The sequence below is a fragment of the Bradyrhizobium huanghuaihaiense genome, assembly GCF_025200885.1.
GTDB lineage: Bacteria > Pseudomonadota > Alphaproteobacteria > Rhizobiales > Xanthobacteraceae > Bradyrhizobium > Bradyrhizobium huanghuaihaiense.
In genome coordinates this window covers 1-115,343 of record NZ_CP104172.1, presented here as the reverse complement: position 1 = coordinate 115,343, position 115,343 = coordinate 1, and the positions used below count along the sequence as shown (strand labels likewise).

Sequence of the window (115,343 nt, the reverse complement as noted above, 5' to 3'; positions counted from 1 at the left end):
CGAATTCTCGGTCGGCTCCTTGTTGGTCAGCTCGAGCAGCGGGGTCTCGAGATAGGGCTGATCCTTGTAGAAGCCCTCTTCCTTCGCCTTGGCGTAGGCCGCCTTGGTGATCGGCAGGTAGCCCGAGGCCTTGTGGATGTAGACCTGGCGATCGGTGTCGGAGAGGAAGGTCAGGAATTTCGCGACGCCCTTGTAGTCGTCGGCCGGCTTGCCGCCCATCACCCAGAGCGAAGCACCGCCGATGATCGAGTTCTGCGGCGCGCCCTTGACGTCCGGATAATACGGCATCGGCACCGCGGTGAAGTTGAACTTGGCCTGCGCCTTGACGTTGCCGAAGAACGCCGAGGAGGTCAGGTAGATCGGGCATTCGCCCGATGTGAAGCGGCCTTCGCCGGTGTTGGTGCGGCCGGCATAGTCGTAGACCTTGGTCTTCTGCAGCTCGACCAGGTTCTCGAGATGCTTGACCTGGAGCGGGCCGTTGAATTCGAGCACCGTGTCGAAGCCGTCGAGACCGTTGGCCTTGCTGGAGAGCGGCGTGTTGTGCCAGGCCGAGAGCTGCTCGAGATTGACCCAGGTGACCCACGAGCCCGAGAAGCCGCAGGTGTCGTGGCCGGCCGCCTTCAGCTTCTTGCCGGCCTCGAACACTTCAGGCCAGGTCTTGGGGATCTCGACATTGGCTTTCTTCAGCTCGTCGAGGTTGACCCACATGACGGTCGACGACGAGTTGAAGGGGAACGACAGCATCTCGCCCTTCGAGGTCGAGTAGTAGCCGGTGATCGCGGGCAGGTAGTTCTTCGGATCGAACTTCTCGCCGGTCTCGGCCATCAGCTTGTAGACCGGCTTCACGGCGCCGGTCGCGGCCATCATGGTCGCGGTGCCGACTTCGAACACCTGCATGATGTGCGGGGCGTTGCCGGCGCGGAACGCGGCGATGCCGGCGTTCATCGTGTCGGGGTAGTTGCCCTTGTAGGTCGGGATCACCTTGTAGTCGGTCTGCGACGCGTTGAAGTCGTTGGCGAGCTTGACGATGACGTCGTTGTTGGCGCCGGTCATCGCATGCCACCACTGGATTTCGGTCACGGCCAGGGCCGGCGAGGCGCCGAGACCAACCGTGAGTGCAACAGCAGCCGCCGCGCCAAAATGTCGAAGAGCCATCAAGAAAACCTCCCTTGCCCGTCACTAAAGAAGCGCTTGCGCTAGCAGCGCCATATGACGTTCACATGACTGTGTAAGCGGCCGAAACGAAAGCGGCAAGCGCTGGAAAAGGGAAGCCGTCAAATAGGCGAATGCGCCGCGGCCAGAAGCAGCCGTTCGCGCTGCAGATGCGCAGGCGCGCCGCAGTGCGGCATTGGGTATGTGAGGCGGACGATCGGCTCCGGTCTTCCTTAACCTCTCCCGCTTGCGGGAGAGGTCGGATCGCGAAGCGATCCGGGTGAGGGCTCTATCCTCTGGGGGGGTGTCCCGTTGCGGAGACAGCCCTCTCCCCAACCCTCTCCCGCAAGCGGGAGAGGGAGCGCACCGTCTAGCGCTTGCGCTCGGGGCCGCAGACGGTGCCCTTTTCGACCATCGCGTCGATCTCGGACTTGGAGTAGCCGAACTCGCCCAGCACTTCGGCTGCGTGCTGGCTGAACTTCGGCGGCACGCGGCGCAGGCTCGGCTTGCTGCGATCGAGCCGGATCGGCGAGGCCACGCCCTTGTACCAGTCCTTCTCGATAATATCGCCGCGCGCGATGGTGTGCGGGTTCGTCAACGCCTGGTCGATCTTCTGCACCGGACCTGCCGGGAGCCCTGCGGCAAGCAGGCGATTGCACAGCGGCTCGGCCTCGTGCTGGCTGAACACCGCGGCCAGCTCGGCGCGCAGCGCCTCGCGATTGGCGATGCGGTCCTTGTTGCGGGCAAAGCGCGGATCGGTGCCGAGCTCGGGCTTGCCGATCTCCTTGGCGAGCTTGCGGAAGGTGCCGTCATTGCCGACGCCGATGAAGATGTTGTCGGTCTTGGTCGGGAAGATCGCGTAGGGCACGAGGTTCGGATGCTCGTTGCCGGTGAGCGAGGGCGGCTTGCCATGCATGAAATAGTTCGCGGTGTGCGGATGCATGATGGCGAGGCCGGTCTCGTACAGCGTGGTCTCCAGGAACTGGCCCTTGCCCGAACGCTGCCGCTCCGACAGCGCCATCAGGATGCCGATCGCCGCGTAAAGGCCCGTGGTGATGTCGACCAGCGGCACGCCGATCCGCATCGGCCCGCTCTCGGGCGAGCCGGTCGCCGCGATCATGCCGGTCATGGCCTGGATGATGGCGTCATAGCCTGGATTGCCGCCGCGCGGCCCGTCGGCGCCGAAGCCGCAGATCCGGCAATGCACGAGGCGCGGGAATTTCTTGCTGAGCACATCGTTACCGATGCCCCATTTCTCCAGCGTGCCCGGCTTGAAATTCTCGATCAGGACGTCGGCCGTCTCCAGCATCTTCAGCAGCACAATTCGGCCGCCCTCGGAGGCGAGGTCGAGGCCGATCGAGCGCTTGTTGCGGTTGATGCCGACGAAATAGGCCGCGTCCTCCTCGTGGAAGGGAGGACCCCATTCGCGCACCTCGTCGCCTGCGGGCGGCTCGACCTTGATGACGTCGGCGCCATGGTCGGCGAGGATCTGGGTGCAGTAGGGACCGCCGAGCACGCGCGTGAGATCGATGACGCGCAGTCCGCTCATTGCGCCCGTTGCTGCTTCAGTCATGCCTTCGCTTCCCCTGTGTCGATCGTTGGATCACAGGCCTAGCGAGGTTTGTTTGCGCCAGCAATGGGCCCTCGCGTGCAGCCGCATGCGCGCCGCGGCGCGTCTGTCCCGCGAGATGGCAAATTCAATCGGAAGCGGCCGGCCCGAGGGGGATCCCGGGCCAGCCAATCCGCACCGCCGATCAGACGACCGTCAGGCGAACGTCGACATTGCCGCGCGTGGCATTGGAGTACGGGCACACCTGGTGGGCCTTGGCGACCAGCGCCTCGGCCTCCGCGCGGGCGAGGCCCGGCAGCGAGACGGCGAGGTCGATATCGAGGCCGAATCCGCCTTCCGAGCGCGGACCGATGCCGACCGTCGAGGTAACGGAAGCGTCGGCCGGAACCTTCGGGCCGCCCTGCGAGGCCACGAACTTCATGGCGCCGATGAAGCAGGCGGCATAACCGGCCGCAAACAGCTGCTCGGGATTGTTGCCGGCGCCGCCGCCGCCACCGAGCTCCTTCGGCGTGGTCAGCTTGACGTCGAGCGCGCCGTCGAGGGTCGCAGCATGGCCGTCGCGGCCGCCGGTGGCCTTGGCGCTGGTCTTGTAGAGGACGTTCACGGACATTTTCGTCTCCTCGGGTCTTTCCGGGTTGGGGTGCGATCTTTATCGCAGACAATTAGATTGCGCGCAATCGAATTCGGCATGCCTCACATTTAATTGTTCGCAATTGAATATGCCCCCGGCCGGCCCCAGAATGGGAGAAACGCGTGAGATTCTCCATGGCCCGGAAACTATCGACCCTCGACCCACAGCGGCTCGACAACCAGATCTGCTTCGCGGTCTATTCCGCCGCGCACGCCTTCAACCGCGTCTACAAGCCGCTGCTCGACCGGCTCGGCCTGACCTATCCGCAATATCTGGTGATGCTGGTGCTGTGGGAGCGCGACGACGTGCCGGTCAAGGAGATCGGCGAAAAGCTGTTCCTGGATTCGGGCACGTTGACGCCGCTGCTGAAGCGCCTCGAGGCCGCCCATCTGGTCAAGCGCACCCGCTCGCGCGAGGACGAGCGTCAGGTCCTGATCGCGCTGACGTCGCAGGGCCATGCGCTGAAGGAGAAAGCGCGCAGCGTGCCGCAGTCGATCCTGGCAGCGTCGGACTGCTCGGTGTCGGAGCTGGTGGCGATGAAGGACGAGATCGTCGCGCTGCGCGACCGGCTGAATGCGGTGATCGGGGAGTAGGGGGATTAGCAGAGCCGCTTTTTCGAAAAGGCGCGGCCAGAGTGTGACTTGAGGTATGTCTCGAACGCCAGGGCCTTCATCTTGTCAGGGAAAGCGCAGTACCAAACCAGCTTCCATGGCTTGAACTTGGCGGTGTGAGCGGATCTGCCGGCATTGTGCTCCGGGAGGCGTCGCTTCAGGTCCTCCGTTGCGCCAATGTATTCTGGTCTGGGAACTCGATGCTCCGAATGATGTAGACGTACCACATCGAGGGCTCGCACGGAGGAAAGCGCAGGGTAGGGAGCGTCTAACAGTCCGTCTTCGCCCTTCGGGCTTCGCCGGACACCACGCTTCACCCTTCGGGCTCTGCGCGGCTGCGCCACGCGTAGCCCGAAGGGCGAAGCGTGGTGGAGCCAGGCGGGATCGAACCGCCGACCTCTTGCATGCCATGCAAGCGCTCTCCCAGCTGAGCTATGGCCCCTTAGTCCTTAAATGGGACGATCCCGGAGGATCCCCCACAGACCGGCGAGCCTGGTGACTCGCGCGGTGCACCCTTTTTCACAGATCAGGACTGATCTCAAGTCTCTTCATCACCTCCGACATCACCAATGATGTCCGTCACGTCCTCATCACCCTCTTCCTCGTCGGCAATGAAGGTCGAATCGTCGTCATCGTCGTCATCGAGGGTCTCGTCGACCTCGATATCGTCCTCCGATTCGGGCACGGCAGCCTTGACCTTGCCGGTGTTCTCCTCGGCGTCGGCCTCCTCGAGCGAGACCTCTTCGACCTCTGCCGGCTCCGGCGCGGTATCCGCTGCCGCGGCGTGCCGGGCTTCGGCGCCGCGGGGGACGCGAGCGGGAGCGATCGGCGCGATCGGCACGACTTCGCCGGTATAGGGCGAGATCACCGGATTCTTGTTGAGGTCGTAGAACTTCTTGCCCGTGGTCGGGCAAATACGTTTGGTTCCGAGTTCGGACTTGGCCACGGCAGGAATCCTGGGAATGTCTGAAAAGCGGTGCTTCACTTGGCTAGTTGGCGGCCCGCTGTCAATAGCGCATTACGGGAGAAAGACATGCCCGTGACGGGGCTCAGACCATGTGGTACCTGCGCGCCAGCCCACAGGGCCTATCCAAGGACACAATCTTGACCCATTCCGACCAACCGAGACCGCTCCAGTCTCGCGCCAGCGGCCCCCTGACCGGGAAAGTACGGGTGCCCGGGGACAAGTCGATCTCCCATCGCGCCCTCATCCTGGGCGCGCTCGCGGTCGGCGAGACCAGAATTTCGGGCCTGCTTGAGGGTGAGGACGTCCTCAATACCGCCAAATCGATGCAGGCACTGGGCGCCAGGGTCGAGCGCACCGGTGATTTTGCGTGGAAGGTCAATGGCGTGGGCGTCGGAGGCTTCGCCCAGCCCAAGGCGCCGCTGGATTTCGGCAACTCCGGCACCGGCTGCCGGCTGGTCATGGGCGCCGTCGCCGGCTGCCCGATCTCGGCGGTGTTCGATGGCGACGCCTCGCTGCGCAGCCGCCCCATGCGCCGGATCCTCGATCCGCTGGAAAAGATGGGCGCGAAGGTCGTCTCCGGCAGCGAGGGCGGACGTCTGCCGCTGACCCTCCAGGGCGCGCGCGATCCGCTGCCGATCACCTACAAGACGCCCGTCGCCTCGGCCCAGATCAAATCGGCCGTGCTGCTGGCGGGCCTCGCCGCGCCGGGCACGACCACTGTCGTCGAGAGCGAGGCCAGCCGCGACCACACCGAGCTGATGCTGAAGCATTTTGGCGCCGACATCACCTCGGTGCAGGAAGGCCGGCACGGCCGTCGCATCACGCTGGTCGGCCAGCCCGAGCTGCATGGCGGCAATGTCGTGGTGCCCGCTGACCCCTCGTCGGCCGCCTTCCCGATCGTCGCTGCGCTGATCGTCGAAGGCTCCGACATCGTGCTGTCCGACGTCATGACCAATCCGCTGCGCACAGGCCTGTTCACCACGCTACGCGAAATGGGCGGCTTCATCGAGGAGAGCGAAGTGCGCGGCGATGCCGGCGAGCCGATGGCGCGCTTGCGCGTGCGCGCGTCAAAACTGCGCGGCGTCGAGGTGCCGCCGGAGCGCGCGCCCTCGATGATCGACGAATATCTGGTGCTGGCGGTGGCGGCCTCCTTCGCCGAAGGCACGACCATCATGCGCGGCCTGCAGGAGCTGCGCGTCAAGGAATCCGATCGCCTGGAGGCGACCGCCGCCATGCTCCGCGTCAATGGCGTGAAGGTCGAGGTGTCCGGCGACGATCTGATCGTCGAGGGCCGCGGCCATGTCCCCGGCGGCGGCACCGTCGCCATCCATATGGACCATCGCATCGCGATGTCGGCGCTGGTGATGGGCTGCGCCTCCGATCATCCGGTGACCGTCGACGACACCGCCTTCATCGCCACCAGTTTCCCGGACTTCATTCCGATGATGCGTTCGCTAGGGGCCGAGTTTTCATGATTATCGCCATCGACGGGCCCGCGGCCTCGGGCAAGGGGACGCTCGGCAAGCGTCTCGCCCACCATTACGGCTATCGTCATCTCGATACCGGCGTGATCTATCGCGCGGTCGCCTATGCCCTGATGCAGTCCGGTCATGATCTCCGGGACGAGGTGGCCGCGGTGCAGGCCGCCCTGGAGCTCGATCCCGAAAAGTTCGGCAATCCCGCCCTGAAGACCCAGGAGGCCGGCGAGGGCGCCTCGATCGTCTCGGCGATCCCCAGGGTTCGCGAGGTCCTGGTCAATTTCCAGCGGCAATTCGCTGCCGATCCGCCCGGTGCCGTGCTCGACGGCCGGGATATTGGAACTGTGATCTGTCCTCATGCCGACGTGAAGATCTTCGTTGTGGCCGACCCCAGGGTGCGCGCGCGCCGCCGCACCATGGAGGCCAAGGCCAGGGGCGAGGAGGCCGATGAGGCAGCCGTGCTCGCCGACATCATCCGGCGCGACGAACGCGACAAGAACCGGCCGATTGCGCCTTTGAAACCGGCCCCGGATGCTTACTTGCTAGATAACTCCCAACTGGATATAGAAGGCGGCGTCCGGGCCGCCATCGACATTATCGAGGCCGTCCGAGCGGGCCGGTCGCGGGGTTAAGCCGCAGCCGTCATTGGAGGAAGCGCCCGCTCCCGCTCTTTGAGGTCGATACTTCCGGTCCCTGTTTTGGGGCCGGCGCGATCCAGGCTCCGGACATAAGATTTTCACGTATCGAACGCGCGGGCCTCAGCCGGCCCGCTTCCGCTGTTCCGCCTTCAGGCCGGAGCAGCGAGCGGTCGCTCGAAGGTTTTGCGGACCTTCCGACACTGCGCGTGCGATGCGCCCGTGAACCCAACGGCCGGCAAGACTTCCGCAACTGGAGAACAAATGGCTTCGACTTCTGCTGATACCTATAGCCCGTCGCGCGACGATTTCGCCGCGATGCTCGACGAGTCCTTCGCAGGTGGCAACCTGCAGGAAAGCTCCGTCGTCAAGGGCAAGGTGGTTGCAATTGAAAAGGACATGGCCGTCATCGACGTCGGCCTGAAGACCGAGGGCCGCGTTGCCCTTCGCGAATTTTCCGGCCCCGGCCGTGACAGCGAGATCAAGGTCGGCGACGAGGTGGAAGTGTTCCTCGATCGCATCGAGAACGCGCTCGGCGAAGCCGTGCTGTCGCGCGACAAGGCGCGCCGCGAAGAGAGCTGGGGCAAGCTCGAGAAGGCGTTCCAGAACAACGAAAAGGTCAACGGCGTCATCTTCAACCAGGTCAAGGGCGGCTTCACCGTCGACCTCGACGGTGCCGTGGCCTTCCTGCCGCGCTCGCAGGTCGACATCCGTCCGATCCGCGACGTTGCGCCGCTGATGAACAACTCGCAGCCGTTCCAGATCCTCAAGATGGACCGCCGCCGCGGCAACATCGTCGTGTCCCGCCGCACGGTTCTCGAAGAGACCCGCGCCGAGCAGCGTCAGGAGCTGGTGCAGAACCTCGAAGAGGGTCAGGTGATCGACGGCGTGGTCAAGAACATCACCGATTATGGTGCGTTCGTTGACCTTGGCGGCATCGACGGCCTGTTGCACGTCACCGACATCGCGTGGCGCCGCGTCAACCATCCGACCGAGGTGCTCTCGATCGGCCAGACCGTGAAGGTCAAGATCATCAAGATCAACCACGAGACGCACCGCATCTCGCTGGGCATGAAGCAGCTGCTGGACGATCCGTGGCAGGGCATCGAAGCCAAGTACCCGCTGGGTGCCCGCTTCACCGGCCGCGTCACCAACATCACCGACTACGGTGCGTTCGTCGAGCTCGAGCCGGGCATCGAAGGCCTGATCCACGTCTCCGAGATGTCGTGGACCAAGAAGAACATGCACCCCGGCAAGATCGTGTCGACCTCGCAGGAAGTCGACGTGCAGGTGCTGGAAGTCGATTCCGTCAAGCGCCGCATCTCGCTCGGCCTCAAGCAGACCATGCGCAACCCCTGGGAGGTCTTCGTCGAAGGTCACCCGACCGGTTCGGTGGTCGAGGGCGAGGTCAAGAACAAGACCGAGTTCGGTCTGTTCCTGGGTCTCGAGGGCGACGTCGACGGCATGGTCCACCTCTCCGACCTCGACTGGAAGCTTCCGGGCGAGCAGGTGATCGACAACTACAAGAAGGGCGACATGGTGAAGGCCGTGGTGCTCGATGTGGACGTCGAGAAGGAGCGCATCTCGCTCGGCATCAAGCAGCTCGAAGGCGACCCCTTCGCCGAGCCGGGCGATGTCAAGAAGGGCGCGGTCGTGACCTGCGAAGTGCTCGAAGTGAAGGAGAGCGGTATCGAGGTGAAGATCGCCGGTACCGACTTCACCACCTTCATCAAGCGCTCGGAGCTCGCCCGTGACCGCAACGACCAGCGCGCCGAACGCTTCGCCGTCGGCGAGAAGGTCGATGCCCGCGTGATCCAGTTCGACAAGAAGGCCCGCAAGGTCCAGGTGTCGATCAAGGCGCTCGAAGTCGCCGAAGAGAAGGAAGCCATCGCGCAGTACGGCTCCTCCGACTCGGGTGCGACGCTCGGCGACATCCTCGGCACCGCGCTCAAGAACCGCGACAACAAGTAAGCGAAACTTCCGTTTCGCTGGCAATCGAAGCCCCGGCGCAAGCCGGGGCTTTTTTGTTGCGGCATACTCAACTGTCGTCCCGGGGCGCGCGAAGCGCGAGCCCGGGACCCATAACCACAGGATCCAGTTTGGCGAAGACTCGTGGTTGCCAACTCGCGCGACAATTTCTCCCTGGGGGTATGGGTCCCCGCCTTCGCGGGGACGACATCTGAATATGTGGCGGCCTCCTGCCCAAGCCCCCCCAAGCCTTCATTTCTTCAAATTGCGCCGCAATTGATGTATCCAGACAAGCCAATGCTTACGTTGTGACGGCACAACGCCTCTGGCCTTTCATTTGGAGATATTCCGATGTCGCTCGATTCGGACATCATCGTCGATCGCCGCAGGATCCGCCGGAAGCTGACGTTCTGGCGCGTCGTGGCGGCGCTGATCGCGATCGCGGCGATTGCGAGCTTTGCGCTGATCGCCACACCCGGTGCGCGCGGCACGTTCGCATCCGCCGGCTCGATCGCGCGGGTCCAGATCGAGGGACTGATCCGCAGCGATTCCGATCGCACGCAAGCGCTGGAGCGGCTGGAGAATTCGCAGGCCGCCGCCGTCATCGTTCACATCAACTCGCCGGGCGGCACCACCGCCGGCTCCGAGCAGCTCTATGACTCGCTCGTGCGGCTGAAGGCGAAGAAGCCGCTCGTCGTCGTGGTCGAAGGTCTCGCCGCCTCCGGCGGCTACATCACGGCGATCGCGAGCGATCACATCATCGCCCAGCAGAGCTCGCTGGTCGGCTCGATCGGCGTGCTGTTCCAATATCCCAACGTCACCGAGCTCTTGAAGACTATCGGCGTCAAGGTCGAAGAGGTGAAATCCTCGCCGCTGAAGGCTGCGCCCAACGGATACGAGCCGACAAGTCCCGAAGCGCGCGCGGCACTCGATGCGCTGGTGAAGGACTCCTACGCCTGGTTCAAGGGACTGGTGAAGGAACGGCGTGGCATGGATGACGCACAGCTCGAAAAAGTGGCTGACGGCCGCGTCTTCACCGGACGCCAGGCAATCGATCTCAAGCTGATCGACCAGATCGGCGACGAGAAGGCTGCGGTGACCTGGCTGGTCGAGCAGAAGGGCGTCAAGAAGGGTCTTCCCGTTCGCGATTACAAGCTCCAGCCGCGCTTTGGCGATCTGCCGTTCCTCAAGACCGCGGCCGCCGTGACGCTGGAAGCGCTTGGTTTGGGCTCGATCGCGCATCAAATCGGGCAAACCGGCGTCGCGCAGGCGGTCGACCGCCTCGGAATGGATGGAATGCTGGCGTTGTGGCAGCCGGCTGCATCGAACTGACTGGGGCGGGCGAGTTCCCGAAGTTTTTCTCGCACTGCGAGTGCCGGGTCAGCCCGCTTTTTCGGCATTTGTCACGCACTTTCACGACGCTCAGCCTTGATTTAGCGTCTTGACAGATCACGGTATTTTCACGGAAATGGTCATCCGCACGCTTCCGGGTCCTATCTCTCGATGATCAAATCCGAACTTGTTCAGCGTATCGCCGAGCACAACCCGCATCTGTACCAGCGGGATGTCGAGAACATTGTGAATGCGATTCTCGAAGAGATCGTAGCGGCCCTCGCACGCGGTGATCGCGTCGAGCTGCGCGGCTTCGGTGCCTTCTCGGTCAAGCATCGCCCGGCGCGCGCCGGGCGCAATCCACGCACTGGCGCCCATGTGCCCGTCGACCAGAAGAGCGTTCCGTTCTTCAAGACGGGCAAGGAAATGCGCGAGCGGCTGAACCGCGACCATCCGGATCCCGGCGCGGCGGACTGAGGCCGGCGCCAGGGTTTTTCGCGGCCGCACAAGACGCGGCCGGCAGCTTGATTCAAGGCGAGCGAAGCGAGATGCGAAAGTTCCTGACCGCGCTGATCGTGATTCCGCTGGCCCTGATCCTGGTGACCTTTGCGGTGGCCAACCGGCATTTCGTCACGGTCTCCTTCGATCCCTTCGTCTCCGACGACCCCTCATTCTCGGCCACAATGCCGCTGTTCCTGCTCCTGATCCTGGTGGCGGCGCTGGGCGTCGTGGCGGGCGGCTGTGCGGTCTGGCTCGCGCAGCGGCACTGGCGGCGGGCCGCGCGCCGGCACGAGGCCGATGCCCGGGCTGCGCGGGGCGAACTGGCCGATCTGCGGGCCCAGGTGACCGCGGCAAGACCCGAGGCGCGGCGGCTTCCCGGTCCCTCCGGGGTCGGCCTTTACGGGCCCATCGGGCGAGACAAGCAGCGCGCGACGTTGTAGAAGCGGCCCCGACCGAAAACCCCGTTTTCCGGCCGCACCCTGCGGCCGCTACCCGCTTCGAGACCATGTCCCTGCTCGTCAAAATCTGCGGCCTGTCCACGCGCGAGACGCTTCAAACGGCGCTCGATGCGGGCGCCGACATGGTGGGGTTCGTGTTCTTTCCGCCGTCACCGCGGCATCTGTCGTTGGAGCTTGGCCGGGACCTTGGCCGGCAGGTGAAGCAGCGCGCGCTGAAAGTGGCGCTCACCGTCGATGCCGACGACGCCACGCTCGACAACATCATGGACGCACTCTCGCCGGATATTTTCCAGCTCCACGGCAAGGAGAGCGTCGCCCGGCTGCGCGACCTCAAGCAGAAGTTCGGCCGCCCGGTGATGAAGGCCGTGCCGGTCGCAACAACAGCCGATCTTGCCGTGCTGCCCGGCTATGCCGCGGTCGCCGACCGCATCCTGTTCGATGCCCGTGCGCCGAAAGACGCGACCCGTCCCGGTGGCCTGGGCGCGCCCTTCGACTGGCACCTGCTGGAAAATCTCGATCTGAAACTGCCCTACATGGTCTCGGGCGGGCTGCACGCCGACAACGTCGCGGAAGCCCTTCGCGTCACCGGCGCCGGCGGCGTCGACGTGTCCTCGGGTGTCGAGAGCGCCCCCGGCGTCAAGGACCCCGAGATGATCAAGGCCTTCATTCGCGCCGCGCGCGCCACCCAGGATGCAAGTCAAGAGTTGAGCGTTCGATGAACATCGCCAAACCCAATTCCTATCGCAGCGGTCCCGACGAGCGCGGTCATTTCGGCATCTTCGGCGGACGCTTCGTCGCCGAAACCTTGATGCCGCTGATCCTCGATCTGGAGAAGGCGTACACCGCGGCCAAGGCCGATCCGGCCTTCCAGGCCGAGATGAACGGCTATCTCAAGAACTATGTCGGCCGGCCCTCGCCGCTCTATTTCGCCGAGCGCCTCACCGAGCATCTCGGCGGCGCAAAGATCTACCTCAAGCGCGAAGAGCTCAACCACACCGGCTCGCACAAGGTGAACAACGTGCTCGGCCAGATCATGCTGGCGCGGCGCATGGGCAAGAAGCGCATCATCGCCGAGACCGGCGCGGGCCAGCACGGTGTCGCCACCGCGACGCTGTGCGCGCGCTTCGGCCTGGAATGCGTGGTCTATATGGGCGCCGTCGACGTCGAACGGCAGCAGCCCAACGTCATCCGCATGGAGATGCTGGGCGCAACGGTGGTCCCGGTGCAGTCCGGCACCCGCACGCTGAAGGACGCCATGAACGAGGCGCTGCGCGATTGGGTCACCAACGTGCACAACACGTTCTATTGCATCGGCACGGTGGCGGGGCCGCATCCCTATCCGACGCTGGTGCGCGACTTCCAGTCGATCATCGGCAACGAGACCAAGGCGCAGATGCAGGAGATTGAAGGCCGCCTGCCGGACTCGCTGGTCGCCTGCATCGGCGGCGGCTCGAATGCGATGGGCCTGTTCCATCCGTTCCTCGACGATTCCTCGGTCGAGATCTTCGGCGTCGAAGCGGCCGGCCACGGCCTCACGCAGCTGCACGCGGCCTCGATCGCAGGCGGCCGTCCCGGCGTGCTGCATGGCAACCGCACTTATCTGCTGATGGATGCGGACGGCCAGATCCAGGACGCGCATTCGATCTCCGCCGGCCTCGACTATCCCGGCATCGGCCCCGAGCATTCCTGGCTGCACGAGGTCGGCCGCGTCAATTATCTCTCCGCGACCGACGACGAGGCGCTCGCCGCGTTCCAGCTGCTGTCGAGGCTCGAAGGCATCATCCCCGCGCTCGAACCGGCGCATGCCATCGCCAAGGTGATGGAGCTCGCACCGAAGCGGCCGAAAGACCACCTGATGGTCGTCAATCTCTCCGGCCGCGGCGACAAGGACGTCCCGCAGGTCGGCGACATCCTGAGGGGCAAGAAGTGACCACGCGTATCGACACCCGTTTTGCCGAGCTGAAGACGCAGGGTCGCTCGGCCTTTGTCACCTATGTGATGGCCGGCGATCCCGATCTCACGACGTCGCTCGAGATCGTCAAGGCGCTGCCCAAGGCAGGCGCCGACGTCATCGAACTCGGCATTCCCTTCACCGATCCGATGGCGGACGGTCCCTCGATTCAGGCTGCAGGTCTGCGCGCGCTCAAGATCGGCATGACCTTGAAGAAGACGCTGGAACTGGTGCGCGACTTCCGCAAGGACGACAACGTCACGCCGCTGGTGCTGATGGGCTATTACAATCCGATCTACATTTACGGCGTCGACAAGTTTTTGGCTGATGCCAAGACATCAGGCGTTGACGGCCTGATCATCGTCGATTTGCCGCCGGAGGAAGACGACGAGCTCTGCATTCCCGCGCTGAAGGCGGGCCTGAACTTCATTCGCTTGGCGACCCCGACCACCGACGACAAGCGCCTGCCCGCGGTGCTCGCGAATACGTCAGGCTTTGTCTATTACGTCTCTATCGCCGGCATCACCGGTGCAGCTGCGGCGGACGCCAATGCCGTTGGCGAAGCTGTCGCGCGCATCAAGCGGCATACCAAGCTGCCGATCTGCGTTGGTTTTGGCATCCGCACGCCGGAGGCGGCGCGCGCCATTGCCGAGAAGGCCGATGGTTCGGTGGTTGGCACCGCGCTGGTCGATGCGCTCAAGAACAGCCTCGATGCCGAGGGGCGTGCCACCGCCAAAACCGTTAACGCCGTGGCGGAGCTGACGGCGGCCCTGGCCCAGGGCGTCAAGGGTGCGAAACAGGCGGCGGAATAGGCCATAATTCCGCTTCCGGGGCGGGCGACACGGCGGCTTGCCGGGCAGGGGCCCGGCCGCCATATATTCCTTCAGGCGATTCCCAGCGGGATCGCACATCGGAGCAAACCATGAACTGGCTTACCAATGTGGTCCGGCCGAAGATCCGCAACATGCTGCGGCGGGAGACGCCGGAGAATCTTTGGATCAAGTGCCCGGATTCCGGACAGCTCGTGTTCTACAAGGACGTCGAGGCCAACCAGTTCGTCATCCCCGGCTCGAACTACCACATGCGCATGAACTCGGTGGCGCGTCTGAAGTCGATCTTCGACAACGAGACCTGGTACGACGTCGCGCTGCCCGAGGTCTCGCCCGATCCGCTCAAGTTCCGCGACGAGAAGAAATACGTCGACCGCATCAAGGATGCGCGGGCGCGCACCAATCTCAACGACGCGATCAAGGTCGGCTACGGCAAGCTCGAAGGCGCCGCCGTCGTCGTCGCCGTGCAGGATTTCGATTTCATGGGCGGCTCGCTCGGCATGGCCGCGGGCGAAGCCATCGTTCGCGGGCTGGAGCTCGCAGTCGAGAAGAAGTCGCCCTTCATCGTGTTCGCCGCATCCGGCGGCGCGCGCATGCAGGAAGGCATCTTGTCGCTGATGCAGATGCCGCGCACCACTGTCGCGGTGCAGATGCTGCGCGAGGCAAAGCTGCCCTACATCGTCGTGCTGACCAACCCGACCACCGGCGGCGTCACCGCCTCCTACGCCATGCTGGGCGACGTGCAGATCGCCGAGCCCGGCGCGCTGATCGGTTTTGCCGGCGCGCGCGTGATCGAGCAGACCATCCGCGAGAAGCTGCCCGAGGGTTTCCAGCGCGCCGAGTACCTGAAGGAACACGGCATGGTCGACATGGTCGTGCATCGCCATGATCTGCGCCCGACCCTGGCGCGGCTCTGCCGCCTGCTGACCAAGGCGCCGGCGCAGGAAGGTGCATCGAAGCCGGCGCAGCCGGTGACGAGCCCGGCGCAGATCGTATCGGCCGCCGAGACGGCGCCGGCCGCGCCGCACGCGTGAACGCCTCCTCTGACAGTGCAAAGACACCGCTCGGCGAAGTGATCGGGCGGCTGTCGGCCCTGCATCAGAAGCGCATCGATCTCGGCCTCGAGCGGATGCACCGCCTGCTCGAGCGGCTCGGCCACCCCGAACGCAAGCTGCCGCCGGTGATCCACATCGCCGGCACCAACGGCAAGGGCTCGACGGTCGCCTATCTGCGCGCGACGCTGGAGGCGGCAGGCCTGCGCGTCCACACCTACACCTCGCCGTATCTCGTCCGCATCAACGAATGTTTTCGCCTTGGCCGCGTCGGTGGCGGCGTGCTGGTCAGCGACGACGAGTTGCGCGCCGCGCTGGAGGAGGTCGAGCGCGTCAATGCCGGTGAGCCCGCGACCGTGTTCGAGCTGAAGACCGCTGCGGCGTTTCATCTGTTCGCGCAGAACCCGGCCGACGTCGTGCTGCTCGAAGTCGGCCTTGGCGGCCGGCTCGATTCGACCAATGTGGTCGACACGCCTGCGGCCTGCGTGATCACGCCGGTCAGCATGGACCACATGGATTTTCTCGGCGATACCCTAGCCTCGATCGCCGGCGAAAAGGCCGCGATCATCAAGCGCGGTGTGCCCGTGATTTGCGCCGAGCAATCGCCGGAGGCGATGGCGGTGATCGAGGCGCAGGCCAAGCGCACGCGCGCGCCGCTGTTTGCCGCGAACGAGAGCTGGCACGTCAATGTCGAGCACGGACGTCTGGTCTATTCCGACGACCGCGGCTTGATGGATCTCGCCGCGCCGCGCCTGTTCGGCCGCCACCAGTTCGACAATGCCGGCCTTGCGATCGCGACGCTGCGCGCGATTCCGACCTTCAAGGTCAACCAGGCAGCCTTCGAGGCCGGCGTCGTCGGTGCCGAATGGCCGGCGCGGATGCAGCGCCTCACTTCGGGCGAGCTGCTTTCGTGGGGGCCGCAGGGCTCGGAGATCTGGCTCGACGGCGGCCACAATGCCGAGGGCGGGCGCGTCGCGGCGGCCGCGCTCGGCGATCTCGAAGAGCGGGTGTCGCGGCCGCTGGTGGTGATCGCGGGCATGATGGCCAACAAGGATGCGCGAGGCTTTCTCGCCAATTTCGCCGGCCTCACCCGCCACATCATCGCGGTGCCGATCCCCGACACCGAGAACGCGATGCCGGCCGACCGTCTTGCGGATGCGACGCGCAGCCTCGGCATGCGCGTCGAGATCGCGCCCGGCATCGAGGCCGCGCTGCGCGCCTTGTCGAAGCTGGCCTACGAGGTGCCACCGCGCATCCTGATCACCGGCTCGCTTTATCTTGCCGGCCACGTGCTCGGGCTCAACGGCACGCCTCCTGCATAGATGATCCCGTAGCCCGGATGGAGCGAAGCGCAATCCGGCATCTCGCCACAAGCGATCAAGGTCCCGGATTACGCTTCGCTCCTTCCGGGCTACAGGAAATCCCAATGCGCCTTGCCGCGATCGCCGACGTCCACGGAAACTACCTCGCGCTGGAGGCGGTGCTCGCCGATATCCGCGCCCACGGCATCGCCGACATCGTCAATCTCGGCGACATGCTGAGCGGCCCGCTCGATGCGCGCCGTACCGTCGAAATCCTGATGCAGCTTGATGCCGTCCATGTGCTCGGCAATCACGACCGCTATCTGCTCGACCGTCCCCCGGAGAAGATGGGCTCGTGGGACCGTCCAGCGCATGCGCAGCTCAATCCTGCGCAGCTCGACTGGCTGCGCGCACAGCCGATGACGCGCGTGTTTCGCGAGCAGGTCTTTCTCTGCCACGCCACGCCCGGGAACGACGAAGTCTATTGGCTCGACACCGTGCACCCCGACGGCACCGTCGCGCTATCGCCGCTCGACCGCATCGAGCAGTTCGCGCAAGGCATCACGCAATCGCTGATCCTCTGCGCCCACACCCATCTCGCCCGCGCAGTGCGGCTGCGTGACGGAAGGCTGATCGTCAATCCCGGCAGCGTCGGCAGCCCCGGCTATCGTGACAAGCATCCGTTTCCGCATGTCGTCGAAGCCGGTACGACAGATGCGCGCTATGCGATCCTCGACCTGGCCAATGGTGCCTGGCAGGTGACGTTCCGTCACATCGCCTACGATCACGAGGCGATGGCTGCGCTGGCGCGCCGCAACGATCAGCCGGAGCTGGCCAACGCGTTGGCGACGGGCTGGATCAGTTAAGCAAAACAAAACGGCCGGCGTGACGCCGGCCGTTGCACAAACCTTCTGACGCCGCGGATCAGACCGCCGACGTGATCCACTGCTGCAGCTTCGCCTTCGGCGCGGCGCCGACCTGGCGGGAGGCCATCTCGCCGCCCTTGAAGATCATCAGGGTCGGGATCGACATCACGCCGTATTTGGACGCGGTCTTCGGGCTCTCGTCGACATTGAGCTTCACGATCTTGACCTTGTCGCCCATCGCGCCGGCGATCTCGTCGAGAGCGGGCGCGATCATGCGGCAGGGGCCGCACCATTCGGCCCAGAAATCGACGACCACGGGGCCGTTCGCCTTGAGCACTTCGGCTTCGAAATCGGCGTCGGAAACCTTGCTAACGGCCATTGGAGTACCTCACTCGGTTGAAAGAGAATCGGCGCGACGTGGAATCGCGCCCGGGATCATGGGGTGAACCTATGAACGGCTCCTTGCCGGGTCAAGGACGCTCACACCGAGATGAAGGGATGCCAGCGCCGCGTCCAGCGCGGGGGCCGAAATCTCCATATATTCAAGGGCCTCGGTCCAGAGCAGGACGGCCCGGATCGGCTTTTGGGGATAAAGCCGGGCCAGCACCGCCCGGTACAGCGCAAGCTGCCGGACATAGGCCGCCGGCGCATCAGTGGCGCTCTTGGGGGCCGCCTGGTTGGTCTTGAAATCGACGATCAGGACCTCGTCCGAACGAACGGCCAGCCGGTCGATCTGCCCCGACACCAGCGCTGGGCCGCGGCCCGGCCGCTCCAACCGGCCCGCAATGGCGACCTCCGCCCGGCTGCCGGCGGCAAAGACCGGGGCAAAACGCGGCTCCGCGATCAGGGCGAGCACCTTGTCGGCCAGCGCGATGCGGTCGGCGTCCGGCCAGTCCGCGGCGTTGCGGCCCATGAAGCCGAGCGCGGCCTCGCGCCGGCGCTCGGTGGCAATGTCGGGTAGGGATTGCAGGAGACGGTGCACCAGCGTGCCGCGCTGCAGCGCCAGCGCGCGCGACTGCACCGATTCGCCTGTCCGCACGCTGCGGCCCTCCCCGGCCGGCTGGCCGGACGGGCGCACGGCATCGTCGTCGATGGCCTCGCGCGGCGCCGGTGTCCGCAGCCAGTCCGGCAGCGCGATGGTCTGGTCCACGGACGCCGCCGGCGTGCCCAGGGCCGCGACATCCTCCGGCCGGGCGAATCGCGTGACCTTGCCGAGCGGCGTCTTGGTCGTCTGCTTGTCGAGGCCCGCGCCGGCGAGACCGGTGTCGATGAGGTCGTACCAGCTCAGCTTGCGCACCGTTCTCATGTTGCCGGGCATGCAGCCGCCGACGATCAGCCGATCGGCCGCGCGCGTCATCGCGACATAGAGCAGGCGGCGATATTCGTCCTCGGTCTCCTCGATCATCGCCTTGCGCGCCTCGACGACCGGCTTCGGATCGTCTGCCTTGCGGCCGGCCCAGACCACGACCTCGCCGCCATTGCCGCGCGGCACCTGGATCAGCCGCAGCCGCTGCGAATCCGCCGGTGACGACGTCGTGTCGACCATGAACACGACGGATGCTTCCAGGCCCTTCGCGCCGTGCACCGTCATGACCCGCACCTCGTCGCGCGAGATCTCCATGTCGCGCTTCACCTCGGTGTCGGCCGAGCGCAGCCAGGCCATAAAACCCTGCAGCGAGGCCGGCGCCTTGCGCTCGTAGTTCAACGCCAGTTCCAGGAATTCGTCGAGCGCGTCATTGGCCTCGTGGCCGAGCCGGCGCAGGATGCGCGCGCGGCCGCCGTCGCCCCCGAGCAGCCAGGCGTAGAATGCGAACGGCGTTTCCTCGCGCGCGCGGATCTCGCAGGCTTCCAGGCGCCGCAACGCCACGCCGAATTTTTCGTTTCCGGCCGCATTCTCACCGAGGGCGCGGCGCAGCGAGCCCTTGCGATCCCAGGCGAGCTGGAACAGATCGTCGTCATCGAGTCCGAACAGCGGGCTCTTCAGCGCCACCGCCAGCGCGAGATTGTCCTGCGGCAGGAGCAGCGCGTCCGCAAGGTTCATCAAATCGATGATGCCGATGTGTTCGGTCAGCTTCAGCCGGTCGGCGCCGGCGACCGGGACGCCAGCGTGCTTCAGCGCCTGGATCACGGCGTCGAACGCATTGCCGCGCCGCCGCACAAGGATCAGCATGTCGCCATAGCGCAGCGGCCGGCGTTCACCCTCGTGACCCGTCAGCGTGCCGCTCTCGACCAGCCGCTTGATCTCGGCCTGGATGCGGCGGGCGAGTTTGACTTCGGGACTGGTGACGGCGACGCCGTCGAACGGGGCGCGCCAGCCCTCGATCTCCTGCCGATCGTCGGCCTCAGCCAGGTCCCACAGCTCGATCACGCTGGGGCCTGCATCGGCGAGCGCGTTGTGCAGGGGATGGCCGATCTCGACCGAATGGATGCTCTTGTAGATCTCGGGCTCGCGGAAGACGTGATCGACCGAGTGCAGGATCGCGGAGCCCGAGCGGAACGAATAGGTGAAGGCGACCGGATCGAACTTCAGCCCGGCCGCGGTGAACTTGCGGTGCAGCTCGCGCCGGCGTGCGTCGAATTCGTGGGGAGCGGCGCCCTGGAATGAAAAGATCGACTGCTTCTCGTCGCCGACCGCGAAGATGGTGCGGTTGAGCCCTTCGCGCGCGCCTTCGCCTGCGGTGAACTCCGAGATGATGTGCGCGACGATGTCCCATTGCCGCGGGCTGGTGTCCTGGGCCTCGTCGATCAGCACGTGATCGACGCCGCGGTCGAGCTTGTAATGCACCCAGCCCGAGGAGACGCGGTTGAGCATCGCCAGCGTCTTGTCGATGAGGTCGTCATAGTCGAGCAGCCCGCGCTCCTGCTTCTCGCGGCGGTAGTTGGCGGCGGCCGCGATCGCGATGTGCAGCAGGGCCGCAGTGCGGTCGCGCATGGTCACCGCGCGGCGCTTCTCGATCAATCCGCCGAGGCGCTGCACCTCGGCCTCGAACAGGCGCGCGACGGACGGGTTGTGGTCGCAAAATTTCTTGGTCAGTACCGCCTTGCGCGGCAGCTTGTCGTCGGTGAGGAAGACACTGAGATAGGCATCGACCTGCGCAGCGCCGGAGAAGACCTTCGCTTCGCGCAGCCGGCCAGCCTGGTCGTTGTCGGACTTGCTGCCGTCCTCCAGCGCGAACGCGATGTCGTCCCAGCGCGAGCGCGGCAGGAACGGTCCGTCGAGAATCTCGGTCTCGACGTCCTCGATGCGGTCGCTCGCGTCGACGCCCAGCACCGCAGCCATCTGCGCCGCAGCCGCTTCCGCGCTACCGGCCTCGTCGGTCCAGGCCATGAAATGATCGCGGCTGAGGCAAGCCTCGCGCACGACCTCCTTGAAGGTGACATCGGCGGCATTCGCCATCGCCGTCAGCAGCGCACGGCCGGTGACGCTGTCGGGATCGCGCGCGGCCTCCAGCAGCACCTTCAGATTGGCGCGCTCCATCATGTCGGTCTGGTCGCGCTCGTCGACGACCGAGAAGCGCGCGGGCACGTTGGCCTCGAACGGAAATTGCTGAAGCAGGCGCGTGCACAGCGCGTGGATGGTCTGCACCTTCAGCCCGCCGGGCGTCTCCAGCGCGCAGGCGAACAGCTTTCGTGCGTCGCGGCGCAATTTTCGATCAGGATGCGGGATGCCGACGGCGCGGATCGCGGCGTCCAGCCCGGCATCATCCAGCGTCACCCAGTGTCCGAGCGTGGTGAACACGCGCTCGGCCATGTTGGCGGCAGCCGCCTTGGTGAAGGTGATGCAGAGGATCTTCTCTGGCGGCACGCCCGACAGCAAGAGGCGGATCACCCGCTGCACCAGCACATGCGTCTTGCCCGAGCCGGCATTCGCCGACACGAAGGCCGACGCGGTCGGGTCGGACGCGCGCGCCTGCCGCGCGCGCACCTCGTCGGGGATGGGGCGCGGAAGCTTCACCATTCCTCGATCCCCAAACCGCCGGCCGCGGACCATTCCTTGATGCGGGCGAGGTCGTCATAGGCGCCGTACCGGTTGGTCCACATCGGCAGGTTCAGCGAGGTGTAGGGCTGGTTCTCGTCCTCGAAGGCCCGGATCAGTGCTTCCAGCTTGGCCCGCGCTTCGGCGGCGGCCGTATCCGGCGGCTGCGGCTCATCGCCCTGCTTGTACTTCAGCTCGAGAATGCGTTCCTCGCCCGGCGGATTGTTGCCGCTGAGACGGACATAGACGAGCTGGCTCACCGATGCTCCGGCGTCGATATCCGGGAAGCCGCCCTCGCGCAGGATCGCCGCCTCCAGCGTGAGCTGCGGCGACAGGCCCATGCGCACCTGCTTGCCGGTCGGCGGCTGGCCGGTCTTGTAGTCCAGGATGGCGTAGCCGCCGCCCTGGCGCCGCTCGATGCGGTCGGCGCGCGCGGAGAGGCGGAAGCTGCGCTGATGATCGAGCGTGATCGAGATCTCGCCACGGGTTTCCGCCGTGATCGCCTCGATCCCGTCGCGCCGCGCGGTCTCCCATTCGCCGAACCAGCGCGCGATACGCTGGAAACGCGGCCACCACAGCGCGCGGGCCTCGGGCCGTTCCATCAGCGGCGCAAAATGCTTCTCGCCGATCGCGCGCAGCACGCGCGCGGGGTCGTCGGGCAGACGCATCGCATAGCTTTCCGTGAACTCGCCGACCGCATCGTGGATCGCCGAGCCGCGATCGGCGGCCGACAGCGGCATGTCGACGGGGTCGAGCGCATCCAGCCGCAGGATGTACTTGGCGTAGATCGTGTAGGGATCGCGCAACCAGTCCTCGATCGCGGTCACGGACATCTTGAGCGGCCGCGTCGCGCGCGGCGGCCGCGGCTCGGGCTGCTTGATCGGCCGGACGTCGTCGGGCTGGTCCAGCGCGCCTGCGAACTGCACGTATTTCTCGCCGGCGCGAACGGCTGCCTTCCAGAGATCGTCACCTGCGACCGCCTCCAGCCGGTGCAGGAAGCGCGAGGCGACTGCCGGCGCGCCGCCGGCCTTGGCGGAGTGGGTGAGGATCACCTCGTCGCCGCCGAGCAGCTGGGCGAAGTCGTGGGCGGAGAGGCCGATACGGCGCTCCGGCAGATCGAGACCAAGCTCATGCCGCATCGGCCGGCTGAGCCAGGGATCGATGCGCGGAGCCGGCGGCCAGACGCCTTCGATCAGGCCGCCGACGATGATGCGGTCAGCCTGCATCAGGCGCGATTCCAGCGGACCGTAGATCTGCAGCCGCGCGCCGGGCCTGTCGCGCCGCCGCACCGCGCGGTCGCCGAAGGCGGTCTGGAACACGTCAGCGTAGTCCGCTAGCTGCACCATCAATCCGCTGGTCGTGCCGCCGCGCAGGAGATCGTCGAGGGCGCTGGCGAGCGCGAGGCCTTCGCGCTCCTCGAACGCGAGCGGAATACCCTGCTCGTCGCGCGACAGCTCGATCATGATCTCGCGATGCCGGTGCGCGAGCTCGGCGAAGTCATATGGTTTTGATGGCGGCAGGCTCTCGATCGGCGCCAATGCTTTTTGCAGCGTGTCGATCAGTGCCTGGATGCGATCGAGATCCTCGGCGTTCAGACGCGCGCGCGGTTCTGCCCTATGAAGCGCAGAGACTTCGCTGCGCCACAGCTTTGCGAGCTCTTCGCGAAAACGATTGAACTCGCGCAAGAGGCCCGCCGTGCCCGCAGGCGGACGTGTGCCGCGCAAGACCGCAAGCTCCATGCCTTCGATCGCCGCCTTCCATGCGCCGGGCGCGCGGCCGAGCCGGCACAGCGGATGCTTCAGCATCGCCAGCAGCGTCGGCGGCTCCAGGCCCTTGGTCGCGGCTTCCGCCGCGAGCCGCGCAAAGACGCCGGCGGAGGTTTCCATCAGGACGTCGCCGCCGGAATCGTCAAAGGCGAGATCCCATCGCGTCAGCGCGGCCATCACCCGCCGCGCCAAGGCGCGGTCAGGCGTCACCAGCGCCGCTGATTTGTCGAGATGGCGCGCCTCGCGCATCGCGATGGCGATCGCGAGCGCTTCCATTTCGGGATTGGGAGCCTCGACCACCGCGAGCTTTGTCATGCCACCGGCGATCTTCGCAGCGACATCCGGCTGCTTCAGCCGGTCGTGCCAAACCTCCGTCTTGGCAGACGGCCGCATCGATTCCGATGCGAGGATGTCGCGGCCGCCTTCCACCGGGGGCTGAAGAATCTCGACGTCGCTGCGCTTGATGCCGAAGCGATCCAGCAGCGCGTGCATGGCATATTGCGGATGGTTCGAGGCCGGATGCTCGGCGAACTTGCCGAGCGAGTCGCGTACGCCGCCGATGGTGCGCCAGGCGTCGTCGTCGAGATCGGTATCGAGGCCCGGCAGCACCACCGCACCATGGGGCAGCGCGGCGACCGCATGCAGGAATTTTGCGGTGGCCGGCATCGAGCCGGTCGAACCGGCCGCGATCACCGGCCCATGCGGATGCGCGGTCAGACGCCTCGCTTCCGCCGCGATCAGAAGATCGCGCCGCGCCGCCGGCTCGATCCGGTTGATCTCGGCGAGATGATTGGGCCAGGCGATGCGCGCGATGCGTAAAAAGTCGAGCGAGTGCTGCCAGTAGCGATCGAGGTTATCAGGTACGAGACCATCGAGCGCGCTCCAGTCGACGCCGCGCGTGACCATGTCGTCGATGAGGCGCGCGAGGTCGCCGGCGAGAGCAAGCGTCGAGGCGGGGCCGCCGACCACCAGCGGCGCCAGCACCGGGCCCTTGGCCCAGGCCGCGACGAGTTGTGCCAGCGTCAGCCGCCGTTCCAGCTCGCCAAGCCGTGGTGGAATGTCGAGCGGCGTTGCGCTGGAAAACTCCTCGCCCTCGTCCGCGAAGGCGAGCTCGTCCTCGTCGATGTCGCCGAGCGCTACGATGCGAGGCAGCACGACGGCATCGGCCTTCATCTCGTCGAGGAAGATCTCGCGGACGACGCGCATGGCGCGCCTTGTCGGCAGATACAGCGTGGTGTCGGCCAGTCGCGCCGGTTCCTTGCGGGCCTCGAAGCCGTCCACCAGCCGGCCGTCGAGCAGGGCCGTGACGATCGTGCGCAGGAACGGAACTGAGATGGGAACGCTGAAAACACGCATGGGCTGCCTGATTCGGGAATCAGGGCAATATAGGCAGGCGGGCACGAATGGTCATGGGTGGGAACGAAGTCGTCCCCGTTGTTCGCGGGCTGGCACAGGTGCCGTAGGGTGGGCAAAGCGAAGCGTGCCCACGCATTTTTGCGATCGAGAGAGATGGTGGGCACGGCGCAAGGGCGCCTTTGCCCACCCTACGGCACCGTCTTCGGGGCTGGCTACGCCACGCTCTCCAAAAATGCCTCTTCCGCGGCGTGCACGGCATCGGGCGTGCCGACATGCATCCAGACGCCGTCGAGACGGAGGCCGAACAGCCGCTCCTGCTCGTTGGCGCGGTCGAACATCTTTGTCAGCGAGAATTCGCCCTGCGGCGCACCGGCGAAGATCGACGGCGACAGGATCGCCGCGCCGGCATAGACGAACGGGACGACCTCTTTCTCCTTGCGCTTGCGCAAGGCGCCGTCGGGCAGCATGCCGTAATCGCCGCGGCCGCTATAGCCGATGCTGGTCGCGGTCGGCGCCATCAGCAACAGGATGTCCATCCGCTCGGGGTCGAAGTTTTCGGCAAGGCGCGTCAGATTGGAGCGCACGCCGTCGATCCACAGCGTGTCGGAGTTGACGTGAAAGAACGGCGCATCGCCGAGCAGCGGCAGCGCCTTGACCACGCCGCCGCCGGTGCCGAGCACCTGGTCGCGCTCGTCCGAGATGGTCACGCGCGGAAGCTGACGCGATGCGACATGGTCGATGATCTGGTCCGGCAGGTAGTGCACATTGACCACTGCCTCGCTCACGCCGGCATGGCCGAGCTTGTCGAGCACGTGGTCGAGCAGCGGCTGCCCGGCGACCGGCACCATCGGCTTCGGCATCTTGTCCGTCAACGGACGCATGCGCAGGCCGAACCCTGCGGCGAGCACCATGGCTTTGGTCGGCTTGACGGACATCCTTTGCCTTCTCAGAACTCTTTCTGCTTCGGACCTATCTGGTTTCGCGTTTGCAGCAAATCCTAGCACGGGACCGCATCAATCGCACCGCGTCTCAACCGCCTTAACCACCCGCCGTGACGGTTGTACGACGGGTGTTGCCGTTACGCCCCAACGGACGCGGAACGCGCCTTTTTCTTCCTGTCGCCGACCTTCAGGAAATTGACGCCGATCTGGTCGCCATTGACCCAGGCCAGTTCGCAGCGCCGGTACGCAAGTCCCGTGGACGACAGCAGCAGGAAGAATTCCTTCAGATGCAGGCCTTCGACCGAACCGTCGATGGTCAGCTTGGCGCCGCTCTCGGAGACGTCCTCCATGGTGCAGTCGCGCCGCCAGGTGCCGTCGATTCCCATCATCTGGGCCGGTATCCCGCGCTCGAAAACAACCCGGCTGTTGCCGCGCTGATCCGTCTTTACCGCCATCTGCCCCGCTCCAGCCCCGTATTTATCCGGCTGCCTCGCCGCCAGAATAGCGACGTCTTGGCTAACAGCCGGTAAATCGGGCCCGAATCAGGCCTGCGGTGGGCCTTGGGGTGGCGGCACGTTGGCGAGATACCACTCGCGCAAGACGCTGAGCGCGGGATGCGCCAGCGAGCGCTGGAGGTAGGTCCAGATCCGCGGTTGGTGGCGCAGATAATGCGGCTTGCCGTCGCGGCGGTTGAGCCGCGCGAAGGTGCCGAGCAGACGCGTGTTTCGCTGCGCCGACATGATCGCGTAGAGCTCGGCGAAGCCGGCCGCATCGAAGCTCGCATCGTCCGCGCGCCGCGCCTTGATGTAGCGCGACAGCAGCGTCAGCTCGATGTTTTCAGGCACGTCGATGCGGGCGTCCTGGAGCAGCGACACCACGTCGTAGGAGACCGGCCCGAGCACGGCGTCCTGGAAGTCGATCACGCCGACACGTTCGATACCGCTGCGCATCCCGAGCCAGATCAGATTGGGCGAGTGATAGTCGCGGATGACCCAGGTCCTCGGCGCCGCCAGTGGCTTCTTCAGCAGCTCGCGCCACATCGCGAAGAATTCCGCGCGCTTCTCGTCGCTCAGCGGCGCGTTGCGATCGGGCAGATACCATTCCGGCATCAATCCGATCTCGATCAGAAGCGCCTCGACGTCGAAGACGGGGATGTCGTAGGTCTGCCCGTCCAGCGACAGCGTCTCCGGCAGCGCCTTGGCGTGCAGCATCGCCAGCGCGTCGGTCGCGGCCTCGTAGCGCTCGGCGATCGGGCGCGGCGGATCGCCCTCGATCACGCCCTCGCTGCCGAAGTCTTCGCTGATCAGAAAGCCGTGGTCGAGATCGAAATGGTGGATGGCCGGCGCCGAGATGCCTTGCGCGCGCAGGCCCTCGTCGATGGCGACGAACGGCCTCACGTTCTCGGCGAGATGCACCGCGGCGCTATAGGACTTTCCGTTGTAGAGGGCCGCGCCGTCAGGGCGCTGCGGGAAGTTCATGAGGATGACGATCTCGTCGCCGCGCAGCAGCCGCGCATAAGAGCGGGTCGAGGCGTCGCCGTTCATGCGCTTGCGCGTTGCATCGATATAGCCGGATGCATCGAGGAATTCGCGCAGCGCCTGCAGCCGCGCGACCTGCGCAGCGCCCTTGCCGAAACCGGTGATGTCGGCGGCGCGCGCATTCGAGCCCAGCGCGGGGCGATGCGTCAGTGCGATGTCGATGCGGTCCGCGGGCATGGCCGACGGCGCACGCTCGGGCCATTCGATCAGCACGAGCGTCGCCTCGGGAAGCGGCGACAGCCCGATCTCCTCGAGCTCGCCCTCGTCCTCGACGCGGTAGAGATCGGCATGCATCACCGGGAAGGGCGGCAGCTCGTAGCCCTGCACCAGCGTGAAGGTCGGGCTCGGCACCTCCAGCTCCTCGTCGCCGGCGAGGTAGCGGATCAGCGCGCGGGCGGCGGCGGTCTTGCCGGCGCCGAGGTCGCCGGTGAAGGTGATGACATCGCCCGGTCCGACCAGCAGAGCGAGATCGGCCATCAGTTGCGCGGTGGCCGTCTCGTTGTGAAGCGCGACGGAGAATGTGGTGGGCGCGGTCATTCGGCGGCGTCGCGATGCGCCGCCTGGTCGGTCGGGAAATCGCAGATCACGACCGTGCCCCGGCCGACGATCGAATCCACCCGCACCTTGCCGCCATGCAGCTCGACGAAGGAGCGCACCAGCGACAGGCCGAGGCCGGCGCCGCGGTGACGCGAGCCCTGCGAGCGGCTTTCGAACCAGTTGAACACCTTGTCCTTCATGTCGGCAGGTATTCCAGGCCCGGAATCTGTCACAGTGAAGACCACGCTGCGTTCGGTGCGCCGCGCGCTGATGCCGACGGTGGAATCCTGTGGAGAAAACCCGACGGCGTTGGCGAGGAGGTTATAGAGCACCTGCACCACGCGCTTCTCGTCGCCGATGAAGCTGCCGATATCGGGCGCGATCTCGACCTTGAGGCGGATGCGGTCGGTGGCGAGGCGGTCCTGGATGCCCTCGGCGGCGAGCTCGATGGTCTTGCTGACGTCGACGGGCCCGAGTTCCAGCTTCATCGCGCCGGCGTCGATGGTGGCGAGATCGAGGATGTTGTTGGTCAGCGCCAGCAGTGCGTTGGTCGATTTGGTGACGTAGTCGAGATATTCGGCCTGCTTCGGCGTCAGCGGTCCGGTCGAGGGATCGCTGAGGAAATGCGCGAAGCCGATGATGGTGGTGAGCGGCGAGCGCAGCTCGTAGGAGACGTGGTGGACGAAATCCACCTTCATCTGGTCGGCGGCTTCAAGCGCCTCGTTGCGCTCGCGCAGCGCGCGCTCGACATTCTCGGTGTCGGTGATGTCCTGGAAGGTCAGCATCGTGGCGCCGTCGGGCAGCGGCCGGATCATGCCGTCCAGCACGCTGCCGTCCTTGCGTTCCAGCTTCAGCGGCACGTCGGCGCGGTTCTCGATCGAGGTGATGGCCTCGCGGATCTGCCGCCAGACCTGCGGCTCGTCGAACAGCTGATGGCACCAGCCTTCGACGGTCTGGATGTGCGGCTCGTCGCGCATGGCATCGCTCGACAGCTTCCACATCCGCACGAAGGCCGGGTTGAACAGCTGCGCCTTGCCGTTGCTGCCGAACACGGCGACGCCCTCGGCGAGACTGTCCAGCGTCTCGCGCTGGACCCGGATCATGCCGTCGAAGCGGCGGGCCAGCTCCAGGCTCTCGGTGACGTCGTCGAACAAATAGGTGACGCCGCCTTCCGGGTTTGGCGTGGTGACGACGGAGAGCGCGCGGCCGTCGGGCAGATACCAGGTGTCCTTGGCGGTCTCGACCGCGCGATAGGCCTCGTGCAGCTTGGCCTTCCAGGCGCGGAAGTCCGGCTGCTCCGGCAGTTTTCGCGCGGCACGGAGCTGGTCCAGCACGCTGGAATCATCGGGATTGGCGTCGAGGAAGTTGCGGTCGAGGTCCCACAGCCGGCGGTAGGAATCGTTGTAGAAGGCAAGGCGCCGATGGCCGTCGAACACGGCGACGCCGGAGGAGAGCTGGTCGAGCGTGCGGCGATGCGCCTCCGCCATCCGCACCAAGGCCGAGCTCAGCGCATCCGCCTCGCTGGCATCGATGGCGGCGCCGACGCTGCCGCTGCCGACATTGACGGCGCGGACGTCGTACATGCGCCGCTCGCCGCCGATTACGATCGGCAGCCGCGAGGTGAAGCTGGCGGCATCCTTCAGTCCACGCTCCATCGCGGTGCGGTCGGCGCTGTCGAGCAGCTCGAGCTTGCGCTCATGGGCATCAGTGATGCTGGCCGCCTCGGTGGCGCGGACATAGGCCGGATTGGCGTAGGTGAGCGCGCCGTTCTCGCCCTTGGCCCAGATCGGCCACGGCGCGGCGGCGGCGAAGCCGCGCAGCATCTCGGTCTCGTCCGAGAGCGCCTTGTAACGCAGATGGGTCTCGGCCAGATCGCGCCGCAGTCCGGAGAGCTCGCGAATCCGGACGATGGCCTGGCCGCCGATGGCGCGGCCGATGGCTTCCAGCGTGTGGCCATGCGCGGTGGTCAGCGTCAGCTGGAACCCGTCGCCGCGGTCGCGCAGCGCGTCGACGGCGTGGTCCATCTGCAGCGCGGGTTCCGGCGGCAGCCAGGTTCCGAACGCCAGCACGCGCTGCGGCGAGGAATCGCGCGGCAGCACCATCGCGATGTCGCCGGAGATCTGCGCGCGGTTGTCGCCGGCCGGCCAGGAGATCAGGATCTGCGGCTCGGCGAACAGCAGCGCGCCGAAGCGATCGGACTGCAGCTGCAGCTCCCCGATCCGCGCCCGCAGCTGTGCCTCGTTCTTCGCCGTGCGCACGCGCGTGCGCATCAGCAGGATCGCGGCCATGACCGAGAAGCCGAGCAAGGCCAGCGCGGTGGCGAGCACCGCGAGTTCCTGCCGGTTGAAGTCCAGCAATATGGAGAGCGTGTCGACGAGGTCGGCGGCCTCAGCCGGCGCAGCCGGCAGCAGCGCTGCGAGAGCGCCGCCCAACAAGCTGTTGCGCGCCAACGATGTGCACGACAGCAGCGTCCGACGCATCGACACGATCACGCCTGACATAGTTGCCCCAAGACCGCACGGATTTACGCGCGGCGACCCCCGCCGCACGCGAATCAAAAGACAATACCCCTACCGCGACTCCACCGGTAAGAGTCCAGATCGTGAACGCAAACGCGGCTCCAAAAAAATGCCGGCCGCGCGGTTCCAGGTGCTCGTAATTCTGAGGGTGATTCGGCTGTAATTGCCGTGTGTTAGCGCGTTGTGCGGAGTGTTTGCCGCGATGAAGGTGCGCTCCCTCCCCCGCTTGCGGGGGAGGGTTGGGGAGAGGGTGTCTCCGCAAAGGGACCATCTCCCAGAGGAAAGAACCCTCACCCGGCACTACGTGCCGACCTCTCCCGCAAGCGGGGAGAGGTGTACCCACTCACAGCTTGGCTAGCGGCCCGTCGAGCCGAAGCCGCCGGCGCCGCGATCGGTCGCGGACAAGGTCGCCACCGGAACCAGCGCGGCCTGGACCACAGGGGCGATCACCATCTGCGCGATGCGCTCGCCGCGCTTGATCACGAACGGCGCGGCGCCGTGGTTGATCAGGATCACCTTGATCTCGCCGCGGTAGTCGGCGTCGATGGTTCCGGGCGAGTTCAGCACGGTGACGCCGTGCTTGGCGGCAAGCCCCGAGCGCGGCCGCACCTGTGCCTCGTACCCCGGCGGCAAGGCGATCGCGAGCCCCGTCGGCACCAGCGCATATTGGCCGGGAGCGAGCGTCATCGGCTCGGCGTCCGGCACCGCGGCCATCAGGTCGAGGCCGGCCGCTTCCGCCGTCTGATAGGCCGGTAGCGGCAGGGCATCGGCATGGGCCAGCTGCTGCAGTTCGACGGTGACCTTCGTGCTCAAGATGCGGACTCCAGGGATTTGCCGGTCACGCTTTTTGCGACATGCGCGACCAGTTCGATGGCGACCTGTTCCTTGGTCATCACCGGCCAGGAATCAACTGTGATTTCGTCGTTCTTCTCAGCATTCTTGCTGATGAGGTGCACGGTGTTGCGATCGCCGCCCATCACGCCGGTCGCCGGCGAGACGTCGTTGGCGACGATCCAGTCGCAGCCCTTGCGCGCCAGCTTGGTCTTGGCGTTGTCGATGAGGTGCTCGGTCTCGGCGGCAAAGCCGATCACCAGCGGCGGGCGCTTGTCGGCGAGCTTCGAGATCGTTGCGAGGATGTCGGGGTTCTCGACCAGCTGAAGTGGCGGCATGCCGGCCGCGGTCTTCTTCAGCTTCTGCTCGCCCTCGTTGGCGACGCGCCAGTCGGCGACGGCGGCGGCGAAGATCGCGATGTCGGCGGGCAGCGCCGCCTGGACCTGCTCCAGCATCTGCCGCGCCGATTCGACGTGCTTCACCGTGACGCCGGCGGGATCATCGAGATCGACCGGACCGCTCACCAGAATCACCTCGGCGCCGGCGGCCTGCGCGGCGGCGGCGATGGCAAAGCCCTGCTTGCCGGAGGAGCGGTTGGCGATGTAGCGCACCGGATCGATCGGCTCGTGCGTGGGACCTGCGGTGATCAGCACGCGCTTGCCGGCGAGCGGCTTCGGTACGGGCGGCCGCAGCAGGCGCTCGGCGGCAGTGGCGATCTCGATCGCTTCCGACATGCGGCCGACACCGGCTTCGCCCGCCTCGGCCATCTCGCCGGAATTCGGTCCGACCAGCACCACGCCGTCGCGCTGGAGCTGTGCGAGATTGCGCCGCGTCGCCGCGTTGTTCCACATCAGCGGATTCATCGCCGGTGCCAGCAGGATCTTTCGATTGGTGGCGAGCAGGATCGCGCTGGCGAGATCGTCGGCATGGCCGTTCGCCATCTTCGCCATCAAATCGGCCGTCGCCGGCGCGACCACGATCAAATCGCAGTCGCGCGCGAGGCGGATATGGCCGGCGTCGAACTCGCTCTGGGGGTCGAACAGATCGGTGTAGACGCGCTCATGCGAGAGCGCGCTGACCGCCAGCGGCGTGACGAATTGCTGCGCCGCCTTGGTCAGCACGCAGCGGACCTCGACGCGCCGCTCCTTCAGCCGGCGGATCAGGTCGAGCGATTTATAGGCTGCGATCCCGCCGCCGATGATCAGGGTGACGCTGGCCTCGGGGAGCGCGCCGGTGCGCTGGGGCACGGGGGCGATGGATTGGGCCGGGGGCGCCGAAAATGGCGTCAGCGGCTCCTCTCGGCCCTCGATCAGCTCCCGCAGGATGACCCGGACCTCTTCCTCGACCGACCTGTGGTTCTTGGCCGAGCGCAGCCGCAAATAGGTTTTGACGGCATCGTCGAGCTTGCGGATGGTCAGGCTTGCCATGACGCCCCTCCAGCACGGAATGATAGCGATGCTATCACCCACGTGATTGCAGTGCAATCACAGATTCCGGACGGCGATCAGGATCCCGATGAAGGTCGCGGCGATGATCCAGAGCGCCACGGTGCGCCAGCGGTTCTTGCGGCCCTCGCTGCGGCCCATGGCCGCGATGCTCTCCGGCGACAGTTTTAACCCCTCCCGGGTCATGGTCTCGAGCTGCTCGAGGACCTTCACCGAGCGCTCCGCGATCTCCGGCAGGCGCATCAGCACGCGCGCGATGTCCCCGGTCCCCGCGAGCGCACCCTCGATGCGGCCGATCGGACCGAGATTGCGCTCGATCCATTCGCGCACCACGGGGTCGGCGACCTTCCAGATGTCGAGCCGGGGATCGAAGCCGCGCGCCACGCCCTCGACCACGACCATGGTCTTCTGCAGCAGGATCAGCTCTGGCCGCGTCGTCATGTCGAACAGGCCGGTGACCTCGAGCAGCAGCGTCAGGAGCCGCGCCATCGAGATCTCCTCGGCGGTGCGGTTATGGATCGGCTCGCCGATGGCACGGATGGCTTGCGCGAAATTCTCGACCGAATGGTGCGCGGGCACATAGCCCGCCTCGAAATGCACTTCCGCCACACGGCGATAGTCGCGGGTGATGAAGCCGAGCAGGATCTCGGCGAGGAAGCGCCGCTCCTTCATCCCGAGCCGGCCCATGATGCCGAAATCGACCGCGACGAGGCGGCCGGCCTCATCGAGGAACAGATTGCCCGGATGCATGTCGGCGTGGAAGTAGCCGTCGCGCAGGGCGTGCCGCAGGAAGCTCTGGATCACCTTGCGGCCGAGATCGGGCAGATCGACCTGCGCCTCTGCAAGGCGCTTGTGATCGTTCAGCGCGATGCCGTCGATCCACTCCATCGTCAGCACGTTGTGCGTGGTGCGATCCCAGTCGACGGTCGGCACGCGGAAATCAGGATCGCCCTGCGTGTTCTCCGCCATCTCCGACAGCGCGGCGGCTTCGAGCCGCAGGTCCATCTCCATCGCGACCGAGCGCGACATGGTGTTGATGACCTCGATCAGGCGCAGCCGGCGCGCCTCGGACGAATAGGCCTCGGCCTTGTACGCGACGAAGAAGAAATCCGAGAGGTCGCGGCGGAAGCGGGCGGCGACGTTCGGCCTCAGCACCTTGATCGCGACCGGCCTGCGAATACCGTCGCGCTCAACCTCGCCGCGATGCACCTGCGCGATCGAGGCGGCCGCGACCGGCGGGCCGAAGCTCGCGAACACGTCCTTCAGCGGCCGCTCCAGCGAGGTGGTGATCGCGGCTTCCGCCTCGGCTTGCGAAAACGGCGGCAGGCGGTCCTGGAGGCTTTCGAGGTCGCGCGCCATGATGACGCCGACCACATCCGGGCGCGTTGCCAGGAATTGGCCGAGCTTGAGATAGGCCGGGCCCATCCGTGTCAGCGCGCGCGAGATCCGCGGCCCGTGCTTGACGCCGCGCCGCTCGACGATGCGCGCGAGCTTCAGCGCAAGCTGGCCGGGCGGCGGCACCAGGCTTGGGTCGACGGAGCCGAACACGCCCTCGCGCGCAAACACGAACGCGGCGCGGATGAGGCGCGCAATGTGGGTGAAAGCAGAGATCACAAACGCCAGCCCGAATGCAGTGCGACGATGCCGCCGGAGAGTGTCTGCCAGCTCACGCGGGAAAAGCCGGCCTCGCGGATCATGTCGGCGAAGGCGGCAGGCTTCGGAAACTTGCGGATCGATTCGACGAGATATTGGTACGATTCGGCGTCGCCCGTGACCATGCGGCCGAGCGGCGGGATCACCTTGAACGAGAACAGGTCATAGAGCTTGTCGAGGCCGGGCATCTCGACGGTGGAGAACTCCAGGCACAGGAAGCGGCTGCCGGGCCTCAGCACACGATAGGCCTCGCGCAGCGCCAGGTTGATCTGCGGCACGTTGCGAATGCCGAAAGCGATCGTATATGCGTCGAAGCTGCGGTCGGCGAAGCCGAGCGCTTCGGCATTGCCCTCGACGAAATCGACCTGGGTCTCGAGATGGCGCTTGGCGGCGCGCTCGCGCCCCACCGCGAGCATGTCGGAATTGATGTCGCAGACCGTGGCGTGGAAGCCGGGACCAGCCGCCTTGGCGGCGCGGAACGAGATATCGCCGGTGCCGCCGGCGACGTCGAGCAGGGCGAACGGCCAGTCGCTCCGCGGCGGGTCCAGCGCGTTGATCATGATGTCCTTCCAGACCCGGTGCAGGCCACCGGACATCAGGTCATTCATCAGGTCATAGCGCGACGCCACGCTGTGAAACACATCGTTCACCAGCGTCTGCTTGTCCCCCAGGGGAACGTCCTTGAAGCCAAAATGCGTGGTTTCGCCCGGCCGATCCATTACTCTACTCCACGAGGCGGACCATAGCCTGCCCGCCGCAATGGCGCTATCACACCGCCTTCATAAGGTGAATGCCTGACCATGCCTGAATTGCCCGAAGTCGAGACCGTCCGCCGCGGCCTTCAGCCCGTCATGGAGGGTGCGAAAATCCTGGTCGCGGAGGCCCGCCGGCCGGACCTGCGCTTCCCGTTCCAGCCGGATTTCGTGGCCCGGCTCAAGGGGCAGGTCGTCACGGGGCTTGGCCGCCGTGCAAAATATCTCATGGCCGATCTCGGCTCCGGCGACGTGCTGCTGATGCATCTGGGCATGTCGGGCTCGTTCCGCGTCATCAAGCCGGACAACGAGGCCGCACCGGGCGAGTTTCACTATCCGAAGGGGAAGGACTCCGCACATGACCACGTGCTGTTTCGGATGTCCTCCGGCGCCGACATCGTCTTCAACGATCCGCGCCGTTTCGGTTACATGAAAGTGATCGCGCGCAACGCGCTCGAGGACGAGCCGCTGCTGCGCGGGCTCGGACCCGAGCCGCTCGGCAACGAGTTCGACGCCGCGATGCTGGCGCGCTCCTGTGAAGGCAAGACCACCAGCCTGAAGGCCGCGCTGCTCGACCAGCGCGTCGTCGCGGGCCTCGGCAACATCTATGTCTGCGAGGCGCTGCACCGCTCGCATCTGTCGCCGCGGCGCATTGCGGCGACGCTGTCGACGAAGAAGGGCGAGCCGACCGATCATGCGAAACGGTTGGTCGGTGCGATCCACACCGTGCTGAACGACGCCATCAAGGCCGGTGGCTCGTCACTGCGCGACCATCGCCAGACCTCGGGCGAGCTCGGCTATTTCCAGCACTCCTTCAAGGTTTATGACCGCGAGGGCGAAAAATGCACGACGCCGCGCTGCGGCGGCACGGTCAAGCGCGTCACCCAGAACGGTCGTTCGACCTTCTGGTGCCCGAAATGTCAGAAGTGACGTAGCCCGTAGCCCGGATGGAGCGCAGCGCAATCCGGGTCCAACCTCTCCGCGGAGAGACTTTCCCGGATTTCGCTTCGCTTCATCCGGGCTACAAGCGGTCAGCAAAACCGCGACGCGAAGCAATCCGGCCGGGCTGGGGGCCGGATTGCTTCGTCGCTGGGGACCTTCCGGATGGAGAAGGGCCGGCTGGCGTTGGAGCGATCGCCCCGCTCAGGACATCAGGGTCGTGGTCTCGTCCGCCGCAAGCTCGGTGGCGACGTGCAGCATGCCGTCCGCAGCGGAGATGACCTGGTCGATCAGGACATTGGTCGTGGCTTCGAGCTCGAGCCGGGTCTCGATCCAGCGCCAGAGGCCGCGGATCTCGTTGGCCGATTTGCCGTTCGGCGCGAATTCGCTCACCGCGAGGCCGCTGGCGAGCGAGTCCTGGTGATCGTTGCGCATCACGATCAGCGGGCGCGCGAGCACCCCGGCGAGATCGAGCGCGGCTTCCTCGGCGAGCGCGCTCGCGGCATTGTCGATGCGCTGGCCGCGGATCGGCGTCTGGTTCAGCACGAAGCTGTAGGGGCGCTTCCAGGCGCGTGCGACGCTCAGCGTCGAGACGGTCGCCTCGATGTCGGCGACGCTCGGGCGGGCCGGGATCAGGCAGAGATCGGAATGGCGGATCGCGGCGGTGGTGGCGGCGGAAAGGCCGGCGGCGGTGTCGACGATCGCAAGCTGGAGGCCGCTGTCGGCGAGCATCTTCAGGCGCGGCGCGATATCGGCGGCGTGATAGATCGGCTCGACCACGAGATCGTCGGTGGTGCGGCGGCGCTGCCAGTTGGACAGGGTGCCCTGCGGGTCGGTCTCGATCAGGCGGACGGTGAAGCCGGCCTGCTTGGCTGCCAGCGCGAGGCCGATGGCAAGCGTGCTCTTGCCACTGCCGCCCTTTTGGGTGGCCAGTACGATCGTATGCATTGGAAGATGATTCCTTTGGAGTGCTGGGTCAGGGATACGCCAGGCGAACGTGCATCGCTTCTGGATGCTGAGCTCTTCTCGCTCAGGACGTGCCCTGCCCGATCCAAAGGGGACCGCGGATGTCCGAATCAACGGTAACGATGATGGCAGAATCGGGAATGCCAGCTAATCCGTACCAATACTGGACCCGTAATTGCGCGTGTGATGTGCTCCCCACCTTGAATAGAAAGGGCAGGCGAGATGAGCGGCAACTGGCGCGACCGGACGGAAACCATCTTTGACTGCCAGAAGATGCCGGCGGTCTCGAGCCGCGGCATGGTGGTCAGCAACCATCCGCTCGCCTCCAGTGCCGGCGCCGAGATGCTGGCCGCGGGCGGCAACGCCATCGATGCCGCGATCGCAACCCTGTTCACCCTGACCGTGGTCGAGCCGATGATGGTCGGCATCATCGGCGGCGGCATGGCGCATATACGTCTGGCTGACGGCAGCCATCGCTTCATCGACGGCCAGAGCACGGTCCCGTCAGTGGTGCGGGACACCACCTACACCTCAAAGCCAGGCTCCGCGCATGACGTGTTCGACACCGTCGGCAACGAGAACCTCAACGGCCCGAAGGCCGTCGCGGTGCCAGGCTCGCTGAAGGCCTGGTGCGAGACGCTGCAAAGGTTCGGCACCATGAGCCTCGCCGACGTGATGCAGCCTGCGATCAAGCACGCCGCGCGCGGCTATGCGGCGACGCCCTACTTGCATGAATGCATCAGCGAGTGCGCGGCCGAGATGCGCAAGGACAAGCCGATCGCGGCGGTCTTCCTGCCTGACGGCGAGCCGCTGAAGGTCGGCCAGCGCGTGGTGCAATCGGAATATGCCGAGACGCTGCGCCATATCGCCGACCACGGCGAGACCGCGCTCTACGAGGGACCGCTCGGCGACATCCTCGCCGACTACATGGAGAAGGCCGGCGGCTTCATCCGCCGCAACGATCTCGCCGGCTACAAGACCGTCGAGCGCCAGCCGATCCGCGCCGACTATCGCGGCTGGACCATTTTGGGACCGCCGCCGCCGGCTGCGTCCGGCGTGCACATCGCGCAGATGCTGAACATTCTCGAAGGCTATGACATCGAAGCCCTCGGCTTCGGCACATCAGAGGCGATCCACTATCTCGCCGAGATCCTGAAGATCGCCTTTGCCGATCGCGCCGCGGCCAGCGGCGATCCTGACTATGTCGGCGTGCCCGTCGAGAAGCTGACGTCGAAGGCCTATGCGGAGGAACGCCGCCGTGCGATCGATCCGGCACGGGCGCAGGCCTGGGGTGCCGGCGTGTCGCCGCTCGAAGGCGCGCACACCACGCATATGACGGCGGCAGATAGTTTCGGCAACGTGGTGGCGACCACGCAGACCATCAACAATCTGTTCGGCGCCAAGATCATGATCCCGGGCTTAGGTGCCATCGCCAACAACTACATGAACCTGTTCGATCCGCGCCCCGGCCACGCGCTGTCGCTGGCGCCGGGCAAGCGCGTGACGACCTCGATGTCGCCGATGATGGCGCTGCGTGATGGCAAGCTGCGCTTTGCGCTGGGGTTGCCCGGCGGAAAACGCATCTTCCCGAGCGCGATGCAGGCGCTGGTCAATCTGATCGACCACGGCATGAGCCTGCAGGAAGCGGTCGAGGCGCCCCGCGTCTGGACCGAGGGCAATGCGCTCGAGGTCGAGCAGCAGGTGCCGGAGAGCGTGCGGGTGAAGCTCGCAGCGCTCGGACACAAGGTGCAGCCCGTCGCGACGGTCGCCGGCGGCATGAATGCGATCGCGTTCAACGATGACGGCACCATGACCGGCGCCGCCTGCTGGCGCGCCGATGGGACGCCGGTCGGGATTTCGGGCGGCCTCGCGAAGGCCGGGGTCAGGTTCAGGCTGAGCTAGCTCTCGTGCCCCGGTCGCTGCGCAGCGCGAAGCGGTGCGCTACAGAGCCGGGGCCCAGAACCTTCGCACACCGAATTCGCGGATGCATGGGTCCCGGCTCTGCGCAGCAACGCTATGCGTTGCAGCGCGTCCGGGACACGAGAGCTATTTCCGCACGCAGATCACGCGCACGACGGCGGCTTTCGCATCTGTCGAGCTGCCGTTCGCGGTAACGCCGTTCGCTTTCAGGAAATCGCGCGCCGTTTCTGCCGAGACCATCACCGCCTGCGACGCCGGCACCGCTGTCGCGGGTCCCGCGACCATTGCCGGCTTCAGCAGTGCGACGCCGGCGAATTTGCCGTCGCCATCGACGGCCGGGCCGCCGGAGAATCCAACCGCCGGCGGCGGAGACAATGCGGAATCGCTCGAAGTGACCGGCGCCAGCGCGCCCTTGACGCTCGATACGCTGGCCGCGCCGCCCTGGCTTTGGGGATCCGCGATGCCGATGACATCGACACTCGTCTTCGCTGCACCACTGGCGAGGCTGAGCGGCTTCAGGCCGCGCGCGCCGTAGATGTGCAGCAGCGCGAGATCGTGCTCCTTGTCCTCGGCGAGACGGTCGGCGCTGCCGAAGCCAGCGATGGTGACCGCAAGGCAACTGTCGGTGACGAGGCGGTCGGCCAGAATCGCGCCGTCATCGCTGACGACGATGCCGGTGCCGTATTCGACAGTCTTGCGCGGTGGCGGCCCGGCCATCGGGGTGGACGGAAATGCGTTGAACGCACTCGACATCGCGATCACGACCGGCTCGACCGTATTCTCGGTCGCCTGGTCGTAGAGGATCGTCATGATGCGGACCTCGTCGCCCCGGAAGGTGCCGCGTACGTAGAACTTCTTCAGGCCTTGAAGTCCCGACAGCACGAAGAAGTCGGGCTTGACCACGGTGTAGTCGACCTTGCGCCCCGCAGGCTCCTTCTTCTCGGCGTCCGCGAGCTTTGCCGTGGTCGGGTTCGCCTCCTTGCGGCGGCTGAGCAGCACCTGCACGGTTCCGGTCGGCGAGGTCCATTTCGAGCCGTTGGCGTCGCTCGCCTGTTGCGGCACCAGCTTTGAAGGAATGCCGAGCCGCGCACCGCTGGTCGGCTCCATCACGATCTTCCAGCCGACGCTGTCCTGCTTTCGCCTTGCGGTCTCTGCGAGTGCCGCACGCTCCTGCGGATTGAGCACGCCGGTCGGCTTGCCGCCCTTGGCCTTCTGGTATTCCTTGATGGCGTTGACCATGCGCTCGCTGACGTCGCCGGTGATGGCGCCGTTATATTGGCCGACCCAGGCGAGGTCGGACTGCAACGACAGGCGCTCGGCCTGCGCCATGGCATCGGCGGTTTCCGACGCCGTTTGCAGTGCGGGCGGGCGGACCGGAACGGTCTGGACCGGCTTCGGCTTGGTGCCGGGGACCTGCGGCGCCGTCATCTGGGCGTGCGCGCCTGTGGCGGCCGCCAACATCAGTGTTGCCGCAAGCATCGATCTCATGACAAATCCAGCCAGCCCATTGAACGCAATGCCATTCAAGCACATCTCGTTGGTCGCGAACAATGTTGCGGTGGTTCAGGTGGCTTAGAGACCACGAACTGAGGTCCTCATCCTGAGGAGCGGCCCAAAGGCCGCGTCTCGAAGGATGGCCACAGGCGATATCGGGGCCTTCATGGTTCGAGACGCGCGTTCCGCGCTCCTCACCATGAGGGTTGAGAGGAACGTAGGACGATGCTGAGCCCGGATGAACTCGAACGCTATGCCCGCCATATCGTGCTGCGCGATGTCGGTGGTCCCGGCCAGGCCGCGCTGAAAAAGGCCTCCGTGCTGGTGGTCGGTGCCGGCGGGCTCGGCGCGCCCGCTCTGATGTATCTCGCCGCGGCCGGCGTCGGCACGCTCGGCGTGGTCGATGACGACGTGGTGTCGCTGTCCAATCTCCAGCGCCAGGTGATCCACACGACGCCCGACATCGGCCGGCACAAGGTCGAGAGCGCGGCCGAGCGCATCGCGGCGCTCAATCCGCATGTGCGTTTCGTCGGCCACGCCACCTGGCTCAATGCCGATAACGCGCTGAGCCTGATCGGCGATTACGACCTCGTGCTCGACGGCTCCGACAATTTCTCGACGCGCTATCTCGTCTCGGATGCTTGCTTCTTCGCGAAGCGGCCGCTGATCACGGCGGCGCTTGGCACCTTCGATGGCTCGCTCACCACCATCCGCGCGCATGAGACCAACGAAGCTGGCGAATTCAATCCGACCTATCGCTGCCTGTTTCCGGAGGCGCCGCCGCCGGGCACGATACCGGCCTGCGCCGAGGCCGGCGTGATGGGCGCGCTCGCTGGCGTGCTCGGCTCGATGATGGCACTGGAGGCGATCCGCGAGATCGTCGGCTTTGGCGACGGCCTCGTTGGCCGCCTCCTGATGATCGACGCACGCGCGATGCGCTTCGAGACGCTGCGCTATGCGCGTGATCCCGCCAATCCGCTCAACGGCGACGGGCCTGTGTTCGAGGATCTCAGCGTGCACCGCGCGTAGCGCGCGGCACCCTACAGCATGCTCGGCAGCACGCGGTCCGGCGGCTTGTGGGCGTCGAGGAAGGTACGGATGTTGATGATCACCTTCTCGCCCATCTCGACGCGGCCCTCGATCGTGGCCGAGCCCATATGCGGCATCAGTATCACCTTGCCGGCTTTCGCAAGCCGCACCAGCTTCGGATTGACCGCGGGCTCGTGCTCGTAGACGTCGAGGGCGGCGCCGCCGATCTCGCCCCCTTCGATCAGCTTGATCAGCGTGTCCTCGTCGGTGACTTCGCCGCGCGCGGTGTTGACGATATAGGCGTCCTTGCGGATCAGCTTCAGCCGCCGCGCCGAGAGCAGGTGATAGGTCGCCGGCGTATGCGGACAGTTCACCGAGATGATGTCCATCCGCGCCAGCATCTGGTCGAGGCTCTCCCAATAGGTCGCGCCCAGCTCCTCGGCGATCTTCGGGGCGACGGGACGGCGGTTGTGATAGTGGATCTGCAGGCCGAAGGCGCGGGCGCGCCGCGCCACCGCCTGGCCGATGCGGCCCATGCCGACGATGCCGAGACGTTTTCCCCCGATGCGGTGGCCGAGCATCCAGGTCGGCGACCAGCCGGCCCAGGATTTTCCTTCGGTGAGGATCGAGGCGCCTTCGATCATCCGGCGCGGCACGGCCAGGATCAGCGCCATGGTCATGTCGGCGGTGTCCTCGGTCAGGACTTTTGGCGTGTTGGTGACTGTGATGCCGCGGGCATGCGCGGCCTCGACGTCGATATTGTCGACGCCGTTGCCGAAATTGGCGATCAGACGCAGCTTGCAGTCGGGCTGGTTGACGATGTCGGCGGTGATGTGGTCGGTCACGGTCGGAACCAGCACGTCGGCGGTGCGCGCGGCTTCCGCGATCTGGTCAGGCGACATCGGCGTGTCGTCGAGATTGATCCGCGCGTCGAACAGCTCGCGCATCCGCGTCTCGATCGAATCCGGCAGCTTGCGCGTCACCACGACGAGGGGCTTTTTCTTCACCGACATGTCCTGCTCTCATGAGGCGCCGCACGCCGCCTCTGTCGCCAAAGGCCGGTCGTTCAGGCCTCATTAACCCGGTTGTTCGACACTGCCCTTGCCGTGTCGTCCCCGGCGTTTCCTTCAAGCTCTCCCGACATTTCCAGGCCGGAAAATCGGGACAAACTGGTTGTTCAAGCGTCCGTCCTCTCTAGCAGAAGGCCGGGCCAAGACAAGAACCACGGGTCAAGGCTTGGCGGAACACCCGCGTGGGGCGGGGAAGGGACCGACAGGGCAGGTTTTTGGAGTTTGGGGTGAGGATTCGGCGTGTGGCCGGGCCCTCGACAGGAGACGGGTTGATGGCGTTGGGGCGTTTTTGTTCGGTGATGGCGCTCGTGTGTACCTGGTTGAGCGCCTCGGTCGGCCCCTCGCATTCGGCGAAGGACAATACCCCGCAGACCGCCAGCGGCTTGCCGGTGCCGCGCTATGTCAGCCTCAAGTCGGATCACGTCAACGTCCGCGCCGGCCCGACCAAGGACAATGACGTGGCCTGGGTCTATACCCGCGCCGGCCTGCCGGTCGAAATTACCGCCGAGTTCGAGAACTGGCGCCGGGTGCGCGATTCCGAGGGCGCCGAGGGCTGGGTCTATCACTCGCTGCTGTCGGGCCGCCGCACCGCGGTCGTCACCATGAAGCACAAGGACGATCTCGCGCCGATCTACGACCGGGCCGATCCCGACAGCGCGGTCGCGGCCAGGCTCCAGGCCGGTGTCGTCACGCAGGTGAAGAAGTGCACTGCAAACTGGTGCCGCGTCACCGGTAACGGTTTTGACGGCTGGATCCAGCAGGAACGCCTCTGGGGCGTGTATTCGGACGAGCAGGTGAATTGACTGGTTGTTGTCGTCCCGGCGAAAGCCGGGACCCATAACCACAGGCAAAAGTTTTACGAAGACTGGTGGTTACTCAGTCGTCCCGCGGTACGGGCAGCTATTCCTATCGATAAATCACGCGGTATGGGTCGCGGCCCCCCGTGCGCAATTGCGCACTAGGTGTGGAGCCTCAAGAGGTTGTCCTTGGTCAAACCGAGCCTGCTGATCGGCGTTTGAGATTTTATCCCACCGTGGGGCCGATGCCAGTTGTATTGGTGCAGCCAGAACGGCAGCTCTTGGGCGCGCCGATCTGATGTTGGATAGGCTTTGGCATAGGCCCATTCGCGAAGCGCGGTTTGGATGAAGCGCTCGGCCTTGCCGTTTGTTCTGGGCGTATAGGGCTTGGTGCGAATGTGCTTGATGCCCAGGTCCCGGCAAGCGTCGCGGAAGGCGAAGGACTGGTAGCAACTGCCATTGTCGGTCATGACGCGCGTGACGGTGACGCCGAGGCTTTTGTAATAAGCCACAGCCGCCTTGAGAAAGGGAACAGCACTGTCCGCTGTCTCGTCGGGCTTGATCTCGGAGAACGCGACGCGGGAATGATCGTCAATGCAGACGTGGACGAAATCCCACCCAGCGCCGCGGCTCTTGTTTGGACCACTCGGATCGCCGGTGATGCGGTGGCCAACACGCTCGAAACGCCCGAGCTTTTTGATGTCGATGTGGAGCATCTCGCCTGGGTTCTCGCGCTCATAGCGGCGCTCCGGTTCGGCCGGCTCCAGGTCGCGTATCCGGTTTAATCCCAAGCGGCGCAGGATGCGGCTGACGGTGGCCGGTGACACCTCGACCTCGGCAGCGATCTGCTTGCCGGTGTGGCGCTGCCGGCGCAACGCCTCCACAGCGGTGCACGTGGCGACCGGGGTTTGGCTTGGCGATGAAAGGGGCCTGGAGGACCGATCTCGCAATCCCTCTACACCTTCCGCGCGGAACCGCTTGACCCATTTGGCGACCGTCTTCGGCGTCGTATTGAACAGGTCGGCCGCGCCAGCTTGGCTTAGCCCACCTTGCACCACGCTTCGGACCATCGCCTCTCGACCTTTGGGCGTCAAAGGCGCATTCTTGTGCACGTTCATCTGGTCTCTCCTTGGAACACTGAAGCTTCGCAACCTCAGCTTCCTCGGTTCAGACCAGATGGACAACCTCCTGAAAGACCACAACTAGGCCGGGACGACGCTAGCGCTTCTTGCGTAGGCGCACGACCATGTCGATGCGGGAGATCTCGTAGCCCTCGGGCACCTCCGGCATCTTGGACAGCGCCAGATGCGGATCCTCGATGTCGACCAGCTCATGGCTGTTCTCGAGGTAGTAGTGGTGGTGGGTGGTGACGTTGGTGTCGAAATAGGTCTTGGTGCCGTCGACGCTGACCTGGCGGAGCAGGCCGGCATCGGTGAGCTGGTTCAGCGTGTTGTAGACGGTCGCCAGCGACACCGGGACCTTGGCGAGGGTTGCTTCCTCGTACAGCATTTCAGCCGTGAGGTGGCGCGCACCCTTGCCGAATAGGAGCCAGCCGAGCGCCATCCGCTGGCGCGTCGGACGCAGCCCGGCGGACTGGAGCATTTCGTTGACGTCGTGCCAGGGGCAGCCGGTCAGGGCCGGCTGGCGGCCGGACAGAAGGGCCGCGGCATGAACGTCGTCGTCGTGGTGGGGCGCGGTATTCTCGCTCATTTCCAGTTTTCGGGCACGCGTGAACAATATCTCCCTGCAATATAAGAATAGAAAGATGCAGATGCAAGTTTCTCGCAACTAGAGAGGTTCTAATCAGCTCTGGAACCGGGCGCGGGTGCCGTCATTTTACCTTCATGAGAGCGCTTTGCCACTGAAATGGCGTGTGTTAGAGAGCCCGCGGTTCCGCTTAGCCGATTTTGGCGCAACCGGGCATGGAAGCCCGGTCCACCGTCCATCCGGGGCTTGCGGGAGCCGCGCCTGACGACGGCAATTGGCGTTGCTCTCCGACCGAGACGGGGCCCATTTTCGCCAAAGAACGCCGCTCAACCGGAATTTGAACAGAGGCTCGTGCATGCTGAACAGGCGCAACGGTTACGAATACGAGGATTTGCTGGCATGCGCGCGCGGCGAGATGTTCGGCCCGGGCAATGCCCAGCTGCCGCTGCCGCCGATGCTGATGTTCGACCGCATCACGGAAATCAACGACAAAGGCGGCGAGTTCGGCAAGGGGGTGGTGCGCGCCGAGCTCGACGTGAAGCCCGACCTCTGGTTCTTCGGCTGCCATTTCAAGAACGATCCCGTCATGCCCGGCTGCCTCGGCCTCGATGCGCTGTGGCAAATGGTCGGCTTTTATCTGGGCTGGATCGGCGGCGAAGGTCGCGGCCGTGCGCTCGGCCTGAACGAGTTGAAGTTCAGCGGCCAGGTGCTGCCCGAGGCCCGCAAGGTTGTGTACAACGTCGACATGAAGCGCGTGATGCGGTCAAAGCTCGTGCTCGGTATCGCCGACGGGTGGCTTTCGGTCGATGACCAGATTATCTATCGCGCCAAGGATCTGAAGGTCGGCCTGTTCAAGCAGGGCACGAGCCTGGGCTGAGGCGCATCACCAAGAAAGACAACGATTTAGGCGAGGCTGTCATGAGGCGGGTTGTGGTCACCGGAATGGGCATCGTTTCGTCCATCGGAAACAACACCCAGGAAGTGCTTGCGAGCCTTCACGAGGCGAAGTCGGGCATTTCGCGGGCTGAGAAATATGCCGAGCTCGGCTTCCGTTCGCAGGTGCAAGGTGAGCCGACGCTCGATCCTTCGACGGTGGTCGACCGCCGCGCCATGCGCTTCCTCGGTCAGGGCGCGGCGTGGAATCACATCGCGATGGAGCAGGCGATCCAGGATTCCGGTCTGTCGCCCGACGAAGTCTCCAACATCCGTACCGGCATCATCATGGGTTCGGGCGGTCCGTCCGCGCGCACCATCGTCGAATCCGCCGACATCACCCGCACCAAGGGGCCGAAGCGCGTCGGACCGTTTGCAGTGCCGAAGGCGATGTCGTCGACGGCCTCCGCGACGCTCGCGACCTGGTTCAAGATCAAGGGCGTGAACTATTCGATCTCCTCGGCCTGCGCGACGTCGAACCACTGCGTCGGCAATGCCTATGAGACGATCCAGATCGGCAAGCAGGACGTCATCTTCGCCGGCGGCTGCGAGGAGCTGGACTGGTCGCTGTCGGTGCTGTTCGACGCCATGGGCGCGATGTCCTCGAAATACAACGACACGCCGGCCACCGCGTCGCGCCCCTACGACGTCAACCGCGACGGCTTCGTCATCGCCGGCGGCGCCGGCGTGCTGGTGCTGGAGGAGCTCGAGCATGCCAAGGCGCGCGGTGCGCGCATCTATGGCGAGATCGTCGGCTATGGCGCGACCTCGGACGGCCACGACATGGTCGCGCCGTCGGGCGAAGGCGCCGAGCGCTGCATGCGCATGGCGATGTCGACGGTGAAGACCAAGGTCGACTACATCAATCCGCACGCGACCTCGACACCGGCCGGCGATCCGCCGGAGATCGAGGCGATCCGCAGGGTGTTCGGCGTCGGCGAGAAGTGCCCGCCGATCTCGGCGACCAAGGCGCTGACCGGGCATTCGCTGGGCGCCACTGGCGTGCAGGAGGCGATCTACTCGCTGCTGATGATGAACAACGGCTTCATCTGCGAAAGCGCGCACATCCAGGAGCTCGACCCCGTGTTCGCCGACATGCCGATCGTGCGCAAGCGCATCGACAACGTGAAGGTCGGCACCGTGCTGTCGAACTCGTTCGGCTTCGGCGGCACCAACGCCACGCTGGTGTTCAGCCGGCTGGATGTGTGAGCTCTACCTTGCCGACTCCGGCGGAAGGACCAGACGAGATCAACTGGCACGACGGGGTTCTCGTTGACCTTCGAATTTCGGGGTTTGCGGAGGGCGAGCAGGAATTCACCCTTATCGTCGATCTGTATCCGGACGCTGACGTGCACGCGCTGCGACGTCGATACCGCTGCATTGGAACGAACGTTTCCCGTTTCGTCATGAGCGGCGATATCGGGCGAATTCTGAAGAATCGATCCAGCGGGAATATCGATCTGTTGCGCATGGAATATACGGCCGATACGGAAATCCTTGTTGTCTGCCTGTTTGGTGGAACAATCGAAGTTGAAGCCAGATCTTTCCGACTAATGGAATCCACCACATGACAGTGTTGATGAAAGGCAAGCGCGGTCTGATCATGGGCATCGCCAATGATCATTCGATCGCCTGGGGCATGGCGAAGACGCTGCATGCCCATGGTGCCGAGCTTGCCTTCACCTTCCAGGGCGAGGCGCTGGGCAAGCGCGTCAAGCCGCTGGCGGAATCGCTCGGTGTGGATCTGGTGTTGCCCTGCGACGTCGAGGACATCGCCAGCGTCGACGCCACCTTCGTTGTGCTCCGCGAGAAATGGGGCAAGCTCGACTTCGTCATCCACGCCATTGGCTTTGCCGACAAGAACGAGCTGAAGGGCCGCTACGCCGACACCAGCCGCGAGAATTTCTCGCGCACCATGGTGATCTCCTGCTTCTCGTTCACGGAAGTGGCGAAGCGCGCCGCCGAGCTGATGACGGAGGGCGGCAGCATGATCACGCTGACCTTCGGCGCCTCCGAGCGATCGATGCCGAACTACAACGTGATGGGCGTCGCCAAGGCGGCGTTGGAAGCCTCGGTGCGCTACCTCGCCTCCGATTTCGGACCGCGCGGCATCCGCGTGAATGCCATCTCCGCGGGCCCCATCCGCACGCTCGCCGGCTCCGGCATCGGCGAGGCGCGGGCGATGTTCGCCTTCATGCAGAAGCACTCGCCGCTTCGCCGCGGCGTCACGCTCGACGAGCTCGGTGGCTCGGCGCTGTATCTCCTGTCGGACCTCTCGGGCGGCGTGACCGGCGAGATCCACTATGTCGATTCCGGCTACAACATCGTCCTGATGCCGAGGCCGGATGATTTGAAAGCCGAATAGACGGACCCCTGTAGGGTGGGCAAAGGCGCGCTCTTCGCGCGACGTGCCCACCATCTCTCAACAATCGCGACCAAATCGTGGGCACGGCGCGCTGCGCCTTTGCCCACCCTACGAGAGACGCTTCAGCCGGCCGCGATCTTCTCCGCGCGCTGGAATGCCGGCCGCGCCATGCAGCGGGCGAGATAGGCATCGAAGGCCGGCCGCGACGGCACCATCTTGAACAGGCGGACCGCAAAATTCAGGCCCGAGCCGACCGTGACGTCGGCGGCGGAAAACTCCTCGCCGAGAATCCACGGACCCTTGTCGAGCGCGGCCTCCAGCACGTCGAACACCTGCGTCGCGCTGCCCCACGCCGCGGTCGAGGTCGGGATCTCGATCTTGGTGAAGATCTGGATGATGGCCGGCTCGATGCAGCTAGGCGAGAAGAACAGCCATTGCAGATAGCGCGCGCGGCGCGGGTCGGTCACGCCAGGCGCGAGCTTCGTCTCCGGATAGCGGTCGGCGATATAGGCACAGATCGCCGCGGCTTCGCCAAGCGCGGCATCGCCGTCACTGAGCGCCGGCACCTTGCCCATCGGATTGATCTTCAGATAGTCCTGCGCCTTCTGCGCGCCGGTCGAGATATCGGTCAGCACGCGCTCATAGGGCAGGCCGCTCTCCTCCATCAGCCAGAGCGTCGTGAACGAGCGCGAGCGGGGCGACCAATAGAGCTTGATCATAGCGGGAACCCTTTCATCGGCGGAAGGCCTATAGCGCGCGATTCATGGCGCGTTCGCCGTGCATTCGCAACGCACTATGCCTAGGCAGGAGCCAAGCGGCGTGAACGACATGTGGGTCAACGTTCTCTGGTGTCGCTTTGGTGCGCTGCTGGTCGAAGTCCGAGCAGGAACGGAAGCGTTTTGTCCAGGCTTTCCGCCAGCATGCTGCGTACGCCATCGCGCAGTGCGGGATTGCCGGCGGCGTCTTCAAGGCGCGTTGGGAACGATTCTGCGGGCAATTCGCGATAGGGACCGCTGACTAGCGCGCCCAGAAGCCTCTGCACCGCTAGGGAATGATGCATGTTGATCAGCGCAGAGCTCTGTCTGACAACGGAGAAGTCGCGCCCGTCAAAGATGCGGATAAACGCCAGGGCGTAGAGATAGATGCGACGCCCGAGCACCACATCCTGGTTGAGGATGCCGAAGCCGCGGATCGTATAGTTGGATGACCCGATAGGACTGACTGAATTGAGGATCTGGATGTAGTGCCGGCAATTCGTTCCTTTCACGACCTCGCGCATGTATGCGGCCAGCTCGGCGTTGAGATCGCGGAACAACCTGTCCTTCAATGTGTCCTTGGACTCATCGCGGGGAGGAAATTTTGCCGGGTCGTAGGGGATTCTCAGGACGGACACGCCGGCAGGGATCGCGGCGCGGGTCCGCGCGAAGATCAGATCGCTGAGTCCCCAGCCTGGAATCGGGACCACCATCTTCTTGTTCTGAAATACGGTCAGGCCGGTCGTCAGCGCGGTGAACTCGTCGCCGGTAGTGACGACGACACCGAAGTCGCACGAGCCGCCGCCGGCGGAAGCGGGCCTGCCCGTGGCTCCACGCCGCGTGGCCGTCTTGCCGTTGGCTTGCTTGCTGACCGATCCTGCCGTCTCGGCTCCTGTCACTGATGGCGCCGATGGCGTCTGCGCCCAAGCAGCTATCGAAAAGCACCACACGACAGACGCAACGATGACCAGCCGGGCCATAACGTCGAATGCAGCCCAGCCGCAGCAAGCGGACGAGCGGTACCCTTTGTCGCGTCCCGTCGGCAAATGTGCTTACTCGCCCTTGATGTACGCGGGTAGATACTTGTCCAGCTGGGCCGTGAGCAGGCTGCGTGTGCTGTCACGCAGCAATGCACTGTTGGTCACCTGTTCAGGAGTCTTGGGAAACTCGAGATTGTTGAGGATCTGCGTATTGTCGTTCTTGTTGGAAAAACTCGAAGCAATCACATCTCCGAAGCTCCGGGTAGGCGCTCGATGGATGACGAAAGTTCGTCCGTCAAAAACGTTGATACGGAAATAGGCAACCACGACGCCGCGCCCGGAAGGGCTCGCCCAATTCTTGTAGATCCCGAGGCCCTCGATTGATTGATTGGTGCCATCAACGGAAACGCGGGCTTTCGTAGCTACGACGTAGCGTTCGCAATTTGCAGTTCCCGCGATCTGCCGCACCAGGGCCGTCAGGTCGTCGCGGTCATTGCGGAACAGTTTCGCTTCCGGATGATAGTACGGCTTGAAGGCTCCGCTTGCGTAAGCGATCTTCCGGACAGCCGTGCCGGGAGCCGCGGCGCGAACCCTCGCGACGAACAGATCATCGATACCCCACGCCTCGATCGGCGCCTCCATATACTCGTTGCCGAACATCGTGAGGCCGACATGTTGCACCGAGAACTGGTCTCCGATCGCGGAAATGACGCCGATCTGACAGGGGCCGCTCTCCGCCGCGACCGGCTGTCCTGCAGCCGGTTTGGCCTTCGGCGCCGCCTTCTTGACTGCCGGCTTGGCCGGCGCCGCAGTCTGAGCGGAGGGCGCCGTGGTTGCCGGAGGAGTTTGGCCGGCTGCGGAGGTCAGGAGGGACAGCAGCGCGATCAGCGAGACAGCAATGCGAAACATGGATTCCGGGAGATCAGAGGCATGAGGTCAACGGACACGCCACACTAGGTGGGGAACGTGACAACCGCAAGCTGCACCATAGATTCGCCGCCTACCCGGCGGGCCGCTTCCAGCGGTAGTACTTCATCATGAACCCGTTCGACGGCTCGATCTCTTGCTTCTCGAACACAAAACCTTCGCGCTCGTACCAGCGCCAGGCCTTTTCGTTCTCGCGGACGCAGCGCAGATACATCTCATCCGGCATTTGCGTGCGCGTGAAGGCGAGCAGCTTCCGCCCGAGCGATTGGCCCTGATAGGCGGGCCCGACGAACAGCATGTCGAGATAGAGCTTTGGCAGATGCAGCGCCAGCATCGCGGCAATGGCGCCGTCGTCGTCGGCGACGTACAGGCTCCAGCCGTCTTCGATCTCGTGCCGGATACGTGCGCGCAGGTTTGCCAGCAGGAATTCGCTGGCCTCGCCGAGCCCGGTCGAAACCCAGCTCTCCATCCAGACGCGGCCGACTTCGTCATATTCGTCGGCACGGGCGGGGCGGATGATCGGATCTGACATCGCAGCCTTAAGCCCTTTGGCTGCGCACGGCTTGTTTCGCGCGCACCTTGCCGGCCGACAGGCACACCACCTCGGAAATCTGCAGCAGCTGCCGCGCCAGCGGGCTGGTCTTGCGCCAGACCATGCCGATGGTGCGCGAGGGCTGCGGGTCGCGGAAGCGCGTCAGCGAGACCGAGGCCGACCGGGTCTCCACCGGCACCGCCATCTCCGGGATCAAGGTGACACCGATGCCGGCGCTGACCATCTGCACCAGCGTCGACAGCGAATTCGCGTCCAGCATCTCGCGCGGCGGCGCGGACTGCATGTTGCAGAACGACAGCGCCTGATCGCGGAAGCAGTGTCCCTCCTCGAGCAGCAGCAGCCGCATCTCCCGCATCATCTCGCGGGAGGGCACCGGCGTGCCCTCATCGGCGCCGGGGCGCACCAGCAGGAATTTCTCCTCGAACAGGGCAACCTCGGTCAGCGAGGGCTCCGACACCGGCAGCGCCACGATGGCGGTGTCGAGCCGTCCCTCCACCAGCTCCTGGATCAGCCGCGGCGTCATCGTCTCGCGCACGCGGATGTCGAGCTCCGGGTGCATGCGCGTGAGGTTCTTGGTGATCGTGGGCAGCAGGTATGGCGCGATGGTCGGGATCATGCCGATGCGCAGGCGGCCGGCGAAGCGGTCCTGCGAGGCCCGGGCGAAATCGCCGAGTTCGTCCACCGAGCGCAGGATCTCGCGGACCCGCTGGGCGAGTTCCTCGCCGAACCGGGTCAGCGCGACCTGGCGCGCGCTGCGCTCCAGCAGCAGGCCGCCGAGCGTCTCCTCCAGTTCCTTGATCTGCATCGACAGGGCCGGCTGCGAGATCGAGCAGGATTCAGCCGCGCGGCCGAAGTGGCCGTGGCGCGCCAGCGCGTCGAAATACCGGAGCTGGCGCAGCGTCAGATTGATCATAAGAAAATCCTATCGCAGCGATCATTAAAGTCAACTTCACCTGATAGGAGGCGGCGCTTAGAGTGGTTCTACCTGGTCAAAGGCGCCGTCGGACGCCACCAGAGGAGGTAATCATGGACGACACTTCGAAGTGCCCGTTTTCGGGCGGAAAACCCACGCGCGTGAACCGCGACTGGTGGCCAACCCAGCTCAGCATCGAGATGCTGCACAAGAATTCCGACCTGTCCGACCCGATGGGCAAGGAGTTCGACTACGCCAAGGAATTCAAGTCGCTCGACCTGAACGCGGTCATCAAGGACCTGACCGCCCTGATGACGGAGTCGCAGGAATGGTGGCCGGCTGACTTCGGTCACTATGGCGGCCTCATGATCCGCATGGCCTGGCACAGCGCGGGCACCTATCGCATCACCGACGGCCGCGGTGGCGCCGGAGCCGGCCAGCAGCGTTTTGCGCCGCTGAACAGCTGGCCCGACAACGCCAACCTCGACAAGGCCCGCCGTCTGCTCTGGCCGATCAAGCAGAAATACGGCCGCAAGCTCTCCTGGGCCGATTTGATGGTGCTCGCCGGCAACGTCGCGCTGGAATCGATGGGCTTCAAGACGTTTGGCTTTGCGGGTGGCCGCGCCGATGTCTGGGAGCCGGAAGAGCTCTATTGGGGTCCGGAAGGTACCTGGCTCGGCGATGAGCGCTACAGCGGCGAACGCCAGCTCGCCGAACCGCTCGGCGCCGTGCAGATGGGCCTCATCTACGTCAACCCGGAAGGCCCGAACGGCAAGCCGGATCCCGTCGCCGCGGCCAAGGACATCCGCGAGACATTCGCCCGCATGGCGATGAATGACGAGGAGACCGTCGCGCTGATCGCCGGTGGTCACACCTTCGGCAAGACCCATGGCGCGGGTGATCCCTCGCTGGTCGGCCCCGAGCCGGAAGCGGGTGCGCTGGAAGATCAGGGCCTCGGCTGGAAGAGCAAGCACGCGTCGGGTCTCGCGGGTGATTCCATCACCAGCGGTCTCGAGGTGACCTGGACGACGACGCCGACGAAGTGGAGCAACAACTTCTTCGAGAACCTGTTCAAGTACGAATGGGAGCTGACGAAGAGCCCGGGCGGTGCGAACCAGTGGACGGCCAAGGGTGCCGACGCGATCATCCCCGATGCTTTCGACAAGTCGAAGAAGCATCGGCCGACCATGCTGACGACCGATCTGTCGCTGCGCATGGATCCGGCCTACGAGAAGATCTCGCGCCGCTTCCTCGAAAACCCCGATCAGTTCGCGGACGCCTTCGCCCGCGCCTGGTTCAAGCTGACCCACCGCGACATGGGCCCGATCCAGCGTTATCTCGGCCCGCTGGTGCCGAAGGAAGCGCTGATCTGGCAGGATCGGATCCCGGCCGTGAATCACGAGCTGGTCGGCGATCAGGATGTCGCTGCGCTGAAGACCAAGATCCTGGCTTCGGGCCTCTCTGTCTCCGAGCTGGTCTCGACCGCCTGGGCGTCGGCCTCGACGTTCCGCGGCTCGGACAAGCGCGGCGGCGCCAACGGCGCGCGCATCCGCCTCAGCCCGCAGAAGGACTGGGAGGTGAACCAGCCGGCTCAGCTCTCCAAGGTGCTCGGCAAGCTCGAAGCGATCCAGAAGGACTTCAATGCGTCGTCAGGCGCGAAGAAGGTCTCGCTCGCGGACTTGATCGTGCTCGGCGGCACCGCCGCGGTCGAGAAGGCCGCCAAGGATGCCGGCGTCGACGTGAAGGTCGGCTTCACGCCGGGTCGCATGGATGCCTCGCAGGAGCAGACCGACGCGGAGTCCTTCGCGCCGCTCGAGCCCCGGGCCGATGGCTTCCGCAACTATCTCGGCAAGAAGCATCAGTTCTTGCAGCAGGAAGAAGCCCTCGTCGATCGTGCGCAGCTGCTCAAGCTCACCGGGCCTGAATTGACCGCGCTGGTCGGCGGCCTGCGTGTGCTCGGTGCCAATGCAAACGGTTCGAAGCACGGCGTGCTCACCGCGAAGGTGGGAACGCTGAGCAACGACTTCTTCGTCAACCTGCTCGACATGAGCGCGCAGTGGACGCCGGCGGCTGACGGCAGCTACGAGGCTCGCGACCGCAAGACCAATGCGGTGAAGTGGACCGGCAGCCGCGCCGATCTCATCTTCGGCGCGCACTCGCAGCTCCGCGCCTTCGCCGAGGTCTATGCGACTTCGGACGCCAAGGAGAAGTTCGTCAAGGACTTCGCCAAGGCCTGGACCAAGGTGATGAACCTCGACCGCTACGACATCGCGGGCTGAGGCCGGTTCACCTCTCCCGCTTGCGGGAGAGGTGACCTCCCGTAGCCCGGATGGAGCGCAGCGCAATCCGGGGCGCCGGTCCCGCATTCCGCTTCGCTTCATGCGGGCTACGGACTGCGGAGAGGCGATCCGCCAGACACCAATAAAAAGGGCGGCCGAAAGGCCGCCCTTCGTGTTTCTGATGTGGCTTGGAGCGCTTACTCGCCGGCCGCTTCGCGCGGAGCCTTCTCGCCCTCGGCGGCCTTGTCCTTGGCCTCGAGGTCCTCGCCGGTGGTCTGATCGACCACCTTCATCGACAGGCGGGTCTTGCCGCGGTCGTCGAAGCCGAGCAGCTTGACCTTGACCTTGTCGCCTTCCTTGACGACGTCGGAGGTCTTCTGCACGCGCGCCGAAGCGAGCTGGCTGATGTGGACGAGGCCGTCCTTGGAGCCGAAGAAGTTCACGAAGGCGCCGAACTCCATCACCTTGACGACGGTGCCGTCATAGATCTGGCCGACTTCCGGCTCGGACGCGATCGACTTGATCCACTTGATCGCGGCCTTCATCGCCTCGCCATCGGAGGAGGCGACCTTCACGGTGCCGTCGTCCTCGATGTTGACCTTGGCGCCGGTCTTCTCGACGATCTCACGGATCACCTTGCCGCCGGTGCCGATCACTTCGCGGATCTTGTCGGTCGGGATCTTGAAGGTCTCGATGCGCGGCGCGTATTCGCCGAGCTCGGCGCGGGCGTTGGTGAGCGCCTTGGCCATCTCGCCGAGGATGTGGATGCGGCCTTCCTTGGCCTGGCCGAGGGCGACCTTCATGATCTCCTCGGTGATGCCCTCGATCTTGATGTCCATCTGGAGCGAGGTGATGCCCTGCTCGGTACCGGCGACCTTGAAGTCCATGTCGCCGAGATGATCCTCGTCACCGAGGATGTCCGAGAGCACCGCGTAGCGCTTGTCTTCGAGGATCAGGCCCATCGCGATGCCCGCGGTCGGCCGCTTCAACGGCACGCCGGCATCCATCAGAGCGAGCGAGGCGCCGCAGACCGAAGCCATCGACGAGGAGCCGTTGGATTCGGTGATCTCCGAGACCACGCGGATCGTGTACGGGAATTCGTGATGCGGCGGCAGCACCGGGTGGATCGCGCGCCAGGCGAGCTTGCCGTGGCCGATCTCGCGGCGCTTGGTGCCGCCGAGGCGGCCGGTCTCACCGACCGAGTAGGGAGGGAAGTTGTAGTGCAGCAGGAACGTCTCTTTGTACGTTCCCGACAGCGCGTCGATGTACTGCTCGTCCTCGCCGGTGCCGAGCGTGGTCACGACCAGGCCCTGGGTCTCGCCGCGGGTGAACAGGGCCGAGCCGTGGGCGCGGGGCAGCACGCCGACTTCGGCGACGATGTTGCGCACGGTCTTGCTGTCACGGCCGTCGATGCGCTTGCCGGTGTCGAGGATGTTCCAGCGAACGATCTTGGCTTCCAGCTCCTTGAACACCGCAGCGACGCGGAGCTTGTCGTATTTCGGCTCCTGCCCTTCGGGGAAATAGTGAGCGATCACCTTTTCCTTGACCTTGCCGACCGCGGCGTAGCGATCCTGCTTGACCGGAATGGCGTAGGCGGCGCGCAGCTCCTGCTCGACGAGGCCGAGCATCTCCTTCTCGAGCGCCTCATTGTCGATCACGGTGACTTCGCGCGGCTCCTTGGCGGCCTTCTCGGCGAGCTCGATGATCGCGTTGATGACCGGCTGGAAGTGGCGGTGACCGAACATCACGGCGCCGAGCATGATGTCTTCGTTCAGCTCCTTGGCTTCCGATTCCACCATCAGCACGGCGTCGGCGGTGCCGGCGACGACCAGGTCGAGCTGGGTGTCGACCATCTCGTCGAGCGTCGGGTTGAGGATGAACTCGTCATTGGCGAAGCCGACGCGCGCGGCGCCGATCGGGCCCTTGAACGGCGCGCCGGAGAGGGTCAGCGCAGCCGACGATGCCACCAGCGCGACGATATCAGGATCGTTCTCCATGTCGTGCGACAGCACGGTGGCGATCACCTGGGTCTCGTTGCGCCAGCCGTCGACGAACAGCGGACGGATCGGACGGTCGATCAGGCGGGAGACCAGCGTCTCCTTCTCGGTCGGACGGCCCTCGCGCTTGAAATAGCCGCCGGGAATGCGGCCCGCGGCGTAGGTCTTCTCCTGGTAGTCGACGGTCAGCGGCAGGAAGTCGACGCCTTCGCGCGGCGCCTTCGCCGCGACGACGGTGGCGAGCACCACGGTCTCGCCATAGGTGGCGATGACGGCACCGTCGGCCTGACGGGCGATCTTGCCGGTTTCGAGCTTGAGAGGGCGTCCGCCCCAGTCGATCTCGACTGAATGCTTAGTGAACATAGAGGTCTTCTTTCATGGGTTCTCGAAAGAAGGGACGCTTCGAAAAACAAAAACCATGCGCAAGATTGCGGGACGCTGATCGGAGCGGATGATCAGCGTCCTGCGATCCTGCCATGGTTTTTGGATGTCGGATGGCGTCCATCCTTTCGGGTCATACGGGCGCCTTGCCCGTTATGCCCAGCCGCCGGATTGCTGCTGGACTGTCAGTCGGCACGAACGCGAACACCGAACCGCGGTCTTCGGTCATGCCCGGATGCGAGTGGTTGTTGGCCCGCATCCGACGCGCACGCAGCCTCGATCAAAAACCTTCAAATAAGTGCTTTCGTTCGAAAACTACGCGCAAAAACGCGCGCCGGTGGCGCGCGCAGGAACCGTTAGCGACGAATGTTGTGCTTCTCGAGCAGCGCCTTGTAGCGCGCCTCGTCCCTCTTCTTGAGGTAGTCGAGGAGCGAGCGGCGGGTCGAGACCAGCTTCAAGAGGCCGCGACGCGAATGGTTGTCCTTCACGTGGGTCTTGAAATGGTTGGTGAGGTTGTTGATGCGTTCCGACAGGATCGCGACCTGAACCTCGGGCGAGCCGGTGTCGCCGGCCTTGGTGGCATTCGTCTTGATGACTTCCGCTTTGCGTTCTGCGGCAATCGACATCGTCAATTTCTCTCGTTGCGACCGGGGCTGGCAGTCAGGCCGGTCAGGTTGAACACACGCTTGGGGATGATTTCGCCATTGCCAACTTCGGCAAGCGCCAAAAGACGGCCTGCCACCGTGACATAGACTGTGCCGCTACAAGTGGGCGCATCCCGTCCGCGCAACAAAACGGCTTGGCCCCGATGGAGCCTTGCCGCATCAGCCCGAGTGACGGCCAGTGCCGGGATGTCGTCCAGCGCGGTCTCAACGGGCAAAAGCGCGTCGGCGAGGCTGCCCTCGCCGGACGCGGCTCTATCGCATAAAGCCTCCAACTGATCCAGCGGAATCATGTCGTTTTCGCCAAATGGGCCGACCAGGGTCCGCCGGAGCGCGCAGATATGGCCGTAAGTGCCGAGAATCCGGCCCATATCGCGGGCGAGCGCGCGGACATAGGTGCCCTTGCCGCATTCTGCCTCGAATACGGCCCGGTCGGTATCTGGTTGATCTACAAGGGCTAAATGGTGAATCTCGACCGGGCGGGGGGCCAGCTCCACGACCTCGCCGTCGCGGGCGAGGTCATAGGCGCGCTCGCCCTGGACCTTGATCGCCGAATAGCGCGGCGGGATCTGCTCGATCACCCCGGTGAAGCGGGGCAGGAGGGCCAGGATGGCCTCCCGGGTCGGACGCTGGTCCGAGGTCGCGGTCACCCGGCCCTCGATGTCGTCGGTGTCGCGCTCCTCGCCCCAGCACACGGTGAACTGGTAGCGCTTGCGGCCGTCCATCACAAAGGGAACCGTCTTGGTGGCCTCTCCGAGCGCGATCGGCAGGCCGCCGGAGGCGAGCGGGTCAAGCGTGCCGGCGTGTCCCGCACGCTTGGCATTGAACAGGCGCTTGAGCACGGCAACCGCCTGCGTCGAGGTCATGCCGATCGGCTTGTCGAGCACGACCCAGCCATGGACGTCGCGGCGGTCGCGCCGAACCTGATTGCCCTTCTGCTGCTTGGCGCGCGGGTCGTTGTTGACGCGGCGCGGCTCCTGATGCGGCTCGGAATTGCCGCCGATCTCCGCAAAATTATTTTTCTGCACATCGCGCTGATCGGCGTCGTTGCCGCCGATCGTGCCGTGAGCCGGGTCCATCGTCATTGCTCTTCTTCCCGATCCGTATCCGGATCCTGTTCCAAGTCCTGTTCGAGATCCTTCTGCACCGCAGGTGTTCGCAAAAGCTTCTCGATCCGTTCCGCTTCGTCGAATCGTTCGTCGACGCGGAAACGAATGTCAGGTGCAAATTTCAGGTTAACGCGCCGCGCGACTTCGCCGCGCAGGAATTTCTTGTTGCGCTCGAGCGCAGCGATGACGACCTCGGTGTCGCGGCCACCGAGCGGCATCACGTAGATTGTCGCGAGCTTCAGGTCGGGCGACATCCGTACCTCCGGCACGGTGATGATGTGGCCTTCCAGATCCGCATCATGCACGTTGCCTTGCGCCAGAATCTCGGCCATCGCATGGCGAACCTGCTCGCCGACGCGCAACTGACGCTGCGAGCCGCCGGGCGCGGAACTTTTTTTCTGGTGGTGGCGGGGCATGGTCGAAAATCACCTCGTCGTGCCCGCGTTTGGGACACGAGCATTGTCATTTGTCCTGTTGAAACGAATGAGGCGTGGATGGCCGGAAAAATCCGGCCATCGCACTCCTGCAATTTCAGCTCAAAAAGATCCAGGCGCTTCGGTAAGATTTGGACTTACAGGGAGCGCTGGATCGTCTCCACGCGATAACACTCGATCACGTCACCCGCACGCATGTCGTGATAGCTCTCGAAGGCCATGCCGCATTCCTGACCGGACTGGACTTCCTTCACCTCGTCCTTGAAGCGCTTCAGCGTCGACAGCTTGCCTTCGTGCACGACGACGTTGTCGCGGATCAGGCGCACATTGGCGCCGCGTTCCACGGTGCCGTCGGTGACGCGGCAACCGGCGACCTTGCCGACCTTGGAGATGTTGAAGATCTCCAAAATCTCGGCATTGCCCAGCATGGTCTCGCGCAGGGTCGGCGCGAGCAGGCCGCTCATCGCCTTCTTCACGTCGTCCACGAGGTCGTAGATGATGTTGTAGTAGCGGATCTCGATGCCGTTGCGCTTGGCGGCCGCAGCGGCCTCCTTGTTGGCACGAACCGAGAAGCCGATGATCGCGGCGTTGAAGCCTTCCGCGAGCGTCACGTCGGATTCCGAGATGCCGCCGACGCCGGCATGCAGGATGCGGGCGGCGACTTCGTCGGTGCCGAGCTTTTCCAGCGAGCCGAGGATGGCTTCCAGCGAGCCCTGCACGTCGGCCTTGACGATCAGCGGGAATTCCTTGCGGCCCGCCGTCTTCAATTGCGACATCATCTGCTCGAGCGAGCCGCGCATGCCGGAGATCGAGGCAGCCGCGTTCTCGCGCTTCTGGTGCGCGCGGTAGCTGGTGATCTGGCGGGCGCGGGCTTCGTTCTCGACCACGGCGAGACGATCGCCGGCTTCCGGCGGACCGTTGAAGCCGAGCACTTCGACCGGCACCGAGGGGCCTGCCTCCTGCACCGTCTCGCCCTGATCCGAGATCAGCGCGCGGACGCGGCCCATCTCGGCGCCGGCGACGATGATGTCGCCGACACGGAGCGTGCCGCGCTGGACCAGCACGGTCGCGACCGGACCACGGCCGCGGTCGAGCTTGGCTTCGATCACGGTGCCTTCGGCCGGACGCTCCGAATTGGTCTTCAGGTCGAGGATTTCGGCCTGCAGCGCGATCATCTCGAGCAGCTTGTCGAGATTGGTCTTGTTCTTGGCGGACACCTCGACGTCGACGACCTCGCCGCCGAAGGATTCCACCTGCACCTCGTGCTGGAGCAGCTCGGTGCGCACGCGCTCGGGCTTGGCATCGGGCTTGTCGATCTTGTTGATGGCAACGATGATCGGCACGCCTGCCGCCTTGGCGTGATTGATGGCTTCGACCGTCTGCGGCATCACGCCGTCATCGGCCGCGACCACCAGCACGACGATGTCGGTGACCTTGGCGCCGCGGGCGCGCATCGCGGTGAACGCGGCGTGGCCGGGCGTGTCGATGAAAGTGATCTTCTTGCCGCTCTCGGGCGACAGCACCTGATAGGCGCCGATATGCTGGGTGATGCCGCCGGCTTCGCCGGAGACCACGTTGGCGTGACGAAGCGCGTCGAGCAGCGAGGTCTTGCCGTGGTCGACGTGGCCCATCACGGTCACGACCGGCGAACGGGTCTCGGTGTCGGTGGAATCGTCGACCTGGTCGAACAGGCCTTCTTCGACGTCGGAGGCGGCAACGCGCTTGACGGTGTGACCGAGCTCTTCGGCGATCAGCTGCGCGGTGTCGGCGTCGATCACGTCGGTGATCTTGTGCATCGCGCCCTGCTTCATCAGCATGCGGATGACGTCCACCGCGCGCTCGGCCATGCGGTTGGCGAGCTCCTGGATGGTGATCGCTTCCGGAATGACCACCTCGCGGATGAGCTTTTCCTTCGGCTCATTCGAGGCATGGCCCTTCAGGCGCTGGGTGCGGCGACGGAACGAGGCGATCGAGCGCTCGCGCACCTCGTCGGCATTGAGCGCGGTGACGACGGTCAGGCGGCCGCGTTCCTTCTGCGGGCCGGGCTTGTGGGTGGTCTTGGGGGCTGCCGCAGGACGCGCAGCGCCGCCGGGACCGCGGCGGATTTGGCGCGGACCATCGTCCTCGTCCGGTCCGGCTGCGACTGCCGGAGTACGACCCAGCGGGCCGCCGCCGGCCGGCCGTTGCGTGGTCGTTCCGGGGCGCGCGGTCGTTGTTCCCGGACGTGCCGTCGCGGGGGCGCCGGGACGCGCTGCGGGCGCGCTGGTGGGACGCGGCGCGGGAGCGGCCGGTGCCGCCGCAGCGGGACGCGGAGCGGATTGCGGCTGCTCGCCTTCGCCGAAACGCTTCTTGGCCTCGGTCTCGGCCTTCCGCTTGGCTTCGTCCTCGTGACGGTGGCGCTCTTCCTCGGCCTTGCGGCGCGACTCGGCGGCCTCGCGCTCGGCGCGTTCGGCGGCCTCGCGGACGGCGCGGCGCTGGGCCTCTTCCTCGGCCTGGCGGCGCTCTTCGACTTCGCGCACCTTGGCATCGGCCAGCGCGCTGGCACGGGCCGAGCGCTCATCCTCGGTCAGGGTGCGCAGGACCACGCCGGAACCGGCATTGCGCGGCGGGGGCGGCGGCGCGGGGCGCGACGGAGCGGGCGCAGCCGGAGCCGGCTTTGCAGCTACCTCAGGCGCGTGCGGCTCGGGGCCGTCACCAATGCGGCGCTTGCCGCGCTTCTCGACCACGACCTGCTTGCTGCGGCCATGGCTGAAGCTCTGGCGCACGGTACCCGTTTCGACGCGCGGCTTGAGCGATAGCGTCTTGCTCGGAACGCTCAGCTTCTTGTCGCCAGGGGTCTTGGTATCAACCATTCAGCAGTCCTAATCCTGATTTATCAGTGTTGTGCGTTGCCGCACCGTCAGATCGGTTCGTCGGTGTCTCTCAGAAATCCTGGCCGTGCTTTTCGGCAGTCTTGTCATCGTCCGCCATCCGGTATCGGACCAGCATCTGGCTACGTGACAGGAATGACCTGCTCGCCGGGCCCGCGAGCAGCGCAGCATGTATCACATTTGATCGGGTCAGTGCCAAATCCAATTCTAACGATTTCAGTGCAGTGACGACGGGAATCGGCGGTTTGGCACCGCGATTTCCGGCATTTTGACGCGCCAGCATGTCCAATTTGCGGATTCCGTCCGCAGCCCCGTCACTGGCGTGGATCAGGACCTCGGCCGTGCCTTCCCGCAGGGCGCTCTCGACCTTGCCGAAGCCGGCCACGACCTGGCCCGCCTTGGCAGCAATCCCAAGGGCTTCCGTCACGCTCCTGACGAGGAGCGCCTCAATATCGGCGGGAAGCGTCTGGGGAACGCGCAGCTCGCGCTTGAAGGCTTTGTTAAATTGGTGACGCCGCACGGCTTCCGCAACCACCTCGCGTGAGGCGGTGACCCACATGCCGCGTCCGGGCAGCTTGCGCTTGAGGTCGGGAACTATGTCGCCTTGCGGCGAGACGACGAAGCGGATCAGCTCGTCGATCGGCCGGACCTGCCGGGTGACCGCGCACATCCGCATGGTCGCGGACCTTTCGGTCCGCGGTCCATGGTCGAGTTCGCTGTCCGTGCTGGCGAGCATCCGGGCGACATCCTCCGTCGCCCTTAAGCCGGCTGATCTTCGGTCGCTTCAGCCTCTTCGGCGGGCTTGGCGAGATCGGCCTCGGTGATCCAGCCGGCCTTGACGCGGGCCTGCATGATCATCGCCTCGGCATCGTCACGGGAGATCTCGATACCGTCGAGTGCACCCGGATACTTGGTCTGCTCGCCGCCTTCCTTGCGCTCGGTCCAGCCGACCAGATCGTCGGTGGCACAGCCAGCGAGGTCGTCGACGGTCTTGATGTCGTTCTCGCCGAACTTCACCAGCATCTTGGAGGTGACGCCTGGCACGTCCTTGAGGGCGTCCTCGACGCCGAGTTCCTTGCGCCGTGCCTCGAGCTCGGCTTCCTGCTGCTCGAGATATTCGCGGGCGCGGTTCTGGAGCTCCTGTGCGGTCTCCTCGTCGAAGCCCTCGATGCCGGCGAGCTCCTTGACGTCCACCATCGCGAGCTCCTCGACCGAGGTGAAGCCTTCGGACGCCAGCAGCTGGCCGACCACCTCGTCGACGTTGAGCGATTCCATGAAGACGCGGGTGGAGTTCTCGAAGTCGGCCTGGCGGCGCTCCGATTCCTCCTGCTCGGTCAGGATGTCGATGTCCCAGCCGGTCAGCTGCGAGGCCAGACGCACATTCTGGCCGCGGCGGCCGATCGCCAGCGAGAGCTGGTTGTTGGTGTCGGGCACCACGACCTCGATGCGCTCGCGGTCTTCGTCGATGACGACCTTGGAGACTTCGGCCGGCGCCAGTGCGTTGACCACGAAGGTCGCGATGTCGGGCGACCAGGGAATGATGTCGATCTTCTCGCCCTGCAGCTCGTTCACCACGGCCTGCACGCGCGAGCCGCGCATACCGACGCAGGCGCCGACCGGATCGACCGAGGAATCGCGGGAAATCACGCCGATTTTCGCGCGCGAGCCCGGATCGCGGGCCACCGCCTTGATCTCGACGATGCCGTCATAGATTTCCGGCACTTCCTGCGCGAACAGCTTCGCCATGAACTGCGGATGGGTGCGGGAGAGGAAGATCTGCGGGCCGCGGGTCTCGCGGCGGACGTCGAAGATATAGGCGCGGACGCGGTCGCCGTTGCGGAACACTTCGCGCGGCAGCATCTCGTCGCGGCGGATGATGGCTTCACCGCGGCCGAGATCGACGATCACGCTGCCATATTCGACGCGCTTGACGACGCCGTTGACGATGTCGCCGATGCGATCCTTGAATTCCTGATACTGCCGGTCGCGCTCGGCCTCGCGCACCTTCTGCACGATCACCTGCTTGGCCGACTGCGCGGCGATGCGGCCATATTCCAGCGGCGGCAGGGTGTCGGCGATGGTGTCGCCGACCTGGGCGCCGGGATTGGCGCGCTGCGCATCGACCAGCGAGATCTGGTTGGAATGATTTTCGACCTTGTCGACGACCAGCATGTGGCGCGACAGCCGCAGCTCGCCCTTCTTCGGGTCGATCTCGGCGTGAACGTCAGTCTCGCTGCCGTAACGGGCCCGCGCGGCCTTGGCGATGGCGTCCTCCATCGCCGCGATGACGATGCCGCGGTCGATCGATTTCTCGCGGGCAACGGCATCGGCGATCTGAAGCAATTCAAGTCGATTGGCGCTGACTGCCATGGCTAGTCTCCTTGGTCAGGCTCGATCTCGCCGCGCCGCGCGCGTTCGGCGGCAAGGCGATGTTTCTTGGTATTGGTCGGGGCCGGCTTCTTTTTCGGCTTGGTGTTCTTGGTGGTTTTTTCGCTGATTTTCGCGTGCGGCGCCTGCGGCGGTTCCAGGCCGAGATCGCGCCGCATCTGGCGCTCTTCGGCCTTGCCGCGGCGCATGGATTCGGCGATCAGCTCGTCGGTCAGCACCAGGCGGGCCTCGCCGATATCCTCCATCGTCAAGAGAACGTCGGCATCGTCGCCCGCCTTGACGTCGTCGCGATGCAGATGCACGCGGTCGCCCTCGACGGCACCCAGCGTGCCACGGAACCGCTTGCGCCCCTCATGGGCGACGGCCATGTCGACCTTCACGAGATGCCCGGAATAGCGCTCGAAATCGGAACGGCGCACCAGCGGCCGGTCGATGCCCGGCGAGGAGATCTCCAGCCGATAGGCGCGGTCGATGGGGTCGGCGACGTCGAGCACGGGCGACAGCGCCCGCGAGATCGCCTCGCAATCCTCGAGCTGCATCGAACCGTCCGGCCGTTCGGCCATGATCTGCACGGTGCAGCCGGCTTCCCCGGAGATGCGGATCCGGACCAGGCGGTAGCCCATGCCCTCGAGCACGGGAGCTGCGACCGCAGACACCCGCGCCGCCACGCCAGGCTCGACCACGAGCCTCGGCTCGGCCAGCAGTTCGGCATCGGTGGAACCAGTGTTCGGTTCGGTCATATCAGCGGTCAAGGCGCTCGTTGGTTAACGCTTGGGTTAAGGCTTGGTTAAGACTTCAAAGCCCGCTTCGGAACTCTCCCGACAGCGCGTCGGGCCGGATCTTCCGCCAACCCGCGTTCAGGTAATAAAAAAGAGCGGGTCCTTTCGGGCCCACTCTCACTACGCGGATCGTATGAGAAGATGAATTGGCGCTGATATAGCCCTTTCCGCCCTCCCGGACAAGGCCCATCGGAGGCCGGACGAGGCTTTTTGCGCCCGATTCGCGGCTCCCCGCGCAACGCTTCCTTCATTTCCGAGGCCTAAATTCCTTGATTGTGGGGCGGCTTGGACCGAGGGCGCGCCCGCGGCGTGCCCTGTACGAGTTTGTGTTTTCATGACCGCTGCCACGTCGCTCATTCCCGGACTGGACGCCATCGTCAAACGCGGCGACCCTCGCCGTCGCGGCGAGATCGCGCGCGCCATCGCCGACCTCTACTTCCAGGATCCCGCGAAACTCCGTCCCGAGCTCATCGATCTCTTCGACAATCTCCTGATCGATCTCGTCCCGCATGCCGAGCTCGGCTCGCGCGTCGATCTCGCCGAGCGCTTCTCCCGCCTGAACAATGCGCCGCCGCATCTGGTCAATCAGCTGGCGCGCGAAAACGAGATCATGGTCGCAGGTCCCGTGCTGCGCCGCTCGCCCGTGCTCGATGATGCCGCGCTGGTCGAGATCGCGCGGCTGAAAGGACAGGGTCATCTGCTGGCGATGACGGAACGTCCCGTCCTGCCGGCCGTCGTCACCGACGTGCTGGTTGAGCGCGGCGATCGCGATGTCGTGCGCCGCGCCGCGGGCAATGCCGGCGCAGTGTTTTCGCCTGCCAGTTATTCCGAGCTGATCAAGCGTTCCGCGCAGGATGGCGTGCTGACGCTCAAGATCGGCCAGCGCAGCGATCTCTCCGGCGAACACCTGAAACAGCTTCTCGACGGCACGCTCGACGTCATCCGCCGCCGTCTCTCCACCGTGGTCAATCCCGTGCGCCAGGTCGAGATCAAGCGCGCCATGGCCGCGATCGAGGAGGCCGCGCTGCCGCCGGGGCCGCGACGCGATTTCTCCGCGGCCCAGCGCACGGTGCTCACCTTGCATCGCGAGGGCCATCTCGGCGAGAGCGCGCTGCTCGGCTTTGCCAAGGCACACAAATACGAGGAGTCGATCGCCTCGCTCTCGGCGATGGCTGGTATCCGCATCTCGATTCTCGACCGCCTGATCGCGGGCGACCGTTACGATCCGATCCTGATCCTCGGCCGTGTGCTCAATCTCGGCTGGCCCACGGTGCGCGCGCTGATCCTGCTCTGGTACGGCCCCAATCGCACGCCCGCCGATGCCGACCTCGAGGCCGCTCGCATGAACTTCGCGCGCCTGATGCCGACGACGGCCGAGCGCGTCGTGAATTTCTGGCGCAACCGGCAGACGATCTAACGTCACACTCCGTCATTGCGAGCGAAGCGAAGCAATCCAGAAATCCCTCCGCGAAAGCGCTCTGGATTGCTTCGTCGCTTCGCTCCTCGCAATGACGGCTAACCCACCCGTCTGAACCGCAAATAAGCCGCCTTGCGGCCTTCGCGCGCCGCCTTCCGGCCGTAGCGCGTCATGGTGTAGCCGGCCCATGGTTGCCGGAAATCGTCGGCGCGTTCCGCGAGCCATTTGAAGTCCGGCGAGCGCACAAGATGCGACAGCGTCCAGGCGCAGTAGTCGTCGATGTCGCAGACGAAGCGGAATTCACCATTCGGCTTGAGCACGCGCGCCATCGCGGCGATCGTCCTGTCCTGGACGAAGCGCCGCTTCCAGTGCCGCCGCTTCGGCCAGGGATCCGGATGGATCAGGTCGATCCGCGATAGCGAGGCCTTCGGCAGCCAGGCCAGCAGCTCGGCAGCATCGCCGGCGAACAGGCGGATGTTGCCGATGTTCGCGGCTTCGATCTGCGCGAGGATTTTCGCCATGCCGTTGACATAGGGCTCGCAGCCGATGAAGCCGGTCGTGGCGAAGGCCTGCGCCTCGGCCGCGAGATGCTCGCCGCCGCCAAAGCCGATCTCGAGCCGCACGTCATCCGCTGCGGGATCGAAGATCTCGCGCGCATCCGCCGGCTTCTCGCCCTCGATGTCGAGTGCAAGATGCGGCAGCAGATTGTCGATCAGGTCGGCCTGATGCTGCCTGAGCTTGTGGCCCTTGCGGCGTCCGAAGAACGCGCGCTCGCTGTCGTCGCGATCGGGGTCTGACTTGCGCTCGCTCATCGCAGTGTCTGATACAGCCGATAGAGCAGCCGCGCGCGCGGTTCGAGCGACGAGACATAGAGCTGCTCATAATGGGTGTGCGCGCCCTTGCCGTCGACGCCGAGCCCGTCGAGCGTGGCGGTGTGGGGCGCGGTGAAATTGCCGTCCGAGCCGCCGCCGGTATAGGTGTCGATCAGCTCGAAGCCGATCTCGGTGGCGAGCGTCCTGGCGTGCTCGTAGAGTGAGGCGCCCGCATTGCCCTTCTCGTAAGGCGGACGATTGAGCTCGCCGGTGACCGTGACGGTGACGCCGTCCGTCTTCGATGTCAGCCCGAGGATCTTGCCGACGAACTCGTCCGCGTCGGTGAAGCTCGGAACGCGCAGGTCGATTTCGGCATAAGCCTCTTCCGGCGTCACGTTCGGGCGCGTGCCGCCGCGCACCACGCCGACATTGACGGTGACGCCGCGCTTCAGGTCGTTCATTCCCTCCAGCGCGTGGATGATGTTGGCGAGCTCGCGGATGGCGCTGCGGCCGTCTTCGGGCCGCGAGCCGGCATGCGCCGGCGCGCCCTTGATGAACACCTCGAAGCGTCCGACGCCCTTGCGTCCGGTGACGATCTTGCCGCCGTCGCGCGCCGGCTCCGTCACCAGCACGTACTTGGCTTTGCGTCCCTCTTTCTCGATCAGCGCGCGCGAGGTGGGGCTGCCGATCTCCTCGTCGGAGGTGAACATGTGGGTGATGCCGAGCGGCGAACGCTTGCCGTCGGCGCAGAGTGCAGCGAATGCATGATGGGCCACGTAGGCGCCGCCCTTCATGTCGTAGATGCCGGGACCGAACGCGCTGTCGCCCTCGACCCTGAACGGCAGGCGCTCGATGAAGCCCAGGGGGTGCACGGTATCGAGGTGGCTCAGCACCAGGATGCCCGGCTGCTCCTGACCCCAGGTCGAGCGGGCCAGAAGGTGATCGCCGCAGCCGTCGACGCCGGCGACGCGCTCGAGCGTGACGGGCAGATCGCGGTGTTGATCCGCGACCAGCGACACGAGTTTGTTGACCTGCTCAGGCGCCTCTGTCGGCGTCTCGATCTCCACCCAGCGCCGGATGCCGTCGAGAATGGTTTGGGTATCGAACCAGTTGGAGTTCGTCATGGGCGCATCTATGCCTTTGAATCGCATCATCTGGGAGGGCGCGCGTCAACGCGCGGCCGCAAATGACGACATAGGCCAGATTTGGCGCAGCCTCAAATCGGATTGCGCTGGCGTCAGCGCTTGTCGGGGCCTTCGCGGGCCGCGATCTGCTCGACGAGATCGACGATGGAGCGGCGCATCTTCGAATCGGTGATTCGGGTGAACGCCTTGGTCAGAGCGAGACCTTCGGAGGTCGCGAGGAAGTCGGAAACATAAGAGGGCGAAGCACCTTCAGCGAAGCCGTCCGGGCCGGCCACGCCGCTCGGGCCGCCTTCGAACAGGAACGACACCGGCACCTGCAAAATCTCGGCAATCTGCTGGATGCGGCTCGCGCCGACCCTATTCGTGCCCTTCTCGTATTTCTGAATCTGCTGGAATGTCAGGCCCAAAGCTTCACCGAGCTTTTCCTGACTCATGCCCAACATGATGCGGCGCATACGCACGCGGCTGCCGACATATTTGTCAACAGGGTTGGGCGCTTTCGACATTTCCTCAGCCTCCAAACACCACCCTCAGCGCAATCGACCGGAATGCCTCAGGTGCCAGCAGCGTAAAAATCAAACCCTGTTATTGGGAAACATTGCGGAGAAATTTAGCAACGCCCACTGTCTTTCGCAGCGGGTGCAGAATGAGGAACCCGCGTGCAATCTGTCAACCGTGGGACTACGGTTGTCAAAGGATTCCGGCCACCTCGGCGGCGACGACGCGATCAGGGGTGCCGTTTGGCAACACGCCGGCGGACCGCGAGCATCACGCCGAGCGCGACGAGCATGGCTGCGGGCACGTCGCCCAGCCGCGCGTAGACGGTCGGCGGGATTGCGGCGGGCAGGTTTGCATCCAAAATGCCTTCGATGCCGAGACCCAGGCTGGCGACGGTTCGTCCGACCGGATCGATCACCGCGGAGATTCCGGTATTGGCGGAGCGGACCAGCGGCAATCCGAGCTCGATCGCGCGCATGCGTGCCTGCTCCAGATGCTGATAGGGGCCGGTCGAGATGCCGAACCAGCCGTCATTGGTGAGGTTCACGATCCAGCCCGGACGTTCGTTGCGTCCTGCCACCTCACCGGGAAAGATGGCCTCATAGCAGATCAGAGGCAGCGCCGATGGTGCGGTGGGGACCGGCAGCGCATGCCGCACGCTGCCGGCGATGAAGCCGCCGCGCACACGCGTCAGCTGCTCGAAACCGAGCTTCTCCATCAGCTCCTGGTAGGGAAGAAATTCGCCGAACGGCACGAGATGCAGCTTGTCGTAGACCGCGAGCACGCTGCCGTCGTGATCGATCACGTAGATCGAATTGTAGGCGCGTGTGATCGGCGTTCCCCGCGGCAGGTCGGGCGCGCGCACCGAGCCCGTGATCAGCACCGTGCCCTTCGGCAACAGGTCGGCGATTTGCGCCATCGCGTCGGCTTCGCGGGTCAGGAAGAACGGGAACGCGGATTCCGGCCAGATCAGGATGGTGGCATCGCGCACGCCGGTCGATTGCGGCCCGGAGGCGCGGTCCGACAGCGCGAGGTATTTCTTCATCACCTCGGCCTTGGCGGCGTAGTTGAACTTCGCGTCCTGCTGCAGGTTCGGTTGCATCAGGCGCAGCTTGGCGCCAGCGACCATCGCGGTCGGATGCAGTGACAGGCGGATCGCGCCGAAGATGCCCATGACAATCAGAAGCGCGATTGCCGCGGCTGACGCGCGCCACTCCACGCGGCGATCGGGCGTGCGGTCAATCAGCGTCGCCGGGCTCGCAAAGATCGCAACCGTCAGGAAGGTCATGCCCCACAGGCCGATCAGCGAGGCCGTCTGCGCCAGCGGCAGCGGCTCGGACAGCGCATAGCCGAATGCGTTCCAGGGAAAGCCGGTCAGCGCATGACCGCGCAGCCATTCGGCGATGGTGAGGCTTGCCGCGAGCGCGAGCACGCGCGTGGCGTTCTTGGTCCAGAGCAGGCGCGCCAGCGCACATCCGATCGCCGTGAAGATGGAGAGATAGGCCGGCAGGCCCAGCACGGCGAACGGTGTCAGCCAGGCGAAGATGTCGGCGTCGACGAAGAAGGCGTAGCCGATCCAGTAGAGGCCGGGAACGAAATAGCCGAGCCCGAACCAGTAGCCGGTCAGCGCCGCGGCGGGGACGCCGCCATATCGTCCGGCGCCGGTGCCGTCGATCAGCCAGACCAGCACCGGAAAGGTGATGAACAGCACCGGGAAGAGGTTGAATGGCGCCAGCGCCAGCACCGACAGCGCGCCGGCGGCCATGGCGATGACGGCGCGCTTCCAGCCCCAGGTGAGGATGATGGCGAGCGCGATCTGACGAAGTCGCTGCAATGCGTTCACTGCGGGCCGGTCCCGTCGCTCGGCGGCGGGGTCGGCGTGTCACTGGCCGGCGGCGGGCTGCTCTCCGGCGCGGCCTCGCGGCGTCGGCTCTCGCGCTGGCTGCGCGGCGCCGGACGTTCCTTCCGCGTCGAGATGCGCAGCCGCTTGACGCGGCGCGGATCGGCATCGAGCACCTCGACCTCGTAATTGCCGGGACCCGAGATCACCTCGCCGCGCACCGGCAGGCGTCCGACGAAGCTGACGAGATAGCCGCCGAGCGTCTCGACCTCCTCACCGGCCTCGCCGGTGACGAAGTCCGCGCCGATCACGGTGCGGACGTCGTCGAGGCTGGCGCGGGCATCGGCGATGAAGGCGTTGTCCGGCAGGCGCACGATCGAGGGCGGCTCGTCGCTGTCGTGCTCGTCGTCGATCTCGCCGACGATCTGCTCGACGATGTCCTCGATCGAGACCAGCCCGTCGCTGCCGCCATATTCGTCGACGACCAGCGCCAGATGAATGCGCGTGGCCTGCATCTGCGCGAGCAGGTCGATCGCCCGCATCGACGGCGGCACGTAGAGCAGCTTGCGGATGATGCGGGCGTCCTCGAGCGGCATCGCCAGATCGACCGCGCGCAGATCGAGGCCGGCCGGCAGCGGCTTCTTGCGCTTGGTCTTGGTGGCCTCCGACACCCGCGCCCGCACGGTCATGAAAGCGAGCAGATCGCGGATGTGGACGATGCCGACGGGATCGTCGAGCGTCTCGTTGTAGACGACGAGGCGGGAATGGCCGGCGCTCTCGAAGCGGTCCATCAATTCGCCGAGCGGGATGTCGCGCTTCACGGCGATGATGTCGGCGCGATGCACCATGACGTCGGCGATGCGGCGCTCGTGCAGGCCGAGGATGTTGCGCAGCATGGTGCGCTCGACCGCGGAGAAGCCGGTGTCGTCGGGCGTCGTGGCGTCGAGCACGACCTGGAGATCGTCGCGCACCGATCCCGCCTTCCAGCCGAACAGCGTGCGGATGGCGCGCAGCAGCCAGCTCTCGGCGGTCGGGCGCAGCACCTCGCCCGGTGTCACCACGGCCGGCAGGTTGGGCGTGTTGCGCGGATTGTCGTGGGTTGGCTCGGAATCCGGCATCTCAGTGCGTCCCCGGGCGGTCGGCATAGGGGTCGGGGATGCCGAGATGGGCGAGGATCTCAGTTTCCAGCGCTTCCATCTCCTTGGCGTCGGCGTCGTTCTCGTGGTCGTAGCCGATCAAATGCAGGAAGCCGTGCACGGCGAGGTGGCTCAAATGATGGTCGAACGGCTTGTGCTCCTCGTCCGCCTCGCGCCGCATGGTCTCGTAGGCGATCGCGATGTCGCCGAGCATGCGCGGCGCATCGCCTTCCTTCCATTCGCCCTCCGGCTGGGGCGCGGGAAACGACAGCACGTTGGTCGGCTTGTCGATGCCGCGCCAGTTGCCGTTGAGAGTGCGGATGCCGGCATCATCGGTCAGCATCACCGCCACTTCCGCGTCGGCAACATCTTCGTCGACGCTCTCGGCGGCGGCGGCGACCGCGCGCTGGATCACGGCTTCGGAATCGGGCTCGCGCTGCCAGCAATCGGCAACGACGAGGACCTCGGTCATGGGAAGGTTCGGATGTGACATTGTCTTTGTTCGGAACGATCAGGCGCCGCGTTCGCGCCCGTCTGGTCCGGCTGTTGTCCCGTCAGGATTTATCGGCGGCCGGCCGCTGCGGCGAACCTTCATAGGCGGCGACGATCCGCGCCACGAGCTCATGGCGGATCACGTCCTCGGCTTTGAAATGAACTTGGGCAATGCCTTCGACGCCGCCGAGCAGGCGCGTTGCCTCGGCAAGACCCGAGGTCTGGCCGTTCGGCAGGTCGATCTGCGAGGGGTCGCCCGTCACGATCATGCGGCTGTTCTCGCCGAGACGCGTCAGGAACATCTTCATCTGCATCGACGTGGTGTTCTGCGCCTCGTCCAGGATGATGGCGGCATTGGTGAGGGTGCGGCCGCGCATGAAGGCGAGCGGCGCGATCTCGATCTCGCCGGTCTGCAGCGCGCGCTCGACGATGCGCGCGTCCATGAGATCATAAAGCGCGTCGTAGATCGGGCGCAGATACGGATCGACCTTCTCGCGGAGGTCGCCGGGCAGGAAGCCGAGGCGCTCGCCGGCCTCCACCGCCGGGCGCGACAGGATGATCTTGTCGACCTCCTTGCGCTCGAACAGCTGGGCGGCATGCGCGACTGCGAGCCAGGTCTTGCCGGTGCCGGCGGGGCCGATGCCGAACACCAGCTCGTGGCGCTTCAGCGCGCGGATGTAGGAGTCCTGCGCGGCGGTGCGCGCGCGCACCGGGCGCTTGCGCAGGTTGATGCTGTCGAAGGTCGATTTCGCCGACTTCGCGTCGAACTCGAACAGCGATCCCTGCGCGATCACGGCGCGGATCGCGCCTTCGACCTCGCCCTGGTCGAGGTCCTGCCCTTTCAAGGCCTGCGCGTAGAGCATCTCCACCACGCGGCGGGCGGCGTCGCAGCCGTCGCGAGTGCCGCCGATGGTGATGTGGTTGCCCTTGGAGTCGACGACGACTCCGAGCCGTCGTTCGATCTGCGCGAGATTCTGACCATAAGGGCCGACCAGCGCGGAAGCGGCGCGGTTGTCGTCGAGGTCGATGACGACCTGGGTCTCGGGCGGAACTTGCATGTCGCGGTCAAATTTGCGGCTGGGAGCGATAGAAGACGAATCCGATGCGCTTTTTGGCAAGGGTTCAGGCTCCAGTGGCTTGCGATAAAGCGGGCTCGCGCGCGGTGTGCGCGGTCGCGAGCTCGCCGAGGAAGCTGTAGCGCTCGAGGCTGTCGATCCTGACAGGCAGGATCTGTCCGATGATGTCGGGCGAGGCCATCACGTGCGCGGGCTGGAGAAAAGCGGTGCGGCCGACGATCTGGCCGTCCTTGCGCGCCGGACGCTCGAACAGCACATCGACCGTCGAGCCAATCGCGGCCCTGTTGAAGGCCGATTGCTGGCTGTCGATCAGTTCCTGGAGCCGCTCCAATCGCTGGTCCATCTCGGCGGGGGACACCGTCTCCTGCATGTCCGCGGCCGGCGTTCCCGGCCGGGCGGAGTATTTGAACGAATAAGCCGCAGCGTAACCGATTTGCGTGACAAGCGCGAGGGTGGCGAGAAAATCTTGCTCGCTTTCGCCGGGGAAGCCGACGATGAAATCTGATGAAAAAGCAATGTCTTGGCGCGCGGTACGAAAACGGTCGATGACACGCCGATAATCATCGGCGGTATGTTTCCGGTTCATGGCGGCAAGAATCCGGTCCGAGCCCGACTGCACCGGCAGGTGCACGAACGGCATCAGGGCATCGAGATCGCGATGGGCCGCGATCAAACTGTCATCGACGTCGCGGGGGTGGCTGGTCGAATAGCGCAGCCGCGCGATCCCCGGGATCGCCGCCAGATGCTCGAGCAGCCGGCCGAGCGGCCAGGTTTTTCCGTCCGGCCCCTCGCCGTGATAGGCGTTGACGTTCTGCCCGATCAGCGTGAGCTCGCGCACGCCGTTGTCGGCGAGCCGCTTCACATCGTCGACGATCTTCGCCACGGGGCGCGAGACTTCCGAGCCCCGCGTGTAGGGCACGACGCAGAAGGTGCAGAACTTGTCGCAGCCTTCCTGCACCGTGACGAAGGCGGAAATGCCGCGCGCGCGGATCGCGGCGGGCTTCGGCTGGGCCAGGAAGCCGAACTTGTCCTCGGCGGGGAATTCGGTCTCGATCGCACGGCCTTCGCTGCCGGCGCGCTTCAGGAGCTCCGGCAGATGATGATAGCTCTGCGGTCCGACTACGACGTCGACGACAGGCGCCCGCCGCACGATCTCCTCGCCCTCGGCCTGTGCCACGCAGCCGGCAACCGCGATCTGCATCGCGCGGCCCCCGCGCGCCGCCTCGTCCTTGGCGACGCGTAAGCGCCCGAGCTCAGAATAGACCTTTTCCGAGGCCTTCTCGCGGATATGGCAGGTGTTGAGGATGACGAGGTCGGCGTCCTCGGCGCTCGCCGTCTCCACGAATCCTTCCGGAGCCAGCGTGTCCACCATGCGCTGGGCATCGTAGACGTTCATCTGGCAGCCATATGATTTGATGTGCAGCTTGCGCGGCGGCGTCATGGAACCCGAAAATGGCGGTGGAGGACGGCCCTCAGATATAGGCTGGAGGGCCGAAAATCCAGCGAATGGGCGGCCTGAACCCGTCATTCCGGGGCGCGACGCAGTCGCGAACCCGGAATCTCGAGCTAATTCCTCCAGATTCCGGGTTCACGCGCGCTGCGCGTGCCCTGGAATGACTGCGAGGGGATAGAATCAGCCCGCCAAGGCCTCGGCCTCGACCCGCCGGACCAGTTCCGGGAGCTGGTGCATATCGGCAAAGGTCAGATTGGCGCCGGCCTGGCGCAGGGTCTCGGCATGGCCGTCCCCGCAATGGCTGCCGCCGTAGAAGCCGAACACGATCATACCGGCCGCCCGGGCGCCGGCGATGCCGGCCAGGCTGTCCTCGATGACGACGCAGCGCTCGGGCGGAACGCCCATTTCGCGCGCGGCGAACAGGAAGAGGTCCGGTGCCGGCTTGCCGTTCGTCACCTGCGACGACGAGAAGATGTTCGGGGCGAGGCGTTCGTAGAGTCCCGTGCTTCCGAGGCTCACCTGCATGCGTGAATGCGAACCGCTCGAGGCAACGCAGACGCGTTGCGTCACGACGTCGAGCACGTCGTGGATGCCGCGGATCGCCTCGAGGTCGGCTTCGAATGCGCGAAACAGCTCGTCCTGCAGATCGCCGTGATAGGCCTCGGGCAGCTTGCGGCCGAGTTCGGTTTCGATCTCGAGGTTGGCCTGTTTTGTCGAGCGGCCAAGGAAGCGCTCGGACACCTGCTCCGACGTGATCGGATAGCCGTGCCGGGTCAGCACATCCGCATGCGCGCGACAGGAGATCACCTCGCTGTCCACGAGCACGCCGTCGCAATCGAAGATGATGAGATCGATGGGCACTAAGGCATGATCCGGAAAAGTGTGGAGCGGTTTTCCGACAAGATCATGCCACTTAAGACGTCGGCTTGTCGTCGTCGAGCGGAACGCAATAGAGCTCGAGCCGGTGGTCGACCAGCTTGTAGCCGAGCTTGCGGGCGATCTCCGCCTGAAGCTTCTCGATCTCTTCGGAGGTGAATTCGATCACCTTGCCGTCGCGCAGATTGATGAGGTGGTCGTGGTGGCTGTCGCGCATCGTCTCATAGCGCGCGCGGCCCTCGCGAAAATCATGGCGTTCGATGATACCGGCGTCCTCGAACAGCTTGACGGTGCGATACACGGTCGAGATCGAGATCTTGTCGTCGACGGCAACGCAGCGCCGGTACAATTCCTCGACGTCGGGATGATCGACCGCCTCCGCGAGCACGCGGGCGATGACGCGGCGCTGCTCGGTCATGCGCATGCCGGTGGCGGCACAGCGCGCCTCGATGCCGGACGCCTTGGATGCGGAGGAGGGTTTCAGTGCGGTCATGATCGGTCTGCCTGAGGGGCGCTTTCTGCCATCGATGTTACGACAAGTCACGTCGCATCAGAAGGGCGTTCAATTGTTCCCCATTGGGCTGCTTATAGTAGCGTTCGCGGCGTCCGACCACCATGAATCCGGCCCGGTCGTAGAGCCGCCGCGCCGGCTGGTTATTTTCCTCAACTTCGAGAAATATCGTGCGTACGCCGCGCCCCGCGAGATGACCGAGATGGGTCATCAGCAGCGTGCGGGACAGGCCGCGGCCGCGATGGGCCTGGTCGACCGCGACCGAGAGGATCTCCGCCTCGTCCGCGCCGATCCGCGAGACGGCAAAGCCGATGATCCTGCGACCGAGGCGCAACCGATGCACGAGCGTGTTGCGCTCGCTGATCATGCTCTCGAACTCGCCTTCGCCCCAGCCCTGCGCAAAGGAGGCGCCGTGAAGCTGCGCCAGCCGCGCGGCATCGCGCAAGGAAACCGGCTCGACGGCGGCCGTGCCGCCGCGCCACCATTCCGACAGCCATCTCATCATGAGCTTGCGGCTTGTGCGAGCGGCGGAGTTGCGGCCGGTTTTGCGTCGGGCGCCTTCAGATAGAACGGCCGCGCCGGATTCGTCTCGGGATCGACCGCAGCGCCGAGCCATGCGACCCAGCCGATGTCGGGCGCGGGCTGCGCGTCGACCGCGACGGGCGGCGGCGCATCCTTCGGCCAGCGATCGGCGAGGATGTTCGCGGCATTGCCGACCAGATGCGGCGCGCCGAATTGCGAGGCCGCAATCGCATCATTGATGGGCGCGATGCCCGGCTGCACCAAGAGGCTGCCGTCGCCGGCGACGATCTGGAAATAGACGTGATCGTGCCGCGCATCGATGGCGGAGATCACCGGCGCCGTTCCGCTCTGGCCGACGACGGTGGCCGCATAGGCCGACAGCGTCGTCAGCCCGACCGCCGGCCGTTTCGCCGCAAGCGCAAGGCCGCGCGCCGCCGAGATGCCGACGCGCAGGCCGGTGAAGCTGCCCGGGCCGACCGTGACGGCGACGCGGTCGAGCGATGTGAAGGCGAGATTGGCCGACTGCATCACCCGCGCGATCATCGGCATCAGCGCTTCGGCATGGCCGCGCTTCATGAGAAGCTGCTCCTGCGCAAGGAGCTCGCCGGCGTCGGTGTCGAGCACGGCCGCCGCGCACGCCTCGAGCGCAGTATCGATGGCAAGGATCAGCATGGAAGAGCGAATGACGAGTGGCGAATGGAAAGCAGTCTAGCGAACCGAGCGCCTATCCGCCATTCATCGCGCACGATTTGCAGACCCCCAAATGCCTTACTTAGTAGGGTGGGCAAAGGCGCTCTTGCGCCGTGCCCACCAACCTGTCTTTACGAGCAGAAGAGGTGGGCACGCTTCGCTTTGCCCACCCTACGACAGCTCGCCTACATCGGCCGGACTTCGACCACGTCGGGCACGAAGTGTTTGAGCAGGTTCTGGATACCGTGCTGGAGCGTTGCGGTCGACGACGGGCAGCCGGAGCAGGCGCCCTTCATGTTGAGATAGACGATGCCGTCCTTGAAGCCGCGGAAGGTGATGTCGCCGCCGTCATTGGCGACCGCCGGCCGCACGCGGGTCTCGATCAGGTCCTTGATCATGTCGACCGTCTCGGCATCGGCCTCGTCGAAGAACTCGTCCTCGTCGTCGAGATCGGCATCGCTGTGCGCTTCGCCGCCGGCGAGCAGCGGCGCGCCGGACATGTAGTGCTCCATGATGGCGCCGAGGATCGCGGGCTTGAGCTGCTGCCATTCACCGCTCGCCTTGGTCACGGTGATGAAGTCCGATCCGTAGAACACGCCGGTGACGCCGGGCACCTCGAACAGCTTTTCGGCCAGCGGCGAGCGCGCGGCCGATTCGCGGCTCGCAAACTCCATCGGGCTGCCGTCGACCACGACGCGGCCGGGAATGAACTTCAGCGTGGCGGGATTGGGGGTGGCTTCGGTTTGAATGAACATGGTTTTCTCCAGACGTCGCCGGTTCAAGGCCGGCGCGTGCTCTATCACCTAGCAGATGGCGACGGGGAACGCACGGTCAAGGGGAGGAAAGGGCGTTCCGCAGTTATATCAGCGGGTTAGGTGCTTTCTTACCCTCCCCTGGAGGGGAGGGTCGATCGCGCGCAGCGCGAGCGGGGTGGGGTGATCTCTCCCCACGGGCAGCGTTCGAGGTGGAGAGACCGTCACCCCACCCCGGCTCATGTCTCGCTTCGCTCGACATGAGCTGACCCTCCCCCTCCAGGGGAGGGTAAGTGGCAGCTACGACAGCGAATCCACGCTTTGGTCGCTCAGCGCGCCGGAGATGATCGTCACCGGCACCGGGAATGTGCCGAGCTCATGCGCGAGCAGCGCGACCAGAGGTCCCGGGCCCTCCGCGCCGGGACTGGCGGCGAGCACCAGCATGGCGATGTCAGGATCCTCGTCGATGACAGCGAGCAGTTGTTCCATCGCGGCGCCCTCGCGGATCACCCGTTCCGGCGTGATCGCGGCGATGCCGTTGGCTCTCCCGGCGGCGCGGTCGAGCGCTGCCTCCGCCTCCTCCTGCGCCTCGGCGCGCATGATGTCGGCGACCCCCAGCCATTCCTGGGTCTGCTCCTCCGGCTCGATGATGCGCAGCATCACCACGCCGCCGCCGGCTCGGATCGCCCAGCGGCTGGCGTAATAGACCGCGCGATCCCATTCGGCGCTGTCGTCGACGACGACGAGGCATTTGGGCTTGTGACCCGGCTCGAAGCAAAGTCGCTTGCTGGTCATGCATGTCCCGGCATGTGCACGGCTGGCATGCTGCCACACTCCCGCAATGTTTGGGAGAGGCGAAGCGGCCGGCGCTGCAGCGCCAGCCGGTGTTGCGATCGCGCCTTAGCGCCGGCGGATGAAGCCGACGATGTCCTTCGAGAGCTTCATGGTCTCGTCGGCGATGGCGCGGGCCCGGTCGGAACCGTCGTTCAGGATCGTGTCGATATGGCCGGGGTCGGCGACGAGGCGCTTCATCTCGCCGGCGATCGGCGCGAGTTTCGTCACGCACAGCTCCGCCAGCGCGTTCTTGAAGCTGGAGAACTGGCCGCCGCCGAAATCGCGGAGCACGTCGGCCTTGGGCCGGCCGGAGAGCGCGGCGAAGATGCCGACGAGATTGTCGGCTTCGGGGCGGGCTTCCAGGCCCTTTTCCTCTGACGGCAGCGGCTCCGGATCGGTCTTCGCCTTGCGGATCTTCTGCGCGATGGTGTCGGCGTCGTCGGTGAGGTTGATACGCGAATTGTCGGAGGCATCCGACTTCGACATCTTCTTGGTGCCGTCGCGCAAGCTCATCACGCGCGTCGCCGGGCCCGTGATCAAGGGTTCCGGCAGCGGGAAGAACAGGCCGTCATTGGCGCCGTGGCTGCGGATCGAGTCGCCGAAATCGTTGTTGAACTTCTGCGCGATGTCGCGCGAGAGCTCGAGATGCTGCTTCTGGTCCTCGCCCACTGGAACGTGGGTGGCGCGGTAGAGCAGGATGTCGGCGGCCATCAGCACGGGATAGTCGAACAGACCCACGGACGCGTTCTCGCGGTCCTTGCCCGCTTTCTCCTTGAACTGGGTCATGCGGCCGAGCCAGCCCATGCGCGCGACGCAGTTGAAGATCCAGGCGAGCTCGGCGTGTCCCGAGACCTGGCTCTGGTTGAACACGATGTGCTTGTTCGGGTCGATGCCGCTGGCGATGAACGCCGCCGTCACCTCGCGGGTGTTGCGCGCGAGCTCGACCGGTCCGCCCCAGACGTCCACGCCTTGCGTGATCGCGTGCATGTCGACGACGCAATAGATGCAGTTGTGGGTTTCCTGCATCTTCACGAAGTTGACGATCGCGCCGAGATAATTGCCGAGGTGCAGATTGCCCGTCGGCTGGACGCCCGAAAAGACCCGTTCAACGAATGGCATGGTCAGCCTTCCCAAAGGTATTTGGCCGTCGTTTCCAACAGCGGCGCTGCTCCGTCAAGGGTAATTCGCTTGTCCCACCCGCTAGGCCGGCCGTTTCAAGGCCGCAGCCGCCTCGCGCCAGGAGGCGGCGCCGAAGGTTTGCAGCAACAGGCCGTAGACCGCGATCCCGGCAGCGATCTGCACGCCCAGCACGATGAAGCGGATCAGGCCATGCGCCTCGGCGGGCATCAGAGCCGCGGACAGCCAGAGCAGGGCGCCCATCGCGGCCGCGGCGAGCACGATCCGCGGCAGCCGTTTTCGTGCGGCGGCATCCACCGAGAAGCCGAATTCGCTGGTGCCTTTCCGGAGCAGCGAGATCGCAATGCTCCAGGCGCCGGCCGCGATGCTCGCCGCGATCCCGCTGGCGCCGAAGAAATGCCCGAGCAGGACGGCGAGCGCGATTGCGACCACAAATCCTTTGGCCGTGGCCATGAGCGGCGTCATCGTGTCGCTGCGGGCATAGAACGCCGGCGACAGCGCCTTGATCAGCACATGGGCCGGCAGGCCCAGCGCCAGCCACATCAATGCATGCGCAGTCGCCGCGCTGTCGTCCGCGCCGAAGGCGCCGTGCTCGAACAATAGCCGCACGATCGGCTCGGCCAGCACGACCAGGCCGAGCGTCGCCGGCAGCGCCAGCCCGGCCGCAAGCTCCAGCGCGCGCGACTCCGCGTGTGCCACGGCCTCGCGGTCGCCGCTGGTGACGGCGCGCGTCAGCTCCGGCACCAGCACCGTGCCCATGGCGACGCCGACGATGCCGAGCGGCAGCTCGATCAGGCGGTTGGCGAAATAGAGCCAGGACACCGCGGACGGCGTGGCCGACGCAATGATCGCGCCCGCGACCATCAGCCATTGCGGGCCCGAGCTTGCGATCATGCCGGGAACGGCCTTGGCGAAGAAGCCGCGCATCTCCTTGTCAAAACTGACGCGCAATGGTGTCGCAAGATCCGCACTGCGCTGCGACAGCAGCATCAGCAGTTGCAGCAGCCCGGCGATGCCGACGGTGGCCGCCAGCATCCATGCCGCGAGGGTCGCGTCGGCATGCCCGGCGAGCAGCGCCGCGATCGCGATGATCAGCGCGATGTTGAACAGCAGCGGCGAGAAGGCGGCCAGTGCAAAGCGCGCTTGCGCGTTCAGCAGTCCCATCAGCACCGTGACGGGCCCGGCGAAGGCGAGATAGGGCAGCATCAGCCGCGCGTTCGCGACGGCGAGATCGAGCGTGCTGCTCCCGAGAAAGCCCGGCGCGATGACCGTGATGATCAGCGGCATCACCAGCGCGATGACGATCGAGATCGCGATCAGCGCCACGCTGACAGTGCCGAGCACGCGCCCCGCGAAGGCGGATGCCGCCGCTTCGCCGTCGCGGTCACGCACGCGCAGCCAGGCCGGGATCAGGGCCGCATTGAGTGCCCCCTCGCTGAGCAACCGTCGCACCACGTTGACTAGCTGGAACGCCGCCAGAAACGCATCCGCCACCGCGCCGGTGCCGAGCAGTGCGGCAATCATGGAATCGCGCGCAAAGCCGAGCAGGCGCGAGGCCAGTGTTCCCGTCGAAACTGTCAGGAAGGAGCGGATCATCGGACGATATACCATAGCGTTTTCGAGCGAAGTGGTCCCGGTTCGCGTAAAGAAAACGCGTCAGAAGACAACGCTCGTTGCTTGCCCGCGAAGGCCCGGTCGTGATAGGCCGCGAGCCAGATTTCAGACCGACAGGAAGCGGATTTCCGCAGGGATCGCAATCCGCCAAACAGGATCAAGGTGAATGGCTGACGTGAAATATGACGTTCTCGGGATCGGCAACGCGCTGTTCGACGTGCTGGTCAGGACCGACGAGGCCTTTTTGGCCAAGCACGGCATGACCAAGGGCAGCATGTCCCTGATCGACGAGGCGCGCGCCGCCGCCATTTACAAGGACATGGGGCCGGCGACGGAAGTCTCGGGCGGATCTGCCGCCAACACCATCGTCGGCATCGGCAGCCTGGGGGCACGCGCCGCCTATGTCGGCAAGGTCAAGGACGACCAGATCGGCAAGCTCTACGTCCACGACATCCGCGCCGCCGGCGTCGCCTTCAACACCCCCGCCGCGACGGACGGCCCCGCCACCGGCTGCTCCTACATCCTCGTCACCGATGACGGCGAGCGCACCATGAACACCTATCTCGGCGCCGCGCAGGATTTGTCGCCCGCCGACATCGACCCGGCCGAGATCGCGAGCGCCGGCATCGTCTATCTCGAAGGCTATCTCTGGGACCCCAAGAACGCCAAGGACGCCTTCGTCAAGGCGGCCAAGATCGCCCATGATGCCAAGCGCAAGGTTGCGCTGACGCTGTCGGATTCCTTCTGCGTCGATCGCTATCGCGACGAGTTTCTCTCACTTATGCGCAACGGCACCGTCGACATCGTCTTCGCCAACGAGTCCGAGCTGCATTCGCTCTACACGACCTCGGATTTCGACACCGCGCTGAAGCAGCTGCGCAATGACGTCAATCTCGGCGTCGTCACCCGCAGCGAGAAGGGCTGCATGGTGGTGTCGTCGGAAGACGCCGTGGCGGCGCCGGCCTTCCCGGTCGACAAGGTCGTCGACACCACCGGCGCCGGCGACCTCTTCGCCGCGGGCTTCCTCTACGGTCTCGCGCGCAATCTTGCGTACAAGCAGTGCGGCGAGCTCGGCGCGCTCGCGGCCGCCGAAGTGATCCAGCACATCGGCGCCCGTCCGCTGGTGTCCCTGAAGCAGCTCGCCGGCCAGCGCGGGCTGACGGTTTAGTCCTCGCTCTCTCCGCCGTCATTGCGAGCGAAGCGAAGCAATCCAGAATCCCTCCGCCGAGACAGGCTGGATTGCTTCGCTACGCTCGCAATGACGAGTTTGTGGCGCGCGCTTCCCTCACTCTCCACTGTCATCGCCCGCTCCTGTGCGCAATTGCGCACAAGGCGGGGAATGACAGTCGTCGCGCGGTGAGAGGCGTGCTAGCTCACGCCGCCTTCTGCCCGCTCCCCGCATCGAGCCCGGCATAGACCCCGCGCTCGAAGGCCGCGAACGCCTCCAGGCACTTGCCATCCGCGAACGGCAGCAGCTGCATCAGGATCACGCCGGTGACGTCGCGCGAGGGATCGATCCAGTAATAGGTGTTGGCGAGGCCCGCCCAGGCGAGGCTGTTGGCGCTGCGGCCCTCGGGTGTCTTGGCGGTGTTGATGAGGAAGCTGAGGCCCCATTTCTTCACCTGGTCCGGATAGAGGTCGACATCGTTGGTGTACATCGGCGCCACCGAGGTCATCTTGGTGACGTTGAGATCGCCGATGTGGTTCTGTCCCATCGTCGCGACAGTATCGGCCTTGAGGACCTGATTGCCGTTGCCGCGGCCCTTGTTCAGGATCATCTGGGTGAACTTGATGTAGTCGGCCGCGGTCGAATAGAGGCCGCCGCCGCCCATGCAGAATTCCGGGTTCTGCTCGAGCTCGAACGGCATCGCGCCAAGCTGGCCGCCCTCGCCGCGCGCGTGCATGCCGACCAGCCGCTTGCGCATGTCGTCGGTGATCTTGAAGCCGGTGTCAGACATTCCGAGTGGAGCAAAAAGATTGTCGCGCAGATAGGCGTCGAGCCGCTTGCCGCTGGCGGCTTCCACCGCCTTGCCGACGAAATCGATATTGGTGCCGTATTCCCAGCGCGTGCCGGGGTCGGACGCGATCGGCGTCTTCAGCGCGGCATTCTGGCAGGTGATGATCCCGGGCGTTCCGGTCTTCTCGAGATAGGCGCCGATGTCGCCGTTCCACATGTCGTAGCAGAAGCCGGCGGTGTGGGTCATCAGCTGGCGCAGCGTGATCGCGCCCTTGGCCGGCCGCAGCTTCGGTTCGCCCTTGGCATCAAAGCCCTCGAGCACCTGCGGCTTGGCGAGATCGGGCAGCACGTCGCCGATCGGCTTATCCAGCGACAGCTTGCCCTGTTCGACCAGCTGCATCGCGCCTGCCGATGTCACGGCCTTCGTCATCGAGGCGATCCAGAACACGCTGTCCAGCGTCATCGCATCGGGCTTGGAGAGGTCGCGCTTGCCGAACGCGCCCTGATACAGCACGTCGCTACCGCTCGCGGCGATCGCGACCACGCCGGGAATCTCCTTGGCATCGCTGGTCTTGCGCAGAACCTCGTCGATCTGGGCCTGGCTTTGCATGCGCGTTTCCTCCGGTTTGATTATTGTTGGAAGTGATCGATTGTCCTCCCGCAGGTCGCGCGCGGCAAGCGCCTCCACCTTCGCCCCGGTCGCGATGTCGTGACTTGACGGCCTGCGCCCCACGCAGGACGACAAGGCGGCTGGACGGCAACACTCCGTCACAATCTGCGGTGGATGGCCGCAACGAGCCGTGACCATGGATGGGTCCTGGCGATATGTTTTGCGTGTTTGGAAGCACTTGAAACATTTTGTGCGTTGCGACGTTCAGCACTCGGCCAATCGACGGCCGACGTTAAGACTTGATGCAAATTTGGCGGCCGGCTCCCGGCCGCGGGGGACCTCAAATGATTTCGACCTGGAGCGAATGGAAGCGCTATCCCCGTCCCGGACGGGGCGACAACCTCGAGGCGCCGATCGCGCCCGGTATTTATGAGGTTCGTGTCGCCGGCACCGGCGCGCTCTATTCCTTCGGCGCGGTGGACAATCTGGCGCAGGCGCTGGCGCTGCTGCCGGTCGGCTCGAAGAGCTGGTTCGGCCGCCGCGACACCTCCGACGTTCCCGATCTCGAATACCGGACGTGCGCGACCTCTTCGAAGGCTGACGCCAAGGCCGCCGCCGAGCGCATGATCGGCCGGCGCGAGACCTATATGAGCGGCGCGGCGTAACCCCACCGACCCGAATTTAGCTCCCATCAGCTGTGCGTTGCGGGGCGGTGCATTGCGCATCGTCTCTCCCTATATTCCGGGCCAATCCGATCGCCCTGAGGGAGAACGCCATGACCCCGACTGCCGCCGCCCGCGCCACGCAAGCCACCGCCACCCTGCGCGACCGGTTGAAGGACCCCTCGCTGCTGAAGGAGGCCTGCTACATCGACGGCGCCTGGGTCGGCACGCCGGTCTTCGCGGTGAACAATCCCGCCACCGGCGTCGAGCTCGCAAAGGTTCCGCAGCTTGGTGCGGCCGAGACCACCAAGGCGGTTGAAGCCGCCGAGCGCGCCTTTCCGGCCTGGGCCAAGCACACCGCCAAGCAGCGCTCCAACATCCTGCGCAAATGGTTCGAGCTGATTACGGCCAACCGTGAGGACCTCGCGCTGATCCTCACCTCCGAGCAGGGCAAGCCGCTCTCCGAGGCGCTCGGTGAGGTCGACATCGGCGCCGCCTATATCGAGTTCTTCGCCGAGGAAGCCCGCCGCGTCTATGGCGAGACCATTCCGAGCCAGCGCCCCGATGCGCGCCTGCTCGCCATCAAGCAGCCGATCGGCGTCTGCGGCGCGATCACGCCGTGGAATTTCCCGAACTCGATGATCACGCGAAAAGTCTCGCCGGCGCTGGCGGCCGGCTGCACCGTGGTGCTCAAGCCCGCCAACGAGACGCCGCTGTCGGCGCTGGCGCTGGCCGTGCTCGCCGAGAAGGCCGGCATCCCCAAGGGCGTGCTCAACATCATCACCGGCGATGCGCCGCCGATCGGCAAGGTGCTGTGCGAGCATCCCGCGGTGCGCTTCGTCGGCTTCACCGGCTCGACGGCGGTCGGCAAGATCCTCTACCAGCAGGCTTCCGTCGGCGTGAAGCGGCTTGGCCTCGAGCTCGGCGGCAACGCCCCGTTCATCGTGTTCGACGACGCCGACATCGACGCCGCGGTCGAGGGCGCCATCGTCTCGAAGTACCGCAACATGGGCCAGACCTGCGTCTGCGCCAACCGCATCTACGCCCAGGACAAGATCTACGACGAGTTCGTGCAGAAGCTGTCGAAGAAGGTCGCGGCGATGAAGATCGGCGACGGCACCGAGAGCGGCGTCACGCAGGGGCCGCTGATCAACATGAAGGCGATCGACAAGGTCGAGCGGCACATCGCGGATGCCGTGAAGCGCGGCGCCAAGGTCGTCACCGGCGGCAAGCGCAGCGAGCTCGGACGCTCCTTCTTCGAGCCGACCGTGCTCGCCGACGTCAAGCCGGACTCGCTGGTGTCGCAGGAGGAAACCTTCGGCCCGCTCGCGCCTGTCATCCGCTTCAAGGATGAAGCCGACGTGATCGCGATGTGCAACGCCTCGCCGTTCGGTCTTGCCTCCTACTTCTACTCCCGCGATCTCGGCCGCGTCTGGCGCGTCGCCGAAGCGCTGGAGTCGGGCATGGTCGGCGTCAACACCGGCCTGATCACCACGGAAGTCGCGCCCTTCGGCGGCGTCAAGGAAAGCGGCCTCGGACGCGAAGGCTCGCGTCACGGCATGGAAGAATATGTCGAGATCAAATACGTGATGATGGCGGGGGTTTAGGCCCGGCTCTCACTCCACGTCGTTGCGAGCGAAGCGAAGCAATCCAGGAAAGTCTCCGCGGAGACAGTCTGGATTGCTTCGTCGCTTCGCTCCTCGCAATGACGGGGGCTAACTTCGTAGCCCGGATGAGCGTAGCGACATCCGGGGCCTCAAGTCCCGCATATCGCTTCGCTCATGCGGGCTACGGCCTACCGCCGCAGCACCGCAATCGTCCTGTTCGCAAAGCTCAGCCGCTCGGCCATGACCGACACGAAATAGGTCAGCAGCTTGTGGCTTAGCGCGGGATCCTCGGCCTTGATGGCGTCGAACTGGTGGATATTGAGCACGTAGAGCACGCTGTCGACCTCGGCCTGGATCGTGGCGCTGCGCGGCGTATTCGACACCAGGCCCATCTCGCCGATCGTGGTGTAGCGGCCGAGGCTGCGCACGCGCGTGGTGCGGTCGTCTTCGGCGGGGACCATGATGCCGACGCGGCCGTCGAGAATGAAATGCATGGAATCGGCGGGATCGCCGGCCTGCACGATGATCTCGCCGGCCTCGACCTCGATGCGCTGGCAGCGGCGGATCAACTCGTCGGCGTTGTCCTCGCTGTCGAGGATGCGCGTGAACCAGTCGCGTAAGGAGGCTTCTTCCTGCGCCAGGCCCTGATGCTGCGAGATGATCTCGTTCTCGCACCATTCCAGTGCGTGATCGAGCTCGCCGATGATGATGACGCCTTCGCCGATGAAATCGCTGGAGCGCAGCACTTTCTCGGCACTCGCCGACAGATGCACCAGAATCAGCTCGACACCGAGATCGGCGGCGCTGCGCTTGATCTGCGCGAAGCTGTAGGCGGCCGACGAATCGACGCCAGTGACGAGCTTGAAGTCGAACAGCAGATAGCGGCACGCCGGGCGCTCTTGGAGCAGTCGCTTGACGTGCTGGTAAAGCCGGTTGGCGGAGCCGAAGAACAGATAGCTCTGCAGGTTGAGGCCCTGGATCTTGCCGCCATGGGCCAGCAGCACTTCCTGGTCGTCGCGCGAGCGGTCGAGCGAGGAGCGATATTCCGAGCCGTCGAAACTGTACTTGATCGATTCCACCCGCGCCGCGCTGAAGGCGAAGGTGGCGCAGCCGATGATCACGCCGATCAGGATGCCCGGCACGAAGCCCCAGACCACGATGATCGCGATGATGGCGATCAGCGAGAGATATTCGAGCTTCGACAGCCGCTTGCGCGACTCGATGATCCATTTGTGCAGCTGGTCGGCGCCGAGATAGAGCAAGAGGCCGCCGAGCACGAATTTCGGAATGAAGCCGAGCAATTGCGGTGCGACCACGAGCATCAGCAGCGACATCGCCGCGACCGTGAGGCCGGACAGGCGGCCGCCGCTGCTGAAGTTCAGGATCGAGCGGCTGACCGAGATGCAGCCGGCATAGCCGCCGAGCACGCCGGTCAGCATGTTGGCGGTGCCGGTGACGTTCAGCTCGCGCTCCAGATTGGCCTCGCGATGAACGGCGACCTCGATGCCGGTGGTGTTGAACAGCGTGCTCGACGCGGTGACGAAAATCACGGCGACGAGATTGCCGAGCAGGTCCGGCACGGCGAACCAGGGATAGTGGACGAGGCCGTCGGTGTGCCAGGGCACCATGAAGGCTGCCTGCGGCGGCGGCTGGAATGTCCAGCCCAGGCTGCGGGCTTCGCCGAGCGAGATGCCCGTGATCCAGAACGCCAGATGCGCCGTGAGCACGCCGCCGACCAGGATGATCGGCAGCCCGAACGGGCTGCGCGAGCGATGCCAGGTCAGATACAGCACCAGCGCCATGGCGCATGCGGCACCGAGCTCCAGCAGCGTGGTGCCGTTGGTGAAATGCAGCACCGTCGCAAATTGCACGGGGTGATCGGTAATGACCCTGATCGCACCCATGACGATCAGGAGCCCGGTGGCGCCGAGGAAGCCGCCGACCACGGGGTAGGGCACGTAGCGGATGGCACGGCCCATCCGCGTCAGGCCCAGTCCGCACAGCGCCACGCCGGTCAGCACCGTCGACAGACCGAGCGTGATCAGGACCGGTGACAACAACGGCGCCGACGGGCTCGCCGCCTCGATCCGTTCGACCAGCGAGGCTGCCAGGATTCCCGTCACCGCCGCGGTCGAGCTGTCGGGGGCGGCGACCGCGAAGGGCAGGGAGCTGCCCAGCGCGACGATCGCCGCAAGCACCGCAGAGCTGATGAAGGTCGCCGTGATCGCATAGGACAGATAGGGCGACAGGGGGCCTGCGAAGATCAGCAGCGCGTAGGAGAGCCCGAACGTGACGGTCAGGACGCTGGCGGCGCTGCCGCCCAATATGTCATTCAGCGCACGCTTGAGCGTCGGATTGAACCGCGGAGCCGGACTGAAGGTAATCGCTGGATCGGTCACGCCGTTGCGCTCGCTCCTTGGGAAACTCCGTCCGAGACGTAGACGATTGGAGGCTTAGCGCAACAGGATTCGTGGAACTATGAAGTATCCGACAGTTTTTGCGGGCACTGCCGCTCACGGCGTGTGAACGCTCAATCATATGGTGGACGGGAAAAACCGAAGCCATCGCCTTCATCGTCGTCCTGGCGAAAGCCAGGACGACGAGTTGCGGTTGACGGTGCAGCCCCATACTCAACCGTCGTCCCGGCGAAGGCCGGGAGCCATAACCACAGGGAGAAGTTTGACGAAGACTTGCAGTGAAATGGTCGGTACCGGGACCGAGCTTTATCGATAGATTCCGCGGTATGGTCCCGGCTTTCGCCGGGACGACGAGGAACACCGACCTCTCCACGTCATTGCGAGCGTAGCGAAGCAATCCAGTCTGTCTCCGCGAAAGGACACTGGATTGCTTCGCTACGCTCGCAATGACGGAGCGAGAGGCGAGGCCGAAGTCTAAATCTTCAGCTCCGTCCCTGTCACGCGCCGATACGCTTCCAGATACCGCTTGCTGGTCGCCTCCACCACGCTCGCCGGCAGCGGCGGCGGCGGGGCGTCGCCGTTCCAGCGGCCGGCGCGGCGCTCGACATCGAGATAGTCGCGCAGCGGCTGCTTGTCGAAGCTCGCCTGCGGCTGGCCGGGCTTGTAGGCATCGACCGCCCAGAAGCGCGAGGAATCCGGTGTCATCACCTCGTCGATCAGGATGATGCGGCCGTCCTTGTCGCGCCCGAACTCGAACTTGGTGTCGGCGATGATGATGCCCTGCTCGCGCGCCAGCTCCTCGCCGAGCGTGTAGATCGCGCGCGTCATGCTCTCGAGCGTGTAGGCGACCTCGTCGCCCACCACTTCGCGCATCTTCGCGATGGTGATGTTCTCGTCATGGCCGGTCTCGGCCTTGGTCGCCGGGCTGAAGATCGAAGGCTCCAGCTTCTCGCTTTCGACGAGGCCCGGTTTCAGCTTCTCGCCGGCAAGCGTGCCGGAGCCGGCATATTCCTTCCAGGCCGAGCCCGAGAGATAGCCGCGGATCACGCATTCGATCGGAAACACGGTGGTGCGGCGGGACAGCATGGCGCGGCCGAGGATCTCGGCGCGGTGCGGCTTCAAGGCCGGCACGGCCGCGATGATCTCGTCGGTGTCGGCGCTGATCATGTGATGCGGCACCACGCCCTCGAGCTTGCCAAACCAGAACGCGCTGATTTGCGTCAGCACCGCGCCCTTCATCGGAATGGTCTCGCCCATCACGACGTCAAAGGCGCTGATGCGATCGGTGGTCAGCAGCAGCAGGCGATCATCGTCGACGGCGTAGATATCGCGCACCTTGCCGCGGCCGATCTTGGTCAGGGGCAGGTCGCTGGAGAGCATGGCGGTCATCGGCAGAGCTTTCGGGCAGAAGGCTGAAGACAGGACATCCGGCCGCGCCTGATGGCACGGCCGGAGACCGGATTAGCCTATTCCGGCAGCGGAATGAACTCATGTTCCTGCGGAACCGCGGCGAAGCGGCCGGTTTTCCAGTCCTGCTTGGCCTGCTCGATCCGCTCCTTGCTGGAGGAGACGAAATTCCACCAGATGTGGCGCGGGCCTTCCAATGCATCGCCACCGAGAAACATCATCCGCGTCGCCTTGAGTGCCTTCACGGTGATGCGGTCGCCGGGCCGGAAGATCAGCAGCCGCGGCCCCTCATAGCGCTCGTTCGCAATCTCGACCTCGCCGTCGACGATGTAAATCGCGCGTTCCTCATGGTCGGGGTCGAGCGGCACGCTCGCGCCCTGGGCCGCCGTGACCTCGGTGTAGAACCAGGGCGACACCATCGACACGGGCGAGGCGATGCCGAAGGACGAGCCCGCGATCACGCGAGCGGTAAAATCGCGCTCGGAGATCATCGGCAGATCGCCCGCCGCATAATGCTGGAACGACGGCACGATCTCTTCGGACCCGGCCGGCAGTGCGATCCAGCTTTGCAGGCCCAGCATCTTCTGGCCCGAGGCGCGCTGCGCATCCGGCGTGCGTTCGGAATGCGCGATGCCGCGCCCGGCCGTCATCAGGTTCATCGCGCCGGGCGCGATCTCCTGGACATTGCCTTCGCTGTCGCGATGCATGATCGCGCCGTCGAACAAATACGTGACGGTGGCGAGCCCGATATGCGGATGCGGCCGCACGTCCATGCCCTTGCCGGAGACGAACTGCACCGGGCCGAAATGATCGAAGAAGATGAAAGGTCCGACCATCTGCCGCTTGCCATGCGGCAGCGCGCGCCGCACCGCAAAGCCATCGCCGAGGTCGCGGGTGCGCGGCACGATGACGAGGTCGAGCGCGTCGCAGGATTTGGGATCGCCGAGCACGGGATCGTTGTCGGGCATCCAGCTCATGGGTTGGCTCCTTTTTGACTTTCTTGGCCGCGATGGTAGCAGGAATTCGCATCGCCGTCGCGAGAAAGGCTCCGTTGTCATGCCCCGCGGCATCCAGCCGTAGGGTGGGCAAAGGCGCGTCAGCGCCGTGCCCACCATCTTTCTCCGATCGAGAAGAACGGTGGGCACGCTTCGCTTTGCCCACCCTACGATCTATGAAACCGGGCGATGACAGTTGTGGATGCGGATGGTCCTTGAAAAAATGATCCCAACGACCGATGTTCGGCTGATTTCAACCGCGACCAATCGCATCGCCCGATGACACTCGCCGCAACCGAGCTTGCCTTTCGCGCCGCGTCCGTCGCGCTGCTGCTGATGCTGGCGGCGTCGCTGTTGCAGGACTTTCGCAAAGTGCTCACAGCTCGTCTCGCCGCGGCGTTCGCGCTGGGCTCGGCCGCGCACGCGGCGAGCTATTCGGTGGACGTCACGTCACCGATCCCGCTCCTGCATGCACCGCTGATCGCCTTGTCGACCGGCGGCATCGTGGTGTTCTGGCTGTTCACACGCTCCCTGTTCGACGACGAGTTTCGCCTCCGCTGGTGGCACGGATGGGTCTGGGCGCTGGTGACGGCCTTCAGCTTCGCAGGCTGCGTCTGGATCGCACCCAGCGGCCATGTGCGGTTCTCGGTGACGGTGGTCAATCTGATCGTGCTCGGTTTCATCGCGCTTGCGGTCGGGCAGATGATCGCCTCCTGGCCGGCCGATCTGGTCGAGCGCCGCCGCCGCGTTCGCGTCTTCATCGTCTGCGCAACCGCGCTCTATGGCGGGCTGAACGCGGTGCTCCAGATCGCCGTCGCCGGCCACCACGTCGGCGATGTCGCCGAAACCATCAATGCCGGCGTGCTCGCCTGCATCGTCGCGGCGATCGTCTATGCCATGATGCGTGTTGACGGGGCGGATCTGTTTCCAGCCGCGGCGGAGCCGGCGCCGCCGATTGTTTTCAGTCAGCCCGTGGCCGAGGACGCCGCCGACCAGAAACTCATCGATGCCCTGATGCGGCTGATGGCGGACGAGCGGATCTATCGCCAGGAGAACATCACCATCGGCGTGCTGGCTGGCCGGCTGAAAATTCCCGAATACCGGTTGCGGCGGCTGATCAACCAGCGGCTCGGCTATCGCAACTTCAATGTGTTCCTAAACAACCACCGGATCGAGGAAGCCAAGGCCGCGCTCGCCGATCCCGCCCAGGCCGAGGTCCCTGTCATCACCATCGCCATGGACGCCGGCTTCCAGTCGCTGGGGCCGTTCAACCGCGCCTTCAAGGCGGTCACCGGCGTGACGCCGACGGAGTACCGGCGGCTCAATATCGGCGCGGCTTGAGGCCTCTTAACCTCTCCCCGCCTGCGGGGAGAGGTCGGATTGCATCGAAGATGCAATCCGGGTGAGGGGGTACAGGTCTCACTGCCGTCTCATGCGCGGAGAGAGGCCCCTCACCCCGACCCTCTCCCCGTAAGAACGGGGCGAGGGAGCTCACTGCAACTGCGGCGGCATTTTCGTATTGCTTTGAAATAACTGACCTATTCCAAAATCAACCAGCCCGCGCCCAATTCCGGCCAGCCGTTTTCCAAATCCGGCGAGCATCCACCGTCCGCATCCCGCTTCCTCCCGCCACACCTCTCGAAGCCGGAGAAAGCCCGTGACCCGCCGCCGCAAGATCGTCCTCCTCACCGCCACCATCGCCGCTGCCGGCCTCGCGCTCGGCGTCGCCCGGGCCCGCGACGTGCCGAAGGTGGCCACCGGCTTCGTCGCCGACATCCTCTGCTCCGAGACGTTCGTCTCCGGCCTCGATCCCAGGCGCAACTTCACCGAGACCACCGACGCCATGCCCGGGACCAACCTGATCACCTGGGCGATGGAGTACAGGGTCGATCGCGTGCGCAAGGACGTCACGGTGACGCTGTTCGGCCTTGGCCGCAGCCATGCCGTCTATCGCGAGGGGCTCGGCTGCACGCTTGAGCACGGCGAGCCGCTGACCGATGTCATGGGGCCGGCGAACGACAGGCAGCCGGCGTTGTTGCCCGAGATCGCCGCACCCTCGATCGTGCCGCCGCAAAGCCCCGAGCTGGCTGCCGCGCTCGACCGTGCCTTCACCGAACCCGCGCAGCCGCCATACCGCCGCACCCGCGCGGTCGTCGTGATGAAGGCCGGCCGCGTCATCGCCGAGCGCTACGCCGACGGCATCGGACCTGAGACGCCGCTGCTCGGCTTCTCCATGACGAAATCGGTGGTCTCCGCTCTGATCGGCGTGCTGGTGCGGCAGGGCCGGCTGAAGCTCGACGGCCCCGCGCCGGTCGCTGCCTGGACAAGTCCGGATGAGCCGCGCCATGCCATCACCGTCGATCAGCTGCTGCGCCACACCGCGGGTCTCGCGCTCGGCAGCTCATTGGAGGCCTCGCTCGGCTCGATCTTCGAGCCGGTCAACCGGATGAAGTTCGTGGAGACGGACATGGCCGCTTATGCCGAGACCATCCCGCTCGAGACCACGCCCGGCACCGCGTGGAACTATCACGACGGCAATAGCCTCATCCTCTCGCATCTCATCCGCATTGCCGCCGGCGGCACACCCGAAGCCGCGCTGCGCTTCGCGCGCCGCGAATTGTTCGCGCCGCTTGGCATGCGCCATGTCGTCCTTCAGCTCGATGGCTCCGGCACGATCGAAGGATCAGGCGAGATGCTCGCCTCCGCACGCGACTGGGCGCGCTTCGGCCAGCTCTATCTCGATGACGGCGTCGCCGGCGGCAAGCGCATCCTCCCCGAGGGCTGGGTGAATTACACCGCTACGCCCACGCCGAACGCGTGGGTCGGTATCGGCGCGGGCTTCTGGACCAATCAAGGCAACAGCTTTGGCGCAAAATTTCGCGTCGAACACGGCTGGCCGCGCGATGCCTTCTTCGCCAAGGGCACCATCGGGCAGTACACCATCGTGATCCCGTCGGAGAAGCTGGTGATCGTTCGGCTCGGCCGCTCGCCGAACTGGCCGCCGCAAGCCGACGGCGTGTTCGATCTCGTGCGCGATGTGGTGGCGGCGACGCGCGAGAAGGGCAAGCTGGCAGGGATGAATTGAGGTCTTTCTTACCCTCCCCTGGAGGGGGAGGGTCGATCGCGCGCAGCGCGAGCGGGGTGGGTGACGGTCTCTCCGCGACGAACACTGCCCGAGTGGAGAGATCACCCCACCCCGTCACGCAATCTCGCTTTGCTCGATCACGTGCCGACCCTCCCCCTCCAGGGGAGGGTAGGAAACGGCCGCGGCTCTCCTACCTCCCCAATTCCGTCGCCTTGGCCACGCGATCGAACCGCTCCAGTGTCATGATCGCATCGGCGAACTTCTCCGCGCGCGCGTTCAGCACCGGGCGGGCCAGCGTCAAAAACTTCTGCTGCATCGCCTGCGTATCCGGGAACGAATTCGGCTCTCCGGACGGATCGGCATAGAGCCGCTCATGCACGCCGTCATCCGTGGTGATACTCACCCGCGCGCCGAAGGGATGGGTGCGGCCGACCTCGAGGCGGTCGTCCTGCACCACGTCGAACTTGTCGGCGAGCGCGTCGATGGCGGCGTCACCAAGGCGGCCGTAGTCGTCCCAGCCGAACGAGCCCTGGTCGAGCGCGAGCGCACCGGTGAAGAACATCGAGAACTGGCCGCCGACGATCGAGCGCGGGCGCCGCTTGGTGGCGGCATCGCCGGTGAGCGTGATGCCGTTGCGGTGCAGGCCGATCTCGACGCGCTTGACCTGGTCGGGCGTCAGATTGTGCTCGCGGCGCATCGCGATCAGCGCATCGATCGCGGCATGGGTGTAGCGGCAGCTCGGATAGGGTTTTACGCCGATCTTCATGGTCTCGTAGGTCCTGCCGAGCTCGGCGACGGCCTTGTCCGGATGCGCATCGTCGGTGTAGCCGGCGAGCAGGCCGTGCTTGCCCTCGACCGATTCGATCGCGCCGACGAAATCGTTGCGCGCCAGCGTCGCGGCGATCACGCCGTTCATCGCGGCGGCGCCGACCTGGTAGCGCTTGTTCCAGGCGCCGTTGACCAGGAACTGCAGCGAGCCCGCGGCCTGGCTGCCGGAGACTCCGAACGCGGCGATCAGCTGCTGCTCGGACAGGCCGAACAGCTTGCCGGCCGCCGCGGCCGCGCCATAGGTGCCGGCGGTCGCGGTCGGATGGAAGCCGCGCGCATAATGCGAGGTCGGGTCGAGCGCATTGCCGAGCCGGCAGCAGACCTCATAGCCCGCGACGATCGCGGTCAGCACGTCGCGGCCCGACGCGCCGACCATCTCGCCGACGGCGAAGGCGGCCGGAACCACCGGCGCGCTCGGATGCAGCGAGGAATCGGCGTGGGTGTCGTCGAAGTCGAGGGAGTGGCCGAGCGCGCCGTTGAGGAGCGCCGCGACCGCGGGCGTCCAGGTCTTGGCATCGCCGAACACGGTGGACTCGCCCTTGGTGTCGAGCGCCAGCGCCTCCAGCATCTTCAGCATCGACGGGGTCGATTCCGCCTCGCGCCGTGCCCGGATCGCGCTGCCGAGGAAGTCCAGCGTCAGCACTTTTGCCCGCTCCAGCACCTCCGCCGGAATATCCTGGTATTTCAGATTGAAGACGTAGGCGGCGAGCGTTGCGGTTTCGTGGGCCATCGTGTTTCCTCGTTTTGGCGGGCAAGTTAGGCGGGCTGATTTGGCCTTTCAAGCGGCCTTGCGGCCGCGGGCATCAGCTATGCTTTTGCTTGGGCGTATGAGGATCGGACCGGGGTAGTCGAGCATGGCATTCGCAGGAAAGGTGTTCGAGCGGATCCGGTCGCGGCGAACGCAAATAGGGCTCGCGATCCGGGTCACGGTGGCCGCGGTCGCCGCCTATGCGATCGCCAGCGCGCTGCATCTGCTATTGCCGCTCTGGGCGGTGCTGACCTCGCTGATCGTGACCCAGATGAGCGTCGGCCGCTCGCTGAAGGCGACGCGCGACTACGTGCTCGGCACCATCGGCGGCGCCATCTATGGCGGCGCCATCGCGATCCTGATCCCTTATTCGACCGAGGCGGGCCTGCTGGGGCTGCTGGTGCTTGCGGTCGCGCCGCTGGCCTTTGTCGCCGCGATCAACCCAAGTCTCAACGCGGCGACGGTGACTGCGATCATCGTGCTGCTCGTCCCGACCATGCACCACTCCGATCCCATGACCTCGGCGATCGACCGCGTCAGCGAGGTCGGCGTCGGCGCCATCACGGGCCTCCTGGTCTCGTTCCTGGTGCTGCCCTCGCGCGCCGTACGGCAGATCCGTGCCGCCGCGGCCGCGCTGCTCGAACTGATCGCGGATGCCTTGACCGAACTGCTTGCAGGCCTGACGCGCGGCCGCGACAACGACGCGCTGCACCGGATCCAGGACGGCATCGGCACGGCCATGGTCGGCATGAATGCCATCGGCGCCGAAGCCGAGCGCGAGCGCGCCGCGCGGCTGTCGAGCGGACCCGACACCGGCCCGCTGCTGCGCACCGTGCTGCGGCTCCGCCATGACGTCGTGATGATCGGCCGCGCCACGGTGGTGCCGCTGCCGGTCGAGGTGCAGATGCGGTTGGCTGCGCCCCTGACGGAAGTCTCGACCGTGATCGCGCGCTTCCTGCGCTCGGCAGCTAGCGCCTTGCGCGAAGGCGCGGGCGCACCGCCGATCCATCCCGTGCACGTCGCGCTCCAGCATTACGCCGAGGCGGTCGCGTCCGTCCGTCATGACGGCCTGATCCGCGGCCAGCCCGGCGACACCGCCGAGCGCTTCTTCGCGCTCGGCTTCTCCCTGGAGCAGATGCACCAGAATCTCTGCGATCTCGACCGCGTCGTCGGCGAATGGTCGGAGGCCACGAGCGACAAGTCCGTGCGCGTGGCGGAATGATTCTCTAGAGATCGAAAAACGCGAGCTGCGTTGCATCGCGCCGCTCGATGCCGTCCGTCAGCGCTTTCAGCGCGACGTCGAAACTCGGCTGCTTCTGCTCCAGCTCCCAGGCGCCGTCGTGATCCCATTGGAAGCACCAGCCGTAGCGCTCGCCGGGCTCGAGATGGAGCAGCAGGCAGCGGGTGAGCTGCGAGGGTTCGGCGATCGGAATCAGGTGCTTCAATGAAACGCCGTACGCCTTCCGGAAATAGGCGCAGGCCTCTTCGAGCTCGTCCTCTGAATAGGCGATGAAGTCGAGGACTTTGCGCTGCTGCGTGGCGAGCTCGCCCGGCGCATAGAACCGCAGTTCGGAGGAGGATTCGGGCAGGCGAACCAGCAGTTCGGTCTCGCCCCGGGTCCGCAGGAAGTCGCGATAGTCGTCGGGCAGCCGGACGCCGAGCGTCTGCTCCGCGGCGCTGATGTCCGCGTCGTTGATCGGTGTGGCGGGCCTCCAGCGCCAGCCCTTGGCCGATGCCCCCGCCTTGCGCCGCGCTACATATTCCGCATATTCGGGAAACAGCAGGATGACGTCGTAGCCGCCGAAGCGCGACCATTGATAGGCGTCGTCGAAGGCCTCCTCCCGCCGTTCGGGAAAGAAGCCGCAGAGAAGCTCGGCACGCTGGCGAATGCGATCATGGCTCGGGGCGGTCCGGCACAAATGCTCGATGATCGCCAGCGAAGCGGCCGGGTTGCTGGCGAGAAGATAGAGGCCGCTCAGCAATTCCAGAATCTCTCCCTCGAGCTCTTGCTCTGTGATGGACCATGCATAATGCGCCTGTCCGGAAGCCCGCCGTGCGTTGAGCGCTTCGCGCGCCTGCTCGGCATAGCGCAGGGTCTGCGCGAAGTCCTCGCCTGCGGTCTTGCCGTGATCGGCGGCGAGCAACAGATAAAGCGGCTCGTGCTCGGCAGGCGTGCCCCTGAGCGCTGCGATCTGCTTCGCCTGCTCAGCCAGCGGCGCGCCGAGCGCCAGTATCATCAGCTCATCGAGGCCCTTCTGCCAGCCCGGCTTGGCCTGAGGATCAGGTCCGAGGTCGCGCAGCGTGTAGTTGGTATGGCTGGTCTCGACATAGCCGGACGCAACGAGCTCGGCGGCATGGCGGCGGAAGGCCGCGGCGGCGTCGTCAATGTCGGAAAATTCCTCGCGCAGATATTGCTCCGAGTCCGGGTCGTCCTCCCGGTTCATGCGGACGCCGATCACCCTGGGATCGCCGCCCGGGATCAGCACCAGCTCGCGATCGTCGTCGCCGGGCGGGCGATGGAAGAATTTTGCCAGTTGCATGCGACCTCCAGAGGCGCCGCCGGCATCGGGGCACCACGTCTCAGTCGCTCGCTCGAAGAAACCGGTTCACGTCAGCCGGGCTGGCGCCGCGCGAGTCCCTTGCCCTGCATGCGCCAGACCAGCAAATCGATGCGGTCCTGACCGAAGAACGGCTCGCTCTCGAACACGAAGGTCGGCACGCCCCAATGGCCTGACGCGGCATGGTCCTTCTCGTTCTCCGCGATCACCTGCTCATAGCGATCCGGATCGGCGGTGATCGCTTCATCCATCGCGGCGAGATCGAAGCCGGCTTTCTCGGCCGCGCGCGCGAGGTGATCGCCCTCGTTCCACCCCAAGACCGAACCGTCCCATAGCACGCGCGCGATCGCGTCGGTGAAGGCGAGCGAGCGTCCCTCGAGCTGCGCCATCGCGCCCAGACGGGTCAGGCGGTGGATGTAGGGCTGCTCGGCCGCGACATCGAGCGTCATCATGTCCTGCACGATCGGATCGGGCCGGGGAAAGCGGAACGGAATGCCTTCGTGCTGCGCCACGCGCGTGCTGTCGAGCACCACGTAGCGAATGAAGTTCGGGCTGGCCTTCTTGAAGAATCCGGGCACGCGGACCGCGAGCGGATAGACCGGCCGCAAATTCACCGCGAGGTCGTACTCCGCGACGAGCTTCAGTGTCTTGGGCAGGGCCAGATAGCTGAAGGGACTGCGGTAGGAGTAGAAGAGGTCGACGGACAGCGTCATCGCGCCGGCTCCACGATGCGTCCCATCATGCCGCGGACCACGATCTTGTGGAAGGGCATGATGAGGGTGAGATAGGTGCGGCCGAGCAGATTATGCGTGCGCACCAGCGTGGTCGAGGTCACCTGGCGGCTGGCGGCATCGCCCGCGACATCGACGACGAGGCGGAAGTCGAGATGAGAATCGTTGAAGCCGGCGACCAGCCGCTCGGGCGTCTCGCTCACCACCGGAAACAGGCCGATCAGGCCGTGCGGCGCCGGCGCGCCTTCGCCCGATGTCTTCAGCCCGAACGGTGTCACCAGAATGTTGCGGAGGCGCAGCAGCACGTCGATCCAGCGCGGGCCGTGCAGCACCATGCGGACGCAGGCCTCGCGGGCGCTGACTGTCGCCGTGCCGATCTCGACGCGAAACGCATCGATGAACTGCGCGCCTGCCAGCACCGCACCGGCGTCGACATTGGGGGTGACTTCGCGGACCGTCCCGATCATCCCGCCAGTTTGCGCGTCAGCATCCGGAAGCGCAAGATCAGAAGGCCGGCATAGACGAACGAGCCGATCGAGAATCCGATCCAGACCCCGACTGCGCCAAGGTGGGCGTTGAAGGCCAGCACCCAGCCGATGGGGAAAGCGACGCACCAATAGCCGATCGCCGCGAACACCAGCGTCATTCGTGTGTCGTTGATGCCGCGCAGCGCGCCGCCCATGATGGTCTGCAGGCCGTCGGCGATGAAGAAGCTCGCGCCGACCAGCAGCAGCGTCGCCGTCAGCTCGACCGTTGCCGCGCTGGCCTCGCTGCGGCCGAAGAACAGCCGTCCGAGCTCGTAGCGGCCGAGAACGATCGCGACGGTCAGGGCCGAGACGAAGGCGATCCCGAGCACGGCTGCGACGAGCCCCGCGCGCCTCACCGCGACCATGTCGTCGCGGCCGAAGGCATGGCCGATCCGCACCGTGGCCGCCATGCCGATGCCGAGCGGCACCATGAACAGCACGGCGGTGACCTGGAGCGCGATCTGGTGCGCGGCGAGCGCCGCAGTCGAGATCAGCCCCATCAGCAGCGCGGCCGAGGAGAACAGGCCATATTCCAGCAGCAGGGAGAACGAGATCGGCGCGCCGACCGCGACGAGCTGGCGCATCAAGGGCCAATCGATCCGCCAGAGACGGGCAAGCGGATGATAGTCGGCGAACGGTTTGCGCAGTCCTGCGATGGCAAGCGCTGCGAGGAAGGTGCCGAGATTGACCAGCGTGGTCGCGAGGCCCGCGCCGAACAGGCCGAGCTCCGGCAGCCCGAACAGGCCGTGGATCAGCGCATAGACCAGCGCGGCATTGATCGGGATCGCCGCCACCGTGATCCACAGCGGCGCCTGCGGACGGTTCACCGCGCTCATCATGCTGCGCAGCGCGATGAAACCGAGCGCCGGCGCGATGCCCCAGGCGAGACCGTTCAGGTAGCGCTGCGCCAACGCGGCCGATTGCGGCACCTGGCCGAGCGCAAGCAGGATCTGCTCGCCATAGAGCGGCGAAGCCATCATCGGCAGCGAGATCAGCAGCGCGGCCCACAGCCCGACGCGCAGGGAACGGCGGATCCGTCCGACATCGCCGGCGCCGAACGCCTGCGCGGCCAGCGGCGACACCGCGGACATCAGCCCGAGCCCGAAGGTGAAGCTGACGAAATAGACCGTATGTGCCAGCGCGGCCGCGGCGACCGCGCTCTCGCCGAGGTGTCCGATCATCGCGAGATCGGTCGTGATCATCGCGATCTGCCCGAGCTGCGTCAGCATCATCGGCACGGCCAGCCGCAGCGTCTCGCCGAACTCGTCGGCGAGATGGCCCTGCGGCACGCCGGCTTGCGGCTGCGCACGATGTTGGACGGTGTCGAGCATGGCGGCTCATTAGCACAGCCACACGTCGAAAACATGGCCCCGGCTCTCTCCGCTTGCTCGATATCGTAGGGTGGGCAAAGGCGCGCTTGCGCCGTGCCCACGTCCTCTCCAATATTGCAACAGAAGCGTGGGCACGCTTCGCTTTGCCCACCCTACGATACTGTGCGAGGTGCGGCTTTCCCTCTCCCCTTGTACAAGGGGAGAAGGAAGAAAGAGCCTCAGCTCTTCCTTTCAGGCACGCGCTTGATCTTGGCGCCCAGCGCGTTCAGCCGTTCCTCGATGCGCTCATAGCCGCGCTCGATCTGGTCGGCATTGTTGATCGTGGAGGTGCCCTCGGCACAGACCGCGGCGAGCAGCATCGCCATGCCGGCGCGGATGTCGGGCGAAATCATCGAGGCGCCGCGCAGACGGCTCGGGCCTGCGATGATGGCGCGGTGCGGGTCGCACAGCACGATGCGCGCGCCCATCGCGATCAGCTTGTCGACGAAGAACATCCTGGATTCGAACATCTTCTCGAACATCAGGATCACGCCCTCGCATTGCGTGGCGGTGACGATCGCGATCGACATCAAATCGGCCGGGAAGGCCGGCCAGGGCTGGTCCTCCAGCTTCGGCACGTGGCCGCCGAAATCGTCCTGGATCTTCAATGTCTGGTTCGAGGGCACGATGAGATCGTCGCCCTCGACGCGGCAGACGATGCCGAGCCGCTCAAAGCCCATGCGGATCGAGCGCAGATGCTCGACGCCTGATCGTACGATGCGCAGCTGTGAGCGCGTCACGGCGGCAAGGCCGATCAGCGAGCCGACCTCGATGTGGTCGGGCTGGATCCGGTAGGTCGCTTCTCCCAGTGTCGCCGGACCATGGATAACCATGGTGTTGGTGCCGATGCCCTCGATTCTGGCGCCGAGCGCGACCAGGAAGTTGGCGAGGTCCTGCACATGCGGCTCGGACGCCGCGTTGCGCAAAATGGTGACGCCGTCCGCGGCGACCGCCGCCACCAGCGCGTTCTCGGTCGCGGTTACGCTCGGTTCGTCCAGGAACACGTCGGCGCCGGCGAGCCTGGCCGCGCGGAATTCGAGCCTGTCGGTCGCGGTGACCTTGGCGCCGAGCTGCTCGAGCGCCAGCACATGGGTGTCCAGCCGTCGCCGGCCGATGACGTCGCCACCGGGCGGCGGCAGCATCACTTCGCCGCAGCGGGCCAGCAGGGGACCCGCGAGCAGGATCGAGGCCCGGATACGGACGCACAGCTCGGGGTCGAGGTCGGCGGCGCGGATGCTCTTGGCGTGAATGTGAAGCGTGTTGCGCCCGGTCCATTCCGCGGACGCACCGACCGAGCGGATCAGCTCGACCAGCGTCTCGGTATCGCGGATCCGCGGCACGTTCTCCAGCGTCACCGGATGCTCGGTGAGCAGGGCGGCGGCGATGATCGGCAGCGCCGAGTTCTTGTTGCCGGACGGCTCGATCGAGCCCGAGAGCCGGTGACCGCCCTCGACGATGTACTGGATGGGCGCCAAATGGATTCTCGCTGTCCTGATGGGTGGGCGGGCTGTTTCGGGCGGAAACTACAGAGATTTGAGCAGGGGAGCAATTCTGCACTTGTCGCGGCGGAACGCCACTCGTCGGCCGAAGAAGCCCTTTCGGACCGGCGTTTAGAACAGACCGATGATATTCGCCACCACATAAAGGATGACGATCAGCATCAGCACGCCCATGGCCAGGAAGGAGATTTCGACGGCAATGGCACCGGCCCCAAGCGCGGCCGCGGCGCCTGCCAGGAGCCTCTCCTCGCGAAACACGAGGGCCAGGACCGAGAGCAGGATGGCAAGCAGGCCGAGCGAGATCGCACCGATGGAGGACGCTTCCCTCAGCTGGCTCCCCGTCGACTTCTCCCGCGGTGGGGCCTGGTACTCGACGCCCTTGACGCGCGCGATCAGGCGATCCTTCAGGCGATGGCCGGTGTCGACGATCACCTTGTCCGCCGGCGGTGGCGGGTAGATCACCGGGATGACCCAGTGCGGCAACACAGCCGCGATCAGCGCCAGCACACCGACGATGCTACCGATCACGCCGAGACGGCGGGAGGGGAGGGCAGGGCTGGCAGTTGCGGAACTGGTCATGGCGTGGCGCTGTCCCGGCCGGAATTGGCCGCTGGGTTCATGCCATTTGGTCGTGATGGCGGAGGGTGAGGTTCAGGAGCCTACGGCTCTAGCCCGCGAGGGTGCTCGGTGTCGCCGCGACGGTGATCTGCTCCCTCCCCCGCTTGCGGGGAGGGGTGGGCAAGCAGGAGAGGTTACACCGCGTTTCAATTGCGGAACAAATTGATTGCGCCGCCCTCGCCTTTGACTTCGAAGTACATGAGATCGATGTAGATCGCAGCTGCGAGAACCAGCGCTCGCTCATCTTCTGTCAGGCTGCGTTCCAAATACTCCACCAGAAAATTATCGCGGTCGGTGAAAAGTTCAGCGCCGAGGCCGGACCATTTTTTCGCAACGCGCGCGTGTTCTCGCCCTCCGCGCATGAACGGAAAGGTCCATACGCGCCAAAATGGCGAACTGACTTCGAGCACCACTCTCCCCTGTGCGTCGTGCACGTGGAAGGTCTTGGTGAGAATCGAGAACTGGCGCTCGATGGTTCCGATGAGGCGGCCGTCGCGCGAACGCAGCTCCAGACATTGAAAGAACCAGCGGAAGGGATGAATCCCGCGCATGACCGGCTGTCGGGCGCCGTCGAAAAAATGAACCTCGAAAGAGCGCCAATGCCCGAATGCCTGGCGTCCCAGGAAGCCGAGAATTCCCTTTTGCTGTTCGGCCGCATAGAGCAGATCGCGGCCATTTTCATCGCGGATGCGATACTTGTTGCGGGTTTCGAAGCCGAAGAGTTCGGCCATTTCGAAGACCTGCTGCACGTACATTTGGCGCTGCTCAGCTAGAATCGGCAACATGTCGCTCGGACCTCTTCCAAGATCTGCCTTCAGATCCATCGCGCCGGCTCTCACCTTGGCTCCGGCGCTCTCGTCCAGCGAGCTGCGTGAAATTCGCGTCGGCAACGCGGCAGGCGGCCGATGTGGCACGCTACTTCGTCGCGATAGCGGGTGGGGAGGTTCAGGGGAGTGATGTTTGCCGCGAAGGTGGTGTGCCGCCTCCCCCGCTTGCGGGGGAGGGCCGGGGAGAGGGTGTCTCCGCGATGGGATCGTCGAATTTTACGGAGAATATCCCCAAGCGGTGAAAGCCCTCACCCGGCGCTACGCGCCGACCTCTCCCGCAAGCGGGAGAGGTTGCACCGAGGATGACGCCCCATCGGGGGTCAACCAGCCTCAGATATCGATCGTCGCGCTCAGCGAATGTTCCTGGATGAAATCGCGGCGGGGCTCGACCACGTCGCCCATCAGCTTGGTGAAGATGTCGTCGGCCTCGTCGACCTCCTTGACCTTCACCTGCAGCAGCGAGCGCACCTCGGTGTCGAGCGTGGTCTCCCACAGCTGCTCCGGGTTCATCTCGCCGAGGCCTTTGTAGCGCTGCAGCGTGATGCCCTTGCGGCCGGAATCGGTCACCGCCTCGAACAGGTCGGACGGGCCGTGGACCACGTGCTCGCTGTCCTTCCGCCGCAGCTTGCCGGAGCGCGCATAGACGTCCTGAAGCTTGGTCGTGTACTCGTCGAGCTTGCGGGCCTCGGCGGAGCCGAGCAGCGCATCGTCGATCATGGCCGCTTCCTTGACGCCGCGCACGGTGCGCTCGAACAGGAAACCCTGGCCCTCGACGAATTGGCCCACCCAGCCGCGTTCGACTTCCTCGGCCTGGTTGTCCAGCCGGCTCGCGATGTATTGCGCGGCGGCCGCGGCATTCTCCGGATTGCCGTAGATCGACTTGTTCAGCACGCCGGTGATGGCGGCCTGCTCGACCACCTTGCGGTTATAGCGGCTGTGCAGATTGCGCAGGATGCTGCGGACCACGCGGGCATCGTCGACCAGCGCGCGCAGATCGCGCCCCGAGCGGTCGCCGCCGGTGCCGGGGATGTACACGCAGTCATCGAGCCCGGCGTCGATCAGATAGTCTTCCAGCGCGCGCTCGTCCTTCAGATACTGCTCGGACTTGCCGCGCGAGACCTTATAGAGCGGCGGCTGGGCGATATAGAGATAGCCGCCGTCGATGATGTCGCGCATCTGCCGGTAGAAGAAGGTCAGCAGCAGCGTGCGGATGTGGGCGCCGTCGACGTCGGCGTCCGTCATCACGATGATCTTGTGATAGCGCAGCTTCTCGACCGAGAAATCGTCGCTGATGCCGGTGCCGAGCGCGGTGATCAGCGTGCCGATCTGCTCCGATGACAGCATCTTGTCGGGGCGGACGCGTTCGACGTTGAGGATCTTGCCGCGCAGCGGCAGCACCGCCTGGAATTCGCGGTTGCGGCCCTGCTTGGCGCTGCCGCCTGCCGAGTCACCCTCGACGATGAACAGCTCGGACTTGGCCGGATCCTTTTCCTGACAGTCGGCGAGCTTGCCGGGCAGCGAGGAGACCGACAGCGGGCTCTTGCGCGTCAACTCGCGCGCCTTTCGCGCCGCTTCGCGCGCCGCGGCGGCCTGGATCACCTTGCCGACGATCATCTTGGCCTCGGACGGGTGCTCCTCGAACCAGGCCTGGAGTGCCTCGTTGAGGACGTTCTCGACCACGGGACGCACTTCCGAGGACACCAGCTTGTCCTTGGTCTGCGACGAGAACTTCGGATCGGGCACTTTCACCGACAGCACTGCGGTGAGGCCTTCGCGGCAGTCGTCGCCGGTCAGCGCGATCTTTTCCTTCTTCGCATTGGCCTCGGCATAACCGTTGACCTGGCGCGTCAGTGCGCCGCGGAAGCCGGCGAGGTGGGTGCCGCCGTCACGTTGCGGGATGTTGTTGGTGAAGCACAGCACGTTCTCGTGGTAGCTGTCGTTCCACCACAAAGCGGCCTCGACGCCGATGCCGTTGGCTTCCGAGCGCACCATGATGGGCGTCGGCACCAGCGCCTTCTTGTTGCGGTCGAGATATTTGACGAACTCCTCGACGCCGCCGGAATAGTGCATCTCCTCGCGCTTCTCGACCGCGTGACGCATGTCGGAGAGGGCGATGTTGACGCCGGAATTGAGGAAGGCGAGCTCACGCAGACGATGCTCGAGCGTCGCGAAATCATATTCGATGTTCTTGAAGGTCTCGGTCGAGGCGAGGAACGTCACCTCGGTGCCGCGCTTGCCCGGCGCATCGCCGACCACGACCAGCGGTGCGACCGCATCGCCGTGGGCGAACTCGATGTAGTGCTCCTTGTCGTCGCGCCAGATCCGCAAGCCCAGCTTGCTCGACAGCGCGTTGACGACGGAGACGCCGACGCCGTGCAGGCCGCCGGAGACCTTGTAGGAGTTCTGGTCGAACTTACCGCCGGCGTGCAGCTGGGTCATGATGACCTCGGCCGCCGAGATGCCTTCGCCCTTGTGGATGTCGACGGGAATGCCGCGGCCGTCGTCGCGCACGGTGACGGAATTGTCGGCATTGAGGATCACGTCGACGCGCGAGGCGTGGCCCGCGAGCGCTTCGTCGATCGCGTTGTCGACGACCTCGTACACCATGTGGTGCAGGCCCGAGCCGTCGTCGGTGTCGCCGATATACATGCCGGGGCGCTTGCGGACGGCATCGAGACCCTTGAGCACGCGGATCGATTCCGCACCGTATTCGCTCGGATTGGAGGGCTCGTTTTCGGCAGCGGGCTGCCGAGCAGGTTCTGTCATGAGAGGCCTTCGAAATGTCGCCCGAATCAGCGGCGCAAAAGGCGCTGATTTGCGAGGCTATTTGTGCCATGAAAGACCGCTTGCGCCTAGCGCAAAGTATCTTCCGGCAACCCTTTGAGCAGATAGGGTTTTTCTGCCAGTTTTCAAGGCGTGTGAAGGCCGATTCCGAGGCTCGCGAAAAGCCCGATTCGAGACCCTGTTTTTGGCCCTTGAAGGCGTGGATTTTGCGGGGGGTAAGGAGCGTGTTCCGAGGCGCCATGGCGCCCCGGAATTGGCCTCCGGGGTCAGTAGATCTGGGACGGCTTCTTGTCGTCGCTGAGGCTCCAGGCCTCGCCTGAGGCCAGGGTGACGGTATCGGTGCGCAGCAGAAGGCCCCACGCGCGCAGCTCGTAGGAATACGTGCCGGGCGGCAGATCCAGCGTTTGGGGATGATTTTCGCCGCCCGCGATCTTGATGGTTTGATCGTTGATCGTGAGCGTAGCTACGTCCGGCACGAGATAGCCGAATATCAGCCGCGCTTGTCCTGGCATCGGCAGGAAATTGGCCTTGGCCACAGCCTCCGTATTCCGTTGCACCAGGTCGACTGTGGTCTCGCCCTTCGCGCGGCCGAGCTCCAGGGTGGCCGGCCCCTTCGGGGAAACGAAGGCGAGCCGGGCGTGATCTGCAGCAACCACAGCGCCATCAGGCTTTTCCTCCCAGCCGCGCCTTGCGAGCTCCGTGCGGTAGAAGGCGAGCACGGCGCTGAGCTCGGCCGGCACATGGGCTTCGAGTCCGACCCGCAGCGGGATTTCGATGCCGGTCACATGGGTGGTGTTGGAACTGGAGGAGTTGTGTTGCTTCGGCACCGGCAGGTCGGCGTTGGGATCCGCCGGTGTGAGTGCGGTCGAAGTTTGCGGTGATGGATGCGGCATCCATCCGCCGGCGCTTGCGGCGACCAGACCGCCCGCGAGAAGAGCGAGGCCGCACAGCGGCAGCAACCACCGTGCCGGACCTCTCATCACACGCCTTACCGTCGTCATCTTCGTATTCCGTATCAGGGCCGTGTGGATCAATACATCTGCAGCGGAAGCACCTCGCCGGTCGGACCCACCATCAGGCCCCAGGCATCGCCGGCGGCGACCGTGAGGGTCTCGGTGCGGGCCGGGCGCCCCGGCATGCGCAGCGCGTACTGGTACGTCCCGGGCGCGAGATCAAGCATCGGGCCTTTCGGCGATTGCGGGCCGCCGGCGCCGGCCGCGATCTTGATGGTCCGCTTGTTGATCGTGAGCGATGCGTCCTTCGGCCCGATATTGCCGAGCATGACCCTGGCCTGGCCCGGCTTGGGCATGATGTCCGCCTTGGTCGCGGCCTCCGGATTCTTCTGCGCCAGATTGACAATGGTCTCGCCCTTGGCGCGGTCGAGCTTGAGCACGGCCGGGCCCTGCGGCGAGGTGAAGTCGATCTGCGCAAGCTCCGCGGAGACCGTCGCGCCCTCGGCCTTCTCCTGCCAGCCGAGCTTGCCGAGCTCGGTGCGGTAGAACGCCAGCACGTCGCCGAGCGGGGCGGGGATGCTCGCTTCCAGCTCGCGGCGGAACGGGGTCTCCGTGCCCGGCAGTTTTGTGGTCGCGAGCGAGGTCGACGACCGCTGCGTCGGCACCGGCAGCTGGGATTCGGTGTCGGGCTTGAGCGGCTCGGACGACCTGGCCTGCATCTCCGCAGGCTTATCCGCAGGCTTGGCGGCGGCGACCTTGAGGCCCGTTCCCTCGGCGCTGACCCTCACCTTGGGGCCCATCTGCAGCACGGTGAAGGAGATCGATTTGCCGCCCTTGGCAAATTCCAGCATCGCCATGTTGGGCTGGTTGATGACCGAAGGCCGCTCGGTCCAGCCCAATGGTTTCAGCGAGGCGCGGTAGAACGCGGTCAGCGCCTTCACGCTCGATGTCGACGAGAATTCGAGGCTGCCGTCACTGGCTTCGAACTTCACGCCCTCGGCGTTCTCCGGCAGCGGCACGGGCGTCTTGCTGCCCGCAAGCGCATTGAGCGGCGCATCGGACAGCGCGGCCGCCTGCACCTTGCGCCGCGCTTCGTCGGCAGCGATGAGCTGCTTGGCTGCACCTAGCGCATCCCCAAGGAACTTCTCGTCGGCTTCCTTCTTCGCCTTGGCCCGGGCGGCGAGCGCGGATTCCTTCACCTGCGCGGTCAGGCTGACCATGGTGAAATCGTATTTGCGGCCGAGCCGCAGCACGCCGGTTTCATCAGTGTTGGAGATCTTGATCGCCACCTCGTCGCCGGGCGCGAGCGGCGCGCTGCCGTCCTCCTGCCAGCCGCGCGCGGCGAGCTCGCGATGATAGAAGGCGAGCACCGCGGGCAGCTCGGCCATCGCGGCCGCCGACATCTCGCGCTTGTTGGAGCTTGCGCTGCCGAGGCTCTTGGCCGTCTTGGTCGGATTCGGCCGCGGCAGGCCGGCAAGATCGTCATCGGCCTTGAGCTCGCTGGGCAAGGCGAACGGCGCGACGCGGATGTCGACATTGGTCTTTCCGTCGTCACGGCGCGTCAGCGTCAGCATGACGGGCTTCTGCCTGTAGAAGCCGGTGGCCTCGCTGTCGGCATGCTCAAAGAACGTGCGGACGCCGTTCGGAACGGTCTCATCCAGGCTGTTCGTCCAGCGCGCGGCCGTCTCGGGCGGGAGCTTGCGCCAGCCGATCGCATCCATCTGGCTCTTGTAGAAGTCCGCCGTCGCATCGAGCGCGCTGGGCGCGATGCAGCCGAGATAGGGCCTCGTGCCGTCGAACACGATGTCGCTGGCGCCTTCTGGAAACGGCACGTTCGAATAGATCCGGTCGGTCGAGTAATAGACCACGGACTGGTCGGGCCGGCCGAGGGCTTGCGTGAAATGAACGGACAGGCCCTGCCGTCCCTTCCTAAAATTCAGCGTGGTGCTCTTCTCCTCCAGCGGGCGCACATAGGGCACCCAGCCGGCCGCGCTGAGGAGCTTCTTCACCGCCGGCGATGTCACGGATTCTGGCGTCGGCATGCGATATTCGACGCGGTAGGGATCGGGCCGCGACGTATTCTCCACCGCGCCTTCGAGCTGCGGCAGCGCGTGGACGTCGACGATGCCGTCGTCGGCGCGCGCCGGCAGCGAAGCGCTCGCCATCAGCAGAAGGCCGCAGGCAAGCAGCCGCCAGCGTGCCGGGACCTGCGTCCCGCGCTTGATCATCGACATCGCCAAAACTCCTGGATTTCGCGCGGGTCGACCCCTCGCGCAATTGCAGGCTGCGACACCGTCGGCGCGGCCTCGGATGAGAAGTCGCGGCAGGAACCGGGCAGGTTCAACCGGGTACCCTGGTAGCGGGCGGGGAGGGCTGACCGAGAGCAGGCAGCTCAATAAAGATGAAGCGGTGACCACGCATCGCCGTCGCGTCCGACCGTGAGCTCCCAGGTATCTCCGGCCGCGATGACGAGGGTGTTGGTATGGGCCGCATGCCCCGGCACGTTCACTTCGTATGGATATTTGCCGGGCGGCAGATCCAGTGCGACGGCGTTGGCGCCACCGGCGCGCGTGATGGTCCGCGCGTCGATCGTGAGCGCGGCATCCGTCTCGCCGATATTGGAGAACACCACCTTGGCCTGGCCTGGTTCGGGCATGACGTTCGCCCTGGTCGCCGTATCCGAATTCTTCTGCACCAGCTCGACCGCGGTGCTGCTGTCCTTGCGGTGGAGCTCCAGCAGTGCCGGTCCCAGCGGGGAGGCGAAGGCGAGCTGGACGCGATCGGCGGCGATCACCGCGCCGTCGTGCTGCTCCTGCCAGCCGAGCTTGCCGAGTTCGGTGCGGTAGAAGGCGAGCACGTCGCCGAGATCGGCGGGCACGGTCGCCTCCAGCCTGGTGCGGAGCGGGGCTTCGATGCCGCTCACCACGGTGGTGTGGATGCCCCTGTAGCTGTAACGGGTCGGCGCGGGCAGTTTTGTCTCGGGATCCGGCGTGAGCTCGGCCGAGAACAGCACGGAGATTTGCGGCGCCCAGGCGCTGGCGGTTGCCGCAAGCAGGCAGCTTGCGAGGAAAACGAGGCCGCACGCAAACGCTCGCCATCGTGCCGGGGCGTGCGCCCCGGACCTTACCGTTCGCATCTCACTCTCCAAGAGATTGCGCGTCATCTGATCGCGCGGTAACGGCTGCGACACCGTCGGCGCGGCCTCTGGCAGCTAGTCGCTGACGGAACCGGGCGGGTTCAATGCGGCGGCTAGCGCCGGGCCGATACGCGTCCGCTCTCGACGTCAAACACTTCGCCGCCGGCGCCAATCTCGGCGAAGGCGGCGGGGTCCGCGCCGGTCAGCCAGACCTGCGCGCCGAGCTTGCGCAGCTCGTCGAACAGCGCGGCGCGCCGGTTCGGATCGAGATGGGCGACGACCTCGTCGAGCAGCAGCAGCGGCACGATGCCGGTCATCTCGGCGACCAGAGTGGCGTGCGCCAGCACGAGGCCGATCAGCAGCGCCTTCTGCTCGCCCGTGGATGCGTCGCGCGCGGGCATGCTCTTCGGCGCGTAGATCACCTGGAGATCGGTGAGATGCGGGCCGTCGGTGGTGCGGCCGGCGATGGCATCGCGCGGACGGTTGTCGCGCAGGATCTGGCGATAGCGGTCCTCGACCGAGGTCGCGGTCTCCTGGAGCAGCGCGTTCTCCATCCAGCCGTCGAGCGCGATCTGCGCCGACGGGAATGCGGAGGCTTGCGCGCGTGTGTTGAGCATGCCGGTCAGCCGCGCCGCGGTCTGGCCGCGTGTTGCGGCGACCGCGACGGCGAGCTCGGCGGTCTCGCGCTCGATCGCGTCACACCAATGGTCGTCGTAATTGCGCGTCTCGAGCAGGCGGTTGCGCGAGCGCAGGGAACGTTCGAGCGCGTTGATGCGGCTGGAATGCTCGTTGTCGATGGCGAGCACCAGGCGGTCGAAGAAGCGCCGCCGCTCGGACGCCGCGCCCATGAACAGCCCGTCCATCGCCGGCGTCAGCCACACCATGCGGATATGGTCGCCGAAGCTGGCGGCGGAATTGACCGGCTCGCGGTCGATGCGGCAGCGCCGGCTGACGGCGCTGTCGGCATGTGGCGCATCGATGCCGGTGCCGAGCGTCGCCAGCCCCAGCGCGCCCTCGACCTGCGCCGACACCGCCCAGGAGCCGTCGCTCTGGTTGTCGGCGACGTCTTCCAGCGTGGCGCGCCGCAAGCCGCGGCCCGGCGACAGGAACGAGATCGCCTCGATGCAATTGGTCTTGCCCGCCCCATTCGGCCCAACCAGCGCCACCATGTCAGCCGCCGTCTCGAGCCCCGCCGCCCGGTAATTGCGAAAATGCGTCAGCGTCAGGCGATGAATACGGGAGGGGGTCATGTTCTATTCGTCATGGGCGCGCGCTCTCCCCTTTGCGGGAGCATGCCGTAGGGTGGGCAAAGGCGCGCTCTGCGCGCGCCGTGCCCACGTCTCGCCGCGATTCGTGCCGCTGCATGGTGGGCACGCATTCGCCTTCGCTCTTCGAGCTACGGCGCAAGCTTTGCCCACCCTACGGCTCCGATGGGTGGTCGAGGGACCACGTCCCTCACACCCGCATCGGCATCAGCACGTACAGCGCGCTCTTGTCGTCGCGGTCCTGGACCAGGGTGGGCGAGCCGGGATCGGCGAGTCGGAGCGTTGCGACGTCGCCTTCGATCTGGGCGGCGATGTCGAGGAGGTAGCGGGAGTTGAAGCCGATATCGAGGGCGTCGGAGGCGTATTCGACCTCGAGCTCTTCGGTCGCGCTGCCCGAGTCCGGATTGGTCACCGACAGCACCAGCTTGCCCGCCGACAGCGACAGTTTTACCGCGCGGCCGCGTTCGCTGGAGATCGTGGAAACGCGATCGACCGCGTTCTCAAAATCCTTCTTGTCGACGACGAGCTCCTTGTCGTTGCCCTGCGGAATGACGCGGCCATAGTCGGGGAAGGTGCCGTCGATCAGTTTCGAGGTCAGCACCACGTTGCCGATGGTGAAGCGGATCTTGGCCTGCGACAGCTCGATCGTCATCTCGGCGTCGGTATCCTCGATCAGGCGCTGAACCTCGCCGACAGTCTTGCGCGGCACGATCACGCCGGGCATGCCCTCGGCGCCCTTGGGCTGCACCAGGTCGAGCTGGGCGAGGCGGTGGCCGTCGGTGGCAACGCCGCGCAGGGTGGCGGCCTTGGCGGTGCCGGCGGCATGCAGATAGATGCCGTTGAGATAGTAGCGCGTCTCTTCGGTCGAGATCGCGAACTGGGTGCGGTCGATCAGCCGCTTGACGTCCTTGGCGGCCAGCGAGAACGAATGCGACATGTCGCCGGCGGCCAGATCCGGGAAATCATTCTCCGGCAGCGTCTGCAGCGTGAAGCGCGAGCGGCCGGCGCGGATCGCCAGCACGGCGCGGTCGCCGTCGGCTTCCAGCACGATCTGCGAGCCGTCAGGCAGCTTGCGCACGATGTCGTAGAACATGTGCGCCGGCACGGTGGTGGAACCGGCGGTCGCGGTTTCCGCCGCGAGCGTTTCCGTCACCTCGAGGTCGAGGTCGGTCGCCTTCAGCGACAATTTGGCGTTCTCGGCCCGGACCAGCACGTTGCCGAGGATCGGGATCGTGTTGCGGCGCTCGACCACGCGGTGGACATGGCCCAGTGACTTCAGGAGTTGCGCGCGTTCGACCGTAACCTTCATTGCACTACTCGCCCGATCCCCAAGATGAGAAGGCCGGGCGGCGGGACGCGCGCCACGGCACCGAAGACCCCGAAAAGCCGGGTCATCCAGCCGATATGACCAAAGCCGTCAGGGTCGCGCAAGGTGTCTCGGATGGCCCCCGGATTCAAGGGTTGGGGGGCAGTTCCCCACGATTTACAGGCAGAAGCGTAACCGTCGCCCAGACACAGGTGCGCTCCCTCGCCCCGTTCTTACGGGGAGAGGGTTGGGGTGAGGGGCCTCTCTCCGCGGGTGAGCCTGCCGATGGACCTGTACCCCCTCACCCGGATCGCAAGGGCGATCCGACCTCTCCCCGCAAGCGGGGAGAGGTGAAAAGAAGAAATAGGCCTTTATTCCTGAAGCTGGCGCTTCAGCGACTCCACTTCCTCCGACAGCGCGGTGTCCTTGGAGACCAGCGCCTCGATCTTGCGCACGGCATGCAGCACCGTGGTGTGATCGCGTCCGCCGAAGCGGCGGCCGATCTCGGGCAGCGAGCGCAGGGTCAGCGTCTTGGCGAGGTACATCGCCACCTGGCGCGGGCGGACCACGTTGGCGGTGCGGCGCGAGGACAGGAGGTCGGAGCGGCTGACGTTGTACTGCCGGGCCACCACGCGCTGGATGTCCTCGATCTTGATCCGCTTCGGCTCCTGCGGCCGGACCAGGTCGCGCACCTCGCGCTCGGCCATCTCCAGCGTCACCGGCTGGTTGTTGAGCTTGGAGTGCGCCAAGAGGCGGTTGATCGCGCCTTCGAGATCCCTGCCGTTATGGGTGATGGTGCGCGCGAGATAATGCAGCACCTCCTCCGGCACGTCGAAGGTCGCGTGATGGGCGCGGGCCGCGGCGACGCGCGACTTGAGAATGCCGTGGCGCAGCTCCTCGCCGAGCGAGCCCATCTCGACCACGAGGCCGCCGGCAAGGCGCGAGCGCACGCGATCATCCAGGCTCTCGAGATCGGACGGCGGACGATCAGCCGCGATCACGACCTGGCGGCCGGCATCGATCAGCGCGTTCAGCGTGTGACAGAACTCGGCCTGCGTCGACTTGCCCTGCAGGAACTGCAGATCGTCGATGACGAGCACGTCGATGCCGCGCAGCGCTTCCTTGAAGGCCAGCGCCGTCTGCGTCTTCAGCGCGGCGACGAAGCCGTACATGAATTTCTCGGCCGTGAGATACAGCACCTTGCGCTCGTTGCCGGAATTGCCGGCCCAGGTCACGGCCTGGAGCAGATGCGTCTTGCCGAGGCCAACACCGGCATGGATGTAGAGCGGGTTGAACATGACGGGGTCGCCGCGGCGTCCCTCGGCGACCTGGCGCGCGGCCGCATGGGCCAGCGTGTTGGAGCGGCCGACGACGAAGCTCGCAAAGGTCAGGCGCGGATCGAGCGGCGAGCCGCCGAGCGCATCATGATTGGCCGAGACCGGTGCGGTCGCGGTCGAACGCAGCTCCGGCGCAGGCGCGCGGCGCGCCTCGACCGGCGCGGGCGCTTCCTTCGGCGGCGCCACCGGGCGCACCGCGGAGCGAACGGTGAGATCGATACGATGCACTTCCGGCATCTCGGCCTGCCAGCACGACAGCACGCGCTCGGCATAATGGGCCTGGATCCAGCTCTTCAGGAAGCGGGTCGGCACCGAGAGCCGCACGCTCTCCTCCTGCACGCCTTCGAGATCCATGCGTGCAAACCAGCTGGTATAGACGTCTTCGCCAACGCTCGAGCGCAGCCGACCCTTCACGCGTGACCAGCGATCCTGTTCCGATGTGTTCAT

97 protein-coding genes, 1 tRNA gene and 1 pseudogene (1 of these 99 running past the window's edge) are annotated in these 115,343 nt (G+C 65.6%); 29 read left to right on the top strand and 70 right to left on the bottom strand.

Translation table 11 applies throughout. From position 1 onward, the window contains the following. From ugpB to N2603_RS00485, 3 genes are all read right to left on the bottom strand, one after another. Positions 1–1,155, bottom strand: partial view of a sn-glycerol-3-phosphate ABC transporter substrate-binding protein UgpB gene (gene ugpB, locus N2603_RS00495; RefSeq protein ID WP_260387294.1) — the 5' portion only. It extends 162 nt beyond the left edge of the window; only the first 1,155 of its 1,317 coding nucleotides appear in the window; the start codon lies at positions 1,153–1,155; the stop codon falls past the left edge of the window. Between the two features lie 367 nt (positions 1,156–1,522). Then, complete coding sequence (locus N2603_RS00490) at positions 1,523–2,725, bottom strand: CaiB/BaiF CoA transferase family protein (RefSeq protein ID WP_018645070.1); 1,203 nt, start codon at positions 2,723–2,725, stop codon at positions 1,523–1,525. Between the two features lie 181 nt (positions 2,726–2,906). Then, on the bottom strand, positions 2,907–3,332 hold the full coding sequence (locus tag N2603_RS00485) for an organic hydroperoxide resistance protein (protein ID WP_018645071.1): 426 nt from the start codon (positions 3,330–3,332) through the stop codon (positions 2,907–2,909). Positions 3,333–3,487: 155 nt separating this feature from the next. Here N2603_RS00485 and N2603_RS00480 point away from each other — a divergent pair, with 155 nt between their 5' ends. Next, positions 3,488–3,946: a MarR family winged helix-turn-helix transcriptional regulator gene (locus N2603_RS00480; RefSeq protein WP_026312312.1), complete on the top strand. Its 459-nt coding sequence runs from the start codon at positions 3,488–3,490 to the stop codon at positions 3,944–3,946. 5 nt (positions 3,947–3,951) lie between these two features. On the opposite strand, the pseudogene N2603_RS00475 reads toward N2603_RS00480, so the two are convergent. The 3 genes and pseudogenes from N2603_RS00475 to N2603_RS00465 all read right to left on the bottom strand — a co-directional run bounded on the left by N2603_RS00475 (position 3,952) and on the right by N2603_RS00465 (position 4,910). Beyond that, positions 3,952–4,193 (bottom strand): annotated as a pseudogene (locus N2603_RS00475) (GIY-YIG nuclease family protein). Between the two features lie 137 nt (positions 4,194–4,330). After that, positions 4,331–4,406: transfer RNA gene (locus tag N2603_RS00470), tRNA-Ala, on the bottom strand. A 96-nt stretch (positions 4,407–4,502) separates the two neighbouring features. Further along, a complete protein-coding gene (locus N2603_RS00465) occupies positions 4,503–4,910 on the bottom strand; it encodes a TIGR02300 family protein (RefSeq protein WP_018645073.1) in 408 nt (135 codons plus the stop codon). Between the two features lie 158 nt (positions 4,911–5,068). On the opposite strand from N2603_RS00465, the gene aroA reads away from it, so the two are divergent. The 12 genes from aroA (at position 5,069) to N2603_RS00405 (ending at position 17,303) form a co-directional block, all read left to right on the top strand. After that, entirely contained in the window at positions 5,069–6,406 is a 1,338-nt protein-coding gene (gene aroA, locus N2603_RS00460) for a 3-phosphoshikimate 1-carboxyvinyltransferase (protein WP_260387293.1), read from the top strand. Beyond that, positions 6,403–7,041, top strand: a complete 639-nt coding sequence (gene cmk, locus N2603_RS00455; RefSeq protein WP_260387292.1) for a (d)CMP kinase — start codon at positions 6,403–6,405, stop codon at positions 7,039–7,041. Before aroA ends, cmk begins: the two co-directional genes overlap by 4 nt. 267 nt (positions 7,042–7,308) lie before the next feature. Beyond that, positions 7,309–9,015 carry a 30S ribosomal protein S1 gene (rpsA, locus tag N2603_RS00450; protein WP_026312314.1) on the top strand — a complete coding sequence of 569 codons (1,707 nt, stop codon included), beginning with the start codon at positions 7,309–7,311 and terminating at the stop codon, positions 9,013–9,015. A 348-nt stretch (positions 9,016–9,363) separates the two neighbouring features. Beyond that, the gene (sppA, locus tag N2603_RS00445) at positions 9,364–10,344 is read left to right on the top strand and encodes a signal peptide peptidase SppA (protein ID WP_018644152.1); all 981 of its coding nucleotides are present in this window, start codon (positions 9,364–9,366) and stop codon (positions 10,342–10,344) included. Positions 10,345–10,515: 171 nt separating this feature from the next. Next, positions 10,516–10,821: an integration host factor subunit beta gene (locus N2603_RS00440; protein ID WP_008539997.1), complete on the top strand. Its 306-nt coding sequence runs from the start codon at positions 10,516–10,518 to the stop codon at positions 10,819–10,821. Positions 10,822–10,892: 71 nt separating this feature from the next. Then, positions 10,893–11,285 carry a lipopolysaccharide assembly protein LapA domain-containing protein gene (locus N2603_RS00435; protein ID WP_260387291.1) on the top strand — a complete coding sequence of 131 codons (393 nt, stop codon included), beginning with the start codon at positions 10,893–10,895 and terminating at the stop codon, positions 11,283–11,285. Between the two features lie 65 nt (positions 11,286–11,350). Further along, complete coding sequence (locus tag N2603_RS00430) at positions 11,351–12,022, top strand: phosphoribosylanthranilate isomerase (protein WP_260387290.1); 672 nt, start codon at positions 11,351–11,353, stop codon at positions 12,020–12,022. Continuing rightward, positions 12,019–13,233, top strand: a complete 1,215-nt coding sequence (gene trpB, locus N2603_RS00425) for a tryptophan synthase subunit beta (protein WP_260387289.1) — start codon at positions 12,019–12,021, stop codon at positions 13,231–13,233. Before N2603_RS00430 ends, trpB begins: the two co-directional genes overlap by 4 nt. Beyond that, positions 13,230–14,066 carry a tryptophan synthase subunit alpha gene (gene trpA / locus N2603_RS00420; protein ID WP_260387288.1) on the top strand — a complete coding sequence of 279 codons (837 nt, stop codon included), beginning with the start codon at positions 13,230–13,232 and terminating at the stop codon, positions 14,064–14,066. Before trpB ends, trpA begins: the two co-directional genes overlap by 4 nt. 110 nt (positions 14,067–14,176) lie before the next feature. Further along, the gene (gene accD / locus N2603_RS00415; RefSeq protein WP_018644157.1) at positions 14,177–15,118 is read left to right on the top strand and encodes an acetyl-CoA carboxylase, carboxyltransferase subunit beta; all 942 of its coding nucleotides are present in this window, start codon (positions 14,177–14,179) and stop codon (positions 15,116–15,118) included. Continuing rightward, entirely contained in the window at positions 15,115–16,458 is a 1,344-nt protein-coding gene (locus N2603_RS00410; RefSeq protein WP_260387287.1) for a bifunctional folylpolyglutamate synthase/dihydrofolate synthase, read from the top strand. The genes accD and N2603_RS00410 overlap by 4 nt, the downstream gene beginning before the upstream one ends. A 104-nt stretch (positions 16,459–16,562) precedes the next feature. Then, positions 16,563–17,303 carry a metallophosphoesterase family protein gene (locus N2603_RS00405; protein WP_260387286.1) on the top strand — a complete coding sequence of 247 codons (741 nt, stop codon included), beginning with the start codon at positions 16,563–16,565 and terminating at the stop codon, positions 17,301–17,303. A 58-nt stretch (positions 17,304–17,361) separates the two neighbouring features. On the opposite strand, the gene trxA is transcribed toward N2603_RS00405, so the two are convergent. The 11 genes from trxA to ubiE all read right to left on the bottom strand — a co-directional run bounded on the left by trxA (position 17,362) and on the right by ubiE (position 34,584). Beyond that, positions 17,362–17,682, bottom strand: coding sequence for a thioredoxin (gene trxA / locus N2603_RS00400; protein ID WP_008540017.1), 321 nt, complete (start codon positions 17,680–17,682; stop codon positions 17,362–17,364). A gap of 69 nt (positions 17,683–17,751) precedes the next feature. Next, on the bottom strand, positions 17,752–21,261 hold the full coding sequence (gene addA, locus N2603_RS00395; RefSeq protein WP_260387285.1) for a double-strand break repair helicase AddA: 3,510 nt from the start codon (positions 21,259–21,261) through the stop codon (positions 17,752–17,754). Then, positions 21,255–24,401 (bottom strand): double-strand break repair protein AddB, encoded by a 3,147-nt coding sequence (addB, locus tag N2603_RS00390; protein WP_260387284.1) that lies wholly within the window; start codon positions 24,399–24,401, stop codon positions 21,255–21,257. The genes addA and addB overlap by 7 nt, the downstream gene beginning before the upstream one ends. 212 nt (positions 24,402–24,613) lie before the next feature. Beyond that, positions 24,614–25,336, bottom strand: coding sequence for a nucleotidyltransferase family protein (locus N2603_RS00385; RefSeq protein ID WP_260387283.1), 723 nt, complete (start codon positions 25,334–25,336; stop codon positions 24,614–24,616). A gap of 143 nt (positions 25,337–25,479) precedes the next feature. Further along, positions 25,480–25,797 (bottom strand): PilZ domain-containing protein, encoded by a 318-nt coding sequence (locus N2603_RS00380; protein ID WP_018644163.1) that lies wholly within the window; start codon positions 25,795–25,797, stop codon positions 25,480–25,482. 87 nt (positions 25,798–25,884) lie between these two features. Next, complete coding sequence (gene tsaE / locus N2603_RS00375) at positions 25,885–27,417, bottom strand: tRNA (adenosine(37)-N6)-threonylcarbamoyltransferase complex ATPase subunit type 1 TsaE (protein ID WP_260387282.1); 1,533 nt, start codon at positions 27,415–27,417, stop codon at positions 25,885–25,887. Next, the gene (locus N2603_RS00370) at positions 27,414–29,918 is read right to left on the bottom strand and encodes a sensor histidine kinase (RefSeq protein ID WP_260387281.1); all 2,505 of its coding nucleotides are present in this window, start codon (positions 29,916–29,918) and stop codon (positions 27,414–27,416) included. The genes tsaE and N2603_RS00370 overlap by 4 nt, the downstream gene beginning before the upstream one ends. Before the next feature lie 372 nt (positions 29,919–30,290). Further along, the gene (dut, locus tag N2603_RS00365) at positions 30,291–30,749 is read right to left on the bottom strand and encodes a dUTP diphosphatase (RefSeq protein ID WP_018644166.1); all 459 of its coding nucleotides are present in this window, start codon (positions 30,747–30,749) and stop codon (positions 30,291–30,293) included. Next, on the bottom strand, positions 30,746–32,194 hold the full coding sequence (gene coaBC / locus N2603_RS00360) for a bifunctional phosphopantothenoylcysteine decarboxylase/phosphopantothenate--cysteine ligase CoaBC (RefSeq protein ID WP_260387280.1): 1,449 nt from the start codon (positions 32,192–32,194) through the stop codon (positions 30,746–30,748). The genes dut and coaBC overlap by 4 nt, the downstream gene beginning before the upstream one ends. Before the next feature lie 57 nt (positions 32,195–32,251). After that, positions 32,252–33,826 (bottom strand): 2-polyprenylphenol 6-hydroxylase, encoded by a 1,575-nt coding sequence (ubiB, locus tag N2603_RS00355; RefSeq protein WP_018644168.1) that lies wholly within the window; start codon positions 33,824–33,826, stop codon positions 32,252–32,254. Beyond that, positions 33,823–34,584 (bottom strand): bifunctional demethylmenaquinone methyltransferase/2-methoxy-6-polyprenyl-1,4-benzoquinol methylase UbiE, encoded by a 762-nt coding sequence (gene ubiE / locus N2603_RS00350; protein ID WP_260387279.1) that lies wholly within the window; start codon positions 34,582–34,584, stop codon positions 33,823–33,825. Before ubiE ends, ubiB begins: the two co-directional genes overlap by 4 nt. Before the next feature lie 81 nt (positions 34,585–34,665). Between ubiE and mutM the strand changes: the two genes are divergently transcribed. Then, the gene (mutM, locus tag N2603_RS00345; protein ID WP_260387278.1) at positions 34,666–35,547 is read left to right on the top strand and encodes a bifunctional DNA-formamidopyrimidine glycosylase/DNA-(apurinic or apyrimidinic site) lyase; all 882 of its coding nucleotides are present in this window, start codon (positions 34,666–34,668) and stop codon (positions 35,545–35,547) included. A gap of 213 nt (positions 35,548–35,760) precedes the next feature. On the opposite strand, the gene N2603_RS00340 is transcribed toward mutM, so the two are convergent. Then, positions 35,761–36,504 carry a ParA family protein gene (locus tag N2603_RS00340; RefSeq protein WP_260387277.1) on the bottom strand — a complete coding sequence of 248 codons (744 nt, stop codon included), beginning with the start codon at positions 36,502–36,504 and terminating at the stop codon, positions 35,761–35,763. 240 nt (positions 36,505–36,744) lie between these two features. Here N2603_RS00340 and ggt point away from each other — a divergent pair, with 240 nt between their 5' ends. Beyond that, positions 36,745–38,424 carry a gamma-glutamyltransferase gene (ggt, locus tag N2603_RS00335; RefSeq protein ID WP_260387276.1) on the top strand — a complete coding sequence of 560 codons (1,680 nt, stop codon included), beginning with the start codon at positions 36,745–36,747 and terminating at the stop codon, positions 38,422–38,424. 144 nt (positions 38,425–38,568) lie between these two features. On the opposite strand, the gene N2603_RS00330 is transcribed toward ggt, so the two are convergent. Then, positions 38,569–39,930: a serine protease gene (locus tag N2603_RS00330; RefSeq protein ID WP_260387275.1), complete on the bottom strand. Its 1,362-nt coding sequence runs from the start codon at positions 39,928–39,930 to the stop codon at positions 38,569–38,571. 231 nt (positions 39,931–40,161) lie between these two features. Between N2603_RS00330 and N2603_RS00325 the strand changes: the two genes are divergently transcribed. Beyond that, a complete protein-coding gene (locus N2603_RS00325; RefSeq protein ID WP_018644174.1) occupies positions 40,162–40,965 on the top strand; it encodes a HesA/MoeB/ThiF family protein in 804 nt (267 codons plus the stop codon). Positions 40,966–40,976: 11 nt separating this feature from the next. Here the strand turns inward: N2603_RS00325 and N2603_RS00320 are convergent, their stop codons facing one another. Beyond that, positions 40,977–41,978, bottom strand: a complete 1,002-nt coding sequence (locus N2603_RS00320; RefSeq protein ID WP_260387274.1) for a 2-hydroxyacid dehydrogenase — start codon at positions 41,976–41,978, stop codon at positions 40,977–40,979. 329 nt (positions 41,979–42,307) lie between these two features. On the opposite strand from N2603_RS00320, the gene N2603_RS00315 reads away from it, so the two are divergent. Beyond that, positions 42,308–42,838 (top strand): SH3 domain-containing protein, encoded by a 531-nt coding sequence (locus N2603_RS00315; protein WP_018644176.1) that lies wholly within the window; start codon positions 42,308–42,310, stop codon positions 42,836–42,838. 155 nt (positions 42,839–42,993) lie between these two features. Here the strand turns inward: N2603_RS00315 and N2603_RS00310 are convergent, their stop codons facing one another. Both N2603_RS00310 and irrA read right to left on the bottom strand, forming a co-directional pair. Continuing rightward, a complete protein-coding gene (locus N2603_RS00310) occupies positions 42,994–43,950 on the bottom strand; it encodes an IS481 family transposase (protein WP_260386063.1) in 957 nt (318 codons plus the stop codon). A 100-nt stretch (positions 43,951–44,050) separates the two neighbouring features. Beyond that, a complete protein-coding gene (gene irrA, locus N2603_RS00305; protein ID WP_027546833.1) occupies positions 44,051–44,542 on the bottom strand; it encodes an iron response transcriptional regulator IrrA in 492 nt (163 codons plus the stop codon). A gap of 352 nt (positions 44,543–44,894) precedes the next feature. Here irrA and fabA point away from each other — a divergent pair, with 352 nt between their 5' ends. The 4 genes from fabA to fabI are packed head-to-tail and all read left to right on the top strand — an operon-like array spanning position 44,895 to position 47,837. Beyond that, positions 44,895–45,416, top strand: coding sequence for a bifunctional 3-hydroxydecanoyl-ACP dehydratase/trans-2-decenoyl-ACP isomerase (fabA, locus tag N2603_RS00300; protein ID WP_260387273.1), 522 nt, complete (start codon positions 44,895–44,897; stop codon positions 45,414–45,416). 41 nt (positions 45,417–45,457) lie between these two features. Then, complete coding sequence (fabB, locus tag N2603_RS00295; RefSeq protein WP_018644179.1) at positions 45,458–46,681, top strand: beta-ketoacyl-ACP synthase I; 1,224 nt, start codon at positions 45,458–45,460, stop codon at positions 46,679–46,681. Between the two features lie 8 nt (positions 46,682–46,689). Beyond that, complete coding sequence (locus N2603_RS00290; RefSeq protein ID WP_260387272.1) at positions 46,690–47,043, top strand: hypothetical protein; 354 nt, start codon at positions 46,690–46,692, stop codon at positions 47,041–47,043. Beyond that, entirely contained in the window at positions 47,040–47,837 is a 798-nt protein-coding gene (fabI, locus tag N2603_RS00285; RefSeq protein ID WP_260387271.1) for an enoyl-ACP reductase FabI, read from the top strand. The genes N2603_RS00290 and fabI overlap by 4 nt, the downstream gene beginning before the upstream one ends. 122 nt (positions 47,838–47,959) lie before the next feature. Here the strand turns inward: fabI and N2603_RS00280 are convergent, their stop codons facing one another. From N2603_RS00280 to N2603_RS00260, 5 genes are all read right to left on the bottom strand, one after another. After that, complete coding sequence (locus N2603_RS00280; RefSeq protein WP_260387270.1) at positions 47,960–48,556, bottom strand: glutathione S-transferase family protein; 597 nt, start codon at positions 48,554–48,556, stop codon at positions 47,960–47,962. Positions 48,557–48,672: 116 nt separating this feature from the next. Beyond that, complete coding sequence (locus N2603_RS00275; protein ID WP_260387269.1) at positions 48,673–49,491, bottom strand: hypothetical protein; 819 nt, start codon at positions 49,489–49,491, stop codon at positions 48,673–48,675. A 153-nt stretch (positions 49,492–49,644) separates the two neighbouring features. Beyond that, positions 49,645–50,253 carry a hypothetical protein gene (locus N2603_RS00270; protein WP_260387268.1) on the bottom strand — a complete coding sequence of 203 codons (609 nt, stop codon included), beginning with the start codon at positions 50,251–50,253 and terminating at the stop codon, positions 49,645–49,647. A 319-nt stretch (positions 50,254–50,572) separates the two neighbouring features. Next, a complete protein-coding gene (locus N2603_RS00265) occupies positions 50,573–51,031 on the bottom strand; it encodes a GNAT family N-acetyltransferase (RefSeq protein ID WP_018644184.1) in 459 nt (152 codons plus the stop codon). Between the two features lie 7 nt (positions 51,032–51,038). After that, a complete protein-coding gene (locus tag N2603_RS00260; RefSeq protein ID WP_260387267.1) occupies positions 51,039–51,965 on the bottom strand; it encodes a hydrogen peroxide-inducible genes activator in 927 nt (308 codons plus the stop codon). 113 nt (positions 51,966–52,078) lie between these two features. On the opposite strand from N2603_RS00260, the gene katG reads away from it, so the two are divergent. Further along, a complete protein-coding gene (katG, locus tag N2603_RS00255; RefSeq protein WP_260387266.1) occupies positions 52,079–54,244 on the top strand; it encodes a catalase/peroxidase HPI in 2,166 nt (721 codons plus the stop codon). Positions 54,245–54,441: 197 nt separating this feature from the next. Here the strand turns inward: katG and pnp are convergent, their stop codons facing one another. From pnp to rimP, 8 genes are all read right to left on the bottom strand, one after another. Continuing rightward, the gene (gene pnp / locus N2603_RS00250) at positions 54,442–56,604 is read right to left on the bottom strand and encodes a polyribonucleotide nucleotidyltransferase (RefSeq protein WP_018644187.1); all 2,163 of its coding nucleotides are present in this window, start codon (positions 56,602–56,604) and stop codon (positions 54,442–54,444) included. A gap of 374 nt (positions 56,605–56,978) precedes the next feature. Continuing rightward, on the bottom strand, positions 56,979–57,248 hold the full coding sequence (gene rpsO, locus N2603_RS00245) for a 30S ribosomal protein S15 (RefSeq protein ID WP_018644188.1): 270 nt from the start codon (positions 57,246–57,248) through the stop codon (positions 56,979–56,981). A 2-nt stretch (positions 57,249–57,250) separates the two neighbouring features. Next, a complete protein-coding gene (truB, locus tag N2603_RS00240) occupies positions 57,251–58,369 on the bottom strand; it encodes a tRNA pseudouridine(55) synthase TruB (protein ID WP_260387265.1) in 1,119 nt (372 codons plus the stop codon). Then, complete coding sequence (rbfA, locus tag N2603_RS00235) at positions 58,366–58,809, bottom strand: 30S ribosome-binding factor RbfA (RefSeq protein WP_018644190.1); 444 nt, start codon at positions 58,807–58,809, stop codon at positions 58,366–58,368. Before rbfA ends, truB begins: the two co-directional genes overlap by 4 nt. Before the next feature lie 155 nt (positions 58,810–58,964). Then, the gene (infB, locus tag N2603_RS00230; protein ID WP_260387264.1) at positions 58,965–61,679 is read right to left on the bottom strand and encodes a translation initiation factor IF-2; all 2,715 of its coding nucleotides are present in this window, start codon (positions 61,677–61,679) and stop codon (positions 58,965–58,967) included. Positions 61,680–61,749: 70 nt separating this feature from the next. Beyond that, positions 61,750–62,433 (bottom strand): RNA-binding protein, encoded by a 684-nt coding sequence (locus N2603_RS00225; protein ID WP_260387263.1) that lies wholly within the window; start codon positions 62,431–62,433, stop codon positions 61,750–61,752. 23 nt (positions 62,434–62,456) lie between these two features. Further along, entirely contained in the window at positions 62,457–64,067 is a 1,611-nt protein-coding gene (gene nusA, locus N2603_RS00220; protein ID WP_018644193.1) for a transcription termination factor NusA, read from the bottom strand. Between the two features lie 2 nt (positions 64,068–64,069). After that, positions 64,070–64,825, bottom strand: coding sequence for a ribosome maturation factor RimP (rimP, locus tag N2603_RS00215; protein ID WP_260387262.1), 756 nt, complete (start codon positions 64,823–64,825; stop codon positions 64,070–64,072). 373 nt (positions 64,826–65,198) lie between these two features. Here rimP and N2603_RS00210 point away from each other — a divergent pair, with 373 nt between their 5' ends. Next, positions 65,199–66,281 (top strand): DUF2336 domain-containing protein, encoded by a 1,083-nt coding sequence (locus tag N2603_RS00210; protein ID WP_260387261.1) that lies wholly within the window; start codon positions 65,199–65,201, stop codon positions 66,279–66,281. A 98-nt stretch (positions 66,282–66,379) separates the two neighbouring features. On the opposite strand, the gene trmB is transcribed toward N2603_RS00210, so the two are convergent. The 16 genes from trmB to murJ form a co-directional block, all read right to left on the bottom strand. Continuing rightward, positions 66,380–67,093, bottom strand: a complete 714-nt coding sequence (gene trmB, locus N2603_RS00205; RefSeq protein WP_260387260.1) for a tRNA (guanosine(46)-N7)-methyltransferase TrmB — start codon at positions 67,091–67,093, stop codon at positions 66,380–66,382. Beyond that, positions 67,090–68,247 (bottom strand): M20 family metallopeptidase, encoded by a 1,158-nt coding sequence (locus N2603_RS00200; protein WP_260387259.1) that lies wholly within the window; start codon positions 68,245–68,247, stop codon positions 67,090–67,092. Before N2603_RS00200 ends, trmB begins: the two co-directional genes overlap by 4 nt. An 83-nt stretch (positions 68,248–68,330) precedes the next feature. Next, positions 68,331–68,744, bottom strand: coding sequence for a helix-turn-helix domain-containing protein (locus N2603_RS00195; protein ID WP_008131807.1), 414 nt, complete (start codon positions 68,742–68,744; stop codon positions 68,331–68,333). Positions 68,745–68,965: 221 nt separating this feature from the next. Then, positions 68,966–70,579, bottom strand: a complete 1,614-nt coding sequence (gene lnt, locus N2603_RS00190; RefSeq protein WP_260387258.1) for an apolipoprotein N-acyltransferase — start codon at positions 70,577–70,579, stop codon at positions 68,966–68,968. Further along, complete coding sequence (locus N2603_RS00185; RefSeq protein WP_026312175.1) at positions 70,576–71,694, bottom strand: hemolysin family protein; 1,119 nt, start codon at positions 71,692–71,694, stop codon at positions 70,576–70,578. Before N2603_RS00185 ends, lnt begins: the two co-directional genes overlap by 4 nt. Position 71,695: 1 nt before the next feature. After that, positions 71,696–72,184 carry an rRNA maturation RNase YbeY gene (gene ybeY, locus N2603_RS00180; protein WP_260387257.1) on the bottom strand — a complete coding sequence of 163 codons (489 nt, stop codon included), beginning with the start codon at positions 72,182–72,184 and terminating at the stop codon, positions 71,696–71,698. 82 nt (positions 72,185–72,266) lie between these two features. Next, a complete protein-coding gene (locus tag N2603_RS00175) occupies positions 72,267–73,262 on the bottom strand; it encodes a PhoH family protein (protein ID WP_018644201.1) in 996 nt (331 codons plus the stop codon). A 64-nt stretch (positions 73,263–73,326) separates the two neighbouring features. Further along, entirely contained in the window at positions 73,327–74,721 is a 1,395-nt protein-coding gene (gene miaB, locus N2603_RS00170) for a tRNA (N6-isopentenyl adenosine(37)-C2)-methylthiotransferase MiaB (RefSeq protein ID WP_260387256.1), read from the bottom strand. Between the two features lie 192 nt (positions 74,722–74,913). After that, a complete protein-coding gene (locus N2603_RS00165) occupies positions 74,914–75,594 on the bottom strand; it encodes an HAD family hydrolase (protein ID WP_260387255.1) in 681 nt (226 codons plus the stop codon). Between the two features lie 52 nt (positions 75,595–75,646). Further along, positions 75,647–76,102: a Fur family transcriptional regulator gene (locus N2603_RS00160; protein ID WP_011083619.1), complete on the bottom strand. Its 456-nt coding sequence runs from the start codon at positions 76,100–76,102 to the stop codon at positions 75,647–75,649. A gap of 37 nt (positions 76,103–76,139) precedes the next feature. Then, positions 76,140–76,625 carry a ribosomal protein S18-alanine N-acetyltransferase gene (gene rimI / locus N2603_RS00155; protein WP_260387254.1) on the bottom strand — a complete coding sequence of 162 codons (486 nt, stop codon included), beginning with the start codon at positions 76,623–76,625 and terminating at the stop codon, positions 76,140–76,142. Next, positions 76,622–77,314: a tRNA (adenosine(37)-N6)-threonylcarbamoyltransferase complex dimerization subunit type 1 TsaB gene (gene tsaB, locus N2603_RS00150; protein WP_260387253.1), complete on the bottom strand. Its 693-nt coding sequence runs from the start codon at positions 77,312–77,314 to the stop codon at positions 76,622–76,624. Before tsaB ends, rimI begins: the two co-directional genes overlap by 4 nt. 203 nt (positions 77,315–77,517) lie before the next feature. Further along, entirely contained in the window at positions 77,518–78,087 is a 570-nt protein-coding gene (locus N2603_RS00145) for a NifU family protein (RefSeq protein WP_018644207.1), read from the bottom strand. Between the two features lie 297 nt (positions 78,088–78,384). Further along, positions 78,385–78,879: a universal stress protein gene (locus N2603_RS00140; protein ID WP_026312176.1), complete on the bottom strand. Its 495-nt coding sequence runs from the start codon at positions 78,877–78,879 to the stop codon at positions 78,385–78,387. Between the two features lie 105 nt (positions 78,880–78,984). Further along, positions 78,985–80,037, bottom strand: a complete 1,053-nt coding sequence (gene trpS, locus N2603_RS00135) for a tryptophan--tRNA ligase (protein ID WP_260387252.1) — start codon at positions 80,035–80,037, stop codon at positions 78,985–78,987. Between the two features lie 81 nt (positions 80,038–80,118). Further along, entirely contained in the window at positions 80,119–81,651 is a 1,533-nt protein-coding gene (murJ, locus tag N2603_RS00130) for a murein biosynthesis integral membrane protein MurJ (RefSeq protein WP_260424423.1), read from the bottom strand. Positions 81,652–81,835: 184 nt separating this feature from the next. Here murJ and N2603_RS00125 point away from each other — a divergent pair, with 184 nt between their 5' ends. Continuing rightward, a complete protein-coding gene (locus tag N2603_RS00125; protein WP_212340239.1) occupies positions 81,836–82,837 on the top strand; it encodes an adenosine kinase in 1,002 nt (333 codons plus the stop codon). A 205-nt stretch (positions 82,838–83,042) separates the two neighbouring features. Here N2603_RS00125 and N2603_RS00120 read toward each other — a convergent pair whose 3' ends face one another. Then, complete coding sequence (locus N2603_RS00120) at positions 83,043–84,236, bottom strand: serine hydrolase domain-containing protein (RefSeq protein ID WP_260387251.1); 1,194 nt, start codon at positions 84,234–84,236, stop codon at positions 83,043–83,045. Positions 84,237–84,580: 344 nt separating this feature from the next. On the opposite strand from N2603_RS00120, the gene N2603_RS00115 reads away from it, so the two are divergent. Continuing rightward, positions 84,581–84,901 carry a hypothetical protein gene (locus tag N2603_RS00115; protein ID WP_018644213.1) on the top strand — a complete coding sequence of 107 codons (321 nt, stop codon included), beginning with the start codon at positions 84,581–84,583 and terminating at the stop codon, positions 84,899–84,901. A 110-nt stretch (positions 84,902–85,011) separates the two neighbouring features. Then, on the top strand, positions 85,012–86,505 hold the full coding sequence (locus N2603_RS00110; protein WP_260387250.1) for an NAD-dependent succinate-semialdehyde dehydrogenase: 1,494 nt from the start codon (positions 85,012–85,014) through the stop codon (positions 86,503–86,505). A gap of 188 nt (positions 86,506–86,693) precedes the next feature. Here N2603_RS00110 and N2603_RS00105 read toward each other — a convergent pair whose 3' ends face one another. From N2603_RS00105 to N2603_RS00095, 3 genes are all read right to left on the bottom strand, one after another. Continuing rightward, positions 86,694–88,904, bottom strand: a complete 2,211-nt coding sequence (locus tag N2603_RS00105) for a SulP family inorganic anion transporter (RefSeq protein WP_260387249.1) — start codon at positions 88,902–88,904, stop codon at positions 86,694–86,696. A 492-nt stretch (positions 88,905–89,396) separates the two neighbouring features. After that, positions 89,397–90,311: a phosphoribosylaminoimidazolesuccinocarboxamide synthase gene (locus tag N2603_RS00100; protein WP_018644217.1), complete on the bottom strand. Its 915-nt coding sequence runs from the start codon at positions 90,309–90,311 to the stop codon at positions 89,397–89,399. Between the two features lie 77 nt (positions 90,312–90,388). After that, the gene (locus N2603_RS00095) at positions 90,389–91,306 is read right to left on the bottom strand and encodes a pirin family protein (protein ID WP_260387248.1); all 918 of its coding nucleotides are present in this window, start codon (positions 91,304–91,306) and stop codon (positions 90,389–90,391) included. Positions 91,307–91,603: 297 nt separating this feature from the next. On the opposite strand from N2603_RS00095, the gene N2603_RS00090 reads away from it, so the two are divergent. Further along, complete coding sequence (locus N2603_RS00090) at positions 91,604–92,665, top strand: AraC family transcriptional regulator (protein ID WP_260387247.1); 1,062 nt, start codon at positions 91,604–91,606, stop codon at positions 92,663–92,665. A 316-nt stretch (positions 92,666–92,981) separates the two neighbouring features. Further along, positions 92,982–94,409, top strand: a complete 1,428-nt coding sequence (locus N2603_RS00085) for a serine hydrolase domain-containing protein (protein ID WP_260387246.1) — start codon at positions 92,982–92,984, stop codon at positions 94,407–94,409. Between the two features lie 190 nt (positions 94,410–94,599). Here the strand turns inward: N2603_RS00085 and N2603_RS00080 are convergent, their stop codons facing one another. Next, complete coding sequence (locus N2603_RS00080) at positions 94,600–95,967, bottom strand: MmgE/PrpD family protein (RefSeq protein ID WP_260387245.1); 1,368 nt, start codon at positions 95,965–95,967, stop codon at positions 94,600–94,602. Between the two features lie 124 nt (positions 95,968–96,091). Here N2603_RS00080 and N2603_RS00075 point away from each other — a divergent pair, with 124 nt between their 5' ends. Next, a complete protein-coding gene (locus N2603_RS00075) occupies positions 96,092–97,207 on the top strand; it encodes an FUSC family protein (RefSeq protein ID WP_260387244.1) in 1,116 nt (371 codons plus the stop codon). A 4-nt stretch (positions 97,208–97,211) separates the two neighbouring features. Here the strand turns inward: N2603_RS00075 and N2603_RS00070 are convergent, their stop codons facing one another. From N2603_RS00070 to dnaA, 14 genes are all read right to left on the bottom strand, one after another. Continuing rightward, positions 97,212–98,525, bottom strand: coding sequence for an SMI1/KNR4 family protein (locus tag N2603_RS00070; protein WP_260387243.1), 1,314 nt, complete (start codon positions 98,523–98,525; stop codon positions 97,212–97,214). A gap of 71 nt (positions 98,526–98,596) precedes the next feature. Then, positions 98,597–99,256 (bottom strand): 2-hydroxychromene-2-carboxylate isomerase, encoded by a 660-nt coding sequence (locus N2603_RS00065; RefSeq protein ID WP_260387242.1) that lies wholly within the window; start codon positions 99,254–99,256, stop codon positions 98,597–98,599. Continuing rightward, complete coding sequence (locus N2603_RS00060; protein WP_260387241.1) at positions 99,253–99,741, bottom strand: DUF2867 domain-containing protein; 489 nt, start codon at positions 99,739–99,741, stop codon at positions 99,253–99,255. The genes N2603_RS00065 and N2603_RS00060 overlap by 4 nt, the downstream gene beginning before the upstream one ends. Further along, positions 99,738–101,132: an MATE family efflux transporter gene (locus tag N2603_RS00055; protein ID WP_260387240.1), complete on the bottom strand. Its 1,395-nt coding sequence runs from the start codon at positions 101,130–101,132 to the stop codon at positions 99,738–99,740. The genes N2603_RS00060 and N2603_RS00055 overlap by 4 nt, the downstream gene beginning before the upstream one ends. Positions 101,133–101,350: 218 nt before the next feature. After that, positions 101,351–102,646 (bottom strand): UDP-N-acetylglucosamine 1-carboxyvinyltransferase, encoded by a 1,296-nt coding sequence (gene murA / locus N2603_RS00050; protein ID WP_018644227.1) that lies wholly within the window; start codon positions 102,644–102,646, stop codon positions 101,351–101,353. Positions 102,647–102,781: 135 nt separating this feature from the next. Then, on the bottom strand, positions 102,782–103,249 hold the full coding sequence (locus tag N2603_RS00045; RefSeq protein WP_260387239.1) for a hypothetical protein: 468 nt from the start codon (positions 103,247–103,249) through the stop codon (positions 102,782–102,784). A 185-nt stretch (positions 103,250–103,434) separates the two neighbouring features. After that, complete coding sequence (locus N2603_RS00040) at positions 103,435–104,112, bottom strand: phospholipid scramblase family protein (protein ID WP_260387238.1); 678 nt, start codon at positions 104,110–104,112, stop codon at positions 103,435–103,437. Between the two features lie 333 nt (positions 104,113–104,445). Next, complete coding sequence (gene gyrB / locus N2603_RS00035) at positions 104,446–106,881, bottom strand: DNA topoisomerase (ATP-hydrolyzing) subunit B (protein WP_260387237.1); 2,436 nt, start codon at positions 106,879–106,881, stop codon at positions 104,446–104,448. Between the two features lie 284 nt (positions 106,882–107,165). Next, positions 107,166–107,900: a hypothetical protein gene (locus tag N2603_RS00030; protein ID WP_260387236.1), complete on the bottom strand. Its 735-nt coding sequence runs from the start codon at positions 107,898–107,900 to the stop codon at positions 107,166–107,168. Positions 107,901–107,929: 29 nt separating this feature from the next. Next, positions 107,930–110,086, bottom strand: coding sequence for a hypothetical protein (locus N2603_RS00025; protein WP_260387235.1), 2,157 nt, complete (start codon positions 110,084–110,086; stop codon positions 107,930–107,932). Between the two features lie 158 nt (positions 110,087–110,244). Continuing rightward, positions 110,245–110,988: a hypothetical protein gene (locus tag N2603_RS00020; protein WP_260387234.1), complete on the bottom strand. Its 744-nt coding sequence runs from the start codon at positions 110,986–110,988 to the stop codon at positions 110,245–110,247. 113 nt (positions 110,989–111,101) lie between these two features. After that, complete coding sequence (gene recF, locus N2603_RS00015) at positions 111,102–112,238, bottom strand: DNA replication/repair protein RecF (RefSeq protein ID WP_260387233.1); 1,137 nt, start codon at positions 112,236–112,238, stop codon at positions 111,102–111,104. A gap of 205 nt (positions 112,239–112,443) precedes the next feature. Beyond that, complete coding sequence (gene dnaN, locus N2603_RS00010; RefSeq protein ID WP_018644236.1) at positions 112,444–113,562, bottom strand: DNA polymerase III subunit beta; 1,119 nt, start codon at positions 113,560–113,562, stop codon at positions 112,444–112,446. Positions 113,563–113,930: 368 nt separating this feature from the next. Then, complete coding sequence (gene dnaA, locus N2603_RS00005; protein ID WP_211403469.1) at positions 113,931–115,343, bottom strand: chromosomal replication initiator protein DnaA; 1,413 nt, start codon at positions 115,341–115,343, stop codon at positions 113,931–113,933.

Bases quoted from the DNA above. Each gene is read 5' to 3' on its own strand.
- N2603_RS00490 (WP_018645070.1), bottom strand. From the start codon at position 2,725: ATGACTGAAGCAGCAACGGGCGCAATGAGCGGACTGCGCGTCATCGAT.
- N2603_RS00485 (WP_018645071.1), bottom strand. From the start codon at position 3,332: ATGTCCGTGAACGTCCTCTACAAGACCAGCGCCAAGGCCACCGGCGGC.
- N2603_RS00480 (WP_026312312.1), top strand. From the start codon at position 3,488: ATGGCCCGGAAACTATCGACCCTCGACCCACAGCGGCTCGACAACCAG.
- cmk (WP_260387292.1), top strand. From the start codon at position 6,403: ATGATTATCGCCATCGACGGGCCCGCGGCCTCGGGCAAGGGGACGCTC.
- rpsA (WP_026312314.1), top strand. From the start codon at position 7,309: ATGGCTTCGACTTCTGCTGATACCTATAGCCCGTCGCGCGACGATTTC.
- sppA (WP_018644152.1), top strand. From the start codon at position 9,364: ATGTCGCTCGATTCGGACATCATCGTCGATCGCCGCAGGATCCGCCGG.
- N2603_RS00440 (WP_008539997.1), top strand. From the start codon at position 10,516: ATGATCAAATCCGAACTTGTTCAGCGTATCGCCGAGCACAACCCGCAT.
- N2603_RS00435 (WP_260387291.1), top strand. From the start codon at position 10,893: ATGCGAAAGTTCCTGACCGCGCTGATCGTGATTCCGCTGGCCCTGATC.
- N2603_RS00430 (WP_260387290.1), top strand. From the start codon at position 11,351: ATGTCCCTGCTCGTCAAAATCTGCGGCCTGTCCACGCGCGAGACGCTT.
- trpB (WP_260387289.1), top strand. From the start codon at position 12,019: ATGAACATCGCCAAACCCAATTCCTATCGCAGCGGTCCCGACGAGCGC.
- accD (WP_018644157.1), top strand. From the start codon at position 14,177: ATGAACTGGCTTACCAATGTGGTCCGGCCGAAGATCCGCAACATGCTG.
- N2603_RS00405 (WP_260387286.1), top strand. From the start codon at position 16,563: ATGCGCCTTGCCGCGATCGCCGACGTCCACGGAAACTACCTCGCGCTG.
- trxA (WP_008540017.1), bottom strand. From the start codon at position 17,682: ATGGCCGTTAGCAAGGTTTCCGACGCCGATTTCGAAGCCGAAGTGCTC.
- addA (WP_260387285.1), bottom strand. From the start codon at position 21,261: ATGGTGAAGCTTCCGCGCCCCATCCCCGACGAGGTGCGCGCGCGGCAG.
- addB (WP_260387284.1), bottom strand. From the start codon at position 24,401: ATGCGTGTTTTCAGCGTTCCCATCTCAGTTCCGTTCCTGCGCACGATC.
- N2603_RS00385 (WP_260387283.1), bottom strand. From the start codon at position 25,336: ATGTCCGTCAAGCCGACCAAAGCCATGGTGCTCGCCGCAGGGTTCGGC.
- N2603_RS00380 (WP_018644163.1), bottom strand. From the start codon at position 25,797: ATGGCGGTAAAGACGGATCAGCGCGGCAACAGCCGGGTTGTTTTCGAG.
- tsaE (WP_260387282.1), bottom strand. From the start codon at position 27,417: ATGACCGCGCCCACCACATTCTCCGTCGCGCTTCACAACGAGACGGCC.
- N2603_RS00370 (WP_260387281.1), bottom strand. From the start codon at position 29,918: ATGTCAGGCGTGATCGTGTCGATGCGTCGGACGCTGCTGTCGTGCACA.
- coaBC (WP_260387280.1), bottom strand. From the start codon at position 32,194: ATGGCAAGCCTGACCATCCGCAAGCTCGACGATGCCGTCAAAACCTAT.
- ubiE (WP_260387279.1), bottom strand. From the start codon at position 34,584: ATGGATCGGCCGGGCGAAACCACGCATTTTGGCTTCAAGGACGTTCCC.
- mutM (WP_260387278.1), top strand. From the start codon at position 34,666: ATGCCTGAATTGCCCGAAGTCGAGACCGTCCGCCGCGGCCTTCAGCCC.
- N2603_RS00340 (WP_260387277.1), bottom strand. From the start codon at position 36,504: ATGCATACGATCGTACTGGCCACCCAAAAGGGCGGCAGTGGCAAGAGC.
- ggt (WP_260387276.1), top strand. From the start codon at position 36,745: ATGAGCGGCAACTGGCGCGACCGGACGGAAACCATCTTTGACTGCCAG.
- N2603_RS00330 (WP_260387275.1), bottom strand. From the start codon at position 39,930: ATGAGATCGATGCTTGCGGCAACACTGATGTTGGCGGCCGCCACAGGC.
- N2603_RS00325 (WP_018644174.1), top strand. From the start codon at position 40,162: ATGCTGAGCCCGGATGAACTCGAACGCTATGCCCGCCATATCGTGCTG.
- N2603_RS00320 (WP_260387274.1), bottom strand. From the start codon at position 41,978: ATGTCGGTGAAGAAAAAGCCCCTCGTCGTGGTGACGCGCAAGCTGCCG.
- N2603_RS00315 (WP_018644176.1), top strand. From the start codon at position 42,308: ATGGCGTTGGGGCGTTTTTGTTCGGTGATGGCGCTCGTGTGTACCTGG.
- N2603_RS00310 (WP_260386063.1), bottom strand. From the start codon at position 43,950: ATGAACGTGCACAAGAATGCGCCTTTGACGCCCAAAGGTCGAGAGGCG.
- irrA (WP_027546833.1), bottom strand. From the start codon at position 44,542: ATGAGCGAGAATACCGCGCCCCACCACGACGACGACGTTCATGCCGCG.
- fabA (WP_260387273.1), top strand. From the start codon at position 44,895: ATGCTGAACAGGCGCAACGGTTACGAATACGAGGATTTGCTGGCATGC.
- fabB (WP_018644179.1), top strand. From the start codon at position 45,458: ATGAGGCGGGTTGTGGTCACCGGAATGGGCATCGTTTCGTCCATCGGA.
- fabI (WP_260387271.1), top strand. From the start codon at position 47,040: ATGACAGTGTTGATGAAAGGCAAGCGCGGTCTGATCATGGGCATCGCC.
- N2603_RS00280 (WP_260387270.1), bottom strand. From the start codon at position 48,556: ATGATCAAGCTCTATTGGTCGCCCCGCTCGCGCTCGTTCACGACGCTC.
- N2603_RS00265 (WP_018644184.1), bottom strand. From the start codon at position 51,031: ATGTCAGATCCGATCATCCGCCCCGCCCGTGCCGACGAATATGACGAA.
- N2603_RS00260 (WP_260387267.1), bottom strand. From the start codon at position 51,965: ATGATCAATCTGACGCTGCGCCAGCTCCGGTATTTCGACGCGCTGGCG.
- katG (WP_260387266.1), top strand. From the start codon at position 52,079: ATGGACGACACTTCGAAGTGCCCGTTTTCGGGCGGAAAACCCACGCGC.
- pnp (WP_018644187.1), bottom strand. From the start codon at position 56,604: ATGTTCACTAAGCATTCAGTCGAGATCGACTGGGGCGGACGCCCTCTC.
- rpsO (WP_018644188.1), bottom strand. From the start codon at position 57,248: ATGTCGATTGCCGCAGAACGCAAAGCGGAAGTCATCAAGACGAATGCC.
- truB (WP_260387265.1), bottom strand. From the start codon at position 58,369: ATGACGATGGACCCGGCTCACGGCACGATCGGCGGCAACGACGCCGAT.
- rbfA (WP_018644190.1), bottom strand. From the start codon at position 58,809: ATGCCCCGCCACCACCAGAAAAAAAGTTCCGCGCCCGGCGGCTCGCAG.
- infB (WP_260387264.1), bottom strand. From the start codon at position 61,679: ATGGTTGATACCAAGACCCCTGGCGACAAGAAGCTGAGCGTTCCGAGC.
- N2603_RS00225 (WP_260387263.1), bottom strand. From the start codon at position 62,433: ATGCTCGCCAGCACGGACAGCGAACTCGACCATGGACCGCGGACCGAA.
- nusA (WP_018644193.1), bottom strand. From the start codon at position 64,067: ATGGCAGTCAGCGCCAATCGACTTGAATTGCTTCAGATCGCCGATGCC.
- rimP (WP_260387262.1), bottom strand. From the start codon at position 64,825: ATGACCGAACCGAACACTGGTTCCACCGATGCCGAACTGCTGGCCGAG.
- N2603_RS00210 (WP_260387261.1), top strand. From the start codon at position 65,199: ATGACCGCTGCCACGTCGCTCATTCCCGGACTGGACGCCATCGTCAAA.
- trmB (WP_260387260.1), bottom strand. From the start codon at position 67,093: ATGAGCGAGCGCAAGTCAGACCCCGATCGCGACGACAGCGAGCGCGCG.
- N2603_RS00200 (WP_260387259.1), bottom strand. From the start codon at position 68,247: ATGATGCGATTCAAAGGCATAGATGCGCCCATGACGAACTCCAACTGG.
- N2603_RS00195 (WP_008131807.1), bottom strand. From the start codon at position 68,744: ATGTCGAAAGCGCCCAACCCTGTTGACAAATATGTCGGCAGCCGCGTG.
- N2603_RS00185 (WP_026312175.1), bottom strand. From the start codon at position 71,694: ATGCCGGATTCCGAGCCAACCCACGACAATCCGCGCAACACGCCCAAC.
- ybeY (WP_260387257.1), bottom strand. From the start codon at position 72,184: ATGACCGAGGTCCTCGTCGTTGCCGATTGCTGGCAGCGCGAGCCCGAT.
- N2603_RS00175 (WP_018644201.1), bottom strand. From the start codon at position 73,262: ATGCAAGTTCCGCCCGAGACCCAGGTCGTCATCGACCTCGACGACAAC.
- miaB (WP_260387256.1), bottom strand. From the start codon at position 74,721: ATGACGCCGCCGCGCAAGCTGCACATCAAATCATATGGCTGCCAGATG.
- N2603_RS00160 (WP_011083619.1), bottom strand. From the start codon at position 76,102: ATGACCGCACTGAAACCCTCCTCCGCATCCAAGGCGTCCGGCATCGAG.
- rimI (WP_260387254.1), bottom strand. From the start codon at position 76,625: ATGATGAGATGGCTGTCGGAATGGTGGCGCGGCGGCACGGCCGCCGTC.
- tsaB (WP_260387253.1), bottom strand. From the start codon at position 77,314: ATGCTGATCCTTGCCATCGATACTGCGCTCGAGGCGTGCGCGGCGGCC.
- N2603_RS00145 (WP_018644207.1), bottom strand. From the start codon at position 78,087: ATGTTCATTCAAACCGAAGCCACCCCCAATCCCGCCACGCTGAAGTTC.
- N2603_RS00140 (WP_026312176.1), bottom strand. From the start codon at position 78,879: ATGACCAGCAAGCGACTTTGCTTCGAGCCGGGTCACAAGCCCAAATGC.
- trpS (WP_260387252.1), bottom strand. From the start codon at position 80,037: ATGCCATTCGTTGAACGGGTCTTTTCGGGCGTCCAGCCGACGGGCAAT.
- murJ (WP_260424423.1), bottom strand. From the start codon at position 81,651: ATGATCCGCTCCTTCCTGACAGTTTCGACGGGAACACTGGCCTCGCGC.
- N2603_RS00125 (WP_212340239.1), top strand. From the start codon at position 81,836: ATGGCTGACGTGAAATATGACGTTCTCGGGATCGGCAACGCGCTGTTC.
- N2603_RS00120 (WP_260387251.1), bottom strand. From the start codon at position 84,236: ATGCAAAGCCAGGCCCAGATCGACGAGGTTCTGCGCAAGACCAGCGAT.
- N2603_RS00115 (WP_018644213.1), top strand. From the start codon at position 84,581: ATGATTTCGACCTGGAGCGAATGGAAGCGCTATCCCCGTCCCGGACGG.
- N2603_RS00110 (WP_260387250.1), top strand. From the start codon at position 85,012: ATGACCCCGACTGCCGCCGCCCGCGCCACGCAAGCCACCGCCACCCTG.
- N2603_RS00100 (WP_018644217.1), bottom strand. From the start codon at position 90,311: ATGACCGCCATGCTCTCCAGCGACCTGCCCCTGACCAAGATCGGCCGC.
- N2603_RS00095 (WP_260387248.1), bottom strand. From the start codon at position 91,306: ATGAGCTGGATGCCCGACAACGATCCCGTGCTCGGCGATCCCAAATCC.
- N2603_RS00090 (WP_260387247.1), top strand. From the start codon at position 91,604: ATGACACTCGCCGCAACCGAGCTTGCCTTTCGCGCCGCGTCCGTCGCG.
- N2603_RS00080 (WP_260387245.1), bottom strand. From the start codon at position 95,967: ATGGCCCACGAAACCGCAACGCTCGCCGCCTACGTCTTCAATCTGAAA.
- N2603_RS00075 (WP_260387244.1), top strand. From the start codon at position 96,092: ATGGCATTCGCAGGAAAGGTGTTCGAGCGGATCCGGTCGCGGCGAACG.
- N2603_RS00070 (WP_260387243.1), bottom strand. From the start codon at position 98,525: ATGCAACTGGCAAAATTCTTCCATCGCCCGCCCGGCGACGACGATCGC.
- N2603_RS00065 (WP_260387242.1), bottom strand. From the start codon at position 99,256: ATGACGCTGTCCGTCGACCTCTTCTACTCCTACCGCAGTCCCTTCAGC.
- N2603_RS00060 (WP_260387241.1), bottom strand. From the start codon at position 99,741: ATGATCGGGACGGTCCGCGAAGTCACCCCCAATGTCGACGCCGGTGCG.
- N2603_RS00055 (WP_260387240.1), bottom strand. From the start codon at position 101,132: ATGCTCGACACCGTCCAACATCGTGCGCAGCCGCAAGCCGGCGTGCCG.
- N2603_RS00045 (WP_260387239.1), bottom strand. From the start codon at position 103,249: ATGACCAGTTCCGCAACTGCCAGCCCTGCCCTCCCCTCCCGCCGTCTC.
- N2603_RS00040 (WP_260387238.1), bottom strand. From the start codon at position 104,112: ATGGATCTGAAGGCAGATCTTGGAAGAGGTCCGAGCGACATGTTGCCG.
- gyrB (WP_260387237.1), bottom strand. From the start codon at position 106,881: ATGACAGAACCTGCTCGGCAGCCCGCTGCCGAAAACGAGCCCTCCAAT.
- N2603_RS00030 (WP_260387236.1), bottom strand. From the start codon at position 107,900: ATGACGACGGTAAGGCGTGTGATGAGAGGTCCGGCACGGTGGTTGCTG.
- N2603_RS00025 (WP_260387235.1), bottom strand. From the start codon at position 110,086: ATGTCGATGATCAAGCGCGGGACGCAGGTCCCGGCACGCTGGCGGCTG.
- N2603_RS00020 (WP_260387234.1), bottom strand. From the start codon at position 110,988: ATGCGAACGGTAAGGTCCGGGGCGCACGCCCCGGCACGATGGCGAGCG.
- recF (WP_260387233.1), bottom strand. From the start codon at position 112,238: ATGACCCCCTCCCGTATTCATCGCCTGACGCTGACGCATTTTCGCAAT.
- dnaN (WP_018644236.1), bottom strand. From the start codon at position 113,562: ATGAAGGTTACGGTCGAACGCGCGCAACTCCTGAAGTCACTGGGCCAT.
- dnaA (WP_211403469.1), bottom strand. From the start codon at position 115,343: ATGAACACATCGGAACAGGATCGCTGGTCACGCGTGAAGGGTCGGCTG.